Annotated in this window: 97 protein-coding genes, 1 tRNA gene and 1 pseudogene (2 of these 99 cut by a window edge); 55 read left to right on the top strand and 44 right to left on the bottom strand. The window is 58.7% G+C overall.

Annotation, left to right across the window (positions count from 1 at the left end):
• The 3 genes in view from coaE to P5706_RS28520 are tightly spaced (each overlapping or abutting the next) and all read right to left on the bottom strand, a layout consistent with a single transcriptional unit that may run on beyond the window.
• Positions 1–156 carry the 5' portion of a dephospho-CoA kinase gene (gene coaE / locus P5706_RS28530; protein WP_200432636.1) on the bottom strand. Its footprint begins 468 nt before the window's first position, so the window shows 156 of its 624 coding nt (coding positions 1–156); it begins with the start codon at positions 154–156; its stop codon lies beyond the left edge, outside the window.
• On the bottom strand, positions 153–1,019 hold the full coding sequence (locus P5706_RS28525; RefSeq protein ID WP_274598020.1) for a prepilin peptidase: 867 nt from the start codon (positions 1,017–1,019) through the stop codon (positions 153–155). The genes coaE and P5706_RS28525 overlap by 4 nt, the downstream gene beginning before the upstream one ends.
• On the bottom strand, positions 1,016–2,224 hold the full coding sequence (locus P5706_RS28520) for a type II secretion system F family protein (RefSeq protein WP_285683542.1): 1,209 nt from the start codon (positions 2,222–2,224) through the stop codon (positions 1,016–1,018). The genes P5706_RS28525 and P5706_RS28520 overlap by 4 nt, the downstream gene beginning before the upstream one ends.
• 202 nt (positions 2,225–2,426) lie before the next feature.
• Between P5706_RS28520 and P5706_RS28515 the strand changes: the two genes are divergently transcribed.
• The 3 genes from P5706_RS28515 (at position 2,427) to P5706_RS28505 (ending at position 3,452) form a co-directional block, all read left to right on the top strand.
• On the top strand, positions 2,427–2,840 hold the full coding sequence (locus P5706_RS28515) for a pilin (protein WP_200432654.1): 414 nt from the start codon (positions 2,427–2,429) through the stop codon (positions 2,838–2,840).
• Positions 2,841–2,904: 64 nt separating this feature from the next.
• Positions 2,905–2,977, top strand: a tRNA-Thr gene (locus P5706_RS28510).
• A gap of 169 nt (positions 2,978–3,146) precedes the next feature.
• Complete coding sequence (locus tag P5706_RS28505; RefSeq protein WP_068931343.1) at positions 3,147–3,452, top strand: DUF6388 family protein; 306 nt, start codon at positions 3,147–3,149, stop codon at positions 3,450–3,452.
• 50 nt (positions 3,453–3,502) lie between these two features.
• On the opposite strand, the gene nadC is transcribed toward P5706_RS28505, so the two are convergent.
• Positions 3,503–4,351, bottom strand: a complete 849-nt coding sequence (nadC, locus tag P5706_RS28500; protein ID WP_285683537.1) for a carboxylating nicotinate-nucleotide diphosphorylase — start codon at positions 4,349–4,351, stop codon at positions 3,503–3,505.
• 243 nt (positions 4,352–4,594) lie between these two features.
• Between nadC and P5706_RS28495 the strand changes: the two genes are divergently transcribed.
• The 6 genes and pseudogenes from P5706_RS28495 (at position 4,595) to P5706_RS28475 (ending at position 11,467) form a co-directional block, all read left to right on the top strand.
• Positions 4,595–6,751, top strand: coding sequence for a DUF1631 domain-containing protein (locus P5706_RS28495; RefSeq protein WP_285683535.1), 2,157 nt, complete (start codon positions 4,595–4,597; stop codon positions 6,749–6,751).
• A 61-nt stretch (positions 6,752–6,812) separates the two neighbouring features.
• A complete protein-coding gene (ampD, locus tag P5706_RS28490; RefSeq protein WP_200432640.1) occupies positions 6,813–7,376 on the top strand; it encodes a 1,6-anhydro-N-acetylmuramyl-L-alanine amidase AmpD in 564 nt (187 codons plus the stop codon).
• Entirely contained in the window at positions 7,373–8,209 is an 837-nt protein-coding gene (ampE, locus tag P5706_RS28485; protein WP_200432641.1) for a regulatory signaling modulator protein AmpE, read from the top strand. The genes ampD and ampE overlap by 4 nt, the downstream gene beginning before the upstream one ends.
• A gap of 705 nt (positions 8,210–8,914) precedes the next feature.
• A pseudogene (locus P5706_RS37300) lies at positions 8,915–10,054 on the top strand (HAMP domain-containing protein); the annotation flags it as partial.
• Positions 10,055–10,198: 144 nt separating this feature from the next.
• On the top strand, positions 10,199–10,912 hold the full coding sequence (locus tag P5706_RS37295; RefSeq protein WP_502945541.1) for a methyl-accepting chemotaxis protein: 714 nt from the start codon (positions 10,199–10,201) through the stop codon (positions 10,910–10,912).
• Between the two features lie 126 nt (positions 10,913–11,038).
• Entirely contained in the window at positions 11,039–11,467 is a 429-nt protein-coding gene (locus P5706_RS28475; protein ID WP_285683530.1) for a hypothetical protein, read from the top strand.
• Here P5706_RS28475 and P5706_RS28470 read toward each other — a convergent pair.
• Positions 11,414–12,190: a TatD family hydrolase gene (locus P5706_RS28470; protein ID WP_285683528.1), complete on the bottom strand. Its 777-nt coding sequence runs from the start codon at positions 12,188–12,190 to the stop codon at positions 11,414–11,416. The two genes, P5706_RS28475 and P5706_RS28470, sit on opposite strands and share 54 nt — an antisense overlap.
• 2 nt (positions 12,191–12,192) lie before the next feature.
• Positions 12,193–13,188: a catabolite repressor/activator gene (gene cra, locus P5706_RS28465; protein ID WP_200432645.1), complete on the bottom strand. Its 996-nt coding sequence runs from the start codon at positions 13,186–13,188 to the stop codon at positions 12,193–12,195.
• 294 nt (positions 13,189–13,482) lie between these two features.
• Between cra and ptsP the strand changes: the two genes are divergently transcribed.
• The 4 genes from ptsP to P5706_RS28445 all read left to right on the top strand — a co-directional run bounded on the left by ptsP (position 13,483) and on the right by P5706_RS28445 (position 21,685).
• Complete coding sequence (ptsP, locus tag P5706_RS28460; protein WP_285683525.1) at positions 13,483–16,341, top strand: phosphoenolpyruvate--protein phosphotransferase; 2,859 nt, start codon at positions 13,483–13,485, stop codon at positions 16,339–16,341.
• Positions 16,342–17,283 carry a 1-phosphofructokinase gene (pfkB, locus tag P5706_RS28455; RefSeq protein WP_285683523.1) on the top strand — a complete coding sequence of 314 codons (942 nt, stop codon included), beginning with the start codon at positions 16,342–16,344 and terminating at the stop codon, positions 17,281–17,283. It begins immediately after the preceding gene.
• An 11-nt stretch (positions 17,284–17,294) separates the two neighbouring features.
• Positions 17,295–19,013 (top strand): PTS fructose-like transporter subunit IIB, encoded by a 1,719-nt coding sequence (locus P5706_RS28450; RefSeq protein WP_285683521.1) that lies wholly within the window; start codon positions 17,295–17,297, stop codon positions 19,011–19,013.
• Between the two features lie 1,130 nt (positions 19,014–20,143).
• A complete protein-coding gene (locus P5706_RS28445) occupies positions 20,144–21,685 on the top strand; it encodes an alkaline phosphatase D family protein (RefSeq protein WP_099548346.1) in 1,542 nt (513 codons plus the stop codon).
• Positions 21,686–21,816: 131 nt separating this feature from the next.
• Here P5706_RS28445 and P5706_RS28440 read toward each other — a convergent pair whose 3' ends face one another.
• Positions 21,817–24,342 (bottom strand): PepSY domain-containing protein, encoded by a 2,526-nt coding sequence (locus P5706_RS28440; protein WP_285683518.1) that lies wholly within the window; start codon positions 24,340–24,342, stop codon positions 21,817–21,819.
• A 136-nt stretch (positions 24,343–24,478) separates the two neighbouring features.
• Entirely contained in the window at positions 24,479–26,779 is a 2,301-nt protein-coding gene (locus P5706_RS28435; RefSeq protein WP_200430757.1) for a TonB-dependent receptor, read from the bottom strand.
• 206 nt (positions 26,780–26,985) lie between these two features.
• On the opposite strand from P5706_RS28435, the gene P5706_RS28430 reads away from it, so the two are divergent.
• Positions 26,986–27,666, top strand: coding sequence for a Fe2+-dependent dioxygenase (locus P5706_RS28430; protein WP_056859067.1), 681 nt, complete (start codon positions 26,986–26,988; stop codon positions 27,664–27,666).
• Between the two features lie 2 nt (positions 27,667–27,668).
• A complete protein-coding gene (locus P5706_RS28425; RefSeq protein ID WP_285683515.1) occupies positions 27,669–28,415 on the top strand; it encodes a tetratricopeptide repeat protein in 747 nt (248 codons plus the stop codon).
• Positions 28,416–28,505: 90 nt separating this feature from the next.
• On the opposite strand, the gene P5706_RS28420 is transcribed toward P5706_RS28425, so the two are convergent.
• The 5 genes from P5706_RS28420 to P5706_RS28400 all read right to left on the bottom strand — a co-directional run bounded on the left by P5706_RS28420 (position 28,506) and on the right by P5706_RS28400 (position 33,615).
• Positions 28,506–29,669, bottom strand: coding sequence for a type III PLP-dependent enzyme (locus P5706_RS28420; protein WP_200430760.1), 1,164 nt, complete (start codon positions 29,667–29,669; stop codon positions 28,506–28,508).
• A 496-nt stretch (positions 29,670–30,165) separates the two neighbouring features.
• On the bottom strand, positions 30,166–31,323 hold the full coding sequence (locus P5706_RS28415; protein WP_053131666.1) for an osmoprotectant ABC transporter ATP-binding protein OsmV: 1,158 nt from the start codon (positions 31,321–31,323) through the stop codon (positions 30,166–30,168).
• Positions 31,320–31,973, bottom strand: coding sequence for an ABC transporter permease (locus P5706_RS28410; protein ID WP_027604864.1), 654 nt, complete (start codon positions 31,971–31,973; stop codon positions 31,320–31,322). The genes P5706_RS28415 and P5706_RS28410 overlap by 4 nt, the downstream gene beginning before the upstream one ends.
• A gap of 11 nt (positions 31,974–31,984) precedes the next feature.
• The gene (locus P5706_RS28405; protein ID WP_285683507.1) at positions 31,985–32,878 is read right to left on the bottom strand and encodes a glycine betaine ABC transporter substrate-binding protein; all 894 of its coding nucleotides are present in this window, start codon (positions 32,876–32,878) and stop codon (positions 31,985–31,987) included.
• A 20-nt stretch (positions 32,879–32,898) separates the two neighbouring features.
• On the bottom strand, positions 32,899–33,615 hold the full coding sequence (locus P5706_RS28400; RefSeq protein ID WP_200430762.1) for an ABC transporter permease: 717 nt from the start codon (positions 33,613–33,615) through the stop codon (positions 32,899–32,901).
• A gap of 332 nt (positions 33,616–33,947) precedes the next feature.
• Between P5706_RS28400 and P5706_RS28395 the strand changes: the two genes are divergently transcribed.
• A complete protein-coding gene (locus P5706_RS28395) occupies positions 33,948–35,531 on the top strand; it encodes a peptide chain release factor 3 (protein WP_017138290.1) in 1,584 nt (527 codons plus the stop codon).
• Between the two features lie 93 nt (positions 35,532–35,624).
• Here P5706_RS28395 and P5706_RS28390 read toward each other — a convergent pair whose 3' ends face one another.
• The 4 genes from P5706_RS28390 to P5706_RS28375 all read right to left on the bottom strand — a co-directional run bounded on the left by P5706_RS28390 (position 35,625) and on the right by P5706_RS28375 (position 40,239).
• Positions 35,625–35,954, bottom strand: coding sequence for an EF-hand domain-containing protein (locus P5706_RS28390; protein ID WP_285683503.1), 330 nt, complete (start codon positions 35,952–35,954; stop codon positions 35,625–35,627).
• 496 nt (positions 35,955–36,450) lie between these two features.
• A complete protein-coding gene (locus tag P5706_RS28385) occupies positions 36,451–37,638 on the bottom strand; it encodes a hypothetical protein (RefSeq protein WP_285683501.1) in 1,188 nt (395 codons plus the stop codon).
• A gap of 519 nt (positions 37,639–38,157) precedes the next feature.
• Positions 38,158–39,147, bottom strand: a complete 990-nt coding sequence (locus P5706_RS28380) for an alpha-xenorhabdolysin family binary toxin subunit B (RefSeq protein WP_200430765.1) — start codon at positions 39,145–39,147, stop codon at positions 38,158–38,160.
• Between the two features lie 303 nt (positions 39,148–39,450).
• Positions 39,451–40,239, bottom strand: a complete 789-nt coding sequence (locus P5706_RS28375; protein WP_285683498.1) for a hypothetical protein — start codon at positions 40,237–40,239, stop codon at positions 39,451–39,453.
• 552 nt (positions 40,240–40,791) lie between these two features.
• Between P5706_RS28375 and P5706_RS28370 the strand changes: the two genes are divergently transcribed.
• Positions 40,792–41,895, top strand: a complete 1,104-nt coding sequence (locus P5706_RS28370) for a hypothetical protein (protein WP_285683496.1) — start codon at positions 40,792–40,794, stop codon at positions 41,893–41,895.
• A gap of 119 nt (positions 41,896–42,014) precedes the next feature.
• Here the strand turns inward: P5706_RS28370 and P5706_RS28365 are convergent, their stop codons facing one another.
• A complete protein-coding gene (locus tag P5706_RS28365) occupies positions 42,015–43,145 on the bottom strand; it encodes a hypothetical protein (RefSeq protein WP_200430768.1) in 1,131 nt (376 codons plus the stop codon).
• Between the two features lie 318 nt (positions 43,146–43,463).
• Between P5706_RS28365 and P5706_RS28360 the strand changes: the two genes are divergently transcribed.
• The gene (locus tag P5706_RS28360) at positions 43,464–43,709 is read left to right on the top strand and encodes a hypothetical protein (protein WP_285683494.1); all 246 of its coding nucleotides are present in this window, start codon (positions 43,464–43,466) and stop codon (positions 43,707–43,709) included.
• Between the two features lie 97 nt (positions 43,710–43,806).
• Entirely contained in the window at positions 43,807–44,067 is a 261-nt protein-coding gene (locus P5706_RS28355; RefSeq protein WP_200430770.1) for a hypothetical protein, read from the top strand.
• 60 nt (positions 44,068–44,127) lie between these two features.
• Here P5706_RS28355 and P5706_RS28350 read toward each other — a convergent pair whose 3' ends face one another.
• The 11 genes from P5706_RS28350 to P5706_RS28300 form a co-directional block, all read right to left on the bottom strand.
• The gene (locus P5706_RS28350; RefSeq protein ID WP_200430771.1) at positions 44,128–45,264 is read right to left on the bottom strand and encodes a hypothetical protein; all 1,137 of its coding nucleotides are present in this window, start codon (positions 45,262–45,264) and stop codon (positions 44,128–44,130) included.
• 250 nt (positions 45,265–45,514) lie between these two features.
• Positions 45,515–46,486 (bottom strand): peptide ABC transporter ATP-binding protein, encoded by a 972-nt coding sequence (locus P5706_RS28345; protein WP_017138288.1) that lies wholly within the window; start codon positions 46,484–46,486, stop codon positions 45,515–45,517.
• A complete protein-coding gene (locus tag P5706_RS28340) occupies positions 46,486–47,454 on the bottom strand; it encodes an ABC transporter ATP-binding protein (protein WP_017138287.1) in 969 nt (322 codons plus the stop codon). The genes P5706_RS28345 and P5706_RS28340 overlap by 1 nt, the downstream gene beginning before the upstream one ends.
• 10 nt (positions 47,455–47,464) lie before the next feature.
• Entirely contained in the window at positions 47,465–48,376 is a 912-nt protein-coding gene (locus P5706_RS28335; RefSeq protein ID WP_056859205.1) for an ABC transporter permease subunit, read from the bottom strand.
• A gap of 10 nt (positions 48,377–48,386) precedes the next feature.
• Entirely contained in the window at positions 48,387–49,397 is a 1,011-nt protein-coding gene (locus tag P5706_RS28330; protein WP_285683489.1) for an ABC transporter permease subunit, read from the bottom strand.
• A gap of 77 nt (positions 49,398–49,474) precedes the next feature.
• The gene (locus P5706_RS28325) at positions 49,475–51,073 is read right to left on the bottom strand and encodes an ABC transporter substrate-binding protein (protein WP_285683486.1); all 1,599 of its coding nucleotides are present in this window, start codon (positions 51,071–51,073) and stop codon (positions 49,475–49,477) included.
• Positions 51,074–51,153: 80 nt separating this feature from the next.
• Positions 51,154–52,548 (bottom strand): OprD family porin, encoded by a 1,395-nt coding sequence (locus tag P5706_RS28320; RefSeq protein WP_200430775.1) that lies wholly within the window; start codon positions 52,546–52,548, stop codon positions 51,154–51,156.
• Positions 52,549–52,718: 170 nt separating this feature from the next.
• Positions 52,719–54,323 carry an ABC transporter substrate-binding protein gene (locus P5706_RS28315; protein ID WP_200430776.1) on the bottom strand — a complete coding sequence of 535 codons (1,605 nt, stop codon included), beginning with the start codon at positions 54,321–54,323 and terminating at the stop codon, positions 52,719–52,721.
• A gap of 304 nt (positions 54,324–54,627) precedes the next feature.
• Positions 54,628–56,256, bottom strand: a complete 1,629-nt coding sequence (locus tag P5706_RS28310) for an ABC transporter substrate-binding protein (protein WP_056859057.1) — start codon at positions 56,254–56,256, stop codon at positions 54,628–54,630.
• A 258-nt stretch (positions 56,257–56,514) separates the two neighbouring features.
• Complete coding sequence (locus tag P5706_RS28305; protein WP_285683482.1) at positions 56,515–58,116, bottom strand: ABC transporter substrate-binding protein; 1,602 nt, start codon at positions 58,114–58,116, stop codon at positions 56,515–56,517.
• Between the two features lie 90 nt (positions 58,117–58,206).
• The gene (locus P5706_RS28300) at positions 58,207–58,923 is read right to left on the bottom strand and encodes an SIMPL domain-containing protein (protein WP_200430778.1); all 717 of its coding nucleotides are present in this window, start codon (positions 58,921–58,923) and stop codon (positions 58,207–58,209) included.
• Between the two features lie 205 nt (positions 58,924–59,128).
• On the opposite strand from P5706_RS28300, the gene P5706_RS28295 reads away from it, so the two are divergent.
• Both P5706_RS28295 and P5706_RS28290 read left to right on the top strand, forming a co-directional pair.
• A complete protein-coding gene (locus P5706_RS28295; protein WP_017138277.1) occupies positions 59,129–60,391 on the top strand; it encodes an ATP-binding protein in 1,263 nt (420 codons plus the stop codon).
• Positions 60,384–60,944, top strand: a complete 561-nt coding sequence (locus P5706_RS28290; protein WP_003171731.1) for a response regulator transcription factor — start codon at positions 60,384–60,386, stop codon at positions 60,942–60,944. The genes P5706_RS28295 and P5706_RS28290 overlap by 8 nt, the downstream gene beginning before the upstream one ends.
• An 87-nt stretch (positions 60,945–61,031) precedes the next feature.
• Here P5706_RS28290 and P5706_RS28285 read toward each other — a convergent pair whose 3' ends face one another.
• A complete protein-coding gene (locus P5706_RS28285) occupies positions 61,032–63,659 on the bottom strand; it encodes a dermonecrotic toxin domain-containing protein (RefSeq protein ID WP_285683478.1) in 2,628 nt (875 codons plus the stop codon).
• Positions 63,660–63,917: 258 nt separating this feature from the next.
• On the opposite strand from P5706_RS28285, the gene P5706_RS28280 reads away from it, so the two are divergent.
• Positions 63,918–65,642 carry an ABC transporter ATP-binding protein/permease gene (locus P5706_RS28280; protein WP_285683476.1) on the top strand — a complete coding sequence of 575 codons (1,725 nt, stop codon included), beginning with the start codon at positions 63,918–63,920 and terminating at the stop codon, positions 65,640–65,642.
• A gap of 194 nt (positions 65,643–65,836) precedes the next feature.
• Here the strand turns inward: P5706_RS28280 and P5706_RS28275 are convergent, their stop codons facing one another.
• Positions 65,837–66,274 carry a Z-ring associated ZapG family protein gene (locus P5706_RS28275; protein ID WP_285683474.1) on the bottom strand — a complete coding sequence of 146 codons (438 nt, stop codon included), beginning with the start codon at positions 66,272–66,274 and terminating at the stop codon, positions 65,837–65,839.
• 147 nt (positions 66,275–66,421) lie between these two features.
• Between P5706_RS28275 and P5706_RS28270 the strand changes: the two genes are divergently transcribed.
• The 4 genes from P5706_RS28270 to P5706_RS28255 all read left to right on the top strand — a co-directional run bounded on the left by P5706_RS28270 (position 66,422) and on the right by P5706_RS28255 (position 70,880).
• Positions 66,422–67,051: an alpha/beta hydrolase gene (locus P5706_RS28270; RefSeq protein WP_285683472.1), complete on the top strand. Its 630-nt coding sequence runs from the start codon at positions 66,422–66,424 to the stop codon at positions 67,049–67,051.
• Between the two features lie 24 nt (positions 67,052–67,075).
• Positions 67,076–68,431 (top strand): tryptophan--tRNA ligase, encoded by a 1,356-nt coding sequence (locus P5706_RS28265; protein WP_285683469.1) that lies wholly within the window; start codon positions 67,076–67,078, stop codon positions 68,429–68,431.
• Positions 68,432–68,510: 79 nt separating this feature from the next.
• Positions 68,511–69,605: a cell division protein ZapE gene (zapE, locus tag P5706_RS28260; protein ID WP_200430782.1), complete on the top strand. Its 1,095-nt coding sequence runs from the start codon at positions 68,511–68,513 to the stop codon at positions 69,603–69,605.
• 33 nt (positions 69,606–69,638) lie between these two features.
• A complete protein-coding gene (locus tag P5706_RS28255) occupies positions 69,639–70,880 on the top strand; it encodes a hypothetical protein (protein WP_285683466.1) in 1,242 nt (413 codons plus the stop codon).
• Positions 70,881–71,014: 134 nt separating this feature from the next.
• Here P5706_RS28255 and P5706_RS28250 read toward each other — a convergent pair whose 3' ends face one another.
• Positions 71,015–71,935 carry a GlxA family transcriptional regulator gene (locus P5706_RS28250; protein ID WP_177336516.1) on the bottom strand — a complete coding sequence of 307 codons (921 nt, stop codon included), beginning with the start codon at positions 71,933–71,935 and terminating at the stop codon, positions 71,015–71,017.
• A 220-nt stretch (positions 71,936–72,155) separates the two neighbouring features.
• Here P5706_RS28250 and P5706_RS28245 point away from each other — a divergent pair, with 220 nt between their 5' ends.
• The gene (locus P5706_RS28245; RefSeq protein WP_200430784.1) at positions 72,156–73,292 is read left to right on the top strand and encodes an acyl-CoA dehydrogenase family protein; all 1,137 of its coding nucleotides are present in this window, start codon (positions 72,156–72,158) and stop codon (positions 73,290–73,292) included.
• Between the two features lie 116 nt (positions 73,293–73,408).
• Here the strand turns inward: P5706_RS28245 and P5706_RS28240 are convergent, their stop codons facing one another.
• Positions 73,409–74,449 carry an NADP(H)-dependent aldo-keto reductase gene (locus P5706_RS28240; RefSeq protein WP_285683461.1) on the bottom strand — a complete coding sequence of 347 codons (1,041 nt, stop codon included), beginning with the start codon at positions 74,447–74,449 and terminating at the stop codon, positions 73,409–73,411.
• A gap of 248 nt (positions 74,450–74,697) precedes the next feature.
• Between P5706_RS28240 and rplM the strand changes: the two genes are divergently transcribed.
• The 9 genes from rplM (at position 74,698) to P5706_RS28195 (ending at position 82,909) form a co-directional block, all read left to right on the top strand.
• The gene (gene rplM, locus P5706_RS28235; protein ID WP_003171742.1) at positions 74,698–75,126 is read left to right on the top strand and encodes a 50S ribosomal protein L13; all 429 of its coding nucleotides are present in this window, start codon (positions 74,698–74,700) and stop codon (positions 75,124–75,126) included.
• Between the two features lie 14 nt (positions 75,127–75,140).
• Positions 75,141–75,533, top strand: a complete 393-nt coding sequence (rpsI, locus tag P5706_RS28230; protein ID WP_003216038.1) for a 30S ribosomal protein S9 — start codon at positions 75,141–75,143, stop codon at positions 75,531–75,533.
• Between the two features lie 265 nt (positions 75,534–75,798).
• Entirely contained in the window at positions 75,799–76,395 is a 597-nt protein-coding gene (petA, locus tag P5706_RS28225) for a ubiquinol-cytochrome c reductase iron-sulfur subunit (protein WP_003216040.1), read from the top strand.
• On the top strand, positions 76,395–77,606 hold the full coding sequence (locus tag P5706_RS28220; RefSeq protein ID WP_017138268.1) for a cytochrome b: 1,212 nt from the start codon (positions 76,395–76,397) through the stop codon (positions 77,604–77,606). Before petA ends, P5706_RS28220 begins: the two co-directional genes overlap by 1 nt.
• A complete protein-coding gene (locus tag P5706_RS28215; protein WP_200430786.1) occupies positions 77,606–78,385 on the top strand; it encodes a cytochrome c1 in 780 nt (259 codons plus the stop codon). The genes P5706_RS28220 and P5706_RS28215 overlap by 1 nt, the downstream gene beginning before the upstream one ends.
• Positions 78,386–78,534: 149 nt before the next feature.
• Positions 78,535–79,152 (top strand): glutathione S-transferase N-terminal domain-containing protein, encoded by a 618-nt coding sequence (locus tag P5706_RS28210; RefSeq protein ID WP_017138266.1) that lies wholly within the window; start codon positions 78,535–78,537, stop codon positions 79,150–79,152.
• A 17-nt stretch (positions 79,153–79,169) separates the two neighbouring features.
• Positions 79,170–79,589 (top strand): ClpXP protease specificity-enhancing factor, encoded by a 420-nt coding sequence (locus P5706_RS28205; protein WP_017138265.1) that lies wholly within the window; start codon positions 79,170–79,172, stop codon positions 79,587–79,589.
• A gap of 158 nt (positions 79,590–79,747) precedes the next feature.
• Positions 79,748–80,497: a FadR/GntR family transcriptional regulator gene (locus P5706_RS28200; RefSeq protein WP_124434970.1), complete on the top strand. Its 750-nt coding sequence runs from the start codon at positions 79,748–79,750 to the stop codon at positions 80,495–80,497.
• A gap of 1,039 nt (positions 80,498–81,536) precedes the next feature.
• A protein-coding gene (locus P5706_RS28195) for an IS3 family transposase (protein WP_285678350.1) occupies positions 81,537–82,909 on the top strand; the annotation gives its coding sequence in 2 pieces (ribosomal slippage) (positions 81,537–82,008 and positions 82,008–82,909; 1,374 coding nt in all).
• 183 nt (positions 82,910–83,092) lie between these two features.
• Here the strand turns inward: P5706_RS28195 and P5706_RS28190 are convergent.
• Complete coding sequence (locus tag P5706_RS28190) at positions 83,093–84,247, bottom strand: phospholipase (RefSeq protein WP_285683447.1); 1,155 nt, start codon at positions 84,245–84,247, stop codon at positions 83,093–83,095.
• Between the two features lie 236 nt (positions 84,248–84,483).
• On the opposite strand from P5706_RS28190, the gene kdgD reads away from it, so the two are divergent.
• From kdgD to P5706_RS28165, 5 genes are all read left to right on the top strand, one after another.
• Positions 84,484–85,395 (top strand): 5-dehydro-4-deoxyglucarate dehydratase, encoded by a 912-nt coding sequence (gene kdgD / locus P5706_RS28185; RefSeq protein ID WP_200430789.1) that lies wholly within the window; start codon positions 84,484–84,486, stop codon positions 85,393–85,395.
• A gap of 54 nt (positions 85,396–85,449) precedes the next feature.
• Positions 85,450–86,895 carry an aldehyde dehydrogenase family protein gene (locus P5706_RS28180; RefSeq protein WP_110622098.1) on the top strand — a complete coding sequence of 482 codons (1,446 nt, stop codon included), beginning with the start codon at positions 85,450–85,452 and terminating at the stop codon, positions 86,893–86,895.
• Between the two features lie 183 nt (positions 86,896–87,078).
• Positions 87,079–88,443 carry an MFS transporter gene (locus tag P5706_RS28175; RefSeq protein WP_285683441.1) on the top strand — a complete coding sequence of 455 codons (1,365 nt, stop codon included), beginning with the start codon at positions 87,079–87,081 and terminating at the stop codon, positions 88,441–88,443.
• Between the two features lie 11 nt (positions 88,444–88,454).
• Complete coding sequence (gene garD, locus P5706_RS28170) at positions 88,455–90,008, top strand: galactarate dehydratase (protein ID WP_200430792.1); 1,554 nt, start codon at positions 88,455–88,457, stop codon at positions 90,006–90,008.
• Between the two features lie 186 nt (positions 90,009–90,194).
• The gene (locus P5706_RS28165; RefSeq protein WP_170036267.1) at positions 90,195–91,136 is read left to right on the top strand and encodes an AEC family transporter; all 942 of its coding nucleotides are present in this window, start codon (positions 90,195–90,197) and stop codon (positions 91,134–91,136) included.
• A gap of 123 nt (positions 91,137–91,259) precedes the next feature.
• On the opposite strand, the gene P5706_RS28160 is transcribed toward P5706_RS28165, so the two are convergent.
• The 6 genes from P5706_RS28160 to gatC form a co-directional block, all read right to left on the bottom strand.
• Positions 91,260–91,643 carry a carboxymuconolactone decarboxylase family protein gene (locus tag P5706_RS28160; RefSeq protein WP_065875108.1) on the bottom strand — a complete coding sequence of 128 codons (384 nt, stop codon included), beginning with the start codon at positions 91,641–91,643 and terminating at the stop codon, positions 91,260–91,262.
• Positions 91,640–92,686, bottom strand: a complete 1,047-nt coding sequence (locus P5706_RS28155; RefSeq protein WP_200430927.1) for a calcium/sodium antiporter — start codon at positions 92,684–92,686, stop codon at positions 91,640–91,642. The genes P5706_RS28160 and P5706_RS28155 overlap by 4 nt, the downstream gene beginning before the upstream one ends.
• Positions 92,687–92,742: 56 nt before the next feature.
• Complete coding sequence (locus P5706_RS28150) at positions 92,743–93,114, bottom strand: septal ring lytic transglycosylase RlpA family protein (protein ID WP_200430793.1); 372 nt, start codon at positions 93,112–93,114, stop codon at positions 92,743–92,745.
• Positions 93,115–93,270: 156 nt separating this feature from the next.
• Positions 93,271–94,716 carry an Asp-tRNA(Asn)/Glu-tRNA(Gln) amidotransferase subunit GatB gene (gene gatB, locus P5706_RS28145; protein ID WP_285683436.1) on the bottom strand — a complete coding sequence of 482 codons (1,446 nt, stop codon included), beginning with the start codon at positions 94,714–94,716 and terminating at the stop codon, positions 93,271–93,273.
• Positions 94,717–94,726: 10 nt separating this feature from the next.
• Entirely contained in the window at positions 94,727–96,178 is a 1,452-nt protein-coding gene (gene gatA, locus P5706_RS28140) for an Asp-tRNA(Asn)/Glu-tRNA(Gln) amidotransferase subunit GatA (RefSeq protein ID WP_138816842.1), read from the bottom strand.
• Between the two features lie 16 nt (positions 96,179–96,194).
• Positions 96,195–96,482 (bottom strand): Asp-tRNA(Asn)/Glu-tRNA(Gln) amidotransferase subunit GatC, encoded by a 288-nt coding sequence (gatC, locus tag P5706_RS28135; RefSeq protein ID WP_003188556.1) that lies wholly within the window; start codon positions 96,480–96,482, stop codon positions 96,195–96,197.
• 210 nt (positions 96,483–96,692) lie between these two features.
• Here gatC and mreB point away from each other — a divergent pair, with 210 nt between their 5' ends.
• The 8 genes from mreB (at position 96,693) to tldD (ending at position 107,902) form a co-directional block, all read left to right on the top strand.
• Positions 96,693–97,730, top strand: a complete 1,038-nt coding sequence (mreB, locus tag P5706_RS28130; protein WP_002555108.1) for a rod shape-determining protein MreB — start codon at positions 96,693–96,695, stop codon at positions 97,728–97,730.
• Positions 97,731–97,868: 138 nt separating this feature from the next.
• A complete protein-coding gene (mreC, locus tag P5706_RS28125) occupies positions 97,869–98,990 on the top strand; it encodes a rod shape-determining protein MreC (protein ID WP_285684912.1) in 1,122 nt (373 codons plus the stop codon).
• Positions 98,990–99,478 carry a rod shape-determining protein MreD gene (gene mreD / locus P5706_RS28120; protein ID WP_017138250.1) on the top strand — a complete coding sequence of 163 codons (489 nt, stop codon included), beginning with the start codon at positions 98,990–98,992 and terminating at the stop codon, positions 99,476–99,478. Before mreC ends, mreD begins: the two co-directional genes overlap by 1 nt.
• 51 nt (positions 99,479–99,529) lie before the next feature.
• Entirely contained in the window at positions 99,530–100,126 is a 597-nt protein-coding gene (locus tag P5706_RS28115; RefSeq protein WP_285683430.1) for a Maf family protein, read from the top strand.
• Positions 100,127–100,196: 70 nt separating this feature from the next.
• A complete protein-coding gene (rng, locus tag P5706_RS28110; RefSeq protein ID WP_010213134.1) occupies positions 100,197–101,654 on the top strand; it encodes a ribonuclease G in 1,458 nt (485 codons plus the stop codon).
• Positions 101,655–101,730: 76 nt separating this feature from the next.
• Positions 101,731–105,546 (top strand): YhdP family protein, encoded by a 3,816-nt coding sequence (locus P5706_RS28105; protein WP_285683428.1) that lies wholly within the window; start codon positions 101,731–101,733, stop codon positions 105,544–105,546.
• 48 nt (positions 105,547–105,594) lie between these two features.
• Positions 105,595–106,443, top strand: coding sequence for a carbon-nitrogen hydrolase family protein (locus P5706_RS28100; RefSeq protein ID WP_285683426.1), 849 nt, complete (start codon positions 105,595–105,597; stop codon positions 106,441–106,443).
• Between the two features lie 16 nt (positions 106,444–106,459).
• Positions 106,460–107,902, top strand: coding sequence for a metalloprotease TldD (gene tldD / locus P5706_RS28095; RefSeq protein WP_056859033.1), 1,443 nt, complete (start codon positions 106,460–106,462; stop codon positions 107,900–107,902).
• 45 nt (positions 107,903–107,947) lie between these two features.
• Here tldD and yjgA read toward each other — a convergent pair whose 3' ends face one another.
• Entirely contained in the window at positions 107,948–108,469 is a 522-nt protein-coding gene (gene yjgA / locus P5706_RS28090) for a ribosome biogenesis factor YjgA (protein ID WP_285683423.1), read from the bottom strand.
• A 108-nt stretch (positions 108,470–108,577) separates the two neighbouring features.
• Here yjgA and pmbA point away from each other — a divergent pair, with 108 nt between their 5' ends.
• The 6 genes from pmbA to P5706_RS28060 all read left to right on the top strand — a co-directional run bounded on the left by pmbA (position 108,578) and on the right by P5706_RS28060 (position 113,817).
• The gene (gene pmbA, locus P5706_RS28085) at positions 108,578–109,924 is read left to right on the top strand and encodes a metalloprotease PmbA (protein WP_200430798.1); all 1,347 of its coding nucleotides are present in this window, start codon (positions 108,578–108,580) and stop codon (positions 109,922–109,924) included.
• A 133-nt stretch (positions 109,925–110,057) separates the two neighbouring features.
• The gene (locus tag P5706_RS28080) at positions 110,058–110,453 is read left to right on the top strand and encodes a FagA protein (protein ID WP_285683420.1); all 396 of its coding nucleotides are present in this window, start codon (positions 110,058–110,060) and stop codon (positions 110,451–110,453) included.
• Complete coding sequence (locus P5706_RS28075) at positions 110,446–111,822, top strand: class II fumarate hydratase (protein WP_285683418.1); 1,377 nt, start codon at positions 110,446–110,448, stop codon at positions 111,820–111,822. The genes P5706_RS28080 and P5706_RS28075 overlap by 8 nt, the downstream gene beginning before the upstream one ends.
• 27 nt (positions 111,823–111,849) lie before the next feature.
• Positions 111,850–112,278, top strand: a complete 429-nt coding sequence (locus P5706_RS28070; RefSeq protein ID WP_200430801.1) for a DUF2753 family protein — start codon at positions 111,850–111,852, stop codon at positions 112,276–112,278.
• Between the two features lies 1 nt (position 112,279).
• The gene (locus P5706_RS28065; protein ID WP_058419317.1) at positions 112,280–112,891 is read left to right on the top strand and encodes a superoxide dismutase; all 612 of its coding nucleotides are present in this window, start codon (positions 112,280–112,282) and stop codon (positions 112,889–112,891) included.
• A 32-nt stretch (positions 112,892–112,923) separates the two neighbouring features.
• Entirely contained in the window at positions 112,924–113,817 is an 894-nt protein-coding gene (locus P5706_RS28060) for a ZIP family metal transporter (RefSeq protein WP_285683412.1), read from the top strand.
• 37 nt (positions 113,818–113,854) lie between these two features.
• Here the strand turns inward: P5706_RS28060 and P5706_RS28055 are convergent, their stop codons facing one another.
• The 3 genes in view from P5706_RS28055 to ptsN are tightly spaced (at most 16 nt apart) and all read right to left on the bottom strand, a layout consistent with a single transcriptional unit that may run on beyond the window.
• On the bottom strand, positions 113,855–114,127 hold the full coding sequence (locus P5706_RS28055) for an HPr family phosphocarrier protein (RefSeq protein ID WP_017138240.1): 273 nt from the start codon (positions 114,125–114,127) through the stop codon (positions 113,855–113,857).
• 16 nt (positions 114,128–114,143) lie between these two features.
• Positions 114,144–115,001, bottom strand: coding sequence for an RNase adapter RapZ (rapZ, locus tag P5706_RS28050; RefSeq protein WP_065930279.1), 858 nt, complete (start codon positions 114,999–115,001; stop codon positions 114,144–114,146).
• A gap of 2 nt (positions 115,002–115,003) precedes the next feature.
• A protein-coding gene (gene ptsN, locus P5706_RS28045; RefSeq protein WP_200430804.1) for a PTS IIA-like nitrogen regulatory protein PtsN crosses the window boundary here: on the bottom strand, positions 115,004–115,343 show its 3' portion. It continues 125 nt past the right edge of the window; the window shows 340 of its 465 coding nt (coding positions 126–465); its start codon lies beyond the right edge, outside the window; its stop codon occupies positions 115,004–115,006.

Genomic DNA, 115,343 nt, shown 5'->3' with positions numbered 1-115,343 from the left:
TGCTGGCCGGCCGGGTTCGACCACCCAACGTGCGGCATGGTCGGCATCGACCAGGTCAATGCCCAGGTCGATAAAGTGCTGGGCGGCCGCGCTTTTACCGCTGCCGATGCCGCCGGTGAGGCCTAGAATCCAGGGTGTTGCGACACAAGTGGTCATCTGAAACCGACAGACTGCAAATAGAAGTCGGTTATTTGACCACCCCAGAGCAATGCAATCCAGCCGGCAATTGCCAGGCACGGACCAAATGGCATCGGCACCGATGCCTGGGACTTGCGCAAACGCATCAGGATAAGGCCCGCGAACACGCCCAGCAGCGACGCTATCAGCAGCGTCATCGGTAGAATCTGCCAACCACCCCAGGCACCGAGCAGGGCCAGTAGCTTGAAGTCGCCATAACCCATGCCGTCCTTGCCGGTGACCACTTTGAACACCCAGAACACGCTCCACAGGCACACATAGCCTATGACTGCGCCCCATAGCGCATCGGGCAGCGTCGCCAACAGGTCGCCGCTATTGAGGATCAACCCCAGCCACAGCAGCGGCAACACCAGCACATCCGGCAGCAGTTGATGATCGACGTCGATCAGGCTCATCGCCAGCAGGCCCCAACTCAGCAGCATCACTGCGCCAGCTTGCCAGCCGAAGCCAAAATGCCAGGCGACAGTGGCCGAGAGCAGCGCACAGGCCAGTTCGGTAAAGGGGTAGCGGGCGCTGATAGGCTTGCTGCAGTGGGCGCAGCGACCCTTGAGCATCAGGTAGCTGAGTACCGGGATATTTTCCCAGGGGCGAATCGGTTGGCTGCAATGCGCACAGCACGAGTTGGGATGCATCAGGTTGTAGGCAGGGCCGGCGGGGTCGGCCGGCAGGCCGAGTACTTCCTGGGCCTGGGCGCGCCATTCGCGCACGAGCATCTTCGGCAGGCGCCACACCAGTACGTTGAGAAAGCTGCCGACGATCAGGCCGAGCACCAGCGCCATCCCGACAAAGACCCAGGGTTGTTCACTCAGCAGCAGGCTCAAAACGCCGACCCCAACTGGAACACCGGCAGGTACATCGCAATCACCAATGCGCCGACAATGCCCCCCAACACCACCATGATCAGTGGCTCCATCAGGCTGGTGAGGTTATCGACCAGGTTCTCCACATCGGCTTCATAGTGGTTGGCGACTTTTTCCAGCATGAGGTCCAGGGTGCCCGACTCTTCACCGATGGCCGTCATCTGGATGGCCATTCCGGGGAACAGCCCGCTGTGCGCCATGGACTGGTTCAACGGCACACCTGTGGATACATCGTGCCGCATATGTTCGATCGCCTTTCTGAACAACCCATTGCCAACCGCGCCTGCCACGGAGTCCAGAGCCTGCACCAATGGCACGCCCGCGGCAAAGGTGGTTGAAAGTGTACGGGCGTAGCGGGCGATGGCTGAGCGCCTCAGCAGTGTGCCCGCCAGGGGCGCGCTCAACAAACCGACATCCAGCCCGTCACGAAACCCCGGGTAAGCCCGATAGGCATGGCGCAGCGCAGCTATCGCCATACCCAGCCCCAAGGCAAGCATCCACCAGGCGTACTGCAGGAAGTTGGACAGCGCAATCACTAGCAAGGTAAAGCCCGGCAGTTGGCCGTTTACCCCGGCGAAGAGGTTCTGGAACTGCGGCACCACGTGAATAAGCAAAACTGCGCTGACCAGGCAGGCGACGACGATCACGGCGATTGGGTAGGTCATGGCTTTTTTGATTCGCGCCTTGAGCTGCTGGCTTTTCTCCAGGTGAATCGCCACCCGCTCGAGCAATGTTTCCAGGGCGCCTGCCTGTTCGCCTGCGGCAATCAGGTTGCAATACAAGTCATCAAAGTGACGCGGCTGTTTGCGCAGCGCTGCTGCCAGGCTATTACCGGCGGCAATCTCCTGCTTCAAACCCTTTATCAGCACGCGCATCTGCCGGTTTTCGAAGCCTTCGCAGATGATGTCGAACGCCTGCAGCAGCGCAATGCCTGCCTTTAACAGGGTCGCCAATTGGCGCGTGAACAGCGCAATGTCAGCGGGTTTTATCGGCGCGGCAAAATAGGGCCGGTGCGCAGCCTTTTTGCGCACGCGGCCGGGGTAAATCCCCTGCTGGCGCAGCTGTGCCTTGACCAGTGCCAGGTTATGGCCGGTGGTGTGCCCGCACACCCGGCGGCCTTTGCGGTTGGTGCCTTCCCAGGCGTAGATCGTTGAAGCGTCATTCATGGCACAGGTCCGCACACAGGTCGTCGTAGATTTATAGCTTAGTCAGATGACGGATTCGGACCGCTCGTTGGCGCACGATAAAATGTCAGAATGTGCGTCTCAGCCACAATTGGGCGCTCACGGATGAGTACACTGGCGCCGCTGCACACTGCGGGGCGCAGGACGCGCCTTGATAAGGTTTTTATTCTGGAGAGTGAATGTGATGCGTCAGAAAGGCTTTACCTTGATCGAGTTGTTGATCGTCGTGGCAATCATCGGCATTTTGGCCACTATCGGTCTGCCCATGTACACCAAGCATCAGGCCAAGGCCAAGTTCACAGCGGGGCTGGCAGAAATTGCGGCGTTGAAGGCTGGTTTTGAAGACACCCTTAACCAGGGCACCGTGCCGACCTTGGCGTTGATCGGTGGCAGCAGCCCGACTGCCAACTGCACGATTACCGTAGCCGGCGATGTGGCCACGGGCGTCGGCTCCATTACCTGCGAAATCCTCGATGCACCTGCGCCGGTACTGGGCAAGACCATCACCTTGACGCGCAGCGCCACCCAGGGTTGGGCCTGTGCCACCACCGCCGAGGCGCAGTACGTCGCCAAGGGTTGCGGCGCCGACGGGGCGTAATGCCTGCCGGGCGGTCAGCGAGTTTGTTGCTGCCTGCCCAATGCGGTGCTAGCTTTAGCCCACCGCCCGTGTAGCTCAGTTGGTAGAGCAGCGCACTCGTAACGCGAAGGTCGCAGGTTCGACTCCTGTCTCGGGCACAAAGGCAACACACGTTCCATACGGCAGCACTGTTTCAAAGGCAACGTTTTCAGATGATCCCAGAATGGTTCTGAAGGCCAGACGAGGCGGCATTCGTGCCCACTCTTTTGTATCTGCGCAACCTTGATGACCCAGATGCATCCCCATTCCATGATCTAAGAGAACAACATGACCACACAAGAAATGACCCAGGAACAGCGGCACGAAGCAGCCCTGAAAAAATACGTCGCGGAATCCCCGGAACTGCTCGACGAGATCAAGGACCTGAGCGCCGATGATCAAAAGGACCAGATCCAGTGGGCCTTCGAGGATGAGGCCGAGGCCCAGGGCCTGCAGCCGTGGGAACTGAGCCTCAAGTACACCTCAACGCCGCAAGAGTTCGAAGCGGCGCGCCTGGCCTTGCACAAAGAGGCCGCCGAGGTACTTGGCGTTGATTGGAACGAGTATTGCGGGATGAATAATCTCGCGATCTGAGCGCGAAATTAAAGGAGCGAGCAACCTCGCTCCTTTTCCTTGGATGTTGCTCAGATGCTCAGTCGCATCGACAAATCCACCGCCTTCACATCCTTGGTCATCGCACCGATGGAGATGTAATCCACCCCGGTTTGCGCGATAGGCAGCAGGGTGGTTTCATTGATCCCGCCGCTCGCTTCCAGCTTGGCCTTGCCGGCATTCAGGCGTACAGCCTCGCGCATATCATTGAGGCTCAACTCGTCGAGCATGATGATATCGGCGCCCGCCGCCAGTGCTTCGCGCAGCTCTTCCAGGCTTTCCACTTCGATCTCCACCGGCTTGCCCGGTGCGATCTTGTGGGCGGCGGTAATCGCTTCGGCAATCCCTCCACACGCGGCGATATGGTTTTCCTTGATCAGGAACGCGTCATACAAACCGATGCGATGGTTGTGGCAACCGCCGCACGTTACCGCGTACTTCTGCGCCAGGCGCAGGCCTGGCAGGGTTTTACGCGTGTCCAGCAGCTTGACTTGGGTGCTGGCGACAAAGTCCGCCAGGTACTGCGCGCGCGTGGCGACGCCCGACAACATCTGCAAAAAATTCAGCGCACAGCGTTCGCCGCTCAACAGTGAGCGTGCCGGGCCTTCCAGGTGGAACAGCACTTGATTGGGGCTGACACGCTCGCCGTCGGCCACCTGCCAATGCACCGCAACCCGTGGGTCGAGTTGGCGGAACACCGCGTCCACCCAGGCGGTGCCGGCGATAACGGCTGCATCGCGGGTAATGATGGTGGCCTTGGCCAGCCGTTCGGCCGGGATCAGTTGCGCAGTGATGTCGCCGCTGCCGATGTCTTCCTGCAGTGCGCGGCGCACGTTGGCTTCGATTTCGGCGGTGAGGTCGGCAAGACGGAGATTCGGCATAACAGGCTCCACAAACAAAGTGCCTCGATTATAGGGGCAGCGCGCCGCTGAACCCATACTCGCCACTCATTTACAGCGCATTGGCAGAGTTCGCTGGCGCAACAACCCCCATTTGCAAGATAATCTCGCGCCTTGCAATTGGCGTCATAGCTTTGACGTCCTGGAGATAATCGCTGTTTGCAGCCCGATGGGGCCTGTCGCCGATTTTTCGCCAATTCAACACCGCCGTTTCAGGAGGCCAGGATGCACATTGACGGAAAGGTGGTGCCCATCAATCGGGTACAGGCCACGCCATCGCCGCTCGCGCGCCTGCCGGTGGTGTTGCTGCAAGTTCGCGACAAGGCTGCGCAGCAGTTGCAACAAGGTTTGCAGGAGCTGTTCGATAACGCTGACGACACCCTGTTCGAAATGGCCGACAAGGCCCGCAGCAACGTTGACCATCATATTTTCTTCGAAGCCATGCGTGACCTGCGCCTCAAGCGCAAGAGTTTCGAGCGCGTGTTCATGGAGCAATTGTTCGCCGCGTTTGTCGACCTCGGCCAGGCCGAACGCGCTCAATTGCAGTGGATGCCGGTGGTGTCCTATGAGGCGGCGCCGGGCACGTCCCGCGATGCGCTGGAAAAAGCCGTCGCGCTGGAAGCCATGCTCGGCCGGGTGCGCCATCGCGATGGCCTGGCGCTGGGGCAATTGACCGCGCGCCTGGGCACGTTGCTCGGCAACCCCCTGGATGAGCGCGATAACCCGCTTGGCCCGGCACTGCTGTGCGAGTTCTTCCTGCGTGCGGGGCGCAGCCTGGGGGTGGAGATTCGCGTCAAGCTGATCATGCTCAAGCTGTTCGAAAAGTATGTGCTCAGTGACGCCGACCAACTCTACGCCGAAGCCAACCAACTGTTGGTCGCTACTGGCGTTTTGCCGCAGCTCAAGGCCGTGCCGTCACGCCGCCCAGGCGGGCGTGAAGCTCGCGAGCAACAGCGCGAAGGCAGTGTTCAGGCTGTTGATCAGCCCTTGGATGAAAACGGCCAGCAAGCCTTCGCCGCGTTGCAGAAGTTGCTCGCTGCCGTGCGTGGCAGCGTCGCGCCCACCCTGGAAGCGTGCGCCGAACCCCTGCCCATCGCCACCCGCGATTTACTGCGCCTGCTCTCCCACCTGCAGCAATATGTGCCGGAGCCCGAGGCCGAAGACGACTTCGACCTGCGTAACCAGCTTGAGCAATTGTTGACCCGCGTTAGCGTCAAGAGCGGCAAATCCCGTGTGGTGGAAGACGCCGATGAGGATGTGATCAACCTGGTCGCGCTGTTGTTCGAGTTCATCCTTACGGATCACAGCGTGCCTGACGTATTCAAGGCCTTGATCGCACGTTTGCAGATTCCGCTGTTGAAAGTGGCGGTGCTGGACAAGAGTTTTTTCAGCCGTGCCAGCCACCCGGCGCGACGTCTGCTCAATGAAATCGCCAGCGCCGCCATGACATGGAGCCCACGCGATGACTACCCGCGTGACAGCCTGTACCTGCGCACTGAGCAGGTGGTGCAACGGCTGTTGAATGAGTTCGTCGAAGACCTGGCGATTTTTCCCCAGGTACTGGCGCAGTTCAGCGCCTTTACCGCCGACGAGCGCCAGCGCAGCGAACTGCTCGAACAGCACACCTGTGAGGCCGAAGAAGGCCGTGTGCGCACAGACGCCGCGCGTCAGCGGGTGGCCGAGGTGCTCAATCGACGCCTGGTGGGCCGCGTGTTGCCGCAAACCGTGGTGCAGTTTGTTCAGCAGGCCTGGAGCCAGGTGCTGTTGCTGGCCAGCCTCAAGCAGGGCGAACAGTCAGTGCAATGGCAGGCTGCCGTACGCACCCTGGACGAATTGATCTGGAGCGTCAGCCTGCAAAAGGACACCGAGGCCGGGCGACACTTGATCGAGCAACTGCCCGGCCTGCTCAAAGCCTTGCGTGATGGGTTGACCCGCGCAGCATTCGACCCCTTCAGCACCCGCGAGTTTTTTGTACGTTTGCAGGCCATGCACCTGCAGTCGTTGGAAGGCCAGAGCCTGGATACGCTGATCGAGGTGCGCGAGCCGTTATCACTCATTAGCGAGGTGCCTGACGTGATCCCGAGCCTGCCCAGTGATGATCCCGAGTTGCTCAAGGTCCAGCAGCTGCGCATTGGCAACTGGTTTGAGTTCCAGCAAGACGACGGCAGCCGGCTGCGTTGCAAGCTGAAGGCCATCATGGCGCCGGCCAACCGCTATATTTTTGTCAGCCGCACCGGGCTCAAAGCGTTGGAGAAAAGTGCCGGCCAATTGGCCATGGCCTTCAAGCAGGGCGCGCTGTGCAGCCTTGATGAGGGGCTGCTGTTCGACCGCGCGCTGACGTCGGTGATTGGCACGCTGCGCCAACTCAATCGCGGCAAGTGATCGCAACCGCAGGGCTGAACGCGGCATACTGGTAACACCTCGTCACATTCAAGGAACCCGTATGCAGTTGGACCCCACCAGCGGTTGGTGCCAGGGCATCCGTCATTGCCCGTCGCCCAACTTCAACGAGCGCCCCGCCGGCGAGATCTCACTGTTGGTGGTGCATAACATCAGCCTGCCACCTGGGCAGTTTGCCACCGGCAAGGTGCATGAGTTTTTCCAGAATCGGCTGGATGTCACGGAACATCCCTACTTTGAAAGTATTGCCAGCCTACGGGTGTCTGCGCATTTTCTGATTGAACGAGACGGCTCGGTGACACAGTTTGTCTCCTGTCTGGACCGTGCCTGGCATGCCGGAGTGTCGAGTTTCGAGGGGCGCGAGGTGTGCAATGACTTTTCCCTCGGGATCGAGCTGGAGGGCACAGACGAGCTACCGTTTACCGATGCCCAATATGGGGCGCTGGTCGACCTGACCCGGCAACTGCTGGCGGCCTACCCAGGTATTACCCCGCAGCGTATTTGTGGCCACAGTGATATCGCCCCGGCGCGCAAGACCGACCCGGGCCCGGCTTTTGATTGGACGCGCTTTCGCAGCGCCCTGCAGGATGGAGGACACGCACGATGAGTTTCCTGGTGTTGGTGCTGGCGGTGTGGATCGAGAAGTTCTCGGCCCTGCGTCGGCGGTTGCAACGTGACGGCGGATGGCTGCGCGAGCTGGCCAAGCTGGAGTCGGGCCCGCGCATGGGCAAGCAGCCTTGGCTGATCCTGATACTGCTGGTGTTGTTGCCGGTGGCCTTGCTGGGGTTGTTGCTGTTGGTGCTGGAACCCGTGGCTTATGGCCTGTTGGCACTGCCGGTGCATTTGCTGGTGGTGATCTACAGCCTGGGGCGCGGCGACTTGCTGGGCGAGCTTGGGCCGTTTCGCGACGCCTGGCGGCGTGGTGACCTGCAAGCTGCCGAGCATGTGGCCGAGCGCGACCTGAAGGTGGCCGCCGACAGTGGCGAGCAACTGTTGGAGCGGGTTCAAGGCCATTTGCTGTGGCAGGCCTACCAAAGTTTTTTTGCGGTGATTTTCTGGTATTTCCTGCTTGGTCCGGTCGCGGCCCTGGCTTATCGCTTGTTGGCATTGGCCAGCGAGAACAGCCAGAACCCGCTGGTCGCTGAACGTGCGGGGCAATTGCGTCACGCCTTTGATTGGCTGCCGGTGCGTCTGCTGGCGGCCAGCTTTGCTCTGGTGGGTAACTTTGTCGCGGTCAGCCGAGTGATGCTGCATGAGCTGTTGAGCTGGGATATCAGCGCCGCGCAACTGATGGAAAAAGTCGGCTTGGTGGCGGCTGAAATTCCACCGCCGGTGGTGGGGGCCGATGGCATCAACAGTTTGGATCGTTTGTGGGAACTGCTGCTGCGGGCTGCTGTGTTGTGGTATGCGGGGTTTGCGATCTGGACGGTGTTGCCTTAGCTCCTCGCAACAGGATGGCTGCATGCGGTCAAAGTGTGGGAGCTGGCTTGCCTGCGAAGGCGGCTTTTGGTGGTGTACATATCCGTTGCTGCGGTAACGGCTGCTTAGGGTTCCGCCCTTACGGCGGGTCACTTTTGTAAAGACACAAAAGTAACCAAAAAGTCTTCGCCCCAACACTCGGTGCCTCGCTTAGGCTCGGCATGCCCGCAATCCGCCAGTGATTTGGGGGGCCGCCGCGATGGGCCATCCTTGGCCCAGCGCGGCTAAACCGGCATCCCTGCCGGTTTACCCCCCAAATCCCTGTCGAATTCCGGCCATCGTGTTTGACGGGGCGATTTCAGATCAAGATCAAAAGCGCAGATCAAAAGACCGCTGACTTCGCCAGCGAAAAGGATGTAAGGGCCAGGGCAACAGCAACAGCAACAGCAGACTGCATAGTTCAGACTCTACTCGGTCAAATGTGGGAGCTGGCTTGCCTGCGATGGCATCAACTCGGTATGCCTGATACACCAAGGTGCCTGGATCCCCACATTAGGTCTGTGGTAATTTTTTAAGCCATTAACCTTACGTTACAAAACTCCCTTTCAAATTGAGCTATACAGTCAGAGCGCCAAATAGTGGCTATCTGCCGCCGCCCTGCGCCTCAATAAAAATAAGAAAGGGAGTTCACCTGTGAAGCGCTTGCTCTATCCCGCTGTCGCCTTGATGAATCGCCTGAGTTTCGGCATGAAATTCAGCCTGATCAGCGTGCTGTTCCTGCTGCCGATGCTGGCGACCAACTATTTTCTGGTGCGCGATTCCTGGTCGCAATTCCAGGGCACCCGTATTGAACTGCAAAGCCTCGATTTGCTCGGCAGCAGCCTGGCGCTGCGGCGCGACCTGGAAACCCTGAACAATCAGGTGCAAATCAACGCGGTGCTGGGGCAATCTGGCAAGGCTGGCGATCTTGAAGGCAAGATCAGCGCCTTGGAGCAGAGTGTGTTGAGCCGTCTGCAAAGCCTCAACGCCATGACCGCCGACCCCGAGCAAGCCAGCGCCTTCGAGGGCAAGCGCGACGAGTTGATAGCCGCATTCAAGGCCCAGCAGCAGGAAACCTCGCTGCTCAGCAAAAGCGCATTGATCGGCAAACTTCTCAACAAGGCACAAATGTTGAGCCAGATCATCGCCAGCCAGTCCGGCTTGAGCCGTGACCCTCAGAGTGATTTGCGCCAGCTCAGTGAACTGCTCACCAGCGTCACCGCGCAAGTCACGCAAACCCTGGGCGAGGGGCGAGCCATGGGCGCGTACTCCCTGGGCCAGGGCTTTCTCAACTCATCCTCCAGCACGCGCTTTGACGAGCTGTTGCAACAGTTGGAAAAACTCCAGGCTGAGTACGCCCTGAAGCTGCAGGATGCGCTGGGCGCCAGCACCGCCGCGCACACGGCGCTCGACAGCTTGGCCCAGGCCAGCAGCGCCAGCCTCAAGCAAGGCAGCGAGTTGTTTGAAGAGCAGGTCGTCATGGCGCAAACCCTCGACGCACCCTGGCAGGGGTTCTACGACGATGTCAGCCAACGGATGGCCCAGACCTACCAGCTCAATGACGCCACCCTGACGTTCCTTGAGCAGCAACTGCAGCAGCGCCTGGCGCAAAACCGCACGCATATGGTGGTACTTGTGTGTGCCCTGGTGGCGGTATTCCTGCTGATCTTCTATTTGTATGCCGGCTTCTATGCCTCCACCCGCACCACCTTGCGTCGCCTGGGGGCGATGATGGACAAAGTGGCGGCCGGCGACATGACCGTCACGTTTGTGGCCCACAGCCGCGATGAACTGGGCGATCTGGGCCAAGTGTTCAACGGTACTGTGGCCAAGATCCACGACTTGATCGAACGTGTGGGGCACACCGTCAGCCAGGTCGAGCTGCAAGCCGGGCAGGTGCAGGCCGTGTCTTCGCAAAGCAATCAGGCGGTGTCCGGCCAGCGCAGCCAGATTGAACAGGTGGCGACGGCGATGAACCAGATGTCTTCCACGGCCCAGGAAGTGGCGCGCAGCGCGGCGGCGGCGGTCAACAGCGCCCATAGTGTCAACGACGAAACCGTTACTGGCCGTGGCCTGGTGCAATCCCAGCAGGGCAGCATTGCGCGCCTGGCATCTGAGATTGATGAATCGATGCGGGTGATCAATCAATTGGCCGCCGACAGCCAGTCCATCAGCAGCGTGCTGGAAGTGATCAAAAGCATCGCCGAACAAACCAACCTGCTGGCGCTCAATGCGGCGATCGAGGCGGCGCGTGCCGGTGAGCAAGGGCGTGGTTTTGCGGTAGTGGCCGATGAGGTGCGCACCCTGGCTCGACGCACTCAGCATTCCACTGAAGAAATCGAACAGATGATCAGCCGTTTGCACAGCGGCGTAGGCGCGGCGGTAAAGGCCATGGGCAGCAGCCATACCATGGCAAACGGCACCGTGGCTCAGTCGGAAAAGGTCCAGCAGGCGCTGGAAAATATCCTCGGCGCCGTGGGCATGATCGTCGACCAGAACCAGCAGATCGCCGCCGCCGTTGAGCAGCAAACCGCCGTCGCGCACGATATCGACCAGAACATCGTCGAAATCAATCGAGCTGGCGAACATGCGGCCCATGGGGCCCATCAGACCGAAGCCGCCAGCCGGCAGTTGTCGTTGCAGGTCATTGAGCTGAAGCAATTGATTGGGGCGTTTCGTGTGTAAGACCTGCGCGTAGGAATAGGCTTGATGGTTTGTGGTGCCTGTCCTGATTTTTTGCTGTGCCTGTTTTGAGGCTGTGATTGGGTGAGAATTTGTTTCACCCACTCAGGGGCGACGGGAGGCAAAGCGATGACGGCTATCATCGGTATCAAAGGGCACTGCGCCCATTGCGACATCACCTTCGAACTCAAGCCTTGGCAATTGAACGCCATTGCCATCGGTGAGCCGTTTGCTTGCCCGTATTGTCAACGGGTCCTGGCGCTGAACTGCCCCAGGCAACTGCGCCAGTTCAAGTCTTTGGACCACTGGGCCATGGTGCACCCGAGCATGATGGTACTGACCAGTGCGGTGCTGATTGCGGCGATGGTGGCCGAATGGCTGGGCCTGCTCAGCATGATCGGGCAGCTCAATGTGTCGTTGCTGGTGGTGTTGATCCACTTTTTGATGCTGCGTTACGTGCGTCACCGGCAGCGGCTGACCTTGGAACTGCAAGCGGTCAATGGGCTACCAGTTGAAGAGCCCGCACGCGTTGCGTGTGCTCGTTTCGGCCAGCACTGAAGGGCTGATGCCCATGCGTTCGGCCAAGGCGTTGCAGATATCCGGCAGGTGTTGCGGGCTGTTGCGCTGGCCGGGGTACATGGCGGGTGCCATGTCCGGCGAATCGGTTTCCAGCACCAGCGCCTCAAGCGGCAACCGGGTCAGCACCTTGTGCATGCGCAGCGCCTGGGGCCACGTGGCCGCGCCGCCCAGGCCCAGTTTGAAACCGAGCTTGATGTATTCGCGGGCCTCCTCAACGCTGCCGGCAAACGCATGAATGATACCGCCGCGCGGCAGGCGGATACGCTTGAGGGTAGCGATCACTGCCGCGTGGCTGCGGCGCACGTGCAGCAGGGCAGGGAGCTGGAAGTCCACGGCCAGTTTCAATTGCGCTTCAAACAGGCTTTGCTGACGTTCGCGGTCCAGCTGTTCGAGGAAGTAATCCAGGCCGATCTCACCGACGGCGCACAGTTGCCGATGGCCCTGCAGACGGGTCAGCCAATCACCCAACTCGATCAGGTCGGCGGGGCGATGCTCATCCAGGTACACCGGGTGCAAGCCGAAGGCGGCATATAAGCCGTCATCGTCCTGGACCAGATCCCACAGCCGCTGCCAGTTCTGCTGATACACACCCAGCACCACCATGCGCTGCACGCCGAGTTGGCGGCTGTGGGCGAGGACTTCCCGGCGATCCATGTCGAAATCCGGGAAGTCCAGGTGGGTGTGGGTGTCGATCAGCTCCACGCTCAAGCCTCGTGAATGCGCTGCTTGAAGGTCCGGCCGATGGCATGCACGCCGGGCTCATACTGTTCTTCTTCGATGGCCGCCAGGGCCAGGCGCAGGGCGGTGTCGGCAATCAGTTGATGTTGCTGGGCCATGGCGTTGACCGGTAAGGGCAGGAAGTCGAGCAGTTGGGTATCGCCGAACGTGCCCAGGCGCAACGGCCGGGATTTGAGCGGAAAGTCATGCAACGCATCGAACACACCTTGCAGCAGCACGTAGGAAGTAGTCACCAGCGCGTCAGGCAAATGCCCCAGGCGTTGCAGGAGTTCTTCCATCAACTGGCGGCCACAGTCACGGCTGAAGGCTTCACCCTGTTCGATCAGCACGTCGCCCTTGAAGTCGCGCAAGGCTTCACGGAAACCGGCGGCGCGTTCCTGGCTGATGCTGAGTTCCGGGTGCGCACCGATCAGCGCAATCTGTTTGGGCAACGGCTGCAACAGGCTGCTGGTGAGTTGCTGACAGGCCTGGCGGTCGTCGCTGACCACCGAGCAGAACTGCCCGGGTTCCATCACCCGGTCGATGGCAATCACCGGCAAGCCCTTGGCTTGCAGCTCGCGGTAGCTGTCATCGCTGGCTGGCAAGCAACTGGCCACGAACAGTGCATCGCAGCGCCGCGCGCGAAACAGTTGCAGCAGTTGTCGTTCGCTGTCGGCTTCATCATCGGAGCTGGCGATCAGCAGTTGGTAACCACGCGCCCGCGCGCCTTGTTCCAACAGCTTGGCAATGCGTGCGTAACTGGGGTTTTCCAGGTCGGGCAAGATAAAGCCCAAGGTGCGCGTGTGCCGACTGCGCAGCCCGGCGGCCTGAGGGTTGGGCGTAAAGCCATGCGCTTCGACCACGGCACGCACCCGCTCGACGGTGGCGTTGCTGATGCGTTGCTGTTCGGCCTTGCCGTTGATGACATAGCTGGCGGTGGTGACGGACACACCGGCCAGACGTGCGATATCACTGAGTTTCAAACCGGGATTTCCTTGTTTTCTAGAGCTTGCCCCGACATTTTGTCCAATCGTAACCGATTCCTGCACACGACTATTGTCTGAGCTCAAGCGCCGAGTGGTCCTTCAAGCTTGCATAATTAGCGCACAATCTGCCATAAATTCTAGATTAAACGTTTCAGCAAGCGTATTTTTACGATGTTCGCCACTGAGTGACTACTGCCAATTGACCACTCAGTCAGCTATTTTTGAACGCGCCTGCGCTGATTTATTCAAAACAATACCTAGTGCCCACAGTGCACTAACTAGGAGAACGGCATGCTTGAGCTCACTGTAGAGCAGATTTCCATGGGCCAGGTGGCCGTGGATAAATCTGCTGCCTTGCACCTGCTCGCGGACAAACTGGTGGCCGACGGCCTGGTCGCCGAGGGTTATCTGAGCGGCTTGCAAGCCCGTGAAGCCCAAGGCTCGACCTTTCTCGGCCAAGGTATTGCCATCCCTCATGGCACTCCGGAAACCCGCGACCAAGTGTTTTCCACGGGTGTGCGCCTGCTGCAATTCCCCGAAGGGGTGGATTGGGGCGATGGCCAGATCGTCTACCTGGCGATTGGTATCGCGGCCAAATCCGATGAGCACCTGCGCCTGCTGCAACTGCTCACCCGCGCCCTCGGTGAAACCGACCTGGGCCAGGCGTTGCGGCGTGCCGGCAGCGCCGAAGCCTTGCTGAAACTGCTGCAAGGCGCACCACAGGAGCTGGCACTGGATGCGCAGATGATCAGCCTGGGCGTGTCGGCCGACGATTTTGAAGAGTTGGTCTGGCGCGGCGCACGCCTGTTGCGTCAGGCCGATTGTGTGAGTAATGGTTTCGCCGCCGTGTTGCAGCAAGTCGACGCGCTGCCGCTGGGCGATGGCCTGTGGTGGCTGCACAGCGAGCAGACGGTGAAGCGCCCTGGCCTTGCGTTCGTGACGCCGGACAAACCGATGCGTTACCTCGGCCAGCCCCTCAATGGCCTGTTCTGCCTGGCCAGCCTGGGGGAGGCGCATCAAACCTTGCTCGAACGCCTGTGCGCCTTGTTGATTGAAGGGCGCGGCCAGGAATTGGGCCGCGCTACCAGCAGCCGTGCAGTGCTTGAAGTACTTGGCGGCGAGTTGCCACCGGACTGGCCGAGTGCGCGCATTACCCTGGCCAATGCCCATGGTTTGCATGCACGGCCGGCGAAGATCCTTGCGCAGTTGGCGAAAAGTTTCGACGGCGATATCCGCGTGCGCATCGTGGATGGCCCGGTCGGCGCGGTGTCGGTAAAAAGTCTGAGTAAGTTGCTGAGCCTCGGCGCCCGTCGCGGCCAGGTGCTGGAATTCGTCGCCGAACCTGCGATTGCCGGTGATGCATTGCCCGCGCTGTTGGCAGCGGTGGAGCAAGGGCTCGGTGAGGAAGTCGAGCCGCTGCCGACCGTGAGTGCCCAACCCACCATCCTTGAGATTGAACCGGCGGTCAGCGCGCCCGTGTCCGGCAGCCAGGTCCAGGCCATCGCCGCCGCGCCTGGCATTGCCATCGGCCCGGCGCATATCCAGACCCAACAGGTTTTCGATTACCCGCTGCGCGGCGAGTCTGCGGCGATTGAACGCCAGCGCCTGCACACTGCGCTCACCGAGGTGCGCGCTGATATCCAGGGCTTGATCGAGCGCAGCCAATCCAAGGCGATCCGCGAGATTTTCATCACCCACCAGGAAATGCTCGACGACCCGGAGTTGGCCGACGAAGTCGACACGCGCCTCAAGCAAGGCGAGAGCGCCGAAGCGGCATGGATGAGCGTGATCGAAGCCGCGGCCAAACAGCAAGAGTCGTTGCAGGATGCCTTGCTCGCCGAGCGTGCCGCCGACCTGCGCGACATTGGCCGCCGGGTGCTGGCGCAATTGTGCGGCCTGGAAACTGCCCAGGAGCCGAACGAGCCTTACATTCTGGTGATGGACGAAGTCGGCCCATCCGACGTTGCACGCCTGGACCCAACCCGCGTCGCCGGCATCCTCACCGCCCGTGGCGGCGCCACGGCCCACAGTGCCATCGTTGCGCGTGCCTTGGGCATCCCCGCGTTGGTCGGCGCCGGCGCGGCGGTGTTGCTGCTGGCTGCGGGCACGCAGCTATTGCTCGACGGCCAGCGCGGCCGCCTGCATGTCGACCCCGACGCGGCCACGCTGCAACGCGCCACGGTCGAGCGCGACACCCGCGAACAGCGCCTGCAAGCAGCCTCGGCGCAGCGCCACGAACCGGCGCTGACGCGCGATGGCCATGCCGTGGAGGTGTTCGCCAATATCGGCGAAAGCGCAGGCGTTGCTGCGGCAGTCGAGCAGGGCGCCGAAGGCATCGGGCTGTTGCGCACCGAATTGATTTTTATGGCCCACCCGCAAGCACCGGATGAAGCCACCCAGGAGGCCGAATACCGCCGCGTGCTCGACGGCCTTGGCGGTCGCCCGCTGGTGGTGCGCACCCTGGATGTGGGCGGCGACAAACCGCTGCCGTATTGGCCGATTGCCGAAGAAGAAAACCCCTTCCTCGGTGTGCGCGGCATTCGCCTGACCTTGCAACGCCCGCAGATCATGGAAGCGCAATTGCGTGCGCTGTTGCGCTCGGCGGACAACCGCCCGCTGCGCATCATGTTTCCCATGGTCGGCAGCGTCGATGAATGGCGGGCCGCCCGCGATATGACCGAGCGCCTGCGCCTGGAAATCCCGGTGGCCGACCTGCAGCTGGGCATCATGATCGAAGTACCGTCCGCCGCCTTGCTCGCGCCGGTACTCGCCAAGGAAGTCGACTTTTTCAGCGTCGGCACCAACGACCTCACCCAGTACACCCTGGCCATCGACCGTGGCCACCCAACCCTGTCGGCCCAGGCCGATGGCCTGCACCCGGCTGTGTTGCAACTGATCGACATCACCGTGCGCGCCGCGCATGCCCATGGCAAATGGGTCGGCGTGTGTGGCGAACTGGCGGCGGACCCGCTGGCGGTGCCGGTGCTGGTAGGCCTGGGTGTGGATGAGTTGAGTGTGTCGGCCCGCAGCATTCCCGAAGTGAAGGCGCGGGTGCGTGAATTCAGTCTGAGCGAGGCCCAGGGCCTGGCGCAAAAAGTGCTGTTGGTGGGTTCGCCTGCCGAAGTGCGAGCCCTAGTGGAGGCCGTGTAAATGGCGAAGATTTTAACCCTGACGTTGAACCCGGCATTGGACCTCACAGTCCGCCTGGCACATCTGGAACCGGGTGCCGTCAACCGCAGCGAAACCCTGCTGACCCATGCTGCCGGCAAGGGTGTGAATGTCGCCCAGGTGCTGGCGGACTTGGGGCATGAAGTCACCGTCGGTGGCTTTCTGGGGGAAGACAACCCGCAAGCGTTTGACGCGCTGATCGCACGGCGTGGCTTTGCCGATGCGTTTATTCGCGTGCCGGGCGAAACCCGCAGCAATATCAAGATCGCTGAACAGGATGGCCGGGTGACCGACATCAATGCGCCGGGGCCGCAAGTCAGTGAGCAGGCACAACTGGCCTTGCTCAATCAATTGACCCTGATCGCTCCGGGGCATGATGCCGTGGTAGTCGCCGGCAGTTTGCCGCGCGGTGTCAGCGCGCAGTGGTTTCAAAGTTTGCTCGTGCACTTGAAAGACCTTGGTTTGAAAGTCGCCCTCGACACCAGCGGCGAAGCCTTGCGCGCAGGCATCAAGGCCGGCCCGTGGTTGATCAAACCCAACACCGAAGAACTCGCCGAAGCCCTCGATTGCGCTACCGACTCCATCGCACAGCAGGCGCAGGCCGCCGAGCGGTTGCATGCTCAAGGCGTGGAGCATGTGGTGGTCTCCCACGGCGCCGACGGTGTGAACTGGTTCAGCCCGGGCACCGCGCTGCATGCCACGCCGCCCAAGGTCAGCGTCGCCAGCACGGTGGGTGCGGGCGATTCGTTGCTGGCCGGGATGCTGCACGGCTTGCTCAGTTTTGATCTACCGGAAACCACCTTGCGCCGGGCCACGGCAATTGCCGCCATGGCGGTCACGCAGATCGGTTTCGGCATCAGCGATGACGCGCAGTTGGCGCGCCTCGAAAGCGGCGTCCATGTGCGCACGCTGACAGAACAATAAGAGGGTTTGTGATGAAGTTAGCCATTGTTACCGCCTGCCCGAACGGCATGGTCACGAGTGTGCTGTGCGCCCGCTTGTTGGACGCCGCCGCGCAGCGCCAAGGCTGGAGCACCAGCACCGAAGTCGTGGATGTGCAGCGCCCGGAACGGGCCTTGTCCCAAGCGACTATCGACGCGGCCGAGTGGGTGTTGCTGGTCAGCAGCACACCGGTGGATATGCAGCGGTTTGTCGGCAAGCGTGTATTCCAGAGCACGCCGGCCCAGGCGCTGGCGGATGTCGACGCGGTGCTGCGCCGTGGCGCCGAAGAAGCCCAGGCGTACGTCGCCAGTCAAGCCCCGGTGGCGGCGAAGAATGCCCCGCGCATCGTCGCGATCACGGCCTGCCCGACCGGCGTGGCCCACACCTTCATGGCTGCCGAAGCCTTGCAGCAAACGGCCAAGCGCCTGGGCTATGACTTGCAGGTCGAGACCCAGGGCTCGGTGGGCGCGCGCACGCCGTTGAGCGCGCAGGCCATCGCCGATGCCGACGTGGTGCTGCTGGCGGCGGACATCGAAGTCGCCACCGAGCGTTTCGCCGGCAAGAAGATTTACCGCTGTGGCACCGGCATCGCCCTCAAGCAGTCCGAGGCCACCCTCAACAAGGCACTGGCTGAAGGCGCGGTAGAAAACGCCGGCAGCGGTGCGGTTGGCAAAAAAGAAAAAACCGGCGTGTACAAACACCTGCTCACCGGTGTGTCGTTCATGTTGCCGATGGTGGTGGCGGGCGGGCTGTTGATCGCCTTGTCATTTGTGTTCGGCATCCATGCTTTTGAAGAAAAAGGCACCTTGGCCGCCGCACTCAAAACCGTCGGTGATCAAGCCTTTATGCTGATGGTGCCGTTGCTGGCAGGCTACATCGCTTACTCGATTGCCGACCGTCCGGGCCTGGCGCCGGGCATGATCGGCGGCTTGCTGGCGGGCACCTTGGGCGCCGGGTTTATCGGCGGCATCCTCGCCGGTTTCCTTGCCGGTTACTGCGTCAAGCTGATCACCCGCGCGGTGCGGTTGCCGCAAAGCCTTGAGGCGCTCAAGCCGATCCTGATCATCCCGCTGCTGGCGAGCTTGTTCACGGGCCTGGCGATGATCTATCTGGTCGGCCCGCCGGTGGCGCGTTTACTCACAGGGCTGACGGATTTTCTCAGCACCATGGGCACCACCAATGCGGTGCTGCTCGGCATTTTGTTGGGCGGCATGATGTGTGTGGATTTGGGCGGGCCGATCAACAAGGCGGCGTATGCGTTTTCGGTCGGCCTGCTGGCCGCGTCCAGCGGTGCACCGATGGCGGCAACCATGGCCGCTGGCATGGTGCCGCCGATCGGCATGGGCATCGCCACCTTGCTGGCGCGGCGCAAGTTCGCCCAGACCGAGCGCGAGGCGGGCAAGGCCGCGATGATCCTGGGCCTGTGTTTTATCTCTGAAGGCGCTATCCCGTTTGCGGCCAAAGACCCGCTGCGAGTGATCCCGGCCAGCATCGCCGGTGGCGCGTTGACCGGCGCGCTGTCGATGTATTTCGGCTGCAAACTCGCCGCGCCCCATGGTGGTTTGTTTGTGCTGGTGATTCCGAATGCGATGAACCATGCGCTCCTGTATTTGCTGGCGATTGTGGCGGGCAGCTTGGTGACCGGGTTGGTGTATGCGCTGATCAAGCGACCCGAGGCAGTGGAGCTGTCGGTCACCTCAGCCAAGGCCTGACGCTGTTTAAAATGTGGGCGCGGGCTGGTCTGCGATAGCGGTCTTCTGGTGGTGTACATATCCGTTATTTAGGTCACGGCCGCCTATGGTTCCGCTCTTACAGCGGGTCACTTTTGTAAAGACACAAAAGTAACCAAAAAGTCTTCGCCCCAACACTCGGTGCCTCGCTTAGGCTCGGCATGCCCGCAATCCGACAGCGATTTGGGGGGCCGCCGCGATGGGCCATCCTTGGCCCAGCGCGGCTAAACCGGCGTCCTGCCGGTTTACCCCCCAAATCACTGTCAGATTCCGGCCATCGTGTTTGACGGGGCGATTTCAGATCAAGATCACGATCAAAAACGCAGATCAAAAGACCGCTGACTTCGCCAGCGAAAAGGATGTAAGGGCCGGAGCAACAGCAACAGCAACAGCAACAGCAAAGCCATACTCGGTCAACTGTGGGAGCTGGCTTGCCTGCGATGGCATCAACTCGGTGTGCCTGATGTACCGAGGTGTCTGCATCGCAGGCAAGCCAGCTCCCACAGAAAAGCAGTTCTTCAGTGTATTCAGATAGGCTTTTGCCTTGCACTTGATCTGGCTTTTGCTTCAACCACTCAGGTCGGCTTTCAGGCCGCCGTGCTGTAGATCTTGATCTTGATCTGCTTTTGATCTGAGACGCCCCGTTAACCACGCTGGCCGAACGCAGGCTTGAATCCGTGGGTAACCCGGCAGGACGCCGGGTTAGCCGCGCTGGGCCAAGGATGGCCCATCGCGGCGGCCCACGGATTTAAGCCGGAGTGAGGGCACACCGAGCCTAAGCGAGGTGCCGAGTGGTGGGGCACAGACCTTTTGGTTACTTTTGGGGCGTTTGCCAAAAGTGACCCGCTGTAAGAGCGGAACCCTACTCAGCCATCACCCAAATAACGGATATGCCCCCAAGATAAAACAGCCCAACCCCCCAGACGCCAATATTTGTGTAGATGCCTATGCTGCGATAGCGGTGCATCAGTCACTGAAAGGGTGACTGACAGAAAGCCATCGCAGGCAAGCCCGCTCCCACTTTTGATCTCCTGTGTTCTTACGGTCGGTGTCACATCCGCTTCATGCTCCCGTGTTTAAGTTTCACTTTTGATACTCAAGAGGGCACCTGCATGAGCCACTTCGATCTCGGCCGTCGCCGCGTGATGCAAGCCGTTGGCGCTGGGCTGTTGCTGCCGGGCCTGGCGCCGGCAGTGATCGCCTCGGTCAAAGACCGCCCGCAACTCACCGACGGCGTGCAGTCCGGCGACTTGCTGGGCGATCGTGCGATGATCTGGAGCCGCAGCGACCGCCCGGCAAAGATGGTGGTGGAGTGGGACACCCGCAGTGTGTTCAGCAACCCGCGCAAATTTATCTCGCCCCTGGCCGACAGCCGCACCGACTTTACCGCCCGCGTCGAACTCACCGGGCTGCCGGTCGATCAGGCGATTTTCTACCGTGTGCATTTTGAAGACGCCCAGACCGGCGTCGCCAGCGAGCCGTGGTTCGGCCACTTGCGCAGTGTGCCGCAGCAACGTCGCGACATCCGTTTTGTATGGAGCGGCGACACTGTCGGCCAGGGCTTCGGTATCAACCCGGACATCGGCGGCATGCGCATTTACGAAGCCATGCGCCTGCGCCTGCCGGACTTTTTTATCCACAGTGGCGACACCATCTACGCCGACGGCCCGGTGCCGGCCCAGCTGACCGTTGAAGACGGGCGTATCTGGCGCAACATCACCACCGAAGCCAAGAGCAAAGTCGCCGAAACCCTCGACGAATATCGCGGCAATTACCGCTACAACCTGCTCGATGAAAACGTGCGCCGCTTCAATGCCGAAGTGCCGCAAATCTGGCAGTGGGACGATCATGAGGTGATCAACAACTGGTCGCCGAGCAAGGTGCTCGATGAGCGTTACCAGACCAAGGATATCAACACCTTGGTTGGCCGCGCACGCCAGGCCTGGCTGGAGTATTCACCGATGCGCCGCCAGAGCGCCGATGGCGGTGGGCGCATCTATCGCAAGCTCAGCTATGGGCCGTTGCTGGATGTGTTCGTGTTGGACATGCGCAGCTATCGCGGGCCTAACGACGACAACCTGGGCGGCGAAAAGCCCTTTATGGGCCGTGAGCAACTGGACTGGCTCAAGCGCGAACTCAAGGCCTCCCAGGCGCAGTGGAAAGTCGTCGCTGCCGACATGCCTATCGGCCTCGGTGTGCCCGACGGCGAAGTCAGCCCCGGCGTGCCGCGTTGGGAAGCCATCGCCAACGGCGACCCAGGCCCGGCCCAAGGTCGTGAGTTGGAGATCGCCGAGCTGTTAGGGTTTTTGCGCGCGCAACAGGTGCGCAACCATGTGTGGCTGACGGCGGATGTGCATTACTGCGCAGCGCATCATTACCACCCGGACCGCGCGGCGTTCCAGGATTTCGAGCCGTTCTGGGAGTTTGTGGCGGGGCCGCTGAATGCGGGGAGCTTCGGGCCTAATCAGCTGGATAAGACCTTTGGGCCAGAGGTGGTGTTCCAGAAGGCTCCGCCTGCGCAGAACACCTCGCCGTTTGCCGGGTTTCAGTTTTTTGGTGAAGTGCAGATTGATGGGCAGACGGCGGAGTTGACCGTGATTTTGCGTGACTTGGATGGGGTCTCGGTGTTCGAGCAAAAGCTGCAGCCCGCTTGACCTGCAATGCACTTAAAACTGTGGGAGCTGGCTTGCCTGCGATGGCATCACCCTGGTGTCACTGATACACCGAGGTGCCTGCATCGCAGGCAAGCCAGCTCCCACATTTGCGCCTCGGTGTTTATGAGGGCTCAGTACACATCCCGACGATAGCGGCCCTGCTCAATCAAGCGCTCCACCGCTTCACTGCCCAGAATGTCGTGCAGTGCCTGATCCACGCCCGTGGCCATGCCTTGCAAGCTGCCGCACACATAAATCGCGGCGCCTTCGGCCAGCCATCGACGCAGCACATCTGCCGACTCGCGCAGGCGGTCCTGTACGTAGATTTTCTCTGCCTGGTCGCGGGAAAACGCCAGGTCCAGCAGGGCCAGGTCACCGCTGGCCAGCCAGCCTTGCAGCTCGTCCTGGCACAGGTAGTCGTGGGCAATATTGCGTTCGCCGAACAGCAGCCAGTTGCGCTGCTGGCCATCGGCAATGCGCGCTTTAAGCAAACTGCGCAGGCCCGCCAGGCCGGTGCCGTTGCCCAGCAGGATCAGCGGCACCGGCGCTTCGGGCAAGTGGAAGCCACTGTTGCGGCGCAGGCGCAGGCTGATGTTGGAGCCGATGGCGGCATGTTCGGTCAGCCAGCCGGAGCCCAGGCCGAGGCTGCCGTCGGGGTGGCGCTCCTGGCGAACGATCAGCTCCAGCACGCCGTCGCTGGCGATCGAGGCGATGGAGTATTCGCGCATGCCCAAGGGCACCAGCGCGTTGACCAGCGCTTGTGCGTGCAGGCCCACCAAGTGTGTGCGGTTGTCCGGCAGTTGGCGGGTCGCCAGTGCCTGGTTAAGGGTTTGCGCCAGTCCGTCGATCAGTACGCCGTCGCTGCCGGCCAGGCCCAGGCCTGCGAGGAAGTGCTCGATGGCCCACGGGCAGTTGCGCGGCAGCACTTCCACCAGGTCACCGGCCAGCCAGCTTTGCGGCGCAGGTGGTGTGAGGCCCAGCAGGTAGACATCCGAGCCGGCGCTGTCGCGGTTGAGCAGGGTGCGATGGCTGAGGGTCCAGTTTTCAAACTGAGGCGCTTGCCAGGCCGCTGCCGGTGCATGGCCGGTGAGTTGGCCCAGTTGCTGTTGCCAGACCAGCAGCGCTTCGCTGTCGCCGCTGTCGACTTCAACTGGCGCGAACAACGGCGTGCCGCCCTGGTGGGTCAGCCAGAAGTGCAGGCGCCGGGCAAAGCCGCAGAAGTGTTCATATTGGCGATCACCCAGGGCCAGCACCGAGTAGTTCAAGCCTTTGAGCGACAGGTCCTGACCCAGCACGCTGCGCTCAAAACCTCGGGCGCTGTCCGGGGCTTCGCCGTCGCCGAAGGTGCTGACCACGAACAGCGCATGTTGCGATTGGCTCAAGTCGTCCTGGCTGACGCTGCCCAGCGGCTGCACCTTTACCGGCAAGCCGGCGGCCTGCAATTGCCCGGCGGTTTGCCACGCCAACTGTTCGGCGAAACCGCTCTGGCTGGCAAAGCCGATCAGCCAGGCCGGTGCATCGCTGTGGTTGGCGCCGAGGCCTTTGCGGGCGTCGCGCACCTGGCGTTTTTTGCGGCGACGGTCCAGGTACAGCAGCCAGCCGGTGATAAAGAACAGCGGCATCATCAGCGAGCTGAGGGTGAGGATGATTCGCCCGGTCCAACCAAAGTAGCTGCCGGTGTGCAGTGCGTAGATGCTGGTGAGCAATTGGGACTTCAGCGTCTTGCTGGCGTATTGGTCGTGGGATTTGACCTCGCCGGTGGCCGGGTCCAGGTTGATCTGGTTCAGCGCGCGGTCGTGGGGCGATGAGTTGAGCAGGTAATACACGATGGCCGGCTGCCCGGCGACGGCCGGCATGCGGATGTTGTAGGCACTCAAGCCGGGGCCGGCGTTGGCGTAGATGCTGCTCCAGATCGCGTCGTAGTTGGCCACCGGCGCCGGGCCTTCGGGCGGCGGGCCACGTTTGCGCAGGCGTTCGTTTTGCGGTGCGTCGGACAGCAGTTTGTTCAGGCCCTGGCTGTACCAGTCGTAGGACCAATACAGGCCCGTGAGCGCCGAGAACAGATAGAACAGCAGGCACCAGGTGCCGAACACCGAGTGCAGGTCCCAGTTGAAACTGCGGCCTTTTTTGCGCCAGTCCAGTGTCAGCCAGGCGCGCCAGCTTGCCACTTGGCGCGGCCAGCGCAGGTACAGGCCCGAGAGGCAGAAGAACACCAGGATGAGGGTGCAGGCGCCGGTGATGTTGCGCCCGGTTTCGCCCATGGCGAGGAAGCGGTGCAGTTGCAATATAAAGCCGAACACATCCTGGCCGACGGCGTCACCCATGTAGTCGCCGGTGTAGGGATCGAAGTAGCGCATCTGGCCACGCCGTTCGCCCGGCGGGGCGGTGAAGAACACGCGCGCGGCGTTGCCGCTGTCGCTTTCCACCCACAGCATCGATACGGTCTTGCCTTCGGTGGCTTCAAGCTTGCGCACCAGTTCGGCAGGCGGCAGCACGCCGGCTTGGCGTTTTTCGACCTTCAAGACTGTGGGATTCAGCGCCCGCAGGATTTCATCCTGAAACGAGACCGTAGCCCCGGTCATCCCCATCAACGCCAGCACCAGCCCGGCAGTGATGCCGAAGAACCAGTGCAATTGGAACAGGGTTTTCTTCAACACGTCGGACCGCCTCGCTCATCTGGATGTCGTTGTCACGGCGCGCATTATGCCGTGGGCTAACGAGAAATATTCTGTTTTACACGCAAAAGCCCCACGCATCCGATGCGTGGGGCCTTTAGCTGAACGTTGACCGCGTTTAGAAGTGGAAACTGGTGGTCAACAGCGCTGTACGACCGGCGGCCTGGTTGGCGAAGTGCGCCGCATAGGCCTTGTCGTAGTAGGTCTTGTCGGTCAGGTTCTGCACGTTCAATTGCAGGTCGACGTTCTTGGTCAGCTTGTAGCTGGCCATCGCGTCGTAACGGGTGTAAGCCGGTACGTACACGGTGTTGGCTGGGTCACCGTAAACCTGATCGACATAGAACGCGCCGCCGCCGATGGTCAGTTTTGGCGTGATGTCGTAAGTGGTCCACAAGCTGAAGGTGTTCTTCGGCGTGTTTGGCATTTGGTTGCCTTTGTTGGAGCCGGCCGACACTACGTTTTGACGGTTGCCGATCTTGCCTGGGTCGACCAGTTCGCTTTTCAGGTAGCTGTAGCCGGCAAACACCTGCCATTGGTCAGTGAGCTTGCCGCTGGCCGACAGTTCCAGGCCATCGACACGGGATTCGCCGCCGTTTTCGAAGGTGTTGGAGTCCACCAGGATTCGCGTGTTTTTCTTCTCGGTACGGAACACTGCTGCAGTCAACGACAGGCGGTTGTGGAACAGGTCCCACTTGGTGCCCAACTCGTAGTTGACGGTCTCTTCGGGTTTCAGGTCGCTGGTGTTGATGCCGGTAACGAAGCCATTGGTTTCTTGCCCTTCACCCACCAGGCCGCCAACCGGCTGCGCCGAGGTGGCATAGGAGGTGTAGATGCTGCCGTTTTCCAGCGGCTTCCAGACCAGACCCGCCTGCCAGTTGAAGAATTGGCTGTCGTCTTTGAGCTTGCTGCGGGCTGCAACCGTGGACGACGGCACTGCGTTGGTGTTGGCCTCTGTATCAAAGGTGTCGTAGCGCAAACCAACGTTCAGCAGCCATTTCGGGTCCAGCTCGATGGTGTCGAACACATAGGCGGCGCGGCTGGTGGCCTTGGTGTTGGTGCCCATGTAGTTGCGTGCCACGCTGCCGGTCCAGGCGTCATCCGGTGTCGGGTTGCTCAGCGAGGTGCATTGGCCGCCCAGGCTGCCTTTGGCCACGGTGCAGGTCGGGTTGCTGTTCGGGCTGACGGTGTAGCCGCTGACGCGGGTTTCTTCACCGGTGAATTCCAGGCCGGTGGAGTACGAGTGTTTCATGCCCGCCAGTTGGAAGTTGCCGAACAGATCGGTCTGGTTGGTGGTGGTGTCGGTGGTCGACACGCGGGTGTTGGCGCGGCGCCACACCGTGCCGAAACGGCTGACGTTGCGCTGGCTGTCATCTGGCTGCGTGAGTACGTAGTCCTGGCCGGTGCTGCCATGGCGCAGGGTGTTTTTCAGGGTCATGTTGTCGTTCAGGTCGTGCTCGATGGAGAACGTGCTGATGTCGGCGCGGGTCTTGCGGAAGTCGCGGTCTTTCAAACCGTAAAAGTTATTGCTGTCGCCGCCATCGGTGGGTTTGTCATGCCCGTGGGCAGTGGCGGTCGGCGAGCTGTAGCCGTACGGAATGCCCGAGTCCGGCAGGTCGTTGCTTTCCAGGTGGTAGTAGCTGAAGTTGACGCGGGTCGGTGTGCCCAGGCCGAAAGTCAGCGACGGCGCCACGCCCCAACGGTCGTAGTTGATCACATCGCGACCGGCGACATTCTGTTCGTGGCTCATCAGGTTCAAACGGAACGCGGCGTTGTCGAGGAACTGCCGATTCACGTCGAGTACGTAGCGGCGGGTCTGGTCGGAGCCGTAGGTGAAGCCGCCGTTGGTGAAGTCACGCGCCTGTGGCGTCTTGCTCACCAGGTTGATGCTGCCACCGGCCGAGCCACGGCCGCCGAACGAGGAGTTGGGGCCTTTGCTGACTTCGATCGATTCGATGTCGAAAATCTCGCGGCTCTGGCCGCCAGTGTCGCGCACGCCATCCAGGTAGGTGTCGCCCTGGGCGTCAAAGCCACGGATGAACGGGCGATCGCCCTGGGGGTTGCCGCCTTCGCCGGCGCCAAAGGTGATGCCCGGTACGGTGCGCAGCGCATCCTGCAGCGAGGTGGCAGCGGTGTCTTTCAATACTTGCTGCGGCACCACGGTGACTGAGCGCGGGGTGTCTACCAGCGGCGCGGTGTATTTTTGCGACGAGGCTTTTTCGACCTGGTAGGAGGTGTTGTCCTGTTCCTGGCCGGTAATGCTGGTGGCGCCGAGGGAGATGCTGTTGCGCTCGCCTTTTTGTTCGGTGCTTTCCGCCGCTTGCGCCAGTTGGGCGGCAGAGCTGGCACTGAGTGCAACGCCGATGGCCGAAGCCAGCATGCGTGGTGAACTGGCAGGTGTTTTTAGCGTAGTGCGCGACATAACGAGTCCTTTCCCCAAGGAGGTGAGGCCGCGGAATATAGGATCAACAAGACTTTCTATCAATTGCGATACATTACTATTCGCACTGAATTTACATTCTTTACACTTTTGCCTTACGGTTTTTACGAACTCATTCGTCAACCGAGTTTTACAGAGCGGATAAGAATCAATACCATTAGTGTCTCTCTGCTTTCAGGTATTGCCTCATGTTGCTGCATATTCCCGGCCTGTTCTCTCGCGAGGAGGTGCTGCGCATTCGCCAAGCCCTGGAAAACACTGAGTGGGCCGACGGTAAAATCACCGCCGGGCACCAATCCGCCAAGGCCAAACACAACCTGCAATTGCCCGAAGGCCACCCGCTGGCCAAGGAAATCGGCGCGGCGATGCTGGAGCGTTTGTGGAATAACCCGCTGTTTATGTCGGCGGCGTTACCGCACAAAGTCTTCCCGCCGTTGCTCAACTGCTACACGGCCGGTGGCAGTTTCGATTTTCACATCGACAATGCCGTGCGCCAGGCGCGCGGCAGTCACGAGCGGGTGCGCACGGATCTGTCGTCCACGCTGTTCTTCAGCGACCCGGAGGAATACGACGGCGGCGAACTGGAGATTCAGGACACTTTTGGCCTGCAACGGGTAAAACTGCCGGCGGGCGATATGGTGCTGTACCCCGGCTCCAGCCTGCACAAAGTCAACGCCGTGACCCGTGGTGCGCGCTACGCCTCATTTTTCTGGACCCAAAGCCTGGTGCGCGAAGACAGCCAGCGCACGTTGCTGTTCGAGATGGACGGCGCTATCCAGCAATTGACCCGTGACGTACCCGACCACCCGGCGCTGATCCAGCTTACCGGCACCTACCACAACCTGCTGCGCCGCTGGGTTGAGGTGTAAGCATGGGCTTTTTATTGCGCCGTGAAGAAGTGCTCAACGTCGAGCAATTGCAAAGCATGCTCGACGACTCCCCGGTGCGCGCTGCGCAGGCGATCCTCATGGCGGCGAAGGAAGGCGTGATCGACGCTCAAGCGTTGCTCGGGCAAATCCTGCTGGAAGGGCGCGGCATTGCACGCGATGAAGCGCTGGCGCTGCGCTGGTTCCAGATCGCGGCCCATGGCGGGCATCGGATGGCGCGCAATATGGCCGGGCGTTGCCTGGAGCATGGTTGGGGTTGCGCCGTCGATGAAGCAGCGGCGGCGCGGGACTATCGTCTGGCGGCAGAAGCTGGATTGGATTGGGGGCAGTACAACTACGCCAACTTGCTGGCGACCGGCCGCGGTGTTGCTGAAGATCGAGTGCAAGCGCTGGCGTTTTACCGGCTGGCCGCAGAGCAGGGCCATGCCAAGTCGATGAACCTGCTGGGGCGTTATCTGGAAGACGGTCAGTATTGCCCTCAGGATCTGGATGCGGCCGTGGCGTGGTATCGACGCTCAGCCGAAGGCGGGGATTTTCGTGGGCAGTTCAGCTATGCGGCGGTGCTGGCTGATAGGGGCCAGATCGAGGAGGCGCTGGGTTGGTTGCGCCTGGCACTGGCCGGCGGAAACCTCAAGTTTTTGCGCACGGCGCACGAGGCGCTGGCAGCGGCCAACGACCCACAGATTCGCGCCATGGCCGACGCCTATCAAGAGCGCGCCGCGACCTTATGATCATCCCCACGCTCTGCGTGGAAATGATCATCAACGTAGATCCCATAAAAAAACCCATGACATGTCATGGGTTTTTTGTGTGCGCGGATCTTACACGTAGTAAGACTTCAGCGGCGGAAAGCCGTTGAACTCAACCGCGCTGTAGCTGGTGGTGTACGCACCAGTCGACAGCCAGTACATACGATCACCAATCGCCAGGTTCAGCGGCAGGCCGTACTTGTAGTTTTCGTACATGATATCGGCGCTGTCGCAGGTTGGGCCGGCGATGACCACTTCTTCCATCTCGCCTTTCTTCTCGGTCCAGATCGGGAACTTGATGGCTTCGTCCATGGTTTCGATCAGGCCGGAGAATTTGCCCACATCCGTGTACACCCAGCGCTCGACGGCGGTGCGCGACTTACGTGCAACCAGCACCACTTCGCTGACCAGGATACCGGCGTTGGCGATCAACGAACGGCCCGGCTCCAGGATGATTTCCGGCAGGTCGTCGCCGAAATCTTCCTTGAGGAAGCGGATGATTTCTTCGGCGTAGGTTTCCAGGCTGTTGGTGCGGGTGATGTAGTTGGCCGGGAAGCCGCCGCCCATGTTGATCAGCTTGAGGTGGATGCCGTCTTCTTCTTTCAGGCGTTCGAAGATCACTTTGACCTTGGCGATCGCCGCGTCCCACACGCTGATATCGCGCTGTTGCGAGCCGACGTGGAAGGAGATGCCGTAAGGCACCAGGCCCAGGTCGCGGGCGAGGATCAGCAGGTCCATGGCCATGTCGGTCTGGCAGCCGAATTTGCGCGACAAAGGCCAGTCGGCCGTGGTCGAGCCTTCGGTGAGGATACGCACATACACTTTCGAACCCGGCGCGGCCTTGGCGATGTTGCGCAGGTCGGCTTCGGAGTCGGTGGAGAACAGGCGCACGCCTTTATCAAAGAAGTAGCGGATGTCCTTGGATTTCTTGATGGTGTTGCCGTAGCTGATACGGTCCGGGCTGACGCCACGGTCCATCACTTTATCCAGCTCGTAGATCGAGGCGATGTCGAAGCTCGAGCCCTTGTCTTTCAACAGGTCGATGATCTCGACGGCCGGGTTGGCCTTGACCGCGTAATAGACTTTGGCGAATTCGAAACCGGCGCGCAGGTCATCGTAGGCCTGGCTGATCATCGCGGTGTCGATCACCACGAACGGGGTTTCTTGCTTGTCGGCGAACGCCTTCATTTTGTCAAAAGTGGCGCGCGCGAAATAATCTTCGACGTTGATCGACATGCTGGGGACTCCTAAGGGCAAACTGTAGTAATCAATGGGTGCAACTGAACGTCCTCCGTATCCCCACTTTGGTTCGCCTACTTCCCAAGGCATGTCGCCGAAAGCAAAAAGGCCATGGGAATAACCGCTTCCCTTGGCCTTGCTGTCTCGTCGTCAGTACTTGAGCCGGATGGATCGTTTCCAGCATGGACGTTCGGCGCGAACTTTAGGACGTGAGGGGCCATAGATCAACTAAAAATGTCGCGTTTTTGCACGCGTTCGTCGCGAGGTCGCGTGCAGCTACTTATGTAACCGACAGGTGTGACGGATTGATGTTCCCCCAGGCGTGTTATTTGAGGCGAATTTGGAGCGCTTTTGTGGCGAGGGAGCTTGCTCCCGCTGGGGCGCGAAGCGGCCCCAAAATCAGTCAACCCCGTTTACCTGAAACTATTGAGTCGTCTGTTCTGGGGCTGCTGCGCAGCCCAGCGGGAGCAAGCTCCCTCGCCACAGAAGTTAATCAGGCCAGTGCTGTCTCGGCAGGCGACACGATACTGGTCTTGCCCCCACGCGACTTACCGGAACTCAGGTACTCGGCAATCGACTCTTGCGTCACTTCACCGAGGAACACCCGCTCCGCATCCATCACCGGCAGCCACGAACGGTTGAACTCATACATACGCGACAGCAGGATGCGCAAATGCTCGTCATACGCCGCCGTGGCGTTGAACTCGCGCAAGTACTGGCCGCATGTACCGGTCTGACGGTGCAGGTCGCGACGTCGTACATACCCCAGCGCCTTGTTCTCGGCACAGGTGACCACCACATAACGGCGGTCCGTCTCGTCCATCAACTCCAGCGCTTCGGCCACCGGGGTTTCCGGGCTTACTGACGGGGCGTTGTCCGCGGCATCTTCGGCTTTTACCAGGAGCAGGCGCTTGAGGGTGCTGTCCTGACCGACAAAGTTGCTCACGAACTCGTCAGCCGGGTGCGCCAGCAGCGTGTCCGGGTGGTCGATCTGTAGCAGCTTGCCGGCGCGGAAGATCGCAATTTTGTCACCCAGCTTGATAGCTTCATCGATGTCGTGGCTGACCATGATCACGGTCTTGTTCAGCGCCCGTTGCATCTCGAAAAACTCGTTCTGGATCATCTCGCGGTTGATCGGGTCGACCGCGCCGAACGGCTCGTCCATCAGCAGCAGCGGCGCATCGGCCGCCAGCGCACGGATCACGCCAATGCGCTGTTGCTGGCCGCCCGAGAGTTCACGCGGGTAGCGATGCAGGTACTGCTTGGGTTCGAGCTTGATCATGCTCATCAATTCGCGGGCACGGTCATGGCATTTCTGTTTGTCCCAGCCCAGCAGCTTGGGCACCACCACGATGTTTTCTTCGATGGTCATGTTCGGGAACAGGCCGATCTGCTGGATCACATAGCCGATGTTGCGACGCAGGGTCACCTCGTCGAGGTCGGTGGTGTCTTCGCCATTGATCAAAATCTTGCCCGAAGTGGGCTTGATCAAGCGGTTGATCATTTTCAGCGTGGTGCTCTTGCCGCAGCCCGACGGGCCGAGGAATACGCAAATTTCGCCTTCGTTGACGGTCAGGCTTACGTCGTTCACGGCGGAGACAGTCTTGCCGTTGCTTTGAAAAGTCTTGGTCAGGTTTTGAAGTTCGATCATTTGAGCAGTCCTTTTGGAGTCAGCGAGCGTTGCAGCCATTGCAGAAGCAGGTCAGCGAAGATGGCCAGGAGACTGACCAGCACGGCGCCGACAATCAGCATCGACATGTCGCTGCGGCTGATGGAAGCCAGAATAAGTACACCCAGGCCACCGGCGCCGATGGTGGCGGCGATGGTCATTACGCCAATGTTCATCACCACGGCGGTGCGCACACCGGCGAGGATCACCGGCACGGCAATCGGCAGTTCAACCATGCGCAGGCGCTGGCCGAAGGTCATGCCGATGCCTTTGGCGGCTTCGCGAATGCCCGGCTCGACGCCGGTCAGCGCCAGGTAGGTATTACGCATGATCGGCAGCAGGGAGTAGAGGAACACCGCCGTAATCGCCGGCATCGGCCCCAGGCCCTGGCCGAACTTGGAGTAGAACGGCAGCAGCAGGCCGAACAGCGCGATGGACGGCACGGTCAGCAACACCGTGGCGCTGGCCTGCAAGGGGCCGGCGAGCGTCGGGAAGCGGGTCATCAGCACGCCCAGGGGCACGCCGACGACGATCGCCAGGATTACGGCAATGCCGACCAGGGTAATGTGCTGCCAGGTCAGGTGCAGGACTTGGGCCCAATCAAGATGGGAAAAGGCGTTCAGGAATTCCATGTCTTCTCCTCTTAGTTGATGGGGTGTTGGCGCAGGAAATCTGCGGCAACAGCGGACGGGCTTTCATGGTCGACGTCGACCCGCGCGTTCAGCTGGCGCATGGTTTCGTCGTCAAACAGGTCGGCCAGCGGCTTGAGGTCGTCGGCCAGTTGCGGGTGGGCGTCGAGGTACGCCTGACGCACCACCGGTGCTGCGGTGTAGTCCGGGAAGTAATGCTTGTCGTCTTCCAGCAGCTTCAATTTGAAGGCGTTCAGGCGACCGTCGGTGGTGTACACCAAGCCGGCAAACACCTGGCCATTACGCAGGGCGGTGTAGACCAGGCCGGCGTCCATCTGGCGGGTGTTTTTGCGGGTGAGGTTCATGTCGTACAGCTTGACCATGCCACCCATGCCGTCGGAACGGTTGGCGAACTCGGTATCCAGGGCCACCAGGCGGTTTTGTTTGCTGTCCTCGGCGAGGGCCCTGGTCAGGTCGCTGATGCTGTTGATCTGCGGGAATTCCTTGGCCACGTTGTCGGGCAGCGCCAACGCGTAGGTGTTGCTGAATTTTGACGGCGACAGCCAGACCAGGCCTTTTTTCGCGTCGAGTTCTTTCACGCGGGCGTAGGTTTGTGCGCTGTCGAGTTTCTCGTCGACATGGTTGTAAGCCACCAGCGACACGCCGGTATATTCCCAGAGCATGTCCAGCTGCCCGCTTTCCTGGGCACTGCGCGCCAGGTTACTGCCCAGGCCGCCGGTCACGCGGGTGTCGTAGCCCTTGGTGCGCAGGTACTGGGAAGTGATTTCGGCGAGCAGGGTCTGTTCGGTGAACACCCGGGCGCCAATGCGAATTACCGGTTTTTCGGCGGCTTGCGCAAACCCTGCAAACAGCAGGACGCAGCTCAATATCAAGGTCAGTTTTTTCATGTGATTTCCTTTGCCAAGCCTTAAGACGGACGCAACCCGCGTTCCAGCCAGAGGCGGCTGGCCATGGTCACCAGACCGTCGAGCAGCAATGCCAACAGCGCGGTGCACGCGGCGCCGAGCAGCAGTTGCGGCTGATTGTTCAGGGCGATGCCGGGGAAAATCAGGCTGCCCAGGCTGTTGGCGCCAATCAGGAACGCCAGCGGGGCGGTGCCGACGTTGATCGCCAGGGCCACGCGCACACCGCCGATGATGATCGGCACGGCGTTGGGCAGTTCCACCCGAAACAGCACCTGGCGCGGCGTCATGCCGATGCCGGTGGCGGCTTCTTTGAGTGAGCCTTGAACGTTTTTGAGGCCTTCGTAGGTGTTGCGCACAATGGGCAGCAACGAGGCGAGGAACAACGCGAAGATGGCCGGGCCGCTGCCGATGCCGAGGACGCCGAGGGCGATGGCCAGTACGGCCAGGGGAGGGACGGTGTTGCCGATGTTGAAGATCTGCATGAAGCGTTCTGCGCGCCCGACCATGTTCGGTCGGCTGAGCAGGATACCGGCGGGGATGCCCACAACAAGGGCGGCCAGCATGGAGACTAGAACGAGGATCAGGTGTGCTTGCAGGTAAAACAACAAATCGTCGCGGTACATCTCGATCGTGTTGATGCCGATCCAGTGGACCAGCAGGGCCAGGAGTGCGACGACAACCGCACCTCCTATCAGCCCTTTGCCATAGCGAATAGCCACAGGCGGACTCCTTTTTTTCTTTTGTCGGCGAACACATTCTCCGGCGGCAATGCCATTCCTGGCTGTCGGCGAATAGGTTCGCGAAAAGCAGCTCGCCGATACCGGCAATGCAGTATGCGATCGAGCCATGAGCGCAGCCTCGTCAGGCTAACTTGCTGATTTTTCAGCCCCTGTTCCGAGTGCGGTAGCAGGGGAGTGGACGTCTCTACCTTTTAAAAGGTTCCATACTTGGCAGCATTTAGCCACCCCCAATCGGGTGAACGGTGGTCCGGCGCCCGGGGTTTGCGCTATACTCGCCGCCCTTTTTTGACTCACCTGCCAGGCGATTTCCCATGACCCACCAGGCCGCCGAAGTCGCGAAACGCCGCACTTTCGCCATTATTTCCCACCCCGATGCCGGTAAAACCACCATCACCGAGAAGCTGTTGCTGATGGGCAAGGCAATCGCTGTGGCCGGCACGGTGAAATCCCGAAAATCCGACCGCCATGCGACATCCGACTGGATGGAGATGGAAAAGCAACGGGGTATTTCCATTACCACGTCGGTCATGCAGTTCCCGTATCGCGACCATATGGTCAACCTGCTCGACACCCCAGGCCACGAAGACTTCTCCGAAGACACCTACCGCACCCTGACCGCGGTGGACTCGGCCTTGATGGTCCTCGACGGCGGTAAGGGCGTTGAGCCACGGACCATCGCGCTGATGGACGTGTGCCGCCTGCGTGACACGCCCATCGTCAGCTTCATCAACAAACTCGACCGTGACATTCGCGACCCGATCGAGTTGCTGGATGAAATCGAAGCGGTCCTGAAGATCAAGGCCGCGCCGATCACTTGGCCGATCGGCTGCTACCGCGACTTCAAGGGCGTGTACCACCTGGCTGACGACTACATCATTGTTTACACCGCCGGCCACGGTCACGAACGTACCGAAACCAAGATCATCGAGAAACTCGACTCGGACGAAGCCCGCGCCCACCTGGGTGACGAGTACGACCGTTTTGTCGATCAGCTGGAATTGGTGCAGGGCGCCTGCCACGAATTCAACCAGCAGGAATTCCTCGACGGCCAGCTGACGCCGGTGTTCTTCGGTACTGCACTGGGCAACTTTGGTGTCGACCACGTGCTCGACGCCGTGGTGGATTGGGCACCCAAGCCTCTGGCCCGGGTTGCCAACGAGCGCACCGTGGAGCCGGTCGAAGAGAAATTCACCGGCTTCGTGTTCAAGATCCAGGCGAACATGGACCCCAAACACCGCGACCGTATCGCCTTTATGCGTATCTGCTCCGGCAAGTACGAAAAAGGCATGAAGATGCGCCACGTGCGCACCGGCAAGGATGTACGCATCGGCGACGCCCTGACGTTCTTCTCCTCCGAGCGTGAGCAACTGGAAGAAGCGTTTGCCGGCGACATTATCGGCCTGCACAACCACGGCACCATCCAGATCGGCGACACCTTCACCGAAGGCGAAGCGCTGGGCTTTACCGGTATCCCGCACTTCGCCCCGGAACTGTTCCGCCGCGTACGCCTGCGTGACCCGCTCAAGTCCAAGCAACTGCGCCAAGGCTTGCAGCAATTGGCCGAAGAGGGCGCCACCCAGGTGTTCTTCCCCGAGCGCAGCAACGACATCATCCTCGGCGCCGTCGGTGTGCTGCAGTTCGATGTGGTCGCCAGCCGCTTGAAAGAGGAATACAAGGTTGAATGCTCCTACGAGCCAATCACCGTGTACTCCGCGCGCTGGATCGATTGCAGCGATAAGAAGAAGTTGGAAGAGTTCTCTAACAAGGCCGTGGAGAACCTGGCGATCGACGGTGGTGGTCACCTGACCTACCTGGCGCCGACGCGGGTCAACCTGGCGTTGATGGAAGAGCGTTGGCCGGATGTGAAATTCCGGGCGACCCGCGAGCACCACTAACAACGAGACGGGCCATACAACAGGTATGGCCCGGCTTGGCGTGTTGAGTATCAGCAACTGATACTGAAACCACTCAGGCCAGCATTCAATTGACTATCGTTTAGTTGGAAAATAACTGTGGGTCGTTGCCTCCACCACGAAGCGGTCATATTCGGGCCTTGAGATAAAACTGTTATCGTCCTTGTCGGCAGCCTTGAAGGCAACGCTGTCAAATTCTGATTTATTCGAATAACCCAGGTCTGTTGCTGTTTTAACGTAACGATCATCCATGTATAAACTCCATTCTTGCCTTGAAAGTTGCTGGTCTTTGTTGCGGTCGGAATAATCCCAGTTGTCATTGTAGGTGCTGTTGTAGAGGCCTCCGCAGGCGGTGGTGTTTACTACGACAGCGAAGAGCACACAGGTGGCGAGAAGAGGTTTCACTTTACGTGTCTCGAGAGTAGTTAGTGGAGTCAGGACTTTAGTGATGGGTATTCGCCAGATGCAATAAACTCGGTTGTAGCATTAAGATTTTCGGAATATTCCTACGCTCGGGGCAGAAACGCTCATCGCGTAATATCAAAGGGCGAAGCTGTCATGGCTTCGCCCTTTTTTGTAGGTGCAACGCCGCTCAACTGTGGGAGCTGGCTTGCCTGCGATGGCCCCAGTAAAGGCACTGCAATTTTCCGGAAAGAACTCGGCGTCTGGTTTTGGGGCTGCTTCGCAGCCCAACGCAGGGCAAGCCTGCTCGCCACAGGAGAAATTGGCGGCCTTCAAAAGTTGTGTAGATACCTCTTCTTATCAAAGGTTGCCCAGTTTTGGAACACTACAGTCTTGCCTGAGGACGGCGTTTTCACGTAGCCAGCCAGGCTGCTTACACTCTTTTTCATTTGTGTTCTCCTTTGCTTCTTGGTGCCTGGGCAGGCCATGCGATGGGGGCTTAGGTAATGTCCTGGAAGTAAGACATGTCTTCGATGTGTCCTTTGGCGAGCCCTTGGTTGGGAGTGAAACGGTCACCTTGGGCAGACTTGAAGTTTGTTAATTGCCCATTTAGCCAAATTTCACGATCGTTTTTAATTTCTTGACGTTGGTTTGAGTAAGTCGTATTTCGCATAGCGATATAGTCATCGTATTCGCCTTTTATCTTAGCGAGCACAGAGTCACCAGTCATACTGAGATCGGGATAGCCACTAGCTGCTTTGATTGAAAGGTCTGGGTCCCAGCGGTTCAGGCACTTCATTGCCAGGTAAAAAACCAAGTTTGAGGGTTCAGAGAAGGTCCCGGGGCTACTGTCGCCGTCTTTAGCTTGATTACCTATCAAGGTGGTATGGCGGCCGGCGATGGGATAGATATGAACACGTGTGTTTTGCGCCGTATCGGGAACAATGCAGGGCAGGCTGGCAGAGCGTTCATCTCGAGCATAAAACCCTACATACTCACTGACGTTGTCTGGCAAAGTTGTTTGAATAGGTTCATAAGATAGGGGGCCGACGACTGGATCGATGGCCAGAATATTCACCGGAATACCACGTAATAAACCGTCAGTTTTCATAGCATTTGCAAACATGTGACAACTGACTCCGCCGCGACCCCAGCCTACTAGATTTATTTGTGTGTGCTGGTGTGTTGAAAATTTAAAAAGTTCCGTTTCCCCTATGATGAATTCTCTTAGGAGCCAATCTTTTGGTAGGTCCGTTATCGTTGAAATTGTGTCGTCGGAAATTCCTTCGGGGGGGCGTTCTTTGTGACGTGTCCAAAGAGCGGTGCCGGGGGAATTATCTCTAATGTATTCAATTGCCCTGTAAATATTGTTGCTCCAGCGTTTAGCAAATTCCGTGGGTGGCCATTGGAATACACCAGAAGACCGGGTAAATATGTCATCGCTTAAAAAGTTGCCACTACCGGGGCCGTTTATAATGAGATTTCCAGCTATATCGATAGATTGGTAATATTTTCTGTACCAGCTAAAGTAATCGTAAAAATCTCTATTTATGAAGTGGGCGCTCTGAGTCGAGATCGCCGTTATTAGATGTGGCCTTGATCCCGTGGTTATTGCGTCCTTTCCAGAGATGGGGTCCGGGTGGGTAACGGTGATATCACCGTCGCTATTAAAGAAAACTGTTGTCATGATAAATAACGCCTGTCTAAAGAATGGTTAGTGAACGACTGCATTCACCGCGGCAGCAGCAGAAGCCTGCTGACGTGGGCGGACTGTAGAAGCGTCTAGCCTCGGGCCACTTAGGTGAAAGACATTGACATAAGCCTTCACGGCGGGAGCCTGGTCTGCAAGGCGGTTAGCAATTTGCACTGTGTCCGATCCCGAAAAAATAACTTTGGTAAATGAATCGAATGATTCAAGGGTTTTTTCGATTTCAGTAACATACGGGGTCTTGGCTTCTTGCAGCTTTTCGAAAGCTATAATTTTTTCTGTTTCAATAACCCTGCAGCATAGTAGCCGCATTGCATTTCAAAGAGCTTCGAAGTGCGTCGTCATCGTTGTTGATGTTTGAAAACTAGTTAATTTAGCGCTGTCGTACAGGTCGGAAATATCAGGCCAGGCAGGCCCACCAAAGTAAATACTTAAGACCGCCAATGGAGGGCGCCCTCAGGTCCGATAGCGGCCGTCAGTAGGTTGAACGGGTGCAGGCTAACCTCGCAGCCACATCGGGGAGAGGTGAGAGACATAAGATTTTAAAGTAGGGGCGTATTTTACGAAGTCCTGAGCCATTTCCTTTGTATCGGTCCTGGCAAAAGCAACTGAGATAAATGTGTTAAAAGACTCGATGATTTTTTCGACTTCAGCAACATACTCAGCCTTGGGCTCTCGTAGTTTTTCAAAGGCAGCTATTTGCTGAGATTCATGAAAGTTTGACTTGAGCTGCTTGTCAATTTCTGCAGCGCGGGCTTCAACTGTATTGATTTGTTTGATTAGCTCGATGCGTGCGGTTACCATGTTTTCATGTTTGACTTCACTGTCGACCAATTTGAGAATGTGTTTCGCTGCCTGTATGCCCTCTTTAATCATCTCTTTTTTGAATGTTGCGGGTGATTCGGCCGCTGTTACAACTTTGTCAACTTGATTTAACAGTGGTAGTGTCTTGTCGTAAAATGACACCCCCTCATAGGCTTCAATGGCGGTGTCTAGCTCTAGCTTTCGCTTTAACATAACATCGTAGTAATCTTCAGATCCCTCCTGTTTAGAAATAGCTTGCAGGTTTGCTCTTGTACTCCCTAACTCTTGAAGTCTGTAAGTATTATTGGCATAACTCATTTGTTTTAAGTTGAAAGTGGGGTTGGAAAGCTCGTTACGCAAATCGGTAAGTGTTTTTTTCTTGGTGTTAAGCGTGTTACTCAAGTCTCGCTTGTAATCGTTCAGTGCGCCATCGCTCAACTCATCAAGATCCTCCAAAGCACTCTCGATATCCCTAGTCTCCAGAGCGACAGATGCCTTGATCAAAACGTCGTTAGCGTTCTGATCTACCAGGCTGAGGTTTTTCGCCAACTCCAATAAGTCGGTGCGTAGTGCCTCTATGTCGATGTTGCTCAGTTTTATTCTTGCATAATAGTAAATTATCTCCCGACTGTTTTTCAGAGCCATTAAGTTAGGCGGGTTCAGTGTTATTTCATAAGTGCTCATGGTTATTTATCCTTGCGTTAACTAGGAGGCTTAAGTGCTAGCGGATTTATAGTCTAAATGTGTCCATCAAACTTTTCGAGTTATCTTCAATCTCGCGCCAATCTCTTAATATAACTTCTAGTTTTCTAACGAAAAGGCCAAGGTAAGCATAATTAGCGGTGCTTTTGAACTGGCTCAGCGCGTCATCAATAAGAGCCAAGATGTTTTCCCAGTGAGAATGAAGCTGGGAGACAGCCTTAATAGCCGGTTCGACTACATCATAGAGAGACCCCATACTTAAATAGAGTGTATGGAGTACGCCCTTCAGCTGATTATCTCCTGCGATCTTGGCAAGGATTTCTTCGCGACGTTTGATGAGGTCGTCGGCGGGAGTCCCTTTTTTTGACCTTCCGTCAATAAAGCCAGCAAGGGATTGATAAGCTTGGCAAACTCAAAGAGAGTTTGCATCTGCGAGGGCTTTACATTTATTTGTTTTATATCGTTTGAGAGTTTTGTAAGTTCGATGCGTATATTGGAAATTTCCATGTCCAGTGCGTCTGGGTTTGAAACTTGCACCATTTGGCCAATCCAAGGTTCTATGGTGTAGCTTAGTACATTTTTAAAGTCATCCAGATTGGTTAACGCCATAATACTTTTTTGTTTTTTATCATTTATAGAGGTTTTTATGTATCTGACTGTCTGCTCAAGGTTAGGGAGCTTGGCCTGATCATCCCCATCGAGTGAAATCGAAGGAAGTGTTTCCAGTTCGGCCTCTGACAGGTCTTTTATTTTTCGTGATTTGTAACCTTCCATATTTTTAATGATGTCAACCGCTTCATCGCCGTACTCATGCATATCCTTGGAAAAAGCCACGAGGACAGAGCTGATTTTAATCATGCTGTCTTGGGTTTTTTCCCATGAATTAGCATGATCGTTGATGGTTTTATAGTGGTTCACAATTTCGATTACGAGTGCTTCGGGAGCGTTGTTTACTTGATTTTTCACCCCTTCGGCTGTCAACGGGAGGAGTTTTCCTGTTGAGACATAACGAGAAATAACCCGCACATCGTCCTTGGTTACGATTGGAACAGGGAGGTATATTTGAGTGCTCATGATAGGCTTCCTTCAAAAAAAGTGATTTGACAATACTTGCTCACGGCCGATAAACGAAATTTATTTGCCTTAAAACTTTTTGAACTTCGCGGCATTTTGAGGTGTGTATTAATTGGCCTTGAAACGTTCAGGTGTGCGATATATTAATTTTTAACACGGCCGCACAGAACCTTTTTAGATCACGGTGATAGTTTTTTCTAAGAAACGCGGGTTCTGGTTAACTATCACGTATCGTTCCTTAGACATTTACTTACAGTGTTAGAGCACTGCGTGAGAACGCTACGGTATCTGTTCAGTGCCTTGGGTGTAAGTAAATATCAACTTAAAGCTCACGGGTACTGTGAAATATAACAGGTAATAATATTTATTTGGAATGACGAGAGGCTGGTTGTGTTTTTTTTGCTATATGTATGAGGTTTATAACCGGATTTGTATGCTTTGGTTTTTTGTCAACTGTTGATCTTGACAGTTGGCAGTGTTGCGACTGGCGACTATAACCGGTGCTGATTGACATTGCTGCGTTAAAAATTATCTATTCGTGAGGTAGCGATCATGGCCGAACAGCCGAAATACACGTCCATCATTACGGCTAAAGAGATTGAAGTGATAAAAGAATATATTAGCCTTGCTACTCAGCTTCGAGCTGACTATGACCGTATGAAAGGCGGGGCCGCGTTCATTACTCTGTCGGGGCAGGTCGGTTTGAGCACTGCCTTGGACGAGCAGGGTGTGAATCAGCTTATTGATGCGGTTTTGGATCATGCTGGAAAATGGACAGGTATCGAAGTAAGTATGCGAGCATTGTGCCAAGAGGTTTTTACTTATTCAGATCATTTCACAGCAGGCCGCGATGCCATCGTTGGGCAAATAACGTCCTTGCCTGGCTACTCTAATGCTTCGGAGAAACTCACTGCGTTACCGGAGAAGGACTGGGAGGGAGTAACGATTCCACTGGGCGATGAAGATCTTACGCTTGTGCCCTCCATCAAAAAAACAATTAACGAAATGGTTGAAGAGCTTGCCAGTTTGAAAATTACAGGGGGCGAGCTAAGAGATGAGATTTTGAGCTTTAAAACTGAACTTATGAACACAATTCAGACGGCGTTGCGTAGGATTACCGCGTTGGATACCGTGCATGAGCTGGAACAAGAGCTTTCTCGCGTCGCTATGAGTGAGCATGATCGGCTGACGGTAAGGGGGCATATGCATAATGTGACGTCTGCTTTTGCAGACGTGGTCGCACAGTCGTATATTTTGGATGGAAAGATTCCTAACACAGATCTGATTGATTTTTACAAAAGTGATTATGAGGCTATTCTACGCGGGTTATCGTCTTCGAATGCGGAGACGATAAGGGCGCTGCTTTTGAAGATGCGCAGCGGTGCAGTGTTGACACAGCATTTTTCAGCTTTTCATGACGCCCTAGAACGTTTGCACACACCTTTGGAGCTTGCCGATAAAGGGGTTGGGCAGCTAAGAACGTTGTGGACATTAACATTGGATGTCATGCAAAGTGCTCAAGATAGGACTCTTCAGGTCACATCATTTTCACTGATAAAACGTATTGAAAAATCTCTTGATTCCGCAGCATTTCAGTGGAGGGCTGCTCGAGGCAATGCGGAAGATTTGAATAAGTTACTGACCGTACTTAGCTAGTTACCCTATTAGGCCGTGTCGTGAGGAGGTTGTGTTTAGTTTTTAAAGTGCCGAGTCCACTAATGATCGCTTCTAATATGGGCCTCGGCATTTTTACAGTGTGGTTTTCTCGTGGTGTTTTACACGATGTCGCTGAAGTAGTCGCTCGTGAGTATGTGCCCTGTTGACAGGCCTTTGTTTGGGGTGTATTGAGTGCCGTGTGCCGCAGTGAAATTGCTGTTGTCGCCGTTGAGATATGTTTCGCGTTCACCGTTTATATCTGAGAATATCGTATAGACCTTGTCCCGCATCTGTGTATAGCTATCGTATGAGGCTTTGATGGTAGATAGCCGCTGATCAATTTGCGCATTTGTCAATCCGAGTTTTTTATCCAAAGAAACTCCCCAGTTGGTTAAGCATTTTTCTGCATAGTGGCGAACAATCTCCCCAGGCTCAAAAAAAACTCTTGGACCCTTGCTGCCATTTTCTGCGGCGTTACCTACCAAAGTGCCATGTCGGCCCGCCATCGGATAAATATGTACGTTGGTCGAGCTGTCGGTTTTAGGGATTACACAATTAAACCCGAATGAACGCTCATCTCTTGCATAAAAGGCAGTGTAGTTTTTCACGTTATTACCTAATGTGGTTTTTTCTCTCTGAAAGTTTAGGAGGCCTGGCACTGGGTCGATGGCAAAGATATTCACAGGTATGTGTTTCAACGCGCTGTCTGCTAACATCGCATTGGCTAGCATTATGCAACTGACACCTCCTCGACTCCACCCTACTAAATTGACTTGGGTTGGGATGATTCCGTCTTTACGATGCTGTTTGATAATTTGCGCTTGCAGTTGTTGTTGTGTGACATGGCGTGATCCATAATCATATTTTCGCCAAAACCAAGATCCACTTTTTTCAACGTTCTCAATGGGTACTCCAGCATTTTTCAACTGGTTATAATTTTCCTCTGTTAGTTTTTGGCGTTCCCAATCAAACTCTCCTTTCATCATGTTTACAGCGTGTATCACATTCGCATACCAGCCCAAGCCAAAAAGTTGTCCAGTCATTTTATAGTGGCCCCCGGGTTCGGTGAATAATTCATCTGCTTGTAAGTTTCCGCTTCCGGGTCCATCTACGACTATCCAGTCCGAGAACTCTCTGCCTAGATTATTATTTGCGAGTGTTGAGATGGTTTCGCCGTTCCAGTAGACAGCGTTTGAGTCGTCATATTTCGTGGAGCTAGTACCGCAAAAATAAACTGTGAAAATAGCCATGGAAGTATCTCGCTGTGAGTTTTTATAAGGACATCGAGATCAAAGCATTCAGGGAGTATGTCTGATACTGTCAGAAGTAACAGGTTTTTAGATTGTTTTTGCATAGTTGTTATCGCTTTATGCAGATGAGGGCAATGGTTGTTGGCTTACTTATGATGTTGGCCGGTTGGTAAACCTATTAATGGCTGGTTAACAACCATCGCAGCCACGCCAGCTCCACTGTTGATCTTCATCTGTCACGGCCATTGGCGCGAAGCCCGCATCCGGTCTAGCGTATTCAAATACTTCACCTACTTACCGACGGATCAGGAGGCGACCTTGCGTATAACTCAACGTGCCGTCCAGCTGATGTTGCTGGCGGCTTTAGGGCTGGCAGGCACCTCGGCGCTGGCGGATACCGGCACGCCACAGTGGAAAGACACCGGCCCGGTCACCAAGAAAAAGCAGAAGGAGGTCAACTCCGGCAGCTGGCAGCCCCAGGCTCAGCCCGCGCCCAAGGAAGATCAAGAAAACCCCTACAATGACGGTGAGGACAGCGAAACCTACGATGACGGCGATACGTGAGGCCGGATTGGCATAAATCCAAGAACGCAACTAGCTTCATTCAAAGCGCCGGTCGAACGCTGGCGTACGTGTTTCACTGACTGGACGGAAATCAACCATGAGTATCTTTCAGCGTTTGGTGCTGTTGCTAAAAGTGTTGGTGATGTTATCGCTGGGCGCTTCATCTGCGTGGGCGAGTACCGCCGTGCAGAGCCAGGCGCCGGGCTATGTGGCGGCGAAGACGGCGCAGGTGGGTGGTTTGCAGTTGGCCAAGAGCGAGGCAGAGCCTGGTGATGAAGACCAGGGCGGTTCCAAGGATGATGATGACCAGCAAGCGCCGCCAGATGATGATGACACCGAAGGCGATAGCGATACGTAAGGCATTCTGAAAAAGCCCTTCCCGCTGAACGGCGCGTCATTTGGCGGGAAGGGCTGCAGTTCAGCCGATGTCTTTGAAATAGTCGTTGTTGGGAATGTGTTCTGTTGCAAGCCCAGGCGCTGGGGCATAGCTGGCACTGCTTGCTGCCGTGAAGTTGATTTCTTTACTGCCCTTGGTAATGCTGCGCTCACCTGCTATTTGAGTCGGTGTGGTGTAAACCGTCCGACGCATCGTTACATAAGCGCTCTGGTCATTTTTCATCTTTGTGAGAAGCTCATTTATCGGGTCTGCGGTCAGGTTGAGTTTCTTTTCCAAACGAACGCCCCAGCGTGTCAGGCACGTTTCTGCAAAGTGACGAACGATCTGACCGGGTTCTGCATAGACTTTCGCGCCTTGGTTACCATCCGCAGCAGCATTGCCCACTAAGGTCGCGTGGCGGCCAGGCGATGGGTAAATATGCACCTTGGTCGCTGTATCAAACTCAGGAACAACACACGCGAAGCCGAGTGATCGCTCATCCCTTGCGTAAAAGGCTACATACTCTTTGACGTTGCTGCCGAGCTTTACCCGGCTGTCCTGGAAGTTCAACAACCCCGGAACAGGGTCAACTGCAAAGATGTTGACGGGCACATTCTTCAAGGTGCTGTCATTGCGCATGGCATTGGCCAACATATGGCAACTGATCCCGCCACGGCTCCAACCGACCAGATTGACTTGGGTAGGAATGATGCCATCTTTTCGGAAGGTCTTGATGATCTGCTCTTGCAACTGCTGTTGGGTCACTTTGCGGGTGCCGTAATCATACGTGCGCCAATACCAGCTGCCCGTGGCTTTGACTTCTTCAATGGGCACGCCTGCTTTCTGGAGTTGGTTGTAATTCTCTTCGGTCAGTTTTATCCGCTGCCATGTAAAGGTGCCCTTCATGATGTTGAGGGCGTGAGTCACATTTTCCTCCCAGCCGGAACCCAAGGCCGTTCCCGTTAGCTGTAAATGGTTCGCCGACGCCGTGAACATTTCATCGGCTTGCAGGTTGCCGCTGCCGGGCCCGTCGATAACGATCCATTCGGCAAACTCTTTACTGAGGCTTGAAGTGTTTTGCGCGAGGGTGGAAATGAGTTCGCCGTTCCAGTAGTTGGCGTTACTGTCATCGAATTTGGTTGAGCCGGTGCCGCAGAAAAAAACTGTGAAAGTGGTCATGAGCGCTTACCCGTCCGCTGGATAAAGTGTGTGGACCCATGAAAGTGCAAACAGGATTGGCTGCCTACTGTGAGAACTCACAGTTCGTTAGATTGCTTTTGAATACCTAACGGGGGGAGTGGTAGAAAAACGTCGGTGATACACCAAAAAGAAAGCCCCTCCCGCCAGGCTGATGCGCAACCTGATGGGAAGGGCTGTAGAACTCAGTTCGCTCATTCCCACGCAGAGTGTGGGAACGATCGAGATCTCGTCACGCCACAAACTGCTCCGCGTAGTGGCAAGCCACCTGCCGGTTATCCAAAGCGCGCAACTGCGGCTCTTCACTGCTGCAGCGCGCCGTGGCATACGGGCAACGCTTGTGGAACGCGCAGCCAGGCGGCGGGTTCAGCGGGTTGGGCAGTTCGCCGACGATCTTGATCTTCGGCTTGTTCGGGTCCGGGTGGATGGTCGGGGTGGCCGACAGCAGCGCCTGGGTATACGGGTGCAGCGGGCGCGCGTAGATGTCTTCCTTGGGGCCGACTTCCACCGGGCGGCCGAGGTACATCACCATCACATCATCGGCGACGTGCTGTACCACGGCCAGGTTGTGGGAGATGAACACGTAGGCGGTGTTGAATTCCTGCTGCAAATCCATGAACAGGTTGAGTACCTGGGCCTGGATCGACACGTCCAGCGCCGAGGTCGGCTCATCCGCCACCAGCACTTTAGGCTGCAACATCATGGCGCGAGCCAGGGCGATGCGCTGGCGCTGGCCGCCGGAGAACATGTGCGGGTAACGCTGATAATGCTCAGGGCGCAGGCCCACTTGCTTCATCATCGCCTGCACTTTTTCGCGGCGTTCGGCGGCGGACAGGTTGGTGTTGATCAGCAGCGGCTCGCCGAGCTGGTCACCGACCTTCTGGCGCGGGTTCAGCGAGGCGTACGGGCTTTGGAACACCATCTGCACGTCTTTGCGCAATTGCTTGCGCTGGGCCTTGTCGGCGCCGGCCACTTCCTGGCCGGCGATTTTCAAGGAGCCGGACGACGGTTCTTCGATCAGCGTCAGCGCACGAGCCAAGGTTGACTTGCCGCAACCCGATTCACCTACCACGGCGAGGGTCTTGCCGGCTTCCAGTTCAAACGACACACCATTAAGCGCGCGCACCAGTGCATGGCCCTTGAACAGGCCACGGGACACTTCGTAGTGACGGGTGAGGTCGCGGGCGGTAAGAACGACGGCCATTACGCCACCTCCTGGTTCAAGGGGTAGAAGCAGCGCGCGAGGCTGTTGCTTTTCGGGTCAAGGCCGGGGCGCTGGGCACGGCAGGATTCCTGCACATACGGGCAGCGTGGCGACAGCAGGCAACCCTGCGGGCGGTCATAACGACCGGGCACGATACCCGGCAGCGTGGCCAGGCGCGTGGCGCCCAGGCTGTGCTCGGGGATCGCCTTGAGCAACGCTTCGCTGTACGGGTGCGCCGGGATGTCGAATAGTTGCGGCACCTGGCCGACTTCCACGGCTTGGCCTGCGTACATCACGCACACGCGCTGGGCGGTTTCAGCCACGACCGCGAGGTCGTGAGTGATCAGCACCAGGCCCATGTTCTGCTCTTTTTGCAGGGCCAGCAGCAGTTCCATGATCTGCGCCTGGATGGTCACGTCCAATGCAGTGGTCGGTTCATCGGCGATCAGCAGTTTCGGCTCGCCGGCAATTGCCATGGCGATTGCCACACGCTGGCTCATACCGCCGGACAGTTGGTGCGGGTAGGCATCCATACGGCTGGCAGCGCCTGGGATCTCTACTTTTTCGAGCAGTTCGATAGCGCGCTTGCGTGCTTGCTTGCCGGACATTTTCAGGTGCAGGCGCAGCACTTCTTCGATCTGGAAACCCACGGTGTAGCTGGGGTTCAGCGCGGTCATCGGGTCCTGGAACACCATCGCCAAGTCTTTGCCGACGATTTGGCGGCGCTGACGGTTGCTCAGCTTGAGCATGTCCTTGCCGTCAAAGTTCAGCGCGTCGGCGGTGACGATGCCGGGGTGTTCGATCAGGCCCATCAGCGCCATCATGGTCACGGATTTACCCGAGCCCGACTCGCCAACGATCGCCAGTACTTCGCCTTTGTCGACCGAGATGTCGAGGCCATCGACCACCGGAACGGCGGTCTTGTCGCCGAAGCGCACGTTGAGATTCTTAATTTCTAACAGTGACATGGGAATCTCCTCAGGCGGCGTTCTTGAGTTTCGGGTCCAGCGCATCGCGCAGGCCGTCACCCATCAAGTTGATTGCCAGCACGCTGAGCAAAATGGTCAAACCAGGCAAGCTCACCACCCACCAGGCGCGTTCGATGTAGTCACGGGCCGAAGCCAGCATGGTGCCCCACTCAGGGGTTGGCGGTTGTACGCCAAGGCCGAGGAAGCCCAGGGCCGCGGCATCAAGGATCGCCGAGGAGAAGCTCAAAGTGGCCTGTACGATCAGCGGCGCCATGCAGTTAGGCAGCACGGTGATGAACATCAGGCGTGGCAGGCCGGCGCCGGCGAGGCGGGCAGCGGTCACGTAGTCGCGGTTCAGTTCGCCCATCACCGCAGCGCGGGTCAAGCGCACATAAGACGGCAGCGACACGATAGCGATGGCAATCACGGTGTTGATCAGGCCAGGGCCGAGGATCGCGACGATGGCCACGGCCAGCAGCAGCGACGGCAGGGCCAGCATGATGTCCATCAAGCGCATGATGGTTGGGCCAAGCATGCGCGGGAAGAACCCGGCGAACAGACCCAGGAGGATGCCCGGGATCAGCGACATCACCACCGAGGACAGGCCGATCAGCAACGACAGGCGCGAGCCCTGGATCAGACGCGAGAGCAGGTCACGGCCCAGTTCATCGGTGCCGAGCAGGAACTGCATCTGCCCACCTTCCAGCCAGGCTGGCGGGGTGAGCAGGAAGTCGCGGTATTGCTCGCTCGGGTTGTGCGGCGCTACCCACGGGGCAAACAGCGCGCAAAACACCACCAGCAACATGAACAACAGGCCGGCAACCGCGCCTTTGTTCTTGGAGAAGGCTTGCCAGAATTCTTTGTACGGGGACGGGTACAGCAGGCTTTGATCGACTGCTGACACTTGAGTAGGTGTGGTCATGGTCATGATCTCAGCGCTGGTGACGGATGCGTGGGTTGGCGAAGCCGTAGAGGATATCCACCACGAAGTTCACCAGGATCACCAGGCAGGCGATCAACAAAATGCCGTTTTGCACCACCGGGTAGTCCCGCGCGCCAATGGCTTCGATCAGCCATTTGCCGATGCCGGGCCACGAGAAGATGGTTTCGGTCAGGACCGCACCGGCCAGCAGGGTGCCGACTTGCAGGCCGACTACGGTAAGCACCGGGATCAGCGCGTTACGCAGGCCGTGTACGAATACCACGCGCGCCGGCGACAGGCCTTTGGCCTTGGCGGTGCGGATGTAGTCTTCGCGCAACACTTCAAGCATCGACGAACGGGTCATCCGCGCAATCACCGCCAGCGGGATGGTGCCGAGCACGATGGCCGGCAGGATCAGGTGGTGCAGGGCGTCGAAGAAGGCGTCCGGCTCGTCAGCCAGCAGGGTGTCGATCAGCATGAAGCCGGTGCGCGGCTCAATGTCGTAGAGCAGGTCGATACGCCCGGAAACCGGGGTCCAGCCCAGGCTTACGGAGAAGAACATGATCAGGATCAGGCCCCACCAGAAGATCGGCATCGAATATCCCGCGAGGGAGATGCCCATCACCCCATGGTCGAACAGGGATCCTCGTTTAAGTGCCGCGATCACCCCGGCCAACAGGCCCAGGATACCGGCGAACAACAGGGCGGCCATGGACAGTTCCAGGGTCGCGGGGAAGAGGGCGGTGAATTCGGTCCACACGCTGGTGCGTGTGCGCAGCGATTCGCCGAGGTCGCCTTGGGCGAGCTTGCCTACGTAATCAAAGTATTGCGCATAGAGCGGCTTGTTCAGGCCAAGGCGTTCCATTGCCTGTGCGTGCATCTCGGGGTCGACTCGTCGTTCGCCCATCATGACTTCGACGGGGTCGCCAGGGATCATGCGAATCAACGCAAACGTGAGCAACGTGATGCCGAAAAACGTGGGGATCAATAACCCCAATCGGCGGGCAATAAAACTAAACATCTTGTTGTGTACCTCAATCAGCCGGTTAGGCAGGTTCGGCACCGTCAATGTCGACGGTGCCGAGCGTCTTCTCTTATTTACTTCACCTGGGTGGTGGCGAAGTTATTTGTGGTCAGAGGGCTTTGGGTAAAGCCTTCGACGTTTTTGCGCATGGCGGTGAACATTTTCGGGTAAGCCATGGGAATCCACGGTTGGTCTTTTTCGAAGACATCCATGGCTTGTTCGTAGAGTGCGGCCCGTTTCGAGGGTTCCTCGATGGCGCGCGCTTTGTCGATCAAGTCCTGAAACTCTTTGTTACACCAGCGGGCGTAGTTTTCGCCGTTTTTCGCTGCATCGCAACTCAGGTTTGGCGTGAGGAAGTTATCCGGGTCCCCGTTATCCCCTGCCCAACCGGCGGAAACCATGTCGTGCTCGCCATTTTTAGCGCGTTTGAGCATCTCGCCCCATTCCATGACCTTGATGTTCACCTTCAGGCCGATCTGCGCCAGATCCGCCTGCATGCGCTGGGCGCCGAGCATCGGGTTCGGGTTGGTCGGGCCGCCGCCATTACGGGTGAACAGGGTGAACTCGGTGCCTTCCGGTACACCGGCTTCCTTGAGCAGGGCGCGGGCCTTGTCGAGGTCACGTGGCGGGTTTTTCAGCTTGTCGCTGAAACCCAGCAGGGTTGGCGGGTACGGGCCGGTGGCATCGATGGCGTTGCCTTTGCCGTACAGGGATTCGTTGTAGCCTTTTTTGTCGAACGCGATGTTGATCGCGTGGCGCACCCGCGCGTCGCTCATGTACTTGTGGGTGGTGTTCAGCGCAGTGTAGGCGGTGGTCATCGCCGCCAGCTCCGCAACCTTCAGGTTCGGGTCGGCCTTCATGCTCGGCACGTCATCCGGTTTCGGATACAGCGCGATCTGGCACTCGTTGGCCTTGAGCTTCTGCAAGCGCACGTTGTTGTCGGTGGTGATCGCCAAAATCAGCGGGTCAGCCGGCGGCTTGCCACGGAAGTAGTCCGGGTTGGCCTTGAAACGCACCTGGGCGTCTTTGGCGTAACGGGTGAAGATGAACGGGCCGGTGCCGATAGGCTTGGCGTTCAGGTCATCGGTCTTGCCGGACTTGAGTAACTGGTCGGCGTATTCGGCGGAGTGAATCGAGGAAAACGCCATGGCCAGGTCGGCCAAAAACGGTGCTTCAGGACGGGTCAGGGTAAAGACGACGGTGTGATCGTCGGTCTTCTCTACGCTCTTGAGCAGTTCCTTGAAGCCCATGCTTTCGAAATACGGGTAGCCCACGAGAGACTTGTTGTGCCAAGGGTGATTCGGGTCCAGCTGGCGCTGAAAGCTCCAAAGCACGTCGTCGGCGTTCATGTTGCGCGTGGGTTTGAAGTAGTCGGTGGTGTGGAACTTTACATCGTCACGCAGGTGGAAGGTGTAGGTCAGGCCATCAGCGCTGATCTCGGGCAGGGCCTTGGCCAGTGCCGGTACAACTTCGGTGGTGCCGGGCTTGAAGTCCACCAGGCGGTTGAACATGGTTTCAGCGGCGGCGTCGGCGGTTACTGCGGTGGTGTACAGAACCGGGTCAAAACCTTCCGGGCTGGCTTCGGTGCAGACCACCAGCGGTTTGGCTGAAACGCCGATCGCAACGCTCAACAGCGCAGCGGCAATGGCAGCTTGTAGCGGGAGCATTTTCATTCAGAGCCCTCTGCAATCGATTAAACCAGACAAGCGTAGACGGCGGGCTCGTGATGAGCCCACCGTCTACCTGGTGCTAATTAAAGAATGTTGAACGGGATGGTGGTGACCAGGCGGAACTCACGGATGTTGCCGTCAGCCTGGTTGGCGCTGGCACGGTGAGTCACGTAGGTACCACGGATGGTGGTGGCCTTGAGTGCGCCGCTCTGAATGGCGTACGAGGTGCCTACACCGTATTCCTGGTGTTTCTCGCCGTCCTGGGACTGGATGCCGTTGTAAGCGAAGCCTTTCACGCCGCCGTCGCCGGTGTAGTGAGTGCCGTCGATGCCCCAGCCGCGAGCCGAGTAGATGTTGAACTTCAGGCCCGGCACGCCGTATTCGGCCATGTTGATGCCGTAAGCGATCTGGAACGATTTCTCGTTCGGACCGTTAAAGTCGGACGTCAGGGAGTTGGCCAGGTAGATGCCGTTGGTTTCGTGCAGGTAGTCGAAGTACTCGTTACCGTTAACTTCCTGGTACGAGAAGGTCAGGCTGTGAGCCTGGTGAGTCAGGCCCAGCGACAGCGAGTAGGTGTCGTTGTCGATCTTGCCCATCAACTTTTTGCCTTCGTCCACGGTCTTGTAGTAGTTCAGGCCGGTGGTCAGGGACAGGGTCTGAGCATCACCCAGTTCGTGGGTAGCGCCGAAGTAGTACTGGTTCCAGAAGTCTTTGACTTGAGCGCCGAAGAAGCTGGTTTTCAGGCTCTTGAACGGCTGGTAGTTCACACCGGCGGTGTAGACGTGATCCGCTTCCTGGCCATTGCCGTATTCACTGCGGAATTTCGACAGGCTCTGTTCGGTACGTGGCGACACGCGGTCGAAGTAAGCGCCCTGGAACGACAGGTTGCTGAATTCTTCGCTGTTCAGCGCGAAACCTTCAAAGCTCGATGGCAGCGCACGGTTGCCGATGGTGTCGACGATGCCGCTGCTGAAGTTCTGGCGACCGGCGGTCAAGGTGGTGTTGGAAACACGGAACTTGACGTTGGCCAGGCCCAGTTTGCTCCACTGGTCGACTGCATCACCGTCGGAGTCGGCCAGGGTACGGTTGGAACCACCCTTGATGTCGCGCTTGCTGCTGTCCAGCACGATAGCGTTGTAGGCCGCGACTTCGGTAGCGACGCCCACGGTGCCTTGGGTAAAGCCCGAGCTCAGGTTGAGGATAGTGCCCTGTACCCAGTTGGTACGGTAAGCGTCAGTGCGCGCTTCGCCGTGCTTCTGGTAGGTGAACTTGCCGCCACGGAACTTCTGTTCGTTGGAGAACCAGTTACGGGTGGTACCGCCCAGGCTTGCGCCGTCGACAAAGCCCTTGGCCTCGCTTTGGGCGCTGGTGCCGGCCAATGTGGTAGGAACGAAGTCCTGGCTCTGGGTTTCCGCAAATGCGGTTGCCGTGATGCTGCTGATGGCCAGGGCCAGAAGCGCTTTGCTGCTCAGTTTCATGGGTGGAGCTCCTTTGGTTCTCTTTTTAATGCCGGTCTTTTTAGGTGAACCGGCTATTGGGTGTGTAACTCGCTCAAGCTGTTGCAAACGTTTGCTGTAGGATAATTCCCAACAAAAGGCTGCACGTTTGCGGGAGAGCCAATTTGGCTCCCCACCATCCGGTTATTTTCTTATGGGTTGATACTGACGCCCGAAAACACGTTGCGACCGAAGGGGCTGACTTTGAAACCTTCGACTTTGGCGCTTAACGGCTGGTTGACCGTCGAGTGGGCGACGGGCGTGATCGGCACTTGCTGTTTAAGCAATTGCTGCGCCTGTTTGTACAGAACAGTCCTTTGTTCACGGTCGGTCACGACCTTGGCTTGCTTGATCAGCTTGTCGTACGCCGGGTCACACCACATGGAGTAGTTGTTCCCGCCGATGGCGTCGCAGCTGTATAGAGTGCCCAGCCAGTTGTCCGGGTCACCGTTGTCACCGGTCCAGCCGATCAGGCTGATATCGTGCTCACCGTTCTTGGTGCGTTTGATGTATTCGCCCCATTCATAGCTGACGATCTTGACCTTGAGGCCGATCTTGGCCCAATCGCTTTGCAGCATCTCGGCCATCAGCTTGGCGTTGGGGTTATAGGGACGCTGCACGGGCATGGCCCACAGGGTGATCTCGGTGCCTTCTTTAACGCCGGCGGCCTTGAGCAGTTGCTTGGCTTTTTCCGGGTTGTAGGCGGCGTCCTTGATGCTGTCGTCGTAGGACCACTGGGTCGGTGGCATGGCGTTGACCGCCAGTTGGCCCGCGCCCTGGTACACAGCATTGAGGATGCTCTGCTTGTTCACCGCCATGTCCAGCGCCTGGCGCACTTCGAGCTGGTCGAAAGGTTTGTGGCGCACGTTGTAGGCGATATAGCCGAGGTTGAACCCCGGCTTGGTCAGCAGTTGCAGGTTCGGGTCGGCCTTGAGCGCATCAACATCGGCAGGACGCGGATGCAGGGTCACCTGGCACTCACCAGCCTTGAGCTTCTGCACGCGCACCGATGCATCGGTATTGATCGCAAAAATCAGTTGGTCCAGCTTGACGCGGCTCGGATCCCAGTACTGTTTGTTGCCCACATAGCGGATCTGCGAGTCTTTCTGGTAGCGCTGGAATACAAACGGGCCAGTGCCGATCGGCTTCTGGTTGATGTCGCTGGGCTTGCCTTCTTTCAGCAATTGTTCGGCGTACTCGGCCGACAGGATCGAGGCAAAGCTCATGGCGATGTTCTGCACAAACGCGGCGTCAACCGTGTTCAGGGTCATCACCACGGTGTAGGGGCCGGTCTTTTCGACCTTGGCAATGTTCTTGTTCAGGCTCATCCCGTTGAAGTACGGAAACTCGGTAGGGTAGGCCTTGCGAAACGGGTATTCAGGGTCAAGCATGCGGTTGAAGGTGAACAGCACATCGTCGGCATTGAAGTCGCGCGTCGGCTTGAATTCCTTGTTGCTGTGGAACTTCACCCCTTCACGCAGGTGAAAGGTGTAAGTCAGGCCGTCTTCGGAAATATCCCACTTGGTTGCCAGCCCAGGCACCACGTTAGTCGCACCTTTTTCGAACTCAACCAGGCGGTTGTACAAAGGCTCCGCCGCGTCGTTGTCGGTGGCGGTGGTGTACTGCGCGGTGTCGAACCCGGCCGGGCTGCCTTCAGAGCAGAACACCAGGCTCTTCTTTTCGGCGGCTTGGCCCATCGTGGCCACAGCCAGCAGGCTGGTGCCAAAAATTGCGGATAGAACAGTGGTATGGCGCATGACGATCCCGATCCTTGTTTGTTGTTGTCACCAGCGAGCGATCACCCAGGCGTCAGACCTGGGAGACATCACTGATCCCACATACAGCAAGTGCCTTTCCTATATTGGAGCTTCTGCTGTCCTACGACGGTATGGGTCGCGGAGCCTGCAGTAAATGCGCCAAAGCGGACTGACCTTGTAGGCAATGGATGCACAAGTCGCAGTTCATTGCTGTAGGACGGCAATGTTGCGGATGTGGTCTGTTTCCTATGGTCTAGGCGGATGCAATAACGGCGACGTTATGAAACGTCGCCGCTACTGGGCCTTACTTGCCGCTTACGCTAACGCCGTAAAAGGAGTTCAAGCCAAACGGGCTGATCTTGAAGTCCTGCACGGTGTTGCGCATGGGTTGATACACCGTCGAGTGCGCGATAGGTGTCATCGGGACTGCATCTTTGAGGATATGTTGCGCCTGCTTGTACAGCTCGGTGCGTTTGGCGACATCCGATGTGGCTTTGGCTTCTTTGACGATGCCGTCGAATTTCTTGTCGCACCATTTGGAGAAGTTGTTACCGGCCAGCGAGTCGCAGCCGAACAGCACGTTCAGCCAGTTGTCCGGGTCACCATTGTCGCCGCTCCAGCCAATGATCATGGCCTGGTTCTCGCCGCCTTTGGAGCGCTTGATGTACTCGCCCCACTCGTAGCTGACGATGTTGACCTTCAGGCCGATCTGTTTCCAGTCGTTCTGCAGCATCTCGGCCATCAGTTTGGCGTTCGGGTTGTACGGACGTTGAACCGGCATGGCCCACAGGGTGATCTCGGTGCCTTCTTTAACGCCGGCTTCCTTGAGCAGTTCCTTGGCTTTGGCTGGATCGAACTTCGCATCTTTGATGGTGGTGTCGTAAGACCACTGGGTCGGCGGCATGGCGTTGACGGCCAGTTGGCCTGCGCCCTGGTACACGGAGTCGATGATCTGCTGCTTGTTCACCGACATGTCCAGCGCTTCACGTACGCGCAGGTCAGACAGTGGGTTGGCGGCGGTCTGGCCCTTGAGCACCGGCATAACGTTGTAAGCGATGTAGCCCAGGTTGAAACCGGCCTGGTGCGGCAGTTTCAGGTCCTTGTCTTCGCCCAGTGCCTTAAGGTCGGCCGGACGTGGGAACAGGGTGATCTGGCATTCGTTTTTCTTGAGCTTCTGGATACGCACCGACGGGTCGGTGGTGATGGCGAAGATCAGGTTGTCGATCTTCACGTCATCCGGCTTCCAGTAGTCCTTGTTGCCGGTGTAGCGAATGTTCGAGTCTTTCTGGTAGCTCTTGAACACGAACGGGCCAGTGCCGATTGGCTTCTGGTTGATGTCTGCAGCTTTGCCTTCCTTCAACAGCTGGGCGGCGTATTCGGCTGACTGGATGGAAGCGAAGCTCATCGCCAGGTTCTGGATGAAAGCGGCGTCCACAGTGCCAAGGGTGAACTTGACGGTGTGGTCATCGACTTTCTCGATGTTCTTGATGTTGGTGTCCATCCCCATGTCCGTGAAGTACGGGAACTCGGTGGGGTAGGCTTTGCGGAACGGGTCGTCCTTGTTGATCATGCGGTTGAACGTGAACAGCACGTCGTCGGCATTGAAGGTACGGGTCGGCTTGAAGTACGAGGTGGTGTGGAACTTCACGCCATCACGCAGGTGGAAGGTGTACGTCAGGCCATCCGGGGAAACGTCCCAGCTGGTGGCCAGCCCAGGAATCACAGCAGTGCCGCCGCGTTCGAACTGGGTCAGACGGTTGAACATGGTTTCGGCCGAGGCATCGAAGTCTGTTCCGGTGGTGTACTGGCCTGGGTCGAAACCGGCCGGGCTCCCTTCGGAGCAGAACACCAGGTTAGTCGCCGCTTGGGCGAAAGGAGCTGCGGCCATAAGGCCAGCGCTAACAAGTAACGGAAGGACTGCGTGTTTAAGCATGTTGGCCTCATGATTTGTTGTCATTTTTGGTGGTGAGGGCGACCTCGTGAGTCGGCCTGCGGATACTTATGCAGGGGCCATACCCATTGCAAGATGCTGAACCGTTGCAAGAGGAAAACTGTGGTACGAACGTACAGGAATGTCGCATTTATGAAAGTTTGTACATAAATGCATATATATAGAGGGTTTTTTCGGTGCATTACACGCACCAAAAAAGCCCAGCCGAGGCGTCTGGCGCACTCGGTTGGGGCGCCCTTGTTACTTATCTAGACTGACACCGTAGAACGGCGTCAGTCCAAACGGGCTGATCTTGAAGTCCTGCACTTCCTTACGCAGTGGCTGGAAAACCGTCGAGTTCGCAATAGGCGTTATAGGTACTTGTTCCTTAAGTATTTTTTGCGCCTGTTGATACCACTTGATGCGTTGCTCGCGGTCGCTGCTGACCTTGGCTTGCTGCACCAGCTTGTCGTATGCGGGGTTACACCATTTGGCGTAGTTGCTGCCTTTGACGGCGGCACAACTGTAGAGCACGCCGAGCCAGTTATCGGGGTCGCCGTTGTCACCGGTCCAGCCGTAAATCATCGCGTCATGCTCGCCATTTTTGGCGCGCTTGATGTATTCGCCCCATTCGTAGCTGATTATGTTGGCTTTGATACCGACCTTTGCCCAATCCTGCTGGATCATTTGTGCCGACATGCGCGCGTTGGGGTTGGAGGCACGCTGTACGGTCATGGCCCACAAATTGATGGTGGTACCTGGTGCAACCCCTGCTTCTTTTAGTAGCGCCCGGGCCTTGGTCGGATCGTAGGGCGCATCCTTGATCGTGGGGTCATAAGACCACTGCGCGGGTGGCAGCGCGTTCTGCGCCAATTGTCCGGCGCTTTGGTAAACAGCCTTGATAATTGCCGGCTTATCGATGGCCATATCCAGCGCCTGGCGCACTTTGAGCTGGTCCAGCGGCGGATGGGTCACGTTATAGGCCAGGAAGCCCAAATTGAAACCGGCCTGTTGCAGCACGCGCAAATTGGGGTCTTGTTTCATTATCTCAATGTCGGACGGGCGCGGGTAACCGCTGACCTGGCATTCGCCAGCCTTGAGTTTTTGCAGGCGTGCGGCCGCGTCCGGGGTGATGGCGAACACCAGGTTGTCGAGCTTCACATCCTCGGGCTTCCAATATTGTTTATTGGCCACGTAGCGAATCTGCGAGTCTTTCTGGTAGCGCTTAAACACAAACGGGCCTGTACCCACCGGCTTCTGGTTGATCTCTTCGGCTTTGCCTTCTTTGAGCAATTGAGCGGCGTACTCGGCTGATTGCACCGAGGCGAAGCTCATGGCCAGGTTCTGCACGAACGAGGCGTCGACGTTGTTCAGGTTGAACTGCACGGTGTGCTCGTCGAGTTTTTCGACACTTTTGATCGTGGTGTTCAACCCCATGTCGGTGAAGTACGGCGACTCGGACGGGTAGGCCTTGCGAAATGGACTGTCGGCATCCAGCAAACGATTGAAGGTGAACAGCACGTCGTCCGCGTTGAAGTCGCGGGTGGGCGTGAAGTAGTCGGTGGTGTGGAATTTGACGCCATCACGCAAATGGAAGGTGTAGGTCAGGCCGTCTTTGGACACATCCCAGCTCGTCGCCAGGCCCGGCTCAACCTCGGTGCCGCCACGCTTGAACTGGGTCAGGCGGTTGAACACGGTTTCGGCGGAGGCATCAAAGTCGGTGCCGCTGGTGTACTGGCTGGGGTCGAAACCGGCGGGGCTGGCTTCGGAGCAGTAGACCAGGGTGCTGGCCGCCTGAGCCATCGGCATAAAAGCCAGGAGGCCTGCGGCAAGGAGCAACGGTTTTAAGGTGATTCTTTCCATGGAGACCCCTGAAGTGGCCGCTCTATGAGGCAGCCCAAACGAAAACGGCGGTCACCGAGGTTACCGCCGTTCAGGCTTGTCAGGTAGAGGTCACTGCATCTGGACTTCAATCACCCCATCAGCACTCATGTTGACCTGGCTGGTGCCAGCTTCAACTTCCGGGGTCGGCGCCGAATCCGCCATGGCCGCTTTCATCATCATGCCGCCGTTTCGCGCGTACGGCATCGGGTAACCGTTGGTGTTGAAGTTCAGGTTCACAATCTTGTAACCCTTGCCACCCAACGCATCAGTTGCGAGCTGCGCACGAGCCTTGAACGCGGCGACCGCATCCTTGAGCAACGCATCTTCGCTGGACTTGCGCGTGGCGTCGGCAATGGCGAAGTCCATGTTTTCCATTTTCAGGGTGTTCAACAGCTCGCCGGTGAGCTTGGACAGTGCCGGGAAGTCGGCACTTTCCAGGCGCAGTTCAGCGCGCTCGCGCCAGCCGGTGATCTTCTGGTTCTTGCTGTCGTAAATTGGATAGCTGTTGCGGCTGCCTTGGCGCAGGGTCACGCCTTTGACTTCGCGTGCTTCGCCTAGCGCCTTGTTCATGGTGTTGGTGATTTCGGCAGCGAGTTTGGCCGGGTCGGCATTTTGCGACTCGGTGTACAGCGTGACGATCATCTTGTCGCGGGCAACCTCCTGGCTGACCTCGGCGCGCAGGGAAATCTGGTTGTAGTTCAGCCCTTCGGCGGCCAACGCGGGGAGGCTGGCAAGGGTGGCGACGCCGAGGGTGATAACAGCTGCACTGCGAGTGAAACGAGACATGGAAGCTCCTTGAGGGATTCGTGTTCGGTATGACTGTAGACGGTGGCATCGGGTTCTTCGGGTTTACACATTACCTACAAGTGGACCCGGTGCCGACGAACGGTCATGTCCTCGACCTGCGTCAAAGAGCCACACGCGCCGTGCCGGCGGGTCTGCTTCGTTTATACTCGTGCCGATCCGCCTGCAGCGCTCACCGGGAGAGCACATGCTCGCCGCCGTAAAACTGACTTCCGCCACACGCCAGAACCTTTGGCGCCTGACGTTCATCCGCACCCTGGTACTGGCCGCACAGGCCGGCTCCGTCGGGCTTGCCTATTGGTTCGACCTGCTGCCGCTGCCCTGGCTGCAATTGGGTGTAACCCTGGCGTTTTCCACGGTGCTTTGCGCGTTCACTGCCATCCGCTTGCGCACCACGTGGCCGGTGACCGAACTCGAGTATGCGCTGCAGTTGGCCTGCGACTTGTTTATCCACAGTGTGTTGCTGTATTTCTCCGGTGGTTCCACCAATCCTTTCGTTTCTTATTACCTGGTGCCACTGACCATCGCCGCCGTAACCTTGCCCTGGCGCTACTCGGTGGTGCTGTCGGGAATTGCGCTGACGCTCTATACCTTGCTGCTGGCGCAGTTCTATCCGCTGCAAACCTTTCCCATCGCGCGCGAAAACCTGCAGATCTACGGGATGTGGCTGAGCTTTGCCCTGTCCGCCGCCGTCATTACCTTTTTTGCCGCACGCATGGCCGAAGAGCTGCGCCGCCAGGAAGAACTGCGCGCCATTCGCCGCGAAGAAGGCCTGCGCGACCAGCAATTGCTCGCCGTCGCCACCCAGGCTGCCGGCGCCGCCCACGAGTTGGGCACGCCGCTGGCGACCATGAGCGTGCTGCTTAACGAAATGACCCAGGACCATCACGACCCGGTGTTGCAAGAAGACCTCGGCGTGCTGCGCGAACAGGTCAAGCAGTGCAAGCAGACCTTGCAGCAACTGGTGCGCGCCGCCGAAGCCAATCGCCGCCTGGCGGTAGAGATGCAGGACGTGACCCAGTGGCTCGACGAGGCCCTGAACCGCTGGCACCTGATGCGCCCCGAAGCCAGTTACCGCTTTCATCTATTAGGGCAGGGCAGTGTGCCGCGCATGGCGCCGCCGCCGGACCTGACCCAGGCCTTGCTCAACCTGCTGAACAACGCCGCCGACGCCTGCCCCGAAGGCCTGGGTGTACAGCTGGACTGGGACGCCGAAAACGTCACCATCAGTATTCGTGACCACGGCGCGGGCGTGCCGCTGGCCATTGCCGAGCAGATTGGCAAACCCTTTTTTACCACCAAGGGCAAAGGCTTCGGCCTCGGCCTGTTTTTGAGCAAGGCCAGCGTGACCCGCGCGGGCGGCTCAGTGAAGCTCTATAGTCATGAGGAAGGTGGCACGCTCACCGAGCTGCGCCTGCCCCGTGTCGCACGAGGAGATATCGATGAGTGACGAGATCCAAGTCGAAGGCGAAGAACTGCCGCACCTGTTGCTGGTAGATGACGACGCTACCTTTACCCGCGTGATGGCGCGCGCAATGAGCCGTCGTGGCTTTCGCGTAAGCACCGCAGGCTCGGCTGAAGAAGGCCTGACCATCGCCCAGGCCGACCTGCCGGACTACGCCGCGCTCGACCTGAAAATGGACGGCGACTCAGGCCTGGTGCTGTTGCCCAAGCTGCTGGAACTCGACCCGGAAATGCGCGTGGTGATCCTCACCGGTTACTCCAGCATCGCCACCGCCGTCGAGGCCATCAAGCGCGGCGCCTGCAACTACCTGTGCAAGCCGGCGGACGCCGACGACGTGCTGGCTGCCTTGCTCTCCGAGCACGCCGACCTCGACACGCTGGTGCCGGAAAACCCGATGTCGGTGGACCGCCTGCAGTGGGAACACATCCAGCGTGTGCTCACCGAGCACGAAGGCAATATCTCTGCAACCGCCCGCGCGTTGGGCATGCACCGTCGCACCTTGCAACGCAAGTTGCAGAAACGCCCGGTACGGCGCTGAGTAGACGGGCCAGTCTGCTGAAATGCCCGGAAAATCCGGTTATTTCAGCAGTGCCTGCAGTCATTCCAACGCTGTTTCAAGCGGGCTTCAACCGAAATAGTTGGGGAACTTATTTGGGCCCAGGTACAGGAAGTTCGACGGTTTCAGCTTGATGTCCTTGGGCATCCTTAGTTCGATGAACGGGCTCCCGGCAGTAATTGCGCCGAGTTGCTCCGGAATTTGGTCGGTGCTGAAGATCACCATGTAGTCACCCCTGCCCACATAACGCTCGTTACCTAAAAACAACAGGTCTTCGACGTTCTCGCTGTTGAATTGCTGACCCGGGGGATTGACGTACACGCCTCCCTTTGAACCCTCGCGCGTTGCGCCACGCGCTGCATCATTGATGGCTTGGCCCCGAGCAATCGCTTCTGCTCCTGCCTTGTCGGTGTAGTGGATATAGACCGGTTGGCCGTTGTGCATGCCCGAATCCACTATCGATTGCCAATCTTGATGATTGATCAGTGACTGACCCGTCGCGGCGGGTGGAATAGTATTGTCTTCCGAAAGTGGTTTTTTCTGCGGCGCAGGCTTAATGGTTTTCTTGCCTCCGCCCTTCATTTTGTTTAAACGCCATTCGCCCTTGCCCGCCGACTCCAGGAACATCGCTGTTTTCCCAGTGGCTGAATCAATGACCCGAACGTAGCCATTCTCGATTTTATAGTTCCGGCTGATTTCATATGCCCTGCTGATATCTGTGCCATCCGTGTAACGGACAAAGAACCGGTCGCCCACTTGATAGGTGCCGTCCCCTCTTAGGGTGCGGCCCTCAAGGAAGTTATCAGGCATGGCGTGAGCGCTGAAGTCGGGCAACTGTCGAGACATGACCTGTGGTTGTAGATGCGACGGCTCCGGGGTGGTTGGTGCAGGTTTATCATCGACGTGCAGCGTATTGGACTCGATGTTGTCGGCGACGCCTTCTACTGACTTGCCCGCTTTGACGAGTTGCGGGATCACGACGGTAGCGGCATTGAACACACCGAATACAATGCGCTCCGTGCCAGTGGTTTTACCGTGCATTGTGTCGTCAATGCCTATCACCGTGGTGGCTAAGCCGTCTGCCAGGTAAAAGGCATCCAGTGCCAATGCCACTTCAGGCATCACCAGTGCCAGCGGAGCCAGAAACAGGGCGATTTTTTCGGTTTTTTTCAGCGCTGATAAAATGGCCTTTTTGGTTTCGTCTGCATCACTGGTTATCTGGACATCGGCATCGGCATAGGAACGATCTTTCTGACGTTTCGCGATTTCATCGAACGGCAGGTGGCAGGGTTCTGTGGTGATGTGCGCTTGCGGATCCCAGAAGCCGGTGAAGGCCCTGTGGTCGTAATTGAATAAACCGCCTGGGGTTTCACGTTTTTCAGGCCAGGTACCGAGGCCCGCCAGCGTCTCGTCCAGGCCCGCGCGTGCGAACCCGTTGGGTTTGTCTTTCAAGGCAAAGTGCAAAGCCATCGCCGCACGTTTAGCCGGGTCAGCCATTTGTTTTGCGATCCATTCCTTCATGTCCGCCTGGCTGCTGAAGCTGTGTATAGGGGAAGAGTTCCCGGATATGTAAAGCAGGGTCAGCGCAGGTGTGCTCTTGGTATCCGTTATGTACATAAGGTCGGTGGATTGATAGCTACCAAGCTTGATTAAACCCATTTCAATGGTGGGATCATTGGCTGGATTCTTCTGTAAGTCTTCGTACTTGATGTCCGGCCATGACGCTTGATTACCGGACATTCCTGCCGCTCGCATGATCAACTCGCGACCTTGCGAGGTCAGGCTGCCCTCTTGATGCTGGGCCATCGCGGATTGGATGAATGAGGCTTTGGCCATCACGGGGTATTTGCCCAGGTGGCGGGTCCAGAAGTCATCCAGAAACGCCTTATAAGGCTGTTGAAAGTCAGCCTTCCAAATCAGTTTCTTGAACTCGGCTGGCGTGATCGAGCTCTGGTTTCCACCGTTGTAGACCGGTGCAGGTTCTTCGGAGGACTCTTTATAAATACCTTGAAAAGTATGGGTGGTGTTGGCCTGTTCCCGGTAGGGATTGAAACGACTTGAAAGGTCGAACGTCTCCGGTTTGAGTGTTTCCAGATCAGGCTTGACGATGACTTCCGGCCCTCCCGCGTAGAAGGGCACTTCATACCCTTGCCCTGAAGGGGTGCCCTGTGCATTTTGAATGAGTGCCTGGGTCAGCGAGATTCTTTGGATTACTTTTGCGGGGTAAGGCCTTTGGCCTGTGGTGTTGTAATCAAACGTCACCAGAAAAGCGTTATCAGGGTCGATATCCCACTGTTCTTTTTCCGCCGGGGTCTTTGCCTTTTTCGCGAACTCTGCAAATTTTTTGTTGAGGAACTGTGCAGCCTCTTGTTCGACACTGTTGAACGAGTCGGTGATTTCTTGCGTGGCCAGCTCAATGTCGATGTTGCGGCCCAGATTGGCCTGGGGTGGTACTTTCTCACCTAGCCCTATACGTTTGTCTGGATCAGGATTGACGCTGACTGTTTCGAAGCCGTTCTCTGGCGACCCGTCAAGCAACCTGACTTGCGGCACAAGTTCTTGATAGGCAGGCGAGCGGGAGTCGATCGCACGCTTTTGGCGAACACCAGGGTTGATTGGGTCACGCTCGTTTTCGGGCGGCAGCTTTGGCTCATTCAACGCCAGGTTAGGGCTGATGCGTCGGTTTCCGATGTGCATAGAGGAGCCTCGAACAGGAATGTTTATTGACTGTTTCCTGTGTGGTGCGGCGGTCGGCAACGTTCCATGGCCTATGTCATCTGCTTTTTCTTGCGAAATAACACGAGGTATCGCGGCGCGTACTGCATCAAGCTAGTGATGCATCCTTTACGGCGCTGAACAAAGTCTGAACAATCCGCTTCAGGCTGCACGGAGCCCTGAACCGATCGTCTATGATCGGTTCAAACGCCTGTCACATTTCCTTACAGAGCCTGAACGATGAATCAGAACGCTGAGTATTCCGCGGTCAACGACGCGGTGCGTGGGCATTTTTTTCGCCGAACCTGGGCGCTGATAGCGCCTTACTGGCGCAGCGAAGAGAAGGGCAAGGCCTGGGTCTTGCTGGCAGCAGTGATTGCCCTGTCGCTGTTCAGTGTGGCCTTTTCCGTCTGGATCAACCATTGGTACAAGGACTTCTACAACGCCTTGGAGAAGAAGGACACGGCCGCCTTTTGGCAACTGATCGGCTATTTCTGCATGCTCGCCGCCGTGGCGATTGTTGCTGCGGTCTACCGCCTGTACCTGACTCAGATGCTGACGATTCGCTGGCGTGCCTGGCTCACCGAAAAGTATTTCGCGCGCTGGCTTAGCCACAAGAACTACTACCAGTTGGAACAGGGCGGTTATACCGATAACCCGGACCAACGTATTTCCGAAGACCTCAATAACTTTACGTCGACGACGTTGAGCTTGAGTCTGGGGCTGCTGCGCAACGTCGTCAGCCTGGTGTCGTTCTCGATCATCCTGTGGGGTGTGTCGGGCAGCATCGAAGTCTTTGGTATCACCATCCCCGGCTACATGTTCTGGTGCGCGCTGCTGTATGCCGCCGTCGGCAGTTGGCTGACGCACCTGATCGGCCGTCGTTTGATCGGCCTTAGTAACCAGCAGCAACGTTTCGAAGCAGACTTGCGTTTCTCCATGGTTCGCGTGCGGGAAAATGCCGAAAGCATTGCTTTGTACAATGGCGAGCCAAACGAAAATCAGCGTTTGAGTGCGCGGTTCGGCAAGGTCTGGCACAACTATTGGGACATCATGAAAGTGTCCAAGCGCCTGACCTTCTTCACCGCTGGTTATGAGCAGATCGCCATCGTTTTTGCGTTTATCGTGGCGGCACCGCGCTATTTCTCCGGCAAGATCGAACTGGGCGAGCTGATGCAAATCAACTCGGCGTTCGGCAATGTGCAGGGCAACTTCAGCTGGTTTATCACCGCTTACTCCGACCTCGCCAGCTGGCGCGCGACCAGTGACCGTTTGCTGAGTTTCCATCAGGCCATGAGCGAAAACGAGCAGCGTGCTCCGGCCATTGATGTGCGCCCGCAAGGCGAGCAACTGGTGGTGAAAGACCTGGGCATGGACCTGGCCGACGGCCGCCACCTGCTTACCGACGCGGACATGACCGTAGAGCCTGGCCAGCGCGTGATGCTCAGTGGGCGTTCCGGTAGCGGCAAAAGTACGCTGCTGCGTGCCATGGGCAACTTGTGGCCTGCGGGCCACGGCAGTATTCGGCTGCCGACGGCGCGTTATCTGTTCCTGCCGCAAAAGCCTTACTTGCCGATTGGCAGCCTGAAGGCCGTGTTGAGTTATCCACAAGACGACAGCGCTTACCCGGCCGAACGTTATGCACAGGTCCTGGAAACCTGCCGTTTGCCGCATCTGGTCAGCCGTCTGGATGAGGCCAACCATTGGCAACGCATGCTCTCGCCCGGTGAGCAGCAACGCCTGGCCTTCGCCCGCGCCTTGCTGTTCGCGCCGCAGTGGATGTACATGGACGAAGCCACCTCGGCCATGGATGAGGAGGATGAAGCGAGCTTGTATCAGGCGTTGATCGATGAACTGCCGGGGCTGAGTATCGTCAGCGTCGGCCATCGCAGCAGCCTCAAGCGCTTCCATGGGCGGCATGTGCGGATCGAAGGTGGGCTGTTGCAGGAGCAACAACCGGCTTAAGGTCTTACGCGGTCAATGTGGGAGTCGGGCTTGCCCGCGATGGCGGTGTGTCAGGCAATGGAAGCTTTGCTGATACACCGCTATCGCAGGCAAGCCAGCTCCCACAGTTGACCGGTGTAGCCTGCTTGATTGAGGCCCACAAAAAAGCCCGGCTGATCATCGATCAACCGGGCTTTTTAGTGTTTGAAAAAAACTTACTTCTTCAAACCGTAATGCTCATCCAGCATGCCTGGGGCGTTCGGCGTTTTTGGCGCGTAGTCCCGGGGTGGCTCCTGGTTTTCCCGCGGTGGCGTCAAGCGCTCCCGTGGGGCTTGCGGTGCATCGGAATGCAACGCGGCCAGCAGGCGCTGGCGGGTGATGTCGTCGAGGGCGAGGCGGTTGGCGCCATCGGCGAGATGATCCTGTACTTCCTGGTAGCTCTGGGTGAGCTTCTTGACCAGGGTCGCGGTGCTGTTGAAGTGGGTAACAACCTCGTTCTGATAACTTTCAAAACGTTCCTGAATGTCATCCAGCTGACGCTGCGTGCGGTTAGGCGCGGCATTCGGCAGCAAGCGGGCAACCAGGAATCCAATGGCGACACCGGCAACCAGGGCAAGAGTCGGCAACAACCAAACTAAGAGCGAGTGTTCCACGAGTCCTTCCTCTATAAACGGCTTTGCTTTACGTTAACGGCTCGGACCTGCGCTGTATACCGCGATTAAGCTCGCAATGATGCCATGCACAGACTTTTAGCTAGACGAGTCGACCCTTTGAGAGGTCACGGAGTTCATTCCTTGCTCATGCGTGAAACCCCCGTTTTGATCGCTGGCCCGGTAGGCCAATTGGAAGCCTTGTACCTGGATCACCCCGAGCCACGCGGCCTGGCGCTGATCTGCCACCCTAACCCGGTGCAAGGCGGGACCATGCTCAATAAAGTCGTTTCGACCCTGCAGCGCACTGCCCGCGATGCTGGTTTGATTACTTTACGTTTCAATTACCGTGGCGTCGGCGCAAGTGCTGGCACGCACGACATGGCCGCCGGTGAAGTGGATGATGCCGAAGCGGCTGCTACCTGGCTGAGGGAAAAACACCCCGACCTGCCGATCACCTTGCTCGGTTTCTCATTCGGCGGCTACGTCGCCGCCAGTCTCGGTGGCCGCCTGGAAGCCAAGGGCGAAAAGCTGTCGCACCTGTTCATGGTCGCCGCTGCGGTGATGCGCCTGCGTGATAGCGACGTGCTGCCCCAAGACTGCCCATTGACCCTGATCCAGCCGGAAACCGATGAAGTGGTCGACCCACAACTGGTCTATGACTGGTCTGCGGCCCTCAAACGCCCCCATGAGCTGCTGAAAGTGGCAGAATGCGGACACTTTTTTCATGGCAAGCTCACCGATCTAAAGGATCTGGTGCTGCCGCGCCTCTCGAATTGATAGCAGTCTGATAAGCGATTACCCATGACGACTCGTACCCGTATCCTCACCGGCATCACCACCACCGGCACGCCGCACCTGGGCAACTACGCCGGTGCGATCCGCCCGGCTATCCTCGCCAGCCAAGACGCGAATGCCGATTCCTTCTACTTCCTGGCCGACTACCACGCCCTGATCAAGTGCGATGACCCGCAGCGCATCCAGCGCTCGCGTATGGAAATCGCCGCGACCTGGCTGGCCGGTGGCCTGGATGTGAACCGGGTGACTTTCTATCGCCAGTCCGACATCCCGGAAATTCCCGAGCTGACCTGGCTGCTGACCTGTGTTGCCGCCAAGGGCCTGCTCAACCGCGCCCACGCCTACAAAGCCTCGGTGGACAAGAACGTCGAAGCCGGCGAAGACCTGGACGCGGGCATCAGCATGGGCCTGTACAGCTACCCGGTGCTGATGGCGGCGGACATCCTGATGTTCAACGCGCACAAGGTTCCGGTGGGCCGTGACCAGATCCAGCACGTGGAAATGGCCCGCGACATTGGCCAGCGCTTCAACCACCTGTTCGGCAACGGTAAAGAATTCTTCACCATGCCCGAGGCGTTGATCGAAGAAAGCGTCGCCACCTTGCCGGGCCTGGATGGCCGCAAGATGTCCAAGAGCTACGACAACACCATCCCGTTGTTCACCAGCGCCAAGGAGATGAAGGAGGCGATCTCGCGGATCGTCACCGATTCGCGCGCGCCTGGCGAAGCCAAAGACCCGGACAATTCGCATCTGTTCACCTTGTTCCAGGCGTTTGCCAGCAAGGCTCAGGAAGAAGAGTTCCGCGCCGAGCTGCTGCAAGGCCTGGGCTGGGGCGAAGCGAAGAACCGCCTGTTCCAACTGCTCGACAGTCAGCTTGGCGAGCCGCGTGAGCGTTACCACCAGTTGATGTCGCGCCCCTCGGACATGGAAGACCTGCTGCTGATCGGCGCCAAGAAAGCCCGCGCCGTGGCCGCGCCGTTCCTTGCCGAGCTGCGTGAAGCGGTGGGCCTGCGCTCGTTCGTCAACCAGGCCGCCGCGCCGGTGGCGGCGAAGAAGAAAGCCGCGAAAGCTGCGCGCTTCGTGAGCTTCCGTGAAGACGACGGCAGCTTCCGCTTCCGCCTGCTGTCGGCCGATGGCGAGCAATTGCTGTTGTCGCGCAACTTTGCCGACGGCAAGGCGGCGGGTGCTGTGACCAAGCAACTGCAAAGCGGCGACGCGCTGGATGTGCGCACTGGGGCCACAGGCTTCAGCGTATGGCTGGACGGTGCGGCCGTGGCCGACAGCGCCGAATTTGCCGACGAAACGTCGCGCGATGCAGCCATCGCCGCCCTGCGCGTTGCGTTGACCCCCATCGAGGATTAACCCGACCAAGGGTTGATTGCCATTATCCAGGGCCGTCGTTACAGTGACGGCCCGTTTTTGTTGCCTTGCTAACGAAATTATGACGCCCCTAGAACGATATCAAGCTGATCTGAAACGCCCTGAATTCTTCCATGACGCGGCCCAGGAAAACGCGGTGCGTCATTTGCAGCGCCTGTACGACGACTTGGTCGCGGCCTCGCACAACAAGCCAGGGATGTTCAGCAAGCTGTTTGGCAAGAAAGACCACACGCCGGTCAAAGGCCTGTACTTCTGGGGTGGCGTGGGCCGCGGCAAGACCTACCTGGTCGACACCTTCTTTGAAGCACTGCCCTTTAAGGAAAAGGTGCGTACGCACTTCCACCGCTTCATGAAGCGTGTGCACGAAGAGATGAAGACGCTGCCGGGCGAGAAAAACCCGCTGACCATCATCGCCAAGCGCTTCTCCGACGAAGCGCGGGTCATCTGCTTCGATGAATTCTTCGTCTCCGACATCACCGACGCCATGATCCTCGGCACCCTGATGGAAGAGCTGTTCAAGAACGGCGTGACCCTGGTCGCCACCTCGAACATCGTGCCCGACGGCTTGTACAAGGACGGCCTGCAACGTGCGCGCTTTCTGCCGGCCATCGCGCTGATCAAGCAGAACACCGACATCGTCAACGTCGACAGCGGCGTCGATTACCGTTTGCGTCACCTTGAGCAGGCCGAGTTATTCCACTTCCCGCTGAACGAAGCGGCGCATGAAAGCCTGAAAAAGAGCTTCCGCGCGCTGACGCCGGAATGCACCCAAGCGGTGGAAAACGACAAGCTGATGATCGAGAACCGCGAAATCATCGCCCTGCGTACCTGCGATGACGTGGCCTGGTTCGAGTTCCGCCAGCTGTGCGACGGCCCGCGTAGCCAGAATGACTACATCGAGTTGGGCAAGATCTTCCACGCGGTGATCTTGAGCGGCGTGGAGCAGATGAGCGTTACCACCGATGACATCGCGCGGCGGTTTATCAACATGGTCGACGAGTTCTATGACCGCAACGTCAAGCTGATCATCTCGGCGGAAGTCGAGCTCAAGGACCTCTACACGGGTGGTCGCTTGAACTTCGAATTCCAGCGCACCCTGAGCCGCTTGCTCGAAATGCAGTCCCACGAGTTCCTGTCGCGCGGGCACAAGCCGTAAGCGACGTGCTTGAAATGAAAAAGGCCTGCAGTGATGCGGGCCTTTTTTATGGGTGATCTTCAAAGCAATGGAGATCACCTGTGGGAGCCGGGCTTGCCCGCGATGGCGGTGGGTCAGCAGCAGATGTATGCACTGATACACCGCCATCGCAGGCAAGCCAGCTCCCACCTTGGTTTGTGTTCGCCAGGGGTTATGCGGCCTGCAGTGATGCGGGCCTTTTTTATGGGTGATCTTCAAAGCAATGGAGATCACCTGTGGGAGCCGGGCTTGCCCGCGATGGCGGTGGGTCAGCAGCAGATGTATGCACTGATACACCGCCATCGCAGGCAAGCCAGCTCCCACATTGGTTTGTGTTCGCCAGGGGTTATGCGGCCAGCAGTGATGCAGGCCTTTTTTATGGGTGTTCTCCAGAACAATGGAGATCAACTGTGGGAGCCGGGCTTGCCCGCGATGGCGGTGGGTCAGCAGCCGATGTATGCACTGATACACCGCCATCGCAGGCAAGCCAGCTCCCACCTTGGTTTGTGTTCGCCAGGGGTTATGCGGCCTGCAGTGATGCGGGCCTTTTTTATGGGTGTTCTCCAGAACAATGGAGATCAACTGTGGGAGCCGGACTTGCCCGCGATGGCGGTGGGTCAGCAGCCGATATATGCACTGATCCACCGCTATCGCAGGCAAGCCAGCTCCCACCTTGGTTTGTGTTCGCCTGGGGTTATGCGGCCTGCAGTGATGCAGGCCTTTTTTATGGGTGATCTTCAAAGCAACGAAGATCAACTGTGGGAGCCGGGCTTGCCCGCGATGGCGGTGGGTCAGCAGCCGATGTATGCACTGATCCACCGCCATCGCAGGCAAGCCAGCTCCCACATTGGTTTGTGTTCGCCTGGGGTTATGCGGCCTGCAGTGATGCGGGCCTTTTTTATGGGTGATCTTCAGAACAATGGAGATCAAATGTGGGAGCCGGGCTTGCCCGCGATGGCGGTGGGTCAGCAGCCGATGTATGCACTGATACACCGCCATCGCAGGCAAGCCAGCTACCACATTGGTTTGTGTTCGCCAGGGGTTATGCGGCCTGCAGTGATGCGGACCTTTTTTATGGGTGATCTTCAAAGCAACGGAGATCAACTGTGGGAGCCGGGCTTGCCCGCGATGGCGGTGGGTCAGCAGCCGATGTATGCACTGATACACCGCTATCGCAGGCAAGCCAGCTCCCACATTGGTTTGTGTTCGCCAGGGGTTATGCGGCCAGCAGTGATGCGGGCCTTTATTTATGGGTGATCTTCAAAGCATTGGAGATCAGATGTGGGAGCCGGGCTTGCCCGCGATGGCGGTGGGTCAGCAGCAGATGTATGCACTGATACACCGCCATCGCAGGCAAGCCAGCTCCCACATGGGACTGTGTACAACCGGGGTCAGGCGGCTTGCTGGAACTGTTGGCGATACTGGTTCGGCGACAGCTCGGTGTGTTGCCGGAACAGCCGCGCAAAGAAGCTTGCATCGTCGTAACCCACCTCATAACTGATGGTCTTGATGCTCTTGCGGCTGCCCGAGAGCAGGCCTTTGGCCGTCTCGATGCGCAGCCTTTGCAGGTAGTGCAGCGGCTTGTCACCGGTCGCAGTCTGGAACCGCCGCATGAAGTTACGGATGCTCATGCCGTGTTCCCGAGCGACGTCTTCGAAGCGGAACTTGTCGGCAAAGTGCTCTTCCAGCCAGTGCTGGATCTGCAGGATGATCACGTCCTGGTGCAGCTTCTGCCCACCAAAACCGATGCGCCCTGGCGCGTAGTTACGCTGCACTTCGTAAAGGATGTCGCGGGCCACGGCCTGGGCGATGTTGGCGCCGCAGAAGCGTTCGATCAGGTAGATGTAAAGGTCGCACGCTGAGGTAGTGCCGCCGGCGCAGTACAGGTTGTCGGCGTCGGTGAGGTGCTTGTCCTGGTTGAGCTGCACCTTGGGGAAACGCTCGCTGAAGGCGTTGAAGAAGCGCCAGTAAGTGGTCGCCTCCTTGCCATCGAGCAGCCCGGCTTCGGCCAGCCAGAACACCCCAGTGGCTTCGCCGCACAGCACCGCGCCGCGCGCATGTTGTTCGCGCAACCACGGCAGCACTTGCGGGTAGCGGCTGCACAGGGCTTCGAAGTCATCCCAGAAGGCCGGCAACACAATGATGTCGGCGTTTTCCAGGCCGCCGTCCACCGGCATGATCACATCGCTGAAGCTGCGTACCGACTGCCCGTCGGGGCTGACCAGGCGCGTCTCGAATGCCGGGGTAAGGCCCAGGCCTTGCTGCTTGCCGTAACGCAGGCTGGCGAGGTGGAAGAAATCCTTGGCTTGCATGAGGGTGGAAGCGAATACCCGATCAATGGCCAAAATGCTGACGCGCCGCAACGGCGTGGAGATTTGGTTAGACATAATTTCATTTATTCTTATAGGGGAAAGTGGTCACCAGACGGCTGGATCGTCTTATTTTTTGTCGCATGTGTCCAGTGTCCTGTGACGCCTTCGCGGCATAGGCTCTGTGGTCTGGTCTTTGTCCGACAATCCACACAGGTGACCCATGATCCCCAGAACCTTGTTCAGCTCGGAGCACGAACTCTTCCGCGAGAGCGTGCGCACCTTCCTTGAAAAACACGCCGCGCCGTTCCATGGGCAGTGGGAAAAGCAGGGTTATATCGACCGTAACCTGTGGAGCAAGGCGGGGGAGGCGGGGATGCTGTGCTCCCATCTGCCGGAAGAATACGGCGGGCTGGGCGCGGACTTTTTGTACAGTGCAGTAGTGATCGAAGAGATCAGCCGCCTGGGCCTTACCGGCATTGGCTTTTCCCTGCATTCGGACATCGTCGCGCCCTATATCCTGCATTACGGCAGTGAGGCGCTGAAGCAAAAGTACCTGCCCAAATTGATCTCCGGCGAGATGGTGACGGCCATCGCCATGACCGAGCCGGGTGCCGGTTCTGACCTGCAAGGTGTGAAGACCACCGCCGTGTTGGACGGCGACGAGTATGTGATCAACGGCTCCAAAACGTTTATCACCAATGGCTACCTCGCCGAGTTGGTGATCGTGGTAGCCAAGACCGACCCCAAGGCTGGCGCCAAGGGCACCAGCCTGTTTCTGGTAGAAGCTGATACGCCAGGCTTCGACAAGGGCAAGCGCCTGGAGAAGGTGGGTATGAAGGCCCAGGACACCTCGGAGCTGTTCTTTCAGGATGTACGCGTGCCCAAGGAAAACCTGCTGGGCCAGGCGGGCATGGGCTTTGCCTACTTGATGCAGGAGCTGCCTCAGGAGCGCCTGACGGTGGCGATTGGCGCGCTGTCATCCGCCGAAGCCGCGCTGGCGTGGACCCTGGAGTACACCCGCGAGCGCAAGGCGTTCGGCAAGGCGATTGCCGACTTTCAGAACACTCGGTTCAAGCTGGCGGAGATGGCCACCGAGATTCAGATCGGCCGCGTGTTTGTCGACAAATGCATGGCGCTGCACCTGGAAGGCAAGCTCGACGTGCCCACCGCCGCGATGGCCAAGTACTGGGCCACGGACCTGCAATGCAAGGTGCTCGACGAGTGCGTGCAGTTGCACGGCGGCTACGGCTTTATGTGGGAATACCCGATTGCACGGGCTTGGGCGGATGCGCGGGTGCAGCGCATTTATGCGGGGACCAATGAGATCATGAAGGAGATTATTGCGCGGGCGCTTTGATGGTTTTGTGGTGCTGCTCAGGGCCCCATCGCAGGCAAGCCAGCTCCCACACTTTGAACTGTGAACACAGTCAAATGTGGGAGCTGGCTTGTCTGCGATAGCTATCTAAAGATCAATCAAGGCGCAGGGTTCGGATGATCCTTCTGAATCGCTTCAATCCCGTCCAGCACTTCCTTGGACAGTTTCAGGTCAGCACTGGCAATGTTGCTGTCCAGTTGCTCCAGGCTCGTGGCGCCAATAATATTGCTGGTCACAAACGGCTGCTGTGTCACAAACGCCAGCGCCATCTGCGCCGGGTCCAGGCCATGTTCCCGTGCCAGGGCCACATAACGGCTGCACGCGGCTTCCGACTGCGGGTTGAAGTAGCGGCTGAAACGGCTGTACTCGGTGAGGCGCGCCTTGGCCGGGCGTGCGCCATTTTCGTATTTGCCGCTGAGCATGCCGAAGGCCAGCGGTGAATAGGCCAGCAAGCCGCATTGCTCACGAATAGCCACTTCCGCCAAACCCACCTCAAAGCTGCGGTTGAGCAGGTTGTAGGGGTTCTGGATCGATACGGCGCGGGTCCAGCCTCGGGCTTCGGCCAGGGCCAGGAATTTCATGGTGCCCCACGGGGTTTCGTTGGACAGGCCGATATGGCGGATCTTGCCGGCCTTGACCTGTTCGTCCAGCGCTTCGAGGGTTTCTTCCAGCGGGGTCAGGTTGTCTTCGTCCTTGTGCTTGTAGCTCAGTTGGCCAAAGAAGTTGGTGCTGCGCTCCGGCCAGTGCAGCTGGTAGAGGTCGATCCAGTCGGTTTGCAGGCGCTTGAGGCTGGCATCCAGGGCGTCGACGATGTGCTTGCGGTTGTGGCGCAGGTGGCCGTCGCGAATGTAGTCGATGGTATTGCCGGGGCCGGCGATCTTGCTGGCGAGGATCCAGTCGGCACGGTCGCCACGGCTCTTGAAGTAATTACCGATGTAGCGCTCGGTGGTGGCATAGGTGTCGGCCTTGGGCGGCACCGGGTACATTTCGGCGGTGTCGAGGAAGTTGATCCCCGCGGCCTTGGCCCGTTCGATCTGCGCGAAGGCCTCTGCCTCGGTGTTCTGCTCACCCCAAGTCATGGTGCCCAAGGCGATCGCGCTTACGTTCAGATCGGTGCGGCCCAGCTGTCGATAATCCATCGGGTACTCCTTCGGGGAAAACAATCATAAAAGCAGGTTGAATTTTTTTTCGCAATCTGCATAATTGCCCACCTCTTTCTGCAGTGGAAGTGATGCGCCGCCTGCCGAAGAATCTTGCCGTTGAACGGACGCGCCGACCCGAGCCCCCGATAGCGTCTGTATCCGGCTGCCTTTGACTTGTCAAAGTACGCACTATTCAGTAAGATCCGCCGTCTAATTTACAGGGCGGCCCCTGAGGCTATTAAAGAATGACAACTTTTACTGCAAAACCGGAAACAGTTCAGCGCGACTGGTTTGTCGTCGACGCCGCTGGTCAGACCCTGGGTCGTCTGGCCACTGAAGTCGCCAGCCGTCTGCGTGGCAAGCACAAGCCTGAGTACACCCCTCACGTTGACACCGGTGACTACATTGTCATCATCAACGCCGAGCAGGTACGTGTTACCGGCAACAAAGCGCAAGACAAAATGTACTACCGTCACTCCGGTTTCCCAGGCGGTATCAAGTCTTCGAACTTCGAAGGCCTGATCTCCAAGAAGCCTGAAGCCCCGATCGAAATCGCGGTCAAAGGTATGCTGCCTAAGGGCCCACTGGGTCGCGATATGTTTCGCAAGCTGAAAGTCTATGCGGGCGCTGTACACCCTCATGCTGCTCAGCAGCCCCAAGAACTGAAGTTTTAACGGAATAGTTCATTATGTCGGCGACTCAAAATTACGGCACTGGCCGTCGCAAAACCGCTACCGCTCGCGTTTTCCTGCGTCCGGGTACTGGTAACATCTCGATCAACAACCGCACTCTGGAAAACTTCTTCGGTCGCGAAACTGCCCGCATGGTAGTTCGTCAGCCGCTGGAACTGACCGAGACTGTTGAAAAGTTCGACATCTACGTCACCGTTATCGGTGGCGGTGTAAGTGGTCAAGCTGGCGCAATCCGCCACGGTATCACTCGCGCTCTGATGCAGTACGACGAAACCCTGCGTGGCGCTCTGCGCAAAGCTGGCTTCGTAACTCGCGATGCTCGTGAAGTTGAACGTAAGAAAGTCGGTCTGCGTAAAGCGCGTAAGCGTCCGCAGTACTCGAAGCGTTAATTCGCTTTACGTTCCACAAAAACGCCCAACTCCTCACGGAGCTGGGCGTTTTTTATTGCCTGCGATTTATGCATAAATTTCGCCGTGACAACTTGCCACATCCGTAGACCCCCTATACTACAAGGCCTGGAGGCTGAGCCCAGGGCAATTCCCTTGTCATACGTGGGGCTTTTCATTACCATCCGACAAAATTTTTATAAGTAAAGATTCAACACTTAGTAGACGCCTGATTTAACAGGCCAAAAAGCTGATGGGAGAGGACTGAATGAGCAATGACGGCGTGAATGCAGGCCGGCGTCGCTTCTTGGTAGCAGCCACATCCGTGGTGGGTGCTGCAGGAGCGGTGGGGGCTGCGGTCCCGTTCGTGGGGTCATGGTTTCCCAGTGCCAAGGCGAAAGCCGCAGGTGCACCGGTGAAGGTGAATGTCAGCAAGATCGACCCAGGCCAGCAGATGATTGCTGAGTGGCGCGGTCAGCCGGTCTTCATCGTTCGTCGTACTGAGGAAATCCTGGGGAATCTGAAGAAAATCGAAGGTCAGCTGTCTGACCCCGACTCGAAGAACTCCGACCAGCCCGCCTACGTCGATAAGGAAATCCGTTCGATCAAGCCAGAGATCCTGCTGCTGATCGGTATCTGCACCCACTTGGGTTGCTCGCCTACCTTCCGCCCGGAAGTTGCTCCTGCCGACCTTGGCAAGGATTGGGTCGGTGGCTACTTCTGCCCTTGCCACGGCTCCCACTACGACCTCGCCGGTCGCGTCTACAAGTCACAACCCGCACCACTGAACCTGCCAGTGCCGCCACATCACTACGAGACTGACAGTGTCATTGTCATTGGCGTCGACGAGGGGGAGAAAGCCTGATGAGCAAGTTCATGGATTGGGTGGATGCGCGCTTCCCCGCCACTAAAATGTGGGAAGACCATCTCAGCAAATATTACGCGCCAAAAAACTTCAACTTCTTCTACTTCTTCGGCTCGCTGGCCTTGCTGGTGCTGGTCAACCAGATCGTTACCGGTGTGTGGCTGACGATGAGCTACACGCCGTCGGCGGAAGAGGCGTTCGCCTCCGTCGAGTACATCATGCGTGACGTCGAGTACGGCTCGATCCTGCGTCTGTTGCACTCCACCGGCGCGTCAGCGTTCTTCATCGTCGTGTATATGCACATGTTCCGTGGTCTGCTCTACGGTTCGTACCAGAAGCCACGCGAGCTGGTGTGGGTCTTTGGCATGCTGATCTACCTGGCGCTGATGGCCGAGGCCTTCATGGGCTACCTGCTGCCGTGGGGCCAGATGTCGTACTGGGGCGCCCAGGTGATCATCTCGCTGTTTGGTGCGATCCCGGTGATCGGCAACGACCTGACCCAGTGGATTCGCGGTGACTACCTGATCTCCGGCATCACCTTGAACCGCTTCTTTGCGTTGCATGTCGTTGCATTGCCTATCGTGATTCTGGGCCTGGTAGTGCTGCACATCCTGGCGCTGCACGAAGTGGGTTCCAACAACCCCGATGGCGTCGACATCAAGAAGCATAAAGACGAAAACGGCATCCCGCTGGATGGCATTCCGTTCCACCCGTACTACACCGTCAAAGACATTGTCGGCGTGGTGGTCTTCCTGTTCATCTTCTGCTCGATCGTGTTCTTTTTCCCGGAGATGGGCGGTTATTTCCTCGAGAAGCCTAACTTCGAACAGGCCAACGCCTTCAAGACGCCTGAGCACATTGCGCCGGTCTGGTACTTCACGCCGTTCTACGCGATCTTGCGTGCTATCCCCGACAAGCTCATGGGCGTAATGGCCATGGGCGCGTCGATTGCGCTGCTGTTTGTACTGCCATGGCTCGACCGCAGCCCGGTCAAGTCAATGCGCTACAAAGGCTGGCTGAGCAAGATCTGGCTGTGGGTGTTCTGCATTGCATTCGTGATCCTGGGCGTGCTGGGCGTATTGGCACCGACCCCTGAGCGCACGCTGCTGTCGCAGGTCTGCACATTCCTGTACTTCGCCTACTTCATTCTGATGCCGTTCTACACCCGGCTCGAGAAGACCAAACCGGTTCCGGAAAGGGTGACTGGCTGATGAAAAAGTTATTCGTTGCTTTGATCCTTGCGGCGCTGCCGCTACTGTCCTTCGCTGCCGAGCACGGCGCGGAGCTGGAAAAAGTCGATATCGACGTGTCCGACAAGGCCGCCATGCAAGATGGCCTGCGCACGTTCACCAACTACTGCATGGGCTGTCACAGCGCCAAGTTCCAGCGTTACGAGCGGGTTGCCGATGACCTGGGCATTCCCCATGAGGTGATGCTCAGCCACGCCGTGTTCACGGGGGCCAAGATCGGCGACCACATGAGCATCGGCATGCAGCCGGCAGATGCCAAGGCCTGGTTCGGCGCTGCGCCGCCCGACCTGACCCTGGTGGCGCGCGTGCGCGGTACCGACTGGCTGTATGGCTACCTCAAGTCCTTCTACGAAGACCCGGCGCGCCCTTACGGCGTTAACAACAAAGTCTTCCCGAACGTCGGTATGCCTAACGTTCTGGTCGGCCTGCAGGGTCGCCAAGTGGTAGGATGCAAGCAGGTTCAGGTCGTTGAAGACGGCAAGAAGCAATATGATCCGCTGACCGGCACGCCTCTGACACACGAAGCGTGCGATCAGCTGACCATCGTGCCCAAGACCGGTACGCTGAATGAAGAGCAGTTCGACGAGAAGGTCAAGAATCTGGTGACCTTCCTGGCCTACTCGGCCAACCCGGTCAAATTGCAGCATCAGCGCATCGGTACCTATGTGTTGCTGTACCTGGCCTTCTTCTTCGTATTCGCCTATCTGCTCAAACGTGAATACTGGAAGGATGTGCATTGATCCAACCGTAAGCAATTGCTGTTAATCTTGCGCGCCCAGCGGCATCTCTGAATACGTAGCGGTCTGGTTGAACCAGGCACTACAGGGATGCTCTCTGGGCGCGCTCGTTTTTGAGCTTTCCATAATTTCAACAAGCGAGGAGGACCGCCATGGGCGTGACCAATCGGTTGGCCTGTTACTCCGACCCCGCCGACCACTATTCCCACCGAGTACGCATCGTGCTCGCAGAGAAGGGTGTCAGCGCCGAGATCATCAGTGTGGAGGCAGGTCGTCATCCGCCGAAACTGATCGAAGTGAACCCTTACGGCAGCTTGCCCACCCTGGTCGATCGTGACCTGGCGTTGTGGGAGTCAACCGTGGTGATGGAATACCTGGATGAGCGTTACCCGCATCCGCCTTTGCTGCCGGTGTATCCGGTGGCGCGTGCCAACAGCCGCCTGCTGATCCATCGGATCCAGCGTGACTGGTGCGGGCTGGTGGATGTGATCCTGGATACACGCAGTAAAGAAGCCGTTCGTGTGCAAGCGCGCAAGGAATTGCGCGAGAGCCTGACCGGCGTTTCGCCGCTGTTCGCCGACAAGCCTTTTTTCCTCAGTGAGGAACAAAGCTTGGTGGATTGCTGCCTATTACCCATACTCTGGCGCTTGCCGATTCTGGGCATTGAACTGCCACGGCCGGCCAAGCCGTTGCTTGATTACATGGAGCGCCAGTTCGCGCGTGAGGCTTTCCAGGCGAGTCTGTCTGGTGTCGAACGCGACATGCGCTAAGGCTTAAGGAGCCGCTGATGAACTCCAGTCGACCTTATTTGGTCCGCGCGCTCTATGAGTGGATTGTGGACAACGATTGCACCCCGCACATGCTGGTCAACTCTGAATTTCCCAAGGTTGACGTGCCGCAGGGTTTTGCCAGTGACGGGCAGATCGTACTGAACGTTTCGCCAAGTGCTGTGCGCCACCTGCACATGGACAATGAAGCCGTCAGCTTCGAAGGGCGTTTTGGCGGCGTGCCGCATACGCTGTTCGTGCCGATTGGTGCCATCCTCGGGATCTATGCCCGGGAAAATGGCCAGGGCATGGTGTTTGATCTGGAGTCGCCTTTCGAGGATGACGAAACGATCGAAGGCGAAGACGGTGATGATGTACCGCCACCGGACTCCGAACCGCCGCGTCCAAGCGGTCGGCCGAGCCTGAAAGTGGTGAAGTAAGCGGTGTTCACCCTTGGGTGAGCGCTAAAAATGCCTCGGCCTGTGCCGGGGCATTTTTTTGCGTAAAGGATATGGATGAAAGTCGTGTCAGAACGGTGATCGTACAACCGCCATGGGCTATGATGCGGGCTCAAGTTCGCCGAGAAAGATCATTCGTCATGGAAAACGCCAACGCCGCCCCTCGTCTTCCCCGCAAGCGCCGCAGCCTTGCCCAGGAATTGGTCACGGTGTTGTCCGAGCAGATCCGCGACGGCCAGCTTAAACGTGGCGACAAGTTGCCCACCGAGTCGGCCATCATGGAAGCCCATGGGGTCAGCCGCACCGTGGTGCGTGAGGCCATCTCGCGCTTGCAGGCGGCGGGCCAAGTGGAAACCCGCCACGGCATCGGCACCTTTGTGTTGGACACGCCCAGCCCGAGCGGTTTCCGGATCGACCCGGCCACAGTGGTAACGCTGCGGGATGTGCTGGCGATTCTGGAGTTGCGTATCAGCCTGGAAGTGGAGTCGGCTGGCCTTGCTGCGTTGCGCCGCAGCGACGAACAACTGGCGGCCATGCGCGCGGCGCTCGATGCGCTGAATGAAAGCGCGGCCCACGCCGGCGATGCGGTGGCGTCAGATTTTGCGTTCCACCTGGAAATCGCACTGTCCACCGGCAACCGCTACTTCACCGACATCATGACCCACCTGGGCACCAGCATCATTCCGCGTACCCGGCTGAATTCGGCGCGCCTGGCCCATGATGATCAGCAGCACTACATGGGCCGCCTGAGCCGCGAACACGAAGAGATTTATGAGGCAATTGCCCGCCAGGATTCGGATGCGGCCCGCGCGGCCATGCGCCTGCATTTGACCAACAGCCGTGAACGGCTGCGCCATGCCCATGAAGAGGCAGAGGCGCAGCGCGGTTAACCGCCAAACACGCTCTAATGTGGGAGCTGGCTTGCCTGCGATGGCTGAGTGTCAGGCAACTGATACTGTGTGCACGCACCGCTATCGCAGGCAAGCTAGCTCCCACATTTTGATCTCCTTGGCCTCGAGTTTGATCGTTCCCACGCTCCGCGTGGGAATGCCGCCCTGGACGCTCCGCGTCCCGATGTGCGCGAGTATCTCAAGCCCCGTGCAAGGTGACGCAGAGCGTCACGGGATGTATTCCCACGCAGAGCGTGGGAACGATCATAGCGCAGCGCGGTTAACCGCCAAACACGCTCTAGTGTGGGAGCTGGCTTGCCTGCGATGGCTGAGTGTCAGGCAACTGATACTGTGTGCACGCACCGCTATCGCAGGCAAGCCAGCTCCCACATTTTGATCTCCTTGGCCTGGAGTTGATCGTTCCCACGCTCCGCGTGGGAATGCCGCCCTGGACGCTCCGCGTCCCGATGTGCGCGAGTATCTCAAGTCCCGTGCAAGGTGACGCAGAGCGTCACGGGATGTATTCCCACGCAGAGCGTGGGAACAATCATAGCGCGGCGCGGTTAACCGCCAAACACGCTCTAGTGTGGGAGCTGGCTTGCCTGCGATGGCTGAGTGTCAGGCAACTGATACTGTGTGCACGCACCGCTATCGCAGGCAAGCCAGCTCCCACATTTTGATCTCCTTGGCCTCGAGTTGATCGTTCCCACGCTCTGCGTGGGAATGCCGCCCTGGACGCTCCGCGTCCCGATGTGCGCGAGTATCTCAAGCCCCGTGCAAGGTGACGCAGAGCGTCACGGGATGTATTCCCACGCAGAGCGTGGGAACGATCATAGCGCAGCGCGGTTAACCGCCAAACACGCTCTAGTGTGGGAGCTGGCTTGCCTGCGATGGCTGAGTGTCAGGCAACTGATACTGTGTGCACGCACCGCTATCGCAGGCAAGCCAGCTCCCGCATTTTGATCTCCTTGGCCTGGAGTTGATCGTTCCCACGCTCTGAACTGACCCCCAAAGGTTGGACACAACCTTTGGGGGTGTCATGGGTAAGTACACAGAGCAAGTAAAACTGGCAGCAGTGCAGGACTACTGTTCCGGTAGCGCGGGTTTGAGGGATGTGGCACACCGTCACAATGTGGATTTTTCATCCCTTCGCCAGTGGGTTGCGGCCTATCAGGTGCATGGCGCTGCCGGGCTGAAACAGAAAAAGCTGCAGCGCTATAGCAACGACTTCAAACTGTCTGTTTTGAAACGTATGCGTAAGGAACAGCTGTCCTATCGGCAGACGGCGGCCTTGTTCGACATCCGCAGGTTCGGCATCATCGGCCTCTGGGAGCGCCGCTATGATGAGGGCGGTTTTGATGCCCTTACCAAGCAGCCTAATAGAGCCGGACGTCCGAAAAAAATGCCAACCACCATTCCTCCTGTTCAACCCGACTCACCCGATGATGAGTCGCGCTCACGCGATGATTTGCTTGCCGAGGTAAAGCAGTTGCGGATGGAAAACGACTACCTAAAAAAGCTCGATGCCTTGGTTCAGGAGAAGAAACGAGTAGCGCAGCAGAAAAAGCGCGAATCGTAATAGGACTGAGGCCGCGGCACTCTCTCGAAAGCCTGCTGAAGTTCGCCGGTTTGGCACGCAGCACCTTTTACTATCAGCAAAAGGCGCTGCAAGCGGCTGATAAGCACGCTGAGCTGAAAGACAAGATTCGTTCGACGTTCGATGAGCATAAGGGCCGGTATGGCTACCGCCGGATAACGGCTGCGGTACGAAGCGCTGGTCATCTCGTCAATCACAAGACGGTTCAGCGACTGATGGCGCAGCTTCAGCTCAAGAGCTTGGTGCGCGTGAAGAAATACCGAGCCTACAAGGGTGAGGTAGGCAAGGTAGCGGCAAATCTTTTGAGGCGTGAGTTCGAAGCTCCGTCACCCAATCAAAAGTGGGTAACCGACGTTACAGAGTTCAAAGTTGGAGGCCAGAAGCTTTATCTGTCGCCCGTTTTGGATCTGTACAACGGCGAAATCATTTCCTATGAGGTTGCCAGAAGGCCGCTGTTCGATATGGTCGGGAAGATGCTCAAAGGTGCATTCAAGCGACTTCAGCCGCATGAAAAACCGGTTTTGCACTCAGACCAGGGCTGGCAGTATCGAATGCCCATTTACCTGCAGGCTCTCAAAAAAAGCTCCGTGACGCCGAGCATGTCGCGCAAGGGTAACTGCTACGACAATGCGGCCATGGAGAGTTTTTTCGGCACACTGAAGTCAGAGTTTTTTTATCTGAATAAATTTAACGACCTTGATGAGCTTCACGCTGGCATCGACGAGTACATCCAGTATTACAATCACTCGCGTATCAGACTGAAGCTAAACGGCCTGAGTCCTGTTGAATACAGAACTCAGGCCGCTCAGGCATAGATGGGTAAACGTCCAACTTTGTGGGGTCAGTTCACTCTGCGTGGGAATGCCGCCCTGGACGCTCCGCGTCCCGATGTGCGCGAGTATCTCAAGCCCCGTGCAAGGTGACGCAGAGCGTCACAGGATGTATTCCCACGCAGAGCGTGGGAACGATCAGTGGCAGGTCGGTTGGTACGATCAGTGTCAGGCCGGTTGGTTGGGCTTGTAGTCCTTGAGCAGCAGGTAAGTGCTCCAACCCCACCAATCATTGGTCCAGTGCTTGTCGTTCAGGTCATTCACGTCCTTGCGGCGCAGCACCTTGTCACCCTCCATCTTGAACAGCGGCGAAAAATTGTTCGCCGGGTTCTGCGCAGCATTCAGGTCCGGCACATACAACGGCGCCTTGAAGCTGGCCGCAGAGGGCGCGATACCGCTGATAAAGGTCTCGAAGATCTCATCGGCCGAGGCCTGCACCGCACGTTTGACCATGGCCCGATTGTCCGCGTCGACCGTATCGAAGTAGCGCTTGTCCCCATAAGCGTGCCACTGATCACCCTTGGCATTGCGTACCTTGAGCCCGAATTTGCTGTCTTCGTCGTGCATGAAGCGGCTGATCAGCGAGCCCAGCTCTCCAGGTGTGACCACCGCCGCCAATTGCTTGCGCGGCACGCGCAGGTGGCCGGCAGAAAACAGATCTGTCAAAAAATGATCGGCAAAGCTGTTCATCGCATACGCCAGTTCCAGCGCCTGGTCGGTGCCGGTCTGGTGCGCGATGACCGCCTGTTGCAGTGCCGCCGTATGGCCGGCCAGGTATGCCGACAGCGCCCATTCGCCAAAGTGGTCGGCGTTGTCTGCGGCCAGCTTCAAGTAGCGCCCCAGTGGAATCAGCGCCGAAACCGCGCTGCCGCCGCCGGTGATGCGGTTCCATTCCTCGGACAACGTATCACCCAGCGCATCATAGGCTTCATGGGGTTGTTTGCCGTCGCGGATTGCCTGGTTGACCGCGTTGATCTCCTTTTGCATGACTGCAAGGATTTTCCCGGCTTCTTCGCGCGAGGCCGGTAGCACCGCCAGCGAGTTGAAGGCGGCGATAAAGCGTTGCACACGCTCGGCCGGGGAGGCGCCGTCGCTGATGGCTTGGCCGGGAATGCCATAGAAGTCGCCGCCCAGGGCGATCACTTGGCCGTAGGTCAGCGCCAGGCCGTTGGGCAGGTGCAGTTCAACTTGCCGCGCAGGAATCGCCGGGGCGTCCTTGACGAAACGCAGCAGGGTGTCATCGCCGATGGCCGTGTGTTCACCGCCTTCAAAACGTAGGGTGGGTGGGGTTTTTTCGGGTGCTGCGAGTTCAAGACCTGACATGTTAGCTCCTTGCTATGTCGTAGGAATCTTCCGTAATAACTGTATGTATATACAGTTATTCGGAGCATAGATGAATAATTTCCTACGTCAAGAAGCCGCGTTTAAACACTTCTCTAGGGATGAAGCCCGATGAATTGCAGTTGACGAATCTTTTTATAGTTGTACGATGACGTACGACATCATCAAAACCAACAACAACCTTTCGACAGAAAGTCTTCATCCAGGGTGTTCGAATAATGAATCCACAAGAACTGAAGTCCATCCTCTCCCACGGTCTGCTGTCTTTTCCGGTAACCGATTTCAATGCCCAGGGTGACTTCCACCAGGCGGGCTACATCAAGCGTCTGGAATGGCTGGCCCCTTACGGCGCCACTGCCTTGTTCGCCGCCGGCGGCACCGGTGAGTTTTTCTCCCTGGCCGCCAGCGAATATTCCCAAGTGGTGAAGACTGCTGTTGATACGTGCGCCACCAGCGTGCCGATTCTGGCCGGTGTCGGCGGTTCGACCCGTCAGGCCATCGAATATGCGCAGGAAGCCGAGCGTCTTGGCGCCAAAGGCCTGCTGCTGTTGCCGCACTACCTGACCGAAGCCAGCCAGGACGGCGTCGCCGCCCACGTTGAGGCCGTGTGCAAGTCGGTCAAAATCGGCGTAGTGGTCTACAACCGCAACGTTTGCCGCCTGACCGCGCCTTTGCTCGAACGTCTGGCCGAACGCTGCCCGAACCTGATCGGTTACAAAGATGGCCTGGGCGATATCGAACTGATGGTGTCGATCCGCCGCCGTCTCGGCGACCGTTTCAGCTACCTCGGAGGCCTGCCGACTGCAGAGGTTTACGCCGCTGCCTACAAGGCCCTGGGCGTGCCGGTGTACTCCTCGGCAGTGTTCAACTTCATCCCGAAAACCGCGATGGACTTCTACCACGCGATTGCCGAGGACGATCACGCCACTGTTGCCAAGATCATCGACAACTTCTTCCTGCCTTACCTCGACATCCGCAACCGTAAAGCCGGTTACGCGGTGAGCATCGTCAAGGCCGGCGCCAAAATTGTTGGCTACGACGCAGGTCCGGTGCGCACGCCGCTGACCGACCTGCTGCCGGAAGAATACGAAGCCCTGGCCGCGCTGATCGACAAGCAAGGTCCGCAGTAACTTATCCACAAGGCCGCTGAGCAATCAGCGGCCTTTTGCGTCAGGAGAGAATGTGTGTCCCAAGCCAAACGTTTTGAAAACTACATCAACGGCGAGTGGGTGGCCGGTGCCGACTACTGCAACAACATCAACCCGTCGGAGTTGTCCGATGTCATTGGCGAATACGCCAAGGCCGATGTAGCCCAAGTCAACGCTGCGATCGATGCCGCCCGCGCCGCGTTCCCGGCCTGGTCGACGTCCGGCATCCAGGCGCGCCACGACGCACTGGATAAAGTTGGCAGCGAAATCCTTGCCCGCCGCGAAGAACTCGGCACCTTGCTGGCCCGTGAAGAGGGCAAGACCCTGCCAGAAGCCATCGGCGAAGTGACCCGTGCCGGTAACATCTTCAAATTCTTCGCCGGCGAGTGCCTGCGTCTGTCTGGCGATTACGTGCCTTCGGTACGCCCGGGCGTGAATGTGGAAGTCACCCGCGAAGCCCTCGGTGTAGTCGGCCTGATCACGCCGTGGAACTTCCCGATTGCTATCCCCGCGTGGAAAATCGCCCCAGCCCTGGCTTACGGCAACTGCGTGGTGATCAAACCGGCCGAATTGGTGCCGGGTTGCGCCTGGGCCTTGGCCGAAATCATCTCCCGCGCCGGTTTCCCGGCCGGTGTGTTCAACCTGGTGATGGGCAGCGGCCGTGTGGTTGGCGATGTGCTGGTCAACAGCCCTAAAGTCGACGGCATCAGCTTTACCGGCTCGGTTGGCGTGGGTCGCCAGATCGCCGTCAGCTGTGTGTCGCGCCAGGCCAAAGTGCAGTTGGAAATGGGCGGTAAAAACCCGCAGATCATCCTCGATGACGCCGATCTCAAGCAGGCCGTCGAGCTGTCGGTACAGAGCGCGTTCTACTCCACCGGCCAACGTTGCACGGCGTCCAGCCGTTTGATCGTCACTGCCGGTATCCACGACCAGTTCGTCGCGGCCATGGCCGAGCGCATGAAGTCGATCAAAGTCGGCCACGCGCTCAAAAGCGGCACTGACATTGGCCCGGTGGTTTCCCAGGCCCAGTTGGACCAGGACTTGAAGTACATCGACATCGGCCAGAGCGAGGGCGCGCGGCTGGTCAGCGGCGGCGGCCTGGTGACTTGTGACACCGAAGGTTACTACCTGGCGCCGACGCTGTTTGCCGACAGCGAAGCCGCCATGCGTATCAGCCGTGAAGAGATCTTCGGCCCGGTGGCCAACGTGGTGCGCGTCGCCGATTACGAGGCGGCACTGGCCATGGCCAATGACACCGAGTTCGGCCTGTCGGCGGGCATTGCCACCACCTCGCTCAAGTACGCCAACCACTTCAAGCGCCACTCCCAGGCCGGGATGGTGATGGTCAACCTGCCGACCGCTGGCGTGGATTATCACGTGCCGTTCGGTGGCCGTAAGGGCTCGTCCTACGGCTCGCGTGAGCAAGGTCGCTATGCGCAAGAGTTCTACACAGTGGTGAAAACCAGCTACATCGGGTCGTAGGAAATGGCCCGGTAGGCAGCGGCTTATGTGGGAGCTGGCTTGCCTGCGATTGCATCACCAAGGTGTAACTGACACACCGTGGTGCCTGCATCGCAGGCAAGCCAGCTCCCACACAAAGCGGCTCCTGCACTTAAAACAGAAATGATTACCCGCAAAAAAAATAATTAGTGGGAGTACTTCTTCATGCAAGCGACCAAGCCGACTCACGTCCGCTATTTGATCCTGCTCATGCTGTTCCTGGTGACCACGATCAATTATGCCGACCGAGCCACTATCGCCATCGCCGGCTCCAGCCTGCAAAAAGACCTCGGCATTGACGCGGTCACCCTCGGTTATATCTTCTCTGCATTCGGTTGGGCCTACGTGGCCGGGCAAATTCCCGGTGGCTGGCTGCTGGACCGGTTCGGCTCGAAAAAAATCTATGCGCTGAGCATTTTCACCTGGTCGCTGTTCACCGTGTTGCAAGGCTATGTCGGTGAATTCGGGGTCTCCACCGCGATTGTGGCGCTGTTTATGCTGCGCTTCTTGGTGGGCCTGGCTGAGGCGCCTTCGTTTCCCGGAAACGCCCGTATTGTGGCGGCGTGGTTTCCTACGGCTGAACGCGGCACAGCGTCGGCGATCTTCAACTCGGCGCAGTACTTCGCCACGGTGCTGTTTGCACCGCTGATGGGCTGGATCGTCTACACCTTCGGCTGGCAGCACGTGTTTATCGTGATGGGTGGCATCGGCATCCTGTTCTCGCTGATCTGGCTCAAACTTATCCACAGCCCGCGCCAGCATCCGATGATCAACGAAGCCGAGTTCAACCACATCGCGGCCAATGGTGCGATGGTCGACATGGATCAGGACAAAACCAAAGGCCAGAAAACCGACGGGCCGAAGTGGGATTACATCCGCCAACTGCTCACCAATCGCATGATGCTCGGCGTGTACCTGGGCCAGTACTGCATCAATGGCATCACCTATTTTTTCCTGACCTGGTTCCCGGTGTACCTGGTTCAAGAGCGCGGCATGACCATTCTCAAGGCGGGCTTCATCGCCTCGTTGCCGGCCATCTGCGGCTTTATCGGCGGCGTACTCGGCGGCGTGATTTCCGACTACCTGCTGCGCAAAGGCCATTCGCTGACTTTCGCGCGCAAGGCTCCGATCATTGCCGGCTTGTTGGTCTCCAGCAGCATCATCGCGTGTAACTACGTTGACGTTGAATGGATGGTGGTCGGCTTCATGGCCCTGGCCTTCTTCGGCAAAGGCGTTGGCGCACTGGGTTGGGCGGTGGTGTCAGACACTTCACCGAAACAAATCGCCGGGCTCAGTGGCGGCTTGTTCAATATGTTTGGCAACCTGGCGTCCATCAGCACGCCGATTGTGATTGGTTACATCATCGCCACCACCGGCTCGTTCAAATGGGCGTTGGTGTTCGTTGGCGCCAACGCGCTGCTGGCGGTGTTCAGCTACTTGGTGATCGTCGGCCCGATCAAGCGCGTGGTGCTCAAAGAGCCGCCGAGCAAAGGCCCGGAACTGACTAACCTTACCCAAGTGCACTCCTGAGGGGCGATGTAATGCAGTTGATTGAACATGCCGACTCGCCGCGCTCGATCCGTTTGCACGCGCGCGACAATGTGGTGATCGTGGTGAACGACCAGGGCGTGCCGGCCGGCACCGAATTTCCGGACGGCCTGGTCACCGTGGATTTCATCCCGCAGAGCCACAAGGTGACCCTGGAAGATATCCCCGAAGGCGGTGAGATTATTCGCTACGGGCAGACCATCGGTTACGCGCTGGCGCCGATTCCGCGCGGCAGTTGGGTGCAGGAAGACCAGTTGCGCATGCCCACTGCGCCGCCGCTGGACAGCTTGCCGCTGTCGACCGAGGTGCCTGCCACCCAGGCGCCGTTGGAAGGCTTCACGTTTGAGGGCTACCGCAATGCTGACGGCACCGTCGGCACGCGCAATATTCTCGGCATCACCACCACGGTGCAATGCGTCACTGGTGTGCTGGACCATGCGGTCAAGCGCATCAAGGACGAGTTGCTGCCCAAGTACCCGCACGTTGATGACGTGGTGGCGCTGACCCACAGCTACGGCTGTGGTGTGGCCATCACTGCGACCGATGCCTATATTCCGATTCGCACCGTGCGCAACCTGGCACGCAACCCGAACCTGGGCGGCGAAGCGCTGGTGATCAGCCTGGGCTGCGAGAAGTTGCAGGCCGGGCAGGTGATGCACGACAACGACAGTTCCGTCGACCTTAGTGAGCCTTGGCTGTACCGTTTGCAGGACTCCAGCCACGGGTTTACCGAAATGATCGAACAGATCATGGCGCTGGCCGAAACCCGCTTGAAGAAACTTGACCAGCGTCGCCGCGAAACTGTGCCCGCGTCGGAATTGATCCTGGGCATGCAATGCGGCGGCAGTGACGCGTTTTCCGGCATCACCGCCAACCCGGCGTTGGGCTATGCCTCGGATTTGCTGTTGCGGGCCGGAGCGACGGTGATGTTTTCCGAAGTCACCGAAGTACGCGATGCCATCTACCTGCTGACGTCGCGCGCCGAGAGCAAGGAAGTCGCCCAGGAACTGGTCAGGGAAATGGACTGGTATGACCGTTACCTGGCCAAGGGCGAGGCGGATCGCAGCGCCAACACCACGCCGGGTAACAAAAAGGGCGGGTTGTCGAACATTGTCGAGAAGTCCCTGGGCTCCATCGTCAAATCCGGCAGCAGCGCGATCAATGGGGTGCTTGGCCCAGGTGAGCGGTTCAAGGGCAAGGGCCTGATCTTTTGCGCCACGCCGGCCAGCGACTTTGTCTGTGGCACCCTGCAACTGGCGGCCGGGATGAACCTGCATGTGTTCACCACCGGGCGCGGCACGCCGTATGGGCTGGCGATGGCGCCGGTGGTCAAGGTGTCGACGCGCACGGAATTGGCGCAGCGCTGGCCGGACTTGATCGATATCGACGCCGGGCGCATTGCCACCGGGCGTGCGAGCATCGAGGAGCTGGGCTGGGAGCTGTTCCACTTCTACCTGGATGTGGCCAGCGGCAAGAAACAGACGTGGGCGGAGCGGCATAAGCTGCATAACGACATCACCCTGTTCAACCCTGCACCTATCACCTGAGACCGAGTCGAAACCTGTGGGAGCTGGCTTGCCTGCGATGGCGGTGTATCAGAAACGAATATATCGACTGACACTGCGCCATCGCAGGCAAGCCAGCTCCCACATTTGCTCGGGGTTGCCCAGACGAACCGGGCTGCATGGCTTATCATTAGCCAACTGACGACACCCACCAAGGTTCTCCCCGGCATGCTGGCTATCTTCCTCACCACCCTGACCATCACCGCGCCGGTGTTTGCCATGCTGTTTCTGGGGGTGCTGCTCAAGCGCATCAACTGGATCAACGACAACTTCATCCACGTTGCATCGTCCCTGGTGTTCAACGTCACCATGCCGGCGCTGCTGTTTCTCGGCATCCTCCACGCCGACCTGCATTCGGCGCTCAAGCCCGGTTTGCTGATCTACTTTGCTGTCGCCACGCTGCTGAGCTTTGCCGTGGCCTGGGGCTGGGCGATCTTTCGTTGCCCGCGTGAAGACCGTGGCATTTATGCCCAAGGCGCGTTTCGCGGTAACAACGGCGTGATCGGCCTGGCGCTGGCGGCCAGCATGTACGGCGACTACGGCATCTCCCTTGGCGCCATTCTCGCGGCGCTGGTGATTCTGTTCTACAACACGCTGTCGACCATCGTGCTGGCGGTGTACAGCCCGGTGATCAAGTCCGACCCGTGGAGCATCTTCAAAAGCGTGATAGCCAACCCGCTGATTATCAGCGTGATCGTCGCCGCGCCGTTCGCGATCTTCAAGATCGGCTTGCCGGGATGGCTGGAGTCGTCCGGGCAGTACCTGGCGGACATGACCTTGCCGCTGGCATTGATCTGCATTGGCGGCACCTTGTCATTGGCGGCCTTGCGCAAAAGCGGGAGCATGGCCTTGAGTGCCAGCCTGGTGAAGATGATCGGCCTGCCGCTATTCGCGACGCTGGGCGCGTGGCTGCTTGGCTTTCGCGGGCCGGAATTGGGGATTTTGTTTCTGTATTTCGGCGCGCCGACGGCGGCCGCGAGTTTTGTCATGGCCAGGGCGGCAGAGGGCAACCATGAGTTGGCGGCGGCGATTATTGTGATTACTACGTTGATGGCGGCGGTGACCACCAATATCGGGATTTTTGTGTTGCAGGCGGGTGGTTGGATCTAAGCTTTGTGGTGTGTCTTAGGGCCAATCGCAGGCAAGCCAGCTCCCACATTTGAATGTATTCACAGTTCAAATGTGGGAGCTGGCTTGTCGGATCGCCGCATCGCTGCGATGACTATCTAACTGTCACTGCTTATCTGCCTGATACGCCTCAATCACTTCCTGCGCCGCCCGAAACGCATCAATCGCCGCCGGCACACCCGCATACACCGCGCAATGCAGCAGCGCTTCGCGAATCTCTTCCACCGTGCAGCCATTGTTCAGTGCGCCGCGCACATGGCCCTTGAGTTCCTGCGGGCACTTGAGTGCGGTCAGGGCTGCCAGGGTGATCAGGCTGCGGGTCTTCAAGGGCAGACCCTCGCGATTCCACACGCTGCCCCAGGCATGTTCGTTGACAAAGTCCTGCAGCGGCTGGGTGAACTCGGTGGCGTTGCCCAGTGCGCGATCGACGAACACGTCGCCCATCACCTGGCGACGCATCTCAACTCCGGGCTTTTTCTGATCGGTCATTGCGCTTCCCTCTTGTGTTGGCGGCGCCAGGCTCGCAGCGTGCTGAGTAGCAGAAACGCCATCAGCGCCGGCAGGACGTAATACAGCATCAGTTTTTCCAGCCGGGTAGCCAAGGGCATGCCGAACGTGAACGACACCACGTGCAGTGCGTACACCAGGTACAGGCCCAGCAATACCAGGCCTTCGGCGCGGGTGACCCGGTAACCGGTGTAGAACACCGGCAGGCACAGCACCACCACGGCGAGCATCACCGGCAAGTCAAAATCGAGGGCGTTAGGCGATACCGACAGCGGTGACGGCGCCACCAACGCGGTAAACCCCAGTACGCCGAGCAGGTTGAACAGGCTGCTGCCGATCACATTGCCTACGGCAATCTCGCGCTCGCCGCGCACGGCGGCAATCAGCGAAGTGGCCAGGCACGGCAACGAAGTGCCGACGCCGATCAAGGTCAGGCCAACGATGCGTTCCGACAGGCCCAGATCACTCGCCACGTCCACCGCCGCGCCCAGCAGCAGATGCCCGGCCAGCACCAGAATCAGCAGCCCGCCGAGCATCAGCAACACGCTGCTCAACCACGGCGCCCTGGCCACAGTGTCCAGCGTGCGCGGGCGCCGGGAGTGGCGGGTCTGGTAATGCAACACACCCAGGTAGGCCACCAGCGCCGCGAGCAGTACCAGCCCGTCGGCGGGGGTCAGCTCTTCATTGGCCGAGAGGGTAAACACCAGCAGCGCGGCGCAAATCATCACCGGAATGTCCAGGCGCACCAGTTGCCGCGATACCCGCAGTGGAATGATCAGCGCAGACAGGCCCAGGGTCACGAGGATGTTGAAAATGCTGCTGCCGATCACGCTGCCCACGGCGATGTCGGTATTGCCCGCCAGGGTGGCTTGCAGGCTGACGGTCATCTGCGGCGCGCTGCTGCCGAAGGCGACGATGCTCAAACCGATGATCAGCGGCCGCACCTTGAGGCTGGCCGCCAGGCGCACGGCGGCGCGCACCAGGATTTCGGCGCCGAGAATCAGCAGCAGTAAGCCGCTGACCAATTCGAGCAGGCTGAAGGGTGAGAGGGCGGTGAGTGCGGAAATGGCCAAGGCTCCTGTCAGTTGCTCAGCGCTTGCACGCGAACCCGTGCGGTGCCGCTGCCCAGCATACCGAGTTGCTCAGCGGCTTTGCGGGAAACATCGATCAGGCGGCCACGGGTGTGCGGGCCACGATCATTGACGCGCAGCACGACGGATCTGTTGTTGTCGAGATTGGTCACCTTGACCCGTGTGCCGAAGGGCAGGCGCCGATGGGCGGCGGTCAGGGCGTTTTGGTTGAAGGGTTCACCGCTGGCGGTTCTATTGCCATGGTGCTTGGCGCCGTAATAGGAGGCGGTGCCGGTTTCGTCGTAGCCGTTGGGGTCGATGAGGCCGCTGGCGCAACCGGCCAGCAGAGAGAACAGGGCCAGGAGGCCGAGTAGACGCTTCATGTTGAGCAAACCCCCAATTTGAATGTGGGAGCTGGCTTGCCTGCGATGCAGGCACCTCGGTATTTCAGTTGCACCGAGGTGATGCTATCGCAGGCAAGCCAGCTCCCACATGAGGCCGAAGTGTTTATGGAATCCCACTCCGACCGTTCACCGCTGTCAGCCTTCGAGCTTGCTTTTGAGCAGTTCGTTCACCTGTTGCGGGTTGGCTTTGCCTTTGGAGGCTTTCATCGCCTGGCCGACAAAGAAGCCGAACATCTTGCCGCGTTTGGCTTCGTCTGCCGCACGGTATTGTTCAACCTGCTCGGCATTGGCGGCGAGCATCTCATCGAGTACGGCCGAAATAGCGCCGCTGTCGGTGACTTGCTTGAGGCCACGCTTCTCGATGATGTCGTCGGCGCTGCCTTCGCCTGCGGCCATCGCTTCAAACACGGTCTTGGCAATTTTGCCGGAGATGGTGTTGTCCTTGATGCGCAGCAGCATGCCGCCCAACTGCTCGGCGGTCACCGGGGCTTCGTCGATCTCCAGGCCCTGTTTGTTCAACAGGCTGCCCAGTTCAACCATTACCCAGTTGGCCGCCAGCTTGGCGTCGCCGGCAATGCTCACGACTTTTTCGAAGTAGTTGGCTTGCTCACGGCTGGAGGCCAATACGCTGGCATCGTAGACCGACAGGCCGAACTGTTCCTGGAAACGCTCGCGTTTTTGCGGCGGCAATTCCGGCAGGGTGGCACGCACGTCATTAAGGAACGAGTCCTCGATGATCACCGGCAGCAGGTCCGGGTCGGGGAAGTAACGGTAGTCGTTGGCTTCCTCTTTGCTGCGCATGGCGCGGGTTTCGTCTTTGTTCGGGTCGTACAGGCGCGTTTGCTGAATCACCTTGCCGCCGTCTTCGATTAATTCGATCTGGCGACGCACTTCGGTGTTGATCGCCTTCTCGATGAAGCGGAACGAGTTGACGTTCTTGATCTCGCAGCGTGTGCCGTACTCGGCCTGGCCTTTTGGCCGCACCGACACGTTGCAGTCGCAACGCAGCGAGCCTTCGGCCATGTTGCCGTCGCAGATACCCAGGTAACGCACCAGCGCGTGGATGGTCTTGACGTAGGCCACGGCTTCCTTGGCGCTGCGCATGTCCGGCTCAGAAACGATCTCCAGCAGCGGTGTGCCGGCACGATTCAGGTCGATGCCGGTGGCACCGTTGAATTCTTCATGCAGGCTCTTGCCGGCATCTTCTTCCAGGTGCGCACGGGTCACGCCGACACGTTTGATGGTGCCGTCTTCCAGCGGGATGTCCAGGTAGCCCTTGCCGACGATCGGCAATTCCATCTGGCTGATCTGGTAGCCTTTGGGCAGATCCGGGTAGAAGTAGTTTTTGCGCGCAAACACGTTGTGCTGGCCGATTTCGGCGTCAATCGCCAGGCCGAACATCACCGCCATGCGCACCGCTTCCTCGTTCAGCACCGGCAGTACGCCGGGCATGCCCAGGTCAACCAGGCTGGCCTGGGTGTTCGGCTCGGAACCGAATGTGGTGGCGCTACCGGAGAAAATCTTCGATTGGGTGGCGAGCTGGGTATGTATCTCCAGCCCGATCACAACTTCCCATTGCATAGTGTTCTCCTCAGAAGCCGGTAGGGGTGCGAGTGTGCCAGTCGGTGTTCAACTGGTACTGGTGCGCCACATTGAGCAGGCGGCCTTCCTGGAAATACGGGGCGAGCAATTGCACGCCGACCGGCAGGCCATCGACGAAACCTGCGGGCATGGACAAGCCCGGCAAGCCTGCGAGGTTGGCGGTGATGGTGTAGAGGTCTTCCAGGTACTCGGCGATCGGGTCGCCGGTCTTGGCGCCGATCTTCCAGGCCGGGTTTGGCGTGGTCGGGCCGAGGATCACGTCGACTTCTTCAAAGGCCGCCATGAAGTCGTTCTTGATCAGGCGGCGGATTTTTTGCGCCTTGAGGTAGTACGCGTCGTAGTAACCGGCGGACAGCGCGTAGGCACCGACCATGATCCGGCGTTGTACTTCGGCGCCGAAGCCTTCGCCACGGGAGCGTTTGTACAGGTCGGTAAGGTCTTTCGGGTTTTCGCAGCGATAGCCGAAACGCACGCCGTCGAAACGCGACAGGTTCGAGGAGGCTTCTGCCGGCGCGATCACGTAGTACGCAGGAATCGCGTGCTGGTTGTTCGGCAGGCTGATTTGCTTGATCACGGCGCCGAGCTTTTCCAGCTCTTTGATGCTGTTGTGCACCAGTTCGGCGATACGCGGGTCGAGACCGGCGCTGAAATACTCTTTCGGCACGCCGATACGCAGGCCTTTAAGCGAGGTATTAAGGCTGGCGCTGTAGTCCGGCACTGGCTCATCGATGCTGGTTGAGTCCTGTTTATCGAACCCGGCCATACCTTGTAACAATATTGCGCAGTCTTCCGCAGTGCGTGCCAGTGGGCCGCCCTGATCGAGGCTGGAGGCGTAGGCGATCATGCCCCAGCGGGAAACGCGACCGTAGGTCGGCTTCAAACCAGTGAGGTTAGTGAAAGCCGCAGGCTGGCGGATCGAGCCGCCGGTGTCGGTGGCCGTGGCCGCCGGCAGGAAACGCGCGGCAACAGCAGCAGCCGAGCCGCCGGAGGAACCGCCGGGTACGTGTTCCAGGTTCCACGGGTTTTTGACCGCGCCGTAGTAGCTCGACTCGTTGGCCGAACCCATGGCGAATTCGTCCATATTGGTCTTGCCCAGGGTCACGGCCCCGGCGGCAGCCAGCTTGGACACCACAGTGGCGTCGTAGGGCGCTTTAAAGTTGTCGAGCATCTTCGAGCCGCAGCTGGTGCGAATGCCCTGGGTGCAGAACAGGTCTTTGTGGGCGATCGGGGCGCCCAGCAGTGCGCCGTTTTCACCGTTGGCGCGACGTACGTCGGCGGCCTTGGCCTGGCTCAGGGCCAGCTCCTCGGTGAGGCTGATAAAGCTGTTGACCTTGGGGTCCAGCGCGGCGATACGCGCCAGCAGGGTCTGGGTCAGCTCTTCGGAAGAAAACTTTTTGTCGGCGAGACCGCGGGCGATCTCGGCCAGAGTCATGTGATGCATGAAAGGCTCTTTCCCTTTAGTCGATGACTTTCGGAACCAGGTACAGGCCGTTTTCGACCGCTGGCGCGATGGACTGGTAGGCCTCGCGATTATTTCGCTCGGTCACAACGTCTGCGCGCAGGCGCTGGCTGGCTTCCAGCGGGTGAGCCAGGGGCTCGATGCCGTCAGTATTCACGGCCTGCATTTGGTCGACCAGCCCGAGAATGCTGTTCAGGGCTGCGGTGGTCTGTGGAAGATCGGCGTCATTCAGGCCAAGCGAGGCCAGATGCGCGATTTTTTCCACGTCGGAGCGTTCAAGCGCCATGGGTTTCTCCAGTGGAAAACAGAACGGAGGGCATCCGTGTGTTAGATTGTCGGAACACTACCGCATTTCTACGGTCATAAGGCCGCGATTGTGGGGGTTGGTGCACAGAAAGTCGGCCAATTTAGCACATTGGCGCCTTGCCCAAAATCCCTGTCGTTGTTAGAGTTTGCCGCACTTTTTTACCCACGCGTTGCCTAGGGTCCTTTCCCCATGTTCAAGAAACTGCGTGGCATGTTTTCCAGCGATCTTTCCATTGACCTGGGCACTGCCAACACCCTTATTTACGTGCGCGAGCGCGGTATCGTTCTGAATGAGCCATCGGTTGTGGCCATTCGGACCCATGGTAATCAGAAAAGTGTCGTTGCCGTAGGCACCGAGGCCAAGCGCATGCTCGGCCGTACACCAGGCAATATTGCTGCCATTCGTCCGATGAAAGACGGCGTGATCGCCGACTTCAGCGTCTGCGAAAAGATGCTGCAGTACTTCATCAACAAAGTTCACGAAAACAGTTTTCTGCAGCCCAGCCCTCGTGTGCTGATCTGCGTTCCGTGCAAGTCCACCCAGGTGGAGCGTCGTGCCATCCGTGAATCGGCCCTTGGCGCCGGTGCCCGCGAAGTGTTCCTGATCGAAGAGCCTATGGCTGCCGCAATCGGCGCCGGCCTGCCGGTTGAGGAAGCGCGCGGTTCGATGGTGGTGGATATCGGTGGTGGTACTACCGAGATCGCCCTGATTTCCCTGAACGGTGTGGTGTATGCCGAATCCGTGCGTGTCGGCGGCGACCGTTTCGACGAAGCGATCATCACGTATGTGCGTCGTAACTACGGCAGCCTGATCGGCGAATCTACCGCTGAGCGCATCAAGCAGGAAATCGGCACCGCTTACCCAGGCGGCGAAGTTCGCGAAGTGGATGTTCGTGGTCGCAACCTGGCCGAAGGCGTTCCACGTGCCTTCACCCTGAACTCCAATGAAGTGCTGGAAGCTCTGCAAGAGTCTCTGGCCACCATCGTTCAGGCTGTGAAAAGCGCCCTGGAGCAATCGCCGCCGGAACTGGCTTCCGATATCGCCGAGCGTGGCCTGGTGCTGACCGGTGGTGGCGCCTTGCTGCGCGACCTCGACAAGCTGCTGGCCCAGGAAACCGGCCTGCCGGTGATCGTCGCCGAAGACCCGTTGACCTGCGTTGCCCGTGGCGGTGGTCGTGCACTGGAAATGATGGATAAACACACCATGGACCTGCTCTCCAGCGAATAAGATCGTTGGTTGCGCCATGCTTCGCTCGCAGGCAGCACTTTGCAGTGCTGCCTGTTGGCGTTTATCTTCTTCAATCTGCATCCAGGCCGGTTTGATGCCGTATGAATAAAGAGAACATTTGCCTGGGAGGAGCGGCTTATTAAACCGCTTTTCGCCAAAGGCCCCTCATTGGGCGTGCGCTTATTGGTGCTGGTCGTGCTTTCGGTCGCGCTGATGGTGGTCGATGCCCGCTTTGCACTGCTCAAGCCCGTGCGCAGCCAGATGTCGCTGGTGTTGATGCAGACTTACTGGATCACCGACCTGCCGCAACGTCTCTACCAGGGCGTGGCCAGCCAATTCGGCAGCCGCACTGAACTGGTCGCCGAGAACGAAAAACTCAAGACTGAAAATCTGCTGTTGCAGGGACGCATGCAAAAGCTGGCGGCCCTCACCGAGCAGAACGTTCGGCTGCGCGAGTTGCTCAATTCTTCGGCATTGGTCAACGAGAAGGTCGAAGTGGCCGAGTTGATCGGCATGGACCCCAACCCCTTTACCCACCGCATCATCATCAACAAGGGTGAGCGCGACGGTGTCGTGCTGGGCCAGCCGGTGCTTGATGCCCGTGGCCTGATGGGCCAGGTGGTCGAGCTTATGCCCTACACATCGCGGGTATTGTTGCTGACGGACACCACCCACAGCATTCCGGTACAGGTCAACCGTAACGGCCTGCGCGCGATTGCCAGCGGCACCGGTAACCCGGAGCGTCTGGAGTTGCGTCATGTTGCCGATACCGCCGATATCAAGGAAGGCGACCTGCTGGTCAGCTCCGGTTTGGGTCAGCGCTTCCCGGCGGGTTACCCGGTGGCGACGGTCAAGGAAGTGATCCACGATTCCGGCCAGCCGTTCGCGATCGTACGCGCCGTGCCGACCGCCGCCTTGAACCGCAGCCGCTACCTGTTGCTGGTATTCAGCGACAACCGCACCCCGGAAGAGCGCGCCAACGACGCCGCTCAAGCCCAGGAAGCGGAAGACAAGCAGAACGGTACAGCGCCAATCGTTCCAGCCACGGTGCCCAAGCCTGCTTTCGTGGGGCCGCCGGCTCCGGTGGCAACGCCAGCAGCGCCAGCAGCGCCAGTGGCAACGCCCGTCAAACCGGCGGCCCACAACGCCCGCCCGGCTAAACCCGCCGCAGCCAAACCGCCTGCGTCAACGCCCGCCGCCACGCCGGCCGCTCGGCCAGCGACCGCAGCCCCGGCAACCACGCGGCAGAGGGAGGAATAATGGCCGGTACTCATTCGCGTAATGGCTGGATCGTCTGGCTGACCTTCGCCATCGGTTTGCTGCTCAGCGTTTCGCCGCTGCCGCAATTCATGGAGATTCTGCGACCGCTCTGGCTGGCGTTGCTACTGGCTTTCTGGTCGCTGACCCTGCCGCATAAAGTCGGGATGGTCACGGCGATGTGCCTGGGCTTGGCGGAAGACGTGCTGTATGGCACCTTGCTGGGTCAGAACGCATTGATCCTCACGCTGATTACCTTTTTGGTGCTGTCGTTGCAGCAGCGTTTGCGCATGTTCCCGATGTGGCAACAATGCCTGGTGATCCTGGTGATCTTCGGCCTGGCGCAGTTGGTACAGTTGTGGCTCAGTGCCTTGACCGGCAACCGCCAACCAACCTTGGCGCTGGTGTTGCCGGCGTTGGTCAGCGCGCTGCTGTGGCCTTGGGTCAGTTTCGGTCTGCGTGGGTTACGTCGTCGCTATAAAATCAATTGAATGGATTGCGAGGCTCTGCCTGGTTATCGAACCCTACAGGGAGAGTCTGCAATGAATTCGCTTTACCTGGCCTCGGGCTCACCGAGGCGGCGTGAACTGCTGACCCAGATCGGTGTGCCTTTCACCGTGGTCAGCGCCGCCATTGATGAAACCCCTCTTACCAATGAACCCGCCGTTGCCTACGTCGAGCGCCTTGCGCGCGGCAAGGCCACGGCGGGTTTTGCTGCGCTTGCACGTTCCTCGGGTGCCTGTGTGTTGGGTGCCGATACGGCCGTGATCGTGGATGGCCAGATCCTGGGCAAACCCGTGGACCAGGCCGATGCCTTGGCGATGCTGATGGCGCTTTCCGGTCGTGAGCATGAAGTGCTCACCGCCATTGCCCTCACCGACGGCCAGCGCTGCGAAACCCGCTGTGTCAGCAGCCGTGTAGGTTTTCGCGCTATTTCTGTCGAGGAAGCTACAACCTACTGGCACAGTGGCGAACCTGCGGACAAGGCGGGCGGCTATGCTATCCAGGGGCTGGGTTCGGTGTTTGTCGCCGGGCTCAATGGCAGCTATTCCGCTGTGGTCGGCCTGCCGGTGTGCGAAACCGCGCAACTGCTCGGCCAATTCGGCATACCCTGTTGGCAAAACCTTACCGCGCGCTGAACGCCGTCTTCCAGCGCCCAGCCTTAAGCGATCGGTCACTATTGTGAAAACGCCTGAACGAGACCCAGCCATGAGTGAAGAGATTCTGATCAATATCACGCCGATGGAATCGCGCGTGGCGGTGGTAGAAAACGGTGTTCTGCAAGAAGTGCACGTCGAGCGCACCCAGAAGCGCGGGATCGTCGGCAATATCTATAAAGGCAAAGTGGTGCGCGTATTGCCGGGCATGCAGGCGGCTTTCGTCGACATCGGCCTGGACCGTGCCGCGTTTATCCACGCCTCGGAAATCTCCCTGCGTGAAGGCCCTGCGGTGGAAAGCATCAGCGCCCTGGTGCACGAAGGGCAGAGCCTGGTGGTACAAGTCACCAAGGACCCCATCGGTTCCAAAGGCGCGCGGCTGACCACGCAACTGTCGATTCCTTCGCGCTATCTGGTGTACATGCCGCGTACCGCGCATGTGGGTATTTCCCTCAAGATCGAAGACGAAGCCGAGCGCGAGCGCCTGAAAAAGGTGGTCAGCGACTGCGTAGCGGCCGAAGGCATCAAGGAAGCCGGCGGGTTTATTTTGCGTACCGCGGCAGAAGGCGCCGGTGCTGATGAAATCCTCATGGACATCCGCTACCTGCGCAGGCTGTGGGACCAGATCGGCGCACAGATCAAAACCATTGGTGCGCCGAGCGTCATCTATGAAGACCTCGGTCTGGCGTTGCGGACCTTGCGTGACCTGGTCAGCCCGAAGATCGAGAAAATTCGCATCGATTCGCGGGAAACTTTTCAGCGCACCACGCAATTTGTCGCCGAGCTGATGCCGGAAATTGCCGACCGTTTAGAGCATTACCCTGGTGAGCGGCCGATTTTCGACCTGTATGGTGTCGAGGATGAGATCCAGAAGGCCCTGGAGCGCAAAGTGCCGCTCAAGTCCGGCGGCTATCTGGTGGTCGATCCGGCCGAAGCCATGACCACCATCGACGTCAATACCGGCGCGTTCGTGGGCCATCGTAACCTCGAAGAAACCATCTTCAAGACCAACCTCGAAGCGGCCACCGCCATTGCTCGCCAGCTGCGACTGCGCAACCTGGGCGGCATCATCATTATCGACTTCATCGACATGGAAGACGAAGAGCACCAGCGCCAAGTGCTGCGCACCTTGGAGAAGCAACTGGAGCGCGACCACGCCAAGACCAATATTATCGGCATCACCGAGCTTGGCCTGGTGCAGATGACCCGCAAACGCACCCGCGAAAGCCTTGAACAAGTGCTGTGCGAACCGTGCAGCAGTTGCCAGGGACGCGGCAAACTGAAGACCCCGGAAACGGTTTGCTACGAGATTTTCCGCGAAATCTTACGGGAGGCACGTGCCTACCAGGCCGAAGGCTATAGAGTGCTTGCCAACCAGAAAGTAGTCGACCGATTGCTGGATGAAGAGTCCGGTAACGTCGCTGAGCTGGAGGGTTTTATCGGGCGCACCATTCGTTTCCAGGTCGAAACCATGTATTCCCAGGAACAATACGACGTGGTGCTGCTCTGATCCCCAATCGCTTTCTTTATTCGAGACCGGCAGGCATTGATCTGCCGTCCGCTAACTGCCTTGAGGGTCGCCTGACATGGAGCGTCTGACACGCTTTTTTGCCGCCTTGACCCGTTGGGGCCTGGGCCTGTGCGCCTTGCTGCTGGTATTGGCGGCGGTGTACGTGAGCCTGGGTCGTGAGTTGGTCCCATTGGTGGCGGAGTACCGCGCCGAAGTCGAAGCCAAGGCGCAAGCCGCGGTGGAGATGCCCCTGCAAATCGGCAGCCTCGAAGGACGCTGGAGCGGTTTCGCGCCGATATTAATGGCTCACGACGTGATGGTCGGCGAGGGCAACAGCGCCTTGCGCCTGGATCAGGTCGAAGTGGTGCCGGATATCTGGGCCAGTCTGATGGCCCGCGAAGTGCGTATCGCCCACCTCGAAGTCAGCGGCCTGCAGTTGAGTGTCAAGGAAGACCAGGACGGCCACTGGGCGCTGCAAGGTTTGCCGGTGCAGGACGACCAGCCGCTGGACCCACAGCAGTTGCTCACACGCATGCAGATGGTCAAGCGCGTGTCGTTGCTCGACAGCCAGGTGACGTTGCAGCCGTTCGACCAGGCGCCGTTGACCCTGACTTATGTGGGCCTGAGCCTGCACACCGGCAACACCCGCCAACGCCTGGATGCGCGCCTCACCCTGCCGGATGGCCAGCCCCTGGCCCTGAGCCTGCGCAGCCGTATTCGCGCCAGTGCGTGGAAAGAGGGTGAAGTCGAAGCCTACCTGAGCCTGCCCCAAAGTGACTGGGCCAAATGGATTCCCGCCAGGCTGACCCCGCAATGGAAACTCACTCAGTTCAAAGCCGGTGGCGAGTTCTGGCTCGATTGGGCCAAGGGTACTGTGCAAAGTGCCGTGGTACGTCTCAACTCACCGCAAGTAAAAGGCAGTTACGCCGACCGCAAACCTGTGCATATCGAAAACCTCGCCCTGACCGCCTACCTGCAACGCAGTGACAGTGGCCTTAAGGTGTTGCTCGATTCGCTGGCGATGAACATCGGCGATACCCGCTGGGAATCACACCTGCAATTGCAACAAAGCTTGGCGACCGACAAAGACCAGGAAACCTGGAAGCTTCAGGCTGACCGTCTTGACCTGACCCCTATCACGCCGCTGTTAAATGCCTTGGCGCCGTTGCCGGAAGGTTTTGCCAAGACCATCGAGCACCTGAAGGCCACGGGGGTGCTACGCAATGTGTTGGTGGATTTTCGTCCGCAGGACACCACCGACAAAAAAGTCAGCTTCGCCGCCAACCTTGAGCGCATCGGTTTTGACGCGTACTTCGGTGCGCCAGCCGCACGGAATGTATCCGGGAGCATCAGTGGCGATTTGGGCCAGGGCGAGTTGCGTATGGACAGCAAGGATTTTTCCCTGCACCTGTACCCGATCTTCGCCAAGCCCTGGCAGTACATCCAGGCCAACGCGCGCCTGACATGGAAGCTGGATAAAGAAGGCTTCACCCTGATTGCCCCGTACATCAAGGTACTGGGCGAAGAGGGCAAAGTGGCTGCCGACTTCTTGATTCGCCTGCATTTTGACCATGCCCAGGAAGACTACATGGACCTGCGGGTCGGTATGGTCGACGGCGATGGCCGTTTCACGCCCAAGTATTTGCCGGCCGTGTTGAGCCCGTCCCTGGATGAATGGCTGCGTACCGCAATTCTCAAGGGCGCAGTGGACCAAGGGTTCTTCCAGTACCAAGGCTCGCTCAACCATGACGCGCTGCCCGCTGCGCGCAACATCAGCCTGTTCTTCAAGGTGCATGACGCCGAACTGGCCTTCCAGCCGGGTTGGCCGCATGTGAGCAAGGTCAATGGCGAAGTGTTTGTCGAGGAGAGCGGCGTGCGCATCCTGGCCAGCAAGGGCCAATTGCTCGATACCAAGGTCAAGGACGTGTACGTCAATATTCCCCACGCACCGGCGGGTAAAGACAGCCACCTGCTGATCACTGGCGGGTTTGCGGGCGGCCTGGGCGATGGTTTGAAGATCCTTCAGGACGCGCCAATAGGCACGGGCTCGACCTTTGCCGGCTGGAAGGGCGATGGCGACCTGCAAGGCAATCTGGACCTGGACATTCCGCTGGTCAAAGGCACCGAGCCCAAGATCGTGGTGGACTTCAAGACCGATAAAGCCCGTCTGCAATTGGCGGAGCCGACCTTGGACCTGACACAGCTCAAGGGCGACTTCCGCTTCGATAGCAGTAAGGGCTTGAGTGGCCAGAACATCTCGGCCCAGGCATTCGATCGGCCAATCACCGCGCAAATTGTTGCCGATGGCAAGCCGGGCAACATCAGTACCCGCGTTACCGCCAAGGGCCAGGTCACGGTCAAGCGCTTGACCGATTGGTTAAAAATCAGCCAGCCGTTGCCGGTGTCCGGTGATATTCCGTACCAACTGCAGCTCACACTGGACGGTGCCGACAGCCAACTGATGGTCAGCTCCACTATGAAAGGCGTGGCGGTAGATTTGCCGGCGCCCTTCGGCATGCCCGCCAGCCAGGGCCGTGACAGCGTGTTCCGCATGACCTTGCAAGGCCCGGAGCGGCGTTACTGGTTCGATTATGGCGAGCTGGCGAGTTTCACCTTTGCCTCACCGCCGGACAAATTCAACGACGGGCGCGGGGAGTTGTTCCTGGGCGATGGCGATGCCGTGCTACCGGCCGCCAAAGGCTTGCGCATTCGCGGTGTGTTGTCGGAGCTGGACATCGATCCGTGGAAAAAACTCGCTAACCGCTACGCGGGTAACGACCCAGGCGGCAGCGCCAAGCAATTGCTCAGTGGCGCCGACTTTAAAGTGGGCAAGCTGACCGGGTTTGGCACCCAGCTTGATCAGGCCAACCTGCAGCTGGATCGCAAACCAACTGCCTGGGGCTTGCAGCTCGACAGCCAGCAGGTCAAGGGCACGGTAAACCTGCCGGACGCCAAGGGCGCGCCAATTGCGATCAACCTGCAATACGTGAAACTGCCGGCGGTGGACCCGACCGTGCAGGCCGACGAAAACGCACCGGACCCGTTGGCGGATATCGACCCCAAGGACATCCCTGCGCTGGATATCGCGATCAATCAGCTGTTCCAGGGCCCCGATCTGGTGGGCGCCTGGTCGCTGAAGATCCGCCCGACAGCCAAAGGCCTGGCCTTCAACAACCTCAACCTCGGCCTCAAGGGCATGCAGCTTAATGGCGCCGGTGGTTGGGAAGGCGCGCCAGGGGCCAGCAGCAGTTGGTACAAGGGCCGCCTGGACGGCAAGAACATCGCCGACGTGCTCAAGGGCTGGGGCTTTGCGCCGACGGTGACCAGCGAAGACTTCCACCTGGATGTGGATGGCCGTTGGCCGGGTTCGCCGGCGTGGGTGGGCCCCAAGCGATTCTCCGGCAGCCTCGATGCATCGTTCCGCAAAGGCCAGTTCGTGGAGGTGGAAGGTGGCGCCCAGGCCCTGCGGGTGTTTGGTTTGCTCAACTTCAATTCCATCGGTCGCCGGTTGCGCCTGGACTTCTCGGACCTGCTCGGTAAAGGCTTGAGTTATGACCGGGTCAAAGGCTTGCTGGCCGCCAGTGATGGGGTGTTCGTCACCCGTGAGCCCATCACCATGACCGGCCCTTCCACCAACCTGGAGCTCAATGGCACCCTGGACCTGGTGGCTGACCGTGTCGACGCCAAGCTGCTGGTCACGTTGCCGGTCACCAACAACCTGCCGATTGCCGCGCTGATTGTCGGCGCGCCGGCCATTGGTGGTGCGTTGTTCCTGATCGACAAGCTGATCGGTGACCGTGTTTCGCGTTTCGCCAGCGTGCAATACAAGGTGCAAGGCCCGTGGAAGGATCCAAAAATCACCTTCGACAAGCCATTTGAAAAGCCAAACTGAGAGCCTGTGGAGTAGCATGGCCGCATGCCTATTACGGAGTGTCGGCCCATGTCCTTTGCGGTAATTCAAATGGTCAGCCAGAGCGATGTGCTGGCCAACCTGGCCCAGGCCCGGCGCTTGCTGGAGCAGGCGGCAGCGGGCGGTGCAAAGCTTGCGGTACTGCCGGAGAATTTCGCGGCCATGGGGCGCCGCGATGTGGCCGATATCGGTCGCGCCGAAGCCTTGGGCGAAGGCCCGATCCTGCCATGGTTGAAACAGGCCGCCCGCGACCTCACCTTATGGATAGTGGCCGGCACTTTGCCGTTGCCGCCCAAAGACCAACCGCACGCCAAGTCCAACGCTTGCTCGCTATTGATCGATGATCAGGGCGAAATCGTTGCCCGTTACGACAAATTGCACCTGTTTGATGTTGATGTTGCAGATGCCAGGGGGCGTTATCGTGAATCCGACGACTATGCTTTCGGCAGCAATGTGGTGGTGGCGGACACGCCGGTGGGGCGCTTGGGCCTGACGGTGTGCTACGACCTGCGGTTTCCCGAGCTGTACAGCGAACTGCGTGCAGCGGGGGCGCAATTGATTACCGCGCCTTCGGCCTTTACGGCGGTGACCGGCGCTGCACATTGGGATGTGTTGATTCGAGCACGGGCCATCGAAACCCAATGCTACTTATTGGCCGCCGCTCAAGGCGGTGTACACCCGGGGCCACGGGAAACCTTTGGCCATGCAGCTATTGTCGACCCTTGGGGGCGTGTGCTGACACAACAGGATCAGGGCGAAGCGGTGTTGTTGGCCGAACGCGATAGCAGTGAACAGGCGTCGATACGGGCGCGCATGCCGGTGGTCAATCATCGGCGCTTTTTCTCGCAGGGCGCGCAGCGGCCTGCTTCAGAACGATGAATTTAAGGCCAAACCTATGAGCGAGTTGTTGTCCTCAGTCAGTGAACACCTCCTGGCACCCGGTGGAGTGACCATCGAAAGTTTGCAAACCGTGCTCGGTGATCTGGCCGGGCCGGGCATCGACGCGGCCGACCTGTATTTCCAGGGCCAGATTTCCGAGTCGTGGGCCCTCGAAGACGGCATCGTCAAGGAAGGCAGTTTCAACCTTGACCAAGGCGTAGGCGTGCGCGCGCAATCCGGTGAAAAGACCGGTTTTGCCTACAGCAACGCCATCACCCTTGAGGCCTTGGGCCTGGCGGCACGTGCGGCGCGCTCGATTTCCCGCGCTGGCCAGAACGGCACCGTGCAGGCCTTCAGCACTCAGGATGTAGCCCAGTTATACGCGCCGGATAACCCGCTGGAAGTGATCAGCCGCGCGGAAAAGGTTGATTTGCTCAAGCGTATCGACGCCGCCACTCGTGCACTCGACCCGCGTATTCAGCAGGTGACGGTGAGCATGGCCGGGGTGTGGGAGCGCATTCTGGTGGCGTCCACGGACGGCGGGCTGGCGGCGGATGTACGGCCACTGGTGCGTTTCAACGTGAGTGTCATTGTTGAACAGAACGGTCGCCGCGAGCGCGGTGGCCATGGCGGTGGCGGGCGTACCGACTACCGTTATTTCCTCACTGACGACCGCGCCATGGGTTATGCCCGTGAAGCGCTGCGTCAGGCGCTGGTCAACCTGGAAGCCATTCCAGCGCCGGCCGGTACTTTGCCGGTGGTGTTGGGCTCGGGCTGGTCCGGTGTGCTGCTGCACGAAGCCGTTGGCCATGGCCTGGAAGGTGACTTCAACCGCAAAGGCAGTTCGGCCTACAGCGGGCGCATGGGCGAGATGGTTGCGTCCAAGCTCTGCACCATCGTCGATGACGGCACCCTGGCCGGCCGGCGTGGCTCGCTGAGTGTCGACGACGAAGGCACGCCGACCGAATGCACCACGCTGATTGAAAACGGCGTGCTCAAGGGCTACATGCAAGACAAGCTCAACGCCCGCTTGATGGGGGTAGCACGTACCGGCAACGGCCGGCGCGAATCGTACGCGCATCTGCCGATGCCGCGCATGACCAACACCTACATGCTCGGTGGCGAAAGCGACCCTGCAGAAATCATTGCCTCGGTAAAACGCGGGATCTACTGCGCCAACCTCGGCGGCGGCCAGGTCGATATCACCAGCGGCAAGTTTGTGTTCTCCACCAGCGAAGCGTACCTGATCGAGGACGGCAAGATTACCGCGCCGGTCAAAGGGGCGACGTTGATTGGCAATGGGCCGGAAGCCATGAGCAAGGTGTCGATGGTCGGTAATGACCTGTCGCTGGACAGCGGCGTGGGCACCTGCGGTAAGGATGGGCAGTCGGTGCCGGTCGGCGTCGGTCAGCCAACCTTGAAAATCGATGCGATCACCGTGGGTGGCACGGGGTCGTAATGGCCGAAGCTTCGGGTGGCGAAGACCGCCACCCGGGGAAGAGGATCAACGCAGGCCGCGTTGAGTCTCGTCCAGCTCACGGATGTATTTGAAGATTTTACGGCTGGTGGCCGGCGCCTTGTTATGCGCCTGCTCGTGCTGGGCCTGACGGATCAGGGAGCGCAGTTGCTGGCGGTCCGCGTCCGGGTAGTCCAGCACGAATTTCTCCAGCACCGCGTCATCGCCCGAGATCAGGCGGTCACGCCAGCGCTCCAGGTTATGGAAGCGTTCGTTGTACTGGCGAGTGGAGGCATCGGTTTGATCGAGCAAGGCCAGAATGGCATCAGTGTCCTGATCGCGCATCAGCTTGCCGATAAACATGATGTGCCGTTTACGCGCGATATTCGCGGTGTGCTTGGGAGCATCCGCAAGCGCCCGGCGCATTTCGTCGGTCAGTGGCAATTTGGCAATCAAGTCTCTCTTGAGCGTTGTAAGGCGCTCGCCGAGGTCAACCAGCGCATGCAGCTCGCGTTTGACCTGGGTTTTGCTTTTCTCCCCATCGAGGGAGTCGTCGTAAGAATCAACCATGGTGGCAGTCCGCAAAGAAACGCCGCCATGATAACCAGTCGGGGGCCGCTTGTCCGGCCCGGTCGCTCGATGGCCTTAACCGAAAGCAGAATTTGAGTGGAGAAAACCATGAGTGCAGCCCAAAGCGTCGGTCCGCAAGCGTTACCGGCACTGCAGGAACAAGTCGAGCAGATCCTTGCCGAGGCCAAGCGCCAGGGGGCCAGCGCCTGTGAAGTAGCCGTGTCGCTGGAACAGGGGCTGTCGACGTCGGTGCGCCAGCGTGAAGTGGAAACCGTCGAGTTCAATCGCGACCAGGGTTTTGGTATCACGTTGTATGCCGGGCAGCGCAAAGGCTCGGCCAGTACTTCCGCCAGTGGGCCGGAAGCGATACGTGAAACCGTCGCAGCGGCGCTGGCGATTGCCAAGCACACCTCTGAGGACGAAAGCTCGGGCCTGGCCGACAAAGCGCTGATGGCCAAGGACTTGAAAGACTTCGATCTATTCCATGCCTGGGACATCACACCCGAGCAGGCGATCGAAAAGGCGCTGATCTGCGAAGCGGCGGCGTTCGATGCCGATGCCCGCATCAAGAACGCTGATGGCACCACGTTGAGCACTCATCAAGGCTGCCGTGTCTACGGTAACAGCCATGGTTTTATCGGTGGTTATGCCTCCACTCGCCATAGCTTGAGCTGCGTGATGATCGCCGAAGCCAATGGCCAGATGCAGCGCGATTACTGGTACGACGTGAGCCGCCAGGGCGAATTACTGGCCGATCCTGTCGGCATCGGCCAGCGCGCCGCACAACGTGCCGCCAGCCGCCTGGGCGCGCGCCCGGTTCCGACATGCGAAGTGCCGGTGCTGTTTTCGGCTGAGCTGGCTGGTGGTTTGTTCGGCAGTTTCCTGGGCGCGATTTCGGGCGGCAACCTGTACCGAAAATCCTCGTTCCTTGAGGGCGCGATTGGCCAGAAGCTGTTTCCTGAATGGCTGACCATCGATGAGCGCCCGCACTTGATGCGTGCCATGGGCAGTTCCGCATTCGATGGTGATGGCCTGGCCACCTATGCCAAACCGTTCGTCGAGAACGGCGAGTTGGTGTCTTACGTACTGGGCACTTACGCCGGTCGCAAGCTCGGCCTGCCAAGTACGGCGAATGCCGGTGGCGTGCACAACCTGTTCGTCACCCACGGCGACGAGGATCAGGCGGCGCTGTTGCGTCGTATGGGTCGCGGTCTGCTGGTCACCGAGCTGATGGGCAGTGGCCTGAATATGGTGACCGGTGATTACTCGCGCGGCGCGGCGGGTTTCTGGGTAGAAAATGGCGAGATTCAGTTCGCTGTCCAGGAAGTGACCATCGCCGGCAACATGCGCGATATGTTCAAGCAGATTGTCGCGGTGGGTAATGACCTGGAGCTGCGCAGCAATATTCGCACCGGGTCGGTGCTGATTGAGCGCATGACCGTCGCCGGCAGTTAACCGCGCGACGCTTTAAAAAAAGGCACGCCATCCTCGAGATGGCGTGCCTTTTTTTGTGGCTGCGATTTGCTACTCTTGTTTTGATTCTCAATATCATTTAATAATAAATATCATTACCGAGTGAGCGTGGATCATGAGTTCTGTCCTGCGTGAGGATCCGTACCTGGAAAGTTGGCGTTGGATGAGTCGTCAGATTCGCTGCGGTCTCGATCCCAATGAACCGCGCCTGATCGAACATTACCTCAATGAGGGACGATACCTGGCGTGCTGCACCGCGACCCATCCGTGGACGATCGCCGAAACGTCATTCCGCCTTTTGATCGACACCGCCAGCGACATCGCCTTGCCCTGGCATTGGCGATCCGTGTGCCTGGACCAGGCCTGGCGCCCACTGCGCGACCTGGAAAAACTTTCCCACTGTGCCTGCCGCCTCAAGCGCTGGCAGACCTTTGCCTGGCAATTGGCGACCTGCGAATTGCTGCCTTCCCTTTCTGTTTCTGACCTGGTGCAAGGATCTAACGATGAGTAACACCCGTATCGAACGCGACAGCATGGGCGAGCTGCAAGTGCCTGCCGAGGCCTTGTATGGCGCGCAGACCCAGCGCGCGGTGAACAATTTCCCGATCAGTCATCAACGTATGCCGGCGCAATTCATTCGCGCCCTTATCCTGGCCAAGGCCGCCGCCGCCAAGGTCAACGTCGACCTCAAGCAAATCAGCGAAGGGCAGGGCAAGGCCATCGTCGATGCAGCCCAAGGCTTGCTCGAAGGCGACTTCATGCCGCACTTCCCGGTGGATATTTTCCAGACCGGCTCCGGCACCAGCTCGAACATGAACGCGAACGAAGTGATTGCGACCCTGGCCAGCCGTTTGCTGGGCGAGCCGGTCAACCCCAATGACCACGTGAACTGCGGCCAGAGCAGCAACGACATCATTCCGACCACCATCCACGTCAGCGCGGCGTTGGTGCTGCATGAGCAAACGCTGCCGGCCTTGCTGCATTTGGTACAGGTCATCGAGCAAAAGGCCGAAGAAGTCCACCCGTTCATCAAGACCGGCCGCACGCACCTGATGGACGCCATGCCGGTGCGCATGAGCCAGGTGCTTAATGGCTGGGCGCAACAGCTCAAGGCCAATATCGGCCATTTGCAGGATTTGCTGCCGAGCTTGCAGGCGCTGGCACAGGGTGGCACGGCGGTTGGCACCGGCATCAATGCACACCCGGAATTTGCAGCACGTTTCAGTCAGCAGTTAAGCAGCCTGACCGGGGTGAAATTCACCCCGGGCAAAAACCTGTTCGCGTTGATTGGCTCCCAGGACACCGCCGTTGCCGTTTCCGGCCAGTTGAAAGCCACCGCGGTATCGCTGATGAAAATCGCCAACGACCTGCGCTGGATGAACTCCGGCCCGCTCGCAGGCTTGGGTGAAATCGAATTGGAAGGCTTGCAGCCAGGCTCCTCGATCATGCCGGGCAAGGTCAACCCAGTGATTCCGGAGGCCACCGCCATGGTTGCCGCCCAGGTCATCGGCAATGACACGGTGATCACGGTCGCAGGGCAGTCCGGCAACTTCGAGTTGAACGTGATGCTGCCGATCATCGCCCAGAACCTGCTCAGCAGCCTCGAACTGCTGGCCAACTCCAGCCACCTGCTGGCCGACAAGGCCATCGCCAGCTTCAAGGTCAACGAAGCCAAGCTTAAGGAAGCGCTGTCGCGCAATCCGATCCTGGTCACCGCACTCAACCCGATCATTGGTTACCAAAAGGCCGCTGAAATCGCCAAGAAGGCCTATCAGCAAGGCCGCCCGGTGATCGATGTCGCCCTCGAGCACACCGACTTGCCACGTAGTCAACTGGAGATCCTGCTGGACCCGGAAAAGCTCACAGCCGGCGGCGTGTAATCACCGACCCTGCTTTGGAGGCTCACCATGGAGCACTGGAAACGCACGATCGAACGGGCCAATCGCTGCTTTATGGCGGGCGAGTTGGTCGATGCTCGTGAGGCCTATTTGCAAGCCCTGGCCCTGGCGCAAGTGTTATTCGAGCGTTGGGCGGATGCCGACGAAGCAGTGGCGGCTTGCGTCATTTCCCATCACAACCTGGCGGACCTGCACCTGCGCCTCAACCAGCCGGAGGAAAGCGCGGAATACCTGTGCGCCATTCACCAACGGCTGTTGCAGACCATGCAGGACCCGCGTCTGAGCCCGCAATTGCGCGAGGCGGCGCTGCGTCAGAGCAGCAAGACCTATGTCGAACTGTTGAATTTCATCAGCGATCACGGCGAATACCCGCGTACCCATCGCCTGCTGGGCGGTACTGCGGCGCAACCGATCACTCCACACTACGGAGCACATTGATATGACCTACACCTTGCCTGCCTTGCCTTACGCCTACGATGCCCTGGAGCCGCATATCGACGCGCAAACCATGGAGATTCACTACACCAAGCACCACCAGACCTACATCAATAACCTGAATGCTGCGGTCGAAGGCACGGAGTTTGCGGGCTGGCCGGTAGAAAAGTTGGTGTCCAGCGTGCAGCAACTGCCGGAAAAGCTGCGTGCTGCCGTGATCAACCAAGGGGGTGGTCACGCTAACCACTCGCTGTTCTGGGCAGTGATGTCGCCAAAAGGCGGCGGCAAGCCTGAAGGCGCACTGGGCAAAGCCATCGACGAGCAACTGGGTGGCTTCGACAGTTTCAAAGAGGCCTTCACCAAGGCCGCCTTGACCCGCTTCGGCAGTGGCTGGGCCTGGCTGAGCGTCACCCCGCAAAAGACGCTGGTGGTGGAAAGCAGTGGCAATCAGGACAGCCCGTTGATGAGCGGCAACACGCCAATACTGGGCCTGGACGTGTGGGAGCACGCCTATTACCTGCTGTATCAGAACCGTCGCCCGGAATACATCAACGCCTTTTATAGCGTGATCAACTGGCCGGAAGTCGCCGCACGCTACCAGGCCGCCCTGGCCTGATATTCAACCTATAACAAGATCTAAGGCCGACTATGGGCACTGAAACACTGGCGATCAGCAGCGGGCGAATGTTTCGTTATGCGTTTGGCTCGCTGTTGCTGTTGGCAGGGACTGCATTGCTGGTGGCCCATGGGCTGGCCTGGCTAAACCTTGAGCCGCGTATCCTGCGCGCCTTGCAGGGCGGCGCTATCTGCGCGCTCGGCACGGCACTGGGCGCGGTGCCCGTGCTGGTCATACGCCGCATGCCGGTAGCGCTGAGCGATACATTGCTGGGCTTTGGTGCCGGGGTAATGCTGGCGGCGACAGCGTTTTCGCTGATCGTGCCCGGTATTACGGCCGCTGAAGGCCTGGGGCTTTCGCCTTGGGGTGCCAGTGGGTTGATCAGCTTCGGCATTATGTTCGGCGCATTCGGGTTGTACCTGGTGGACCGCAAGGTTTCCGGCGCGAGCCCGGAAATGCTGGTGGGCACGCCGGATAAACCGGTGATTGCGCCGCGTATCTGGCTGTTTGTCTTCGCCATCATTGCCCACAACATTCCGGAAGGCATGGCGGTGGGCGTTTCCGCCGGTGGCGGCATGCCGGACGCCGACAGCCTGGCCATGGGCATTGCCTTGCAGGATGTGCCGGAAGGTTTGGTGATTGCACTGGTGCTGGCTGGGGCGGGCATGTCGCGGGTCAAGGCGTTCTTGATCGGCGCCGCGTCAGGCTTGGTCGAGCCGGTGTTTGCCGTGCTGTGTGCGTGGTTGGTGAGCCTGGCTGAGGTTCTATTGCCGCTGGGGCTCGCGCTGGCGGCGGGGGCGATGTTGTTGGTGGTGACTCACGAAGTGATCCCGGAATCGCGCCGCAATGGTCATGAAAAGCTTGCCAGCCTGGGGCTGTGCATCGGGTTTTGCTTGATGATGGTGATGGATACTGCATTAGGGTGAGGCCATTGCAGCCTCACACCTGTCTCAAAGGGTGGGTTTACTCACCCTCGTCAAAGTAGTTATTGATCAACTTAACCAGGGCGTCCATCGCTTCCTGCTCTTGTTCGCCTTCCGTCTTCAAGTGAATCTTGGTGCCCTTGCCCGCAGCCAGCATCATCATGGCCATGATGCTTTTGCCGTCGACCATCGACTCTGGTGTGCGCCCGGCGCGGATCTGGCACGGGAACTGCCCAGCAACCCCAACGAATTTAGCCGAGGCGCGGGCGTGCAGGCCCAGCTTGTTGATGATTTCAATTTCCAGAGCGGGCATCGCGGGGGTGTTCCTTTCAGCTAAGGTCGCGGTGGCGAACCTGGACGTTCTTGAGGGTTTGTTGCAGCACCTGGCCCAAGCGTTCGGTCAGGTAGACGGAGCGATGGTGGCCGCCGGTGCAGCCGATGGCAATGGTGACATAAGCCCGATTACTTGCGGCAAAGCGCGGTAACCATTTGAGCAGGTAGCTGGAGATGTCCTGGAACATTTCCTCGACATCCGGTTGCGCAGCCAGGTACTCGACCACCGGCTGGTCCAAGCCAGACTGATCACGCAGTTCAGGTTTCCAGTAAGGGTTGGGCAGGCAGCGCACGTCGAACACCAGGTCGGCATCCACCGGCATCCCACGCTTGAACCCAAACGACTCAACCAGAAAGGCCGTGCCGGGTTCCGGCTGGTTCAGCAGGCGCAGCTTGATCGCATCGCGCAACTGATACAGGTTCAAGCCGGTGGTGTTGATCTTGAGGTCAGCGAGGTCAATGATCGGCCCCAGCAGCGTGGTCTCGTCCTCGATGGCTTCGGCCAGGGAGCGATGCGGGCTGCTGAGGGGGTGGCGTCGACGGGTTTCGGAGAAGCGCTTGAGCAGCGTCTCCTCGTCGGCATCCAGGTACAGCACATCGCAATGAATATGCTTGGCGCGAACTTCCTCAAGCAGCTGGGGGAAGCGCTCAAGGTGGCTGGGCAGGTTGCGGGCGTCGATCGAGACGGCCACCAGTGGCTGCGCCAGTTCAGTGTGGATCAGGGCGCGTTCGGCCAATTCCGGCAGCAGGCCTGCCGGCAGGTTGTCGATGCAGTAGAAACCGTTGTCCTCAAGGACGTTGAGGGCGGTGCTTTTACCCGAGCCTGAGCGGCCGCTGACGATGATCAAACGCATGGTTACTGCCCGCTTTGCTCATCGAGTACAACCTGATAAAGCGCCTCGTTGCTGCTGGCGCTGCGCAGTTTGTCGCGTACGTCCTTGCGGTCGAGCATGCTGGCTATCTGCCGAAGCAGTTCCAGGTGCGCATCGGTGGCGGCTTGCGGGACCAGCAGTACGAACAGCAGGTCAACCGGGGCGCCGTCGATGGCGTCGAAATCGATTTTCTCCTGCAGGTGCAATAGCGCACTGACGGGAGACGTGCAGCCTTCAAGGCGGCAGTGAGGAATGGCGATGCCGTTGCCAAAACCGGTGGAGCCCAGTTTTTCACGGTCAATCAGGGCCTTGAACACGACTTGC

The organism is Pseudomonas sp. ChxA, from assembly GCF_030263855.1.
GTDB lineage: Bacteria > Pseudomonadota > Gammaproteobacteria > Pseudomonadales > Pseudomonadaceae > Aquipseudomonas > Aquipseudomonas fluorescens_CB.
Note: the sequence above shows the minus strand (reverse complement) of the source record. Positions and strands in the feature narration are given on the sequence as shown.

What these genes read in the sequence shown, in the direction of transcription:
- P5706_RS28520 (WP_285683542.1), bottom strand. Translation starts at nt 2,224, where the DNA reads ATGAATGACGCTTCAACGATCTACGCCTGGGAAGGCACCAACCGCAAA.
- P5706_RS28515 (WP_200432654.1), top strand. Translation starts at nt 2,427, where the DNA reads ATGCGTCAGAAAGGCTTTACCTTGATCGAGTTGTTGATCGTCGTGGCA.
- P5706_RS28505 (WP_068931343.1), top strand. Translation starts at nt 3,147, where the DNA reads ATGACCACACAAGAAATGACCCAGGAACAGCGGCACGAAGCAGCCCTG.
- nadC (WP_285683537.1), bottom strand. Translation starts at nt 4,351, where the DNA reads ATGCCGAATCTCCGTCTTGCCGACCTCACCGCCGAAATCGAAGCCAAC.
- P5706_RS28495 (WP_285683535.1), top strand. Translation starts at nt 4,595, where the DNA reads ATGCACATTGACGGAAAGGTGGTGCCCATCAATCGGGTACAGGCCACG.
- ampD (WP_200432640.1), top strand. Translation starts at nt 6,813, where the DNA reads ATGCAGTTGGACCCCACCAGCGGTTGGTGCCAGGGCATCCGTCATTGC.
- ampE (WP_200432641.1), top strand. Translation starts at nt 7,373, where the DNA reads ATGAGTTTCCTGGTGTTGGTGCTGGCGGTGTGGATCGAGAAGTTCTCG.
- P5706_RS37295 (WP_502945541.1), top strand. Translation starts at nt 10,199, where the DNA reads ATGAACCAGATGTCTTCCACGGCCCAGGAAGTGGCGCGCAGCGCGGCG.
- P5706_RS28475 (WP_285683530.1), top strand. Translation starts at nt 11,039, where the DNA reads ATGACGGCTATCATCGGTATCAAAGGGCACTGCGCCCATTGCGACATC.
- ptsP (WP_285683525.1), top strand. Translation starts at nt 13,483, where the DNA reads ATGCTTGAGCTCACTGTAGAGCAGATTTCCATGGGCCAGGTGGCCGTG.
- pfkB (WP_285683523.1), top strand. Translation starts at nt 16,342, where the DNA reads ATGGCGAAGATTTTAACCCTGACGTTGAACCCGGCATTGGACCTCACA.
- P5706_RS28450 (WP_285683521.1), top strand. Translation starts at nt 17,295, where the DNA reads ATGAAGTTAGCCATTGTTACCGCCTGCCCGAACGGCATGGTCACGAGT.
- P5706_RS28445 (WP_099548346.1), top strand. Translation starts at nt 20,144, where the DNA reads ATGAGCCACTTCGATCTCGGCCGTCGCCGCGTGATGCAAGCCGTTGGC.
- P5706_RS28435 (WP_200430757.1), bottom strand. Translation starts at nt 26,779, where the DNA reads ATGTCGCGCACTACGCTAAAAACACCTGCCAGTTCACCACGCATGCTG.
- P5706_RS28430 (WP_056859067.1), top strand. Translation starts at nt 26,986, where the DNA reads ATGTTGCTGCATATTCCCGGCCTGTTCTCTCGCGAGGAGGTGCTGCGC.
- P5706_RS28425 (WP_285683515.1), top strand. Translation starts at nt 27,669, where the DNA reads ATGGGCTTTTTATTGCGCCGTGAAGAAGTGCTCAACGTCGAGCAATTG.
- P5706_RS28420 (WP_200430760.1), bottom strand. Translation starts at nt 29,669, where the DNA reads ATGTCGATCAACGTCGAAGATTATTTCGCGCGCGCCACTTTTGACAAA.
- P5706_RS28415 (WP_053131666.1), bottom strand. Translation starts at nt 31,323, where the DNA reads ATGATCGAACTTCAAAACCTGACCAAGACTTTTCAAAGCAACGGCAAG.
- P5706_RS28410 (WP_027604864.1), bottom strand. Translation starts at nt 31,973, where the DNA reads ATGGAATTCCTGAACGCCTTTTCCCATCTTGATTGGGCCCAAGTCCTG.
- P5706_RS28405 (WP_285683507.1), bottom strand. Translation starts at nt 32,878, where the DNA reads ATGAAAAAACTGACCTTGATATTGAGCTGCGTCCTGCTGTTTGCAGGG.
- P5706_RS28395 (WP_017138290.1), top strand. Translation starts at nt 33,948, where the DNA reads ATGACCCACCAGGCCGCCGAAGTCGCGAAACGCCGCACTTTCGCCATT.
- P5706_RS28385 (WP_285683501.1), bottom strand. Translation starts at nt 37,638, where the DNA reads ATGACAACAGTTTTCTTTAATAGCGACGGTGATATCACCGTTACCCAC.
- P5706_RS28380 (WP_200430765.1), bottom strand. Translation starts at nt 39,147, where the DNA reads ATGAGCACTTATGAAATAACACTGAACCCGCCTAACTTAATGGCTCTG.
- P5706_RS28375 (WP_285683498.1), bottom strand. Translation starts at nt 40,239, where the DNA reads ATGAGCACTCAAATATACCTCCCTGTTCCAATCGTAACCAAGGACGAT.
- P5706_RS28370 (WP_285683496.1), top strand. Translation starts at nt 40,792, where the DNA reads ATGGCCGAACAGCCGAAATACACGTCCATCATTACGGCTAAAGAGATT.
- P5706_RS28365 (WP_200430768.1), bottom strand. Translation starts at nt 43,145, where the DNA reads ATGGCTATTTTCACAGTTTATTTTTGCGGTACTAGCTCCACGAAATAT.
- P5706_RS28355 (WP_200430770.1), top strand. Translation starts at nt 43,807, where the DNA reads ATGAGTATCTTTCAGCGTTTGGTGCTGTTGCTAAAAGTGTTGGTGATG.
- P5706_RS28350 (WP_200430771.1), bottom strand. Translation starts at nt 45,264, where the DNA reads ATGACCACTTTCACAGTTTTTTTCTGCGGCACCGGCTCAACCAAATTC.
- P5706_RS28345 (WP_017138288.1), bottom strand. Translation starts at nt 46,486, where the DNA reads ATGGCCGTCGTTCTTACCGCCCGCGACCTCACCCGTCACTACGAAGTG.
- P5706_RS28340 (WP_017138287.1), bottom strand. Translation starts at nt 47,454, where the DNA reads ATGTCACTGTTAGAAATTAAGAATCTCAACGTGCGCTTCGGCGACAAG.
- P5706_RS28335 (WP_056859205.1), bottom strand. Translation starts at nt 48,376, where the DNA reads ATGACCACACCTACTCAAGTGTCAGCAGTCGATCAAAGCCTGCTGTAC.
- P5706_RS28330 (WP_285683489.1), bottom strand. Translation starts at nt 49,397, where the DNA reads ATGTTTAGTTTTATTGCCCGCCGATTGGGGTTATTGATCCCCACGTTT.
- P5706_RS28325 (WP_285683486.1), bottom strand. Translation starts at nt 51,073, where the DNA reads ATGAAAATGCTCCCGCTACAAGCTGCCATTGCCGCTGCGCTGTTGAGC.
- P5706_RS28320 (WP_200430775.1), bottom strand. Translation starts at nt 52,548, where the DNA reads ATGAAACTGAGCAGCAAAGCGCTTCTGGCCCTGGCCATCAGCAGCATC.
- P5706_RS28315 (WP_200430776.1), bottom strand. Translation starts at nt 54,323, where the DNA reads ATGCGCCATACCACTGTTCTATCCGCAATTTTTGGCACCAGCCTGCTG.
- P5706_RS28310 (WP_056859057.1), bottom strand. Translation starts at nt 56,256, where the DNA reads ATGCTTAAACACGCAGTCCTTCCGTTACTTGTTAGCGCTGGCCTTATG.
- P5706_RS28305 (WP_285683482.1), bottom strand. Translation starts at nt 58,116, where the DNA reads ATGGAAAGAATCACCTTAAAACCGTTGCTCCTTGCCGCAGGCCTCCTG.
- P5706_RS28300 (WP_200430778.1), bottom strand. Translation starts at nt 58,923, where the DNA reads ATGTCTCGTTTCACTCGCAGTGCAGCTGTTATCACCCTCGGCGTCGCC.
- P5706_RS28295 (WP_017138277.1), top strand. Translation starts at nt 59,129, where the DNA reads ATGCTCGCCGCCGTAAAACTGACTTCCGCCACACGCCAGAACCTTTGG.
- P5706_RS28290 (WP_003171731.1), top strand. Translation starts at nt 60,384, where the DNA reads ATGAGTGACGAGATCCAAGTCGAAGGCGAAGAACTGCCGCACCTGTTG.
- P5706_RS28285 (WP_285683478.1), bottom strand. Translation starts at nt 63,659, where the DNA reads ATGCACATCGGAAACCGACGCATCAGCCCTAACCTGGCGTTGAATGAG.
- P5706_RS28280 (WP_285683476.1), top strand. Translation starts at nt 63,918, where the DNA reads ATGAATCAGAACGCTGAGTATTCCGCGGTCAACGACGCGGTGCGTGGG.
- P5706_RS28270 (WP_285683472.1), top strand. Translation starts at nt 66,422, where the DNA reads ATGCGTGAAACCCCCGTTTTGATCGCTGGCCCGGTAGGCCAATTGGAA.
- P5706_RS28265 (WP_285683469.1), top strand. Translation starts at nt 67,076, where the DNA reads ATGACGACTCGTACCCGTATCCTCACCGGCATCACCACCACCGGCACG.
- zapE (WP_200430782.1), top strand. Translation starts at nt 68,511, where the DNA reads ATGACGCCCCTAGAACGATATCAAGCTGATCTGAAACGCCCTGAATTC.
- P5706_RS28255 (WP_285683466.1), top strand. Translation starts at nt 69,639, where the DNA reads ATGCGGGCCTTTTTTATGGGTGATCTTCAAAGCAATGGAGATCACCTG.
- P5706_RS28250 (WP_177336516.1), bottom strand. Translation starts at nt 71,935, where the DNA reads ATGCAAGCCAAGGATTTCTTCCACCTCGCCAGCCTGCGTTACGGCAAG.
- P5706_RS28245 (WP_200430784.1), top strand. Translation starts at nt 72,156, where the DNA reads ATGATCCCCAGAACCTTGTTCAGCTCGGAGCACGAACTCTTCCGCGAG.
- P5706_RS28240 (WP_285683461.1), bottom strand. Translation starts at nt 74,449, where the DNA reads ATGGATTATCGACAGCTGGGCCGCACCGATCTGAACGTAAGCGCGATC.
- rplM (WP_003171742.1), top strand. Translation starts at nt 74,698, where the DNA reads ATGACAACTTTTACTGCAAAACCGGAAACAGTTCAGCGCGACTGGTTT.
- rpsI (WP_003216038.1), top strand. Translation starts at nt 75,141, where the DNA reads ATGTCGGCGACTCAAAATTACGGCACTGGCCGTCGCAAAACCGCTACC.
- petA (WP_003216040.1), top strand. Translation starts at nt 75,799, where the DNA reads ATGAGCAATGACGGCGTGAATGCAGGCCGGCGTCGCTTCTTGGTAGCA.
- P5706_RS28220 (WP_017138268.1), top strand. Translation starts at nt 76,395, where the DNA reads ATGAGCAAGTTCATGGATTGGGTGGATGCGCGCTTCCCCGCCACTAAA.
- P5706_RS28215 (WP_200430786.1), top strand. Translation starts at nt 77,606, where the DNA reads ATGAAAAAGTTATTCGTTGCTTTGATCCTTGCGGCGCTGCCGCTACTG.
- P5706_RS28210 (WP_017138266.1), top strand. Translation starts at nt 78,535, where the DNA reads ATGGGCGTGACCAATCGGTTGGCCTGTTACTCCGACCCCGCCGACCAC.
- P5706_RS28205 (WP_017138265.1), top strand. Translation starts at nt 79,170, where the DNA reads ATGAACTCCAGTCGACCTTATTTGGTCCGCGCGCTCTATGAGTGGATT.
- P5706_RS28200 (WP_124434970.1), top strand. Translation starts at nt 79,748, where the DNA reads ATGGAAAACGCCAACGCCGCCCCTCGTCTTCCCCGCAAGCGCCGCAGC.
- P5706_RS28190 (WP_285683447.1), bottom strand. Translation starts at nt 84,247, where the DNA reads ATGTCAGGTCTTGAACTCGCAGCACCCGAAAAAACCCCACCCACCCTA.
- kdgD (WP_200430789.1), top strand. Translation starts at nt 84,484, where the DNA reads ATGAATCCACAAGAACTGAAGTCCATCCTCTCCCACGGTCTGCTGTCT.
- P5706_RS28175 (WP_285683441.1), top strand. Translation starts at nt 87,079, where the DNA reads ATGCAAGCGACCAAGCCGACTCACGTCCGCTATTTGATCCTGCTCATG.
- garD (WP_200430792.1), top strand. Translation starts at nt 88,455, where the DNA reads ATGCAGTTGATTGAACATGCCGACTCGCCGCGCTCGATCCGTTTGCAC.
- P5706_RS28165 (WP_170036267.1), top strand. Translation starts at nt 90,195, where the DNA reads ATGCTGGCTATCTTCCTCACCACCCTGACCATCACCGCGCCGGTGTTT.
- P5706_RS28160 (WP_065875108.1), bottom strand. Translation starts at nt 91,643, where the DNA reads ATGACCGATCAGAAAAAGCCCGGAGTTGAGATGCGTCGCCAGGTGATG.
- P5706_RS28150 (WP_200430793.1), bottom strand. Translation starts at nt 93,114, where the DNA reads ATGAAGCGTCTACTCGGCCTCCTGGCCCTGTTCTCTCTGCTGGCCGGT.
- gatB (WP_285683436.1), bottom strand. Translation starts at nt 94,716, where the DNA reads ATGCAATGGGAAGTTGTGATCGGGCTGGAGATACATACCCAGCTCGCC.
- gatA (WP_138816842.1), bottom strand. Translation starts at nt 96,178, where the DNA reads ATGCATCACATGACTCTGGCCGAGATCGCCCGCGGTCTCGCCGACAAA.
- gatC (WP_003188556.1), bottom strand. Translation starts at nt 96,482, where the DNA reads ATGGCGCTTGAACGCTCCGACGTGGAAAAAATCGCGCATCTGGCCTCG.
- mreB (WP_002555108.1), top strand. Translation starts at nt 96,693, where the DNA reads ATGTTCAAGAAACTGCGTGGCATGTTTTCCAGCGATCTTTCCATTGAC.
- mreD (WP_017138250.1), top strand. Translation starts at nt 98,990, where the DNA reads ATGGCCGGTACTCATTCGCGTAATGGCTGGATCGTCTGGCTGACCTTC.
- P5706_RS28115 (WP_285683430.1), top strand. Translation starts at nt 99,530, where the DNA reads ATGAATTCGCTTTACCTGGCCTCGGGCTCACCGAGGCGGCGTGAACTG.
- rng (WP_010213134.1), top strand. Translation starts at nt 100,197, where the DNA reads ATGAGTGAAGAGATTCTGATCAATATCACGCCGATGGAATCGCGCGTG.
- P5706_RS28105 (WP_285683428.1), top strand. Translation starts at nt 101,731, where the DNA reads ATGGAGCGTCTGACACGCTTTTTTGCCGCCTTGACCCGTTGGGGCCTG.
- P5706_RS28100 (WP_285683426.1), top strand. Translation starts at nt 105,595, where the DNA reads ATGTCCTTTGCGGTAATTCAAATGGTCAGCCAGAGCGATGTGCTGGCC.
- tldD (WP_056859033.1), top strand. Translation starts at nt 106,460, where the DNA reads ATGAGCGAGTTGTTGTCCTCAGTCAGTGAACACCTCCTGGCACCCGGT.
- yjgA (WP_285683423.1), bottom strand. Translation starts at nt 108,469, where the DNA reads ATGGTTGATTCTTACGACGACTCCCTCGATGGGGAGAAAAGCAAAACC.
- pmbA (WP_200430798.1), top strand. Translation starts at nt 108,578, where the DNA reads ATGAGTGCAGCCCAAAGCGTCGGTCCGCAAGCGTTACCGGCACTGCAG.
- P5706_RS28080 (WP_285683420.1), top strand. Translation starts at nt 110,058, where the DNA reads ATGAGTTCTGTCCTGCGTGAGGATCCGTACCTGGAAAGTTGGCGTTGG.
- P5706_RS28075 (WP_285683418.1), top strand. Translation starts at nt 110,446, where the DNA reads ATGAGTAACACCCGTATCGAACGCGACAGCATGGGCGAGCTGCAAGTG.
- P5706_RS28070 (WP_200430801.1), top strand. Translation starts at nt 111,850, where the DNA reads ATGGAGCACTGGAAACGCACGATCGAACGGGCCAATCGCTGCTTTATG.
- P5706_RS28065 (WP_058419317.1), top strand. Translation starts at nt 112,280, where the DNA reads ATGACCTACACCTTGCCTGCCTTGCCTTACGCCTACGATGCCCTGGAG.
- P5706_RS28060 (WP_285683412.1), top strand. Translation starts at nt 112,924, where the DNA reads ATGGGCACTGAAACACTGGCGATCAGCAGCGGGCGAATGTTTCGTTAT.
- P5706_RS28055 (WP_017138240.1), bottom strand. Translation starts at nt 114,127, where the DNA reads ATGCCCGCTCTGGAAATTGAAATCATCAACAAGCTGGGCCTGCACGCC.
- rapZ (WP_065930279.1), bottom strand. Translation starts at nt 115,001, where the DNA reads ATGCGTTTGATCATCGTCAGCGGCCGCTCAGGCTCGGGTAAAAGCACC.